Source organism: Azospirillum sp. UENF 112521, assembly GCF_058780665.1.
In genome coordinates this window covers 2,015,777-2,126,994 of the sequence record NZ_JBSNCI010000002.1, presented here as the reverse complement: position 1 = coordinate 2,126,994, position 111,218 = coordinate 2,015,777, and the positions used below count along the sequence as shown (strand labels likewise).

Below are 111,218 nucleotides of genomic sequence, written 5' to 3'. Positions count from 1 at the left end.
TCCATGTCGGCAATGTGCGGCTTGCCCTCGTCAACTGGCTGTTTGCGCGCAAGACCGGCGGAAGCTTCATGTTCCGGCTTGACGACACCGACGAGGAGCGCTCCACCCAGGAATTCGCCGACGCCATCGCGGCTGACCTCACTTGGCTGGGCCTGACCTGGGATCGTTTCGCCCGCGAAAGCGACCGCTATCCGCGCTATGACGAGGCGGCAGCCGCACTGAAGGCCGCCGGCCGGCTCTATCCCTGCTACGAGACGCCGGAGGAACTGAACCTCAAGCGCGCCAGTCTGGTGTCGCAGGGCCGTCCGCCGATCTACGACCGTGCGGCACTCCGCCTGACCGACGGGGACCGCGCCCGGCTGGAAGGGGAGGGCCGCAAGGCCCATTGGCGCTTCAAGCTGACCCCGACTCCGGTGGAATGGACCGACCTCGTCCGCGGGCCTGTGCGGTTCGAGGGCACGTCGCTGAGCGATCCGGTGCTGATCCGCGAGGATGGCCGGCCGCTCTACACCCTGACCAGCGTGGTCGATGACGCCGACTTCGCCATCACCCACATCATCCGCGGCGAGGACCATGTCGCCAACACCGCGGTGCAGATCCAGATTTTTGAAGCGCTCGGTGCGGCTGTTCCGACCTTCGCCCATCTGCCGCTGCTGACCGATGCCGGCGGGCAGGGGCTGTCGAAGCGGCTGGGCAGCCTGTCGGTCGGCAGCCTGCGCGACGAGGACGGCATCGAGCCGATGGCGGTCAACAGCCTGCTGGCGAAGCTCGGCACCTCCGACCCCATCGAGGCGCGGCTGACGCTGGACGAGCTGGTGGCGGAGTTCGACCTGTCGAAGATCGCCCGCGGAACGCCGAAGTTCGACCCCGAGGAGTTGGGCCGGCTGAACGCCCGCATCCTGCACCTGACGCCGTTCGAGGCGGTGGCCGCCCGGCTGGAGGCGCTGGGCCTGACCGGCGCCGACGCCGCTTTCTGGGACGCGGTGCGGCCAAATCTGGCGCGGCTGGGCGACGCGCAGGACTGGTGGGCGGTGACCCATGCGCCGGTGACGCCGCTGGTGGAGGATGCCGCTTTCCTGGCCCAGGCGGCGGCGCTGCTGCCCGACGGGCCGTGGGACCTCGGCACCTGGGGCGCCTGGACCAATGCGGTGAAGGGGGCGACGGGCCGCAAGGGCAAGGATCTCTTCCTTCCTCTGCGCCGCGCGCTGACCGGGCGCGACCATGGACCGGAATTGAAGAACCTGCTACCCCTGATCGGACGGGCGCGCAGCCTCCGGCGCTTGGCCGGCGAAACCGCCTGAAACACTATATTTTCTGGGAGTTCGGACCGTGCCGTTGGACCTCTACAACACGCTGACCCGCCGTAAGGAGCGCTTCGAGCCGCTTCGCCCGGACCATGTCGGCATGTATGTCTGTGGTCCGACCGTCTACGACACGGCCCATATCGGCAACGCCCGGCCGGTGGTGGTGTTCGACCTGCTGTTCCGGCTGCTGTCGCGGCTCTATCCGGCGGTGACCTATGTCCGCAACATCACCGATGTGGACGACAAGATCATCGACCGGGCGCGGGACAGCGGCGAACCGATCGACGCGCTGACCGCCCGCACCACCGATCTGTTCCATGCCGACATGGACGAGCTGAACGCGCTGCGCCCGACCATCGAGCCGCGGGCGACCCAGCATATCGGCCAGATGATCGCGCTGATCGCCACGCTGATCGAGCGCGGCAACGCCTATGCCGCGGAAGGGCATGTGCTGTTCTCCGTGCCGTCGATGCCGAGCTATGGCCAGCTGTCCCGCCGCTCGCTCGAGGACATGATCGCCGGCGCGCGGGTCGAGGTGGCGCCCTACAAGTGCGATGCCTCCGACTTCGTGCTGTGGAAGCCCAGCAGCCCCGACCAGCCCGGCTGGGACAGCCCCTGGGGCCGCGGCCGTCCGGGCTGGCACATCGAATGCTCCGCCATGGCGAAGGAGCATCTCGGCGCGACCTTCGACATCCATGGCGGCGGTCTGGACCTGATCTTCCCGCACCATGAGAACGAGATCGCGCAGAGCTGCTGCGCCAACGGCACCGACCGGCTGGCCCGCACCTGGGTCCACAACGGCTTCGTGACGGTCGAAGGCGAGAAGATGTCGAAGTCGCTCGGCAACTTCTTCACCGTCCACGATCTTCTGGACGAGTTCCCGGGCGAGGCGATCCGCCTGACCCTGCTGAGCGCGCATTACCGCCAGCCGCTGGATTTCACCCGCGAGGGCATCCGGCAGGCCAAGGGAGCGCTCGACCGCTGGTATCAAGCGCTGCGCGGCGAGCCGGCGGCGATTCCGGCCGAGCTGCCCTTCGACGTGCTGGCGGCACTGGAGGACGACCTGAACAGTCCGCTCGCCATCGCGCATCTGCACGAGCTGGCGACCGCGGTGAACAAGGCGAAGAGCGATGCCGAGAAGGCCGCGGCCAAAGGCGCGCTGCTGGCGGCCGGACAACAGCTCGGCCTGTTGCAGCAGGAGCCGGAGGCATGGTTCCGCTGGGCGCCGACCGGTGGGGGCGAAGGGCTGAGCGACGCCGAGGTCGAGCAGTTGATCGTCGACCGCAAGTCCGCCCGCGCGGCGAAGAACTTCGCCGAGGCCGACCGCATCCGCAAGGAACTGGCCGACAAGGGCATTGTCCTCGAAGACGGTCCGCAAGGTACGACCTGGAAGCGGGGGTAATGCGCAGATCCGCCCTTTTCCGCTGAGGGAAAGGGCGGTCTGTCCGGCATTGTTTCCAAGGCCGCAACAAACCTTCACCAACTCTGCGGATTATCCCGCGTGCCGATCCGGCCTAATCTTCTCCTCAGACAAAACGCGGCCCATCTGGCCCACCTGATCGAGGAGACCCTGACCATGATCGACACTCGCACCGCCCCCTATGCCGCCTTCCTGCTGCGTGTCGGCCTCGGCCTGCTGTTCCTGGCGCACGGCCTTGTGCTGAAGGTGCTGACCTTCACCATTCCCGGCACCGTCGGTTATTTCGAGAGCATCGGTTATCCCGGCGTCTTCGCCTATCTCGTGATCCTGGGCGAGATCGGCGGCGGGTTGCTGCTGATTGCCGGCGTCTACACCCGCTGGATCGCGCTCGCCCTTCTGCCGATCATGATCGGAGCGACGCTCCAGCATGTCGGCAATGGCTGGGTGTTCAATGCGCAAGGTGGCGGTTGGGAGTTCCCGGCCTTCTGGACCGTCCTGCTGGTGGTGCAGTCGCTGCTGGGCGAGGGCGCCTTCGCCCTGAAGGTTCCGGCGCTGGGCGCCCAGGCCGACCGTCGCGAACTGGCCTGATCCGCAACCAAAACCGGTATTCGATGGCGGCGCGGAGCGGGGAGGGGGCAATTTGCCTCTTCCCCGTTCCGCGTCGCCGTCCCATTTGGTAGACAGGACGGAGACCAACCGGAGAGCCTGATGACCGTTTCGCCGAACGACCAGCACAAGACGGAGTCCTCCGGGGTCCTGAATTTGCTGGACGACCTGATCGCCAAGGCGCGTGCCGCCGGTGCGGATGCCGCCGATGCCGTGCTGTTCGACAGCGCATCCGTGTCCCTCGCCCACCGGCTGGGCAAGACCGAGAAGCTTGAGCGCTCCGAATCCGGCGATCTCGGCCTCAGGGTGTTCGTCGGCAAGCGGCAGGCCATCGTCTCCTCCACCGACCGCAGCGGCAAGGCGCTGGACGAACTGGTCGAGCGCGCCATCGCCATGGCCCGCGTGGTGCCGGAGGACGGCTTCGCCGGCATCGCCGATCCGGACCAACTGTCCCGCAGCTGGCCCGACCTCGACATCTGCGATGATGAGGAGCCGTCGGCGGAAACGCTGATCGAGCGGGCGCGAATCGCCGAAGAGGCGGCGCTGGCGGTCCAGGGCGTCACCAACTCCGAAGGGGGCGATGCCGGCTGGAGCCGCTCGACCATCGCGATTGCCGCCTCCAACGGCTTCGCCGGCAGCTATGGCGTATCGCGCCAATCGCTGTCGGCCTCTGTCCTGGCCGGCACCGGCACCGGGATGGAGCGCGACTATGATTATGACAGCAAGGTCTATGGCGCCGACCTGCGCGATCCCGCCGAGATCGGCCGCGAGGCCGGCGAGCGTGCCGTCCGCCGCCTGAACCCGCGCCGGGTGAAGAGCTGCAAGGTGCCGGTGTTCTTCGACCCGCGGGTGTCGCGCGGCCTGCTCGGCCACCTGACCGGCGCAATCAGCGGCCCCAGCATCGCCCGCGGCACCAGCTTCCTCAAGGACAGGATGGGGCAGCAGATCTTCGCGTCCTCCATCACCATCGTCGACGACCCGCATGTGAAGCGCGGCCTGCGCTCCCGTCCCTTCGATGCCGAGGGCGTCGAAGTGTCGCGGCGCACGCTGATCGAGGACGGCGTGCTGACCACATGGCTGCTCGACCTGCGCTCCGCCCGGCAGCTCGGCCTGACCACCACCGGCCACGCCGCCCGCGGCACCTCCGGCCCGCCCGGCCCGGCCCCCGCCAACGTCTACATGGCTGCCGGCAAGCGCAGCCGCGCCGACATGCTGGCGGAGATCAAGGACGGCTTCTACGTCACCGACCTGATGGGCATGGGCGTCAATGGCGTCACCGGCGATTACAGCCGTGGCGCCGGCGGGTTCTGGATCGAGAACGGCCAGATCACCTATCCCGTCAACGAGATCACCATCGCCGGCAACCTCAAGGACATGTTCCTGAACATGGAGGCGGCCGACGACCTGGAACTGCGCTTTGGCATGGATGCGCCGACCGTGCGCATCGACGGCATGACCATCGCCGGCATGTAGCCGTTGCTTAGGGCGGAGGCAGCTCCGCCCGTCTCTTCATCGTTTGGCATCGTTCTTGCGCAGACAGCGGGCAACCCAAAGCGGGTTCGCCCGCTTTTTGTGCTGCATTTCCGCCACTCTGCCTGTCCAAACGTCAGCCAGGCCCTTGCGCACATCTGCCTGATCTGTTAGCAATCTGCCGTTTTTTTGGGCGAAATGCTGAAGGTTTGTGCAAATGGATGCGGCAAAGACGGGTGGCGACGTCCTTTTCGTGCTGATGGGCGCGGTGATGGTGCTGGCGATGCATTGCGGCTTCGCCCTGCTGGAGGTCGGGACGGTCCGGCGCAAGAATCAGGTGAACGCGCTGGTGAAGATCCTGTCGGACTTCGCCATGTCGACCATCGCCTATTTCTTCGTCGGCTATGCCGTGGCCTACGGCATCGATTTCTTCGCCGACGCCCACACGCTGGTCGGCAAGGGAAGCGGCGGCTTCGCGGCCTATGGCTACGACCTGGTGAAGTTCTTCTTCCTCGCGACCTTCGCCGCCGCGGTGCCGGCCATCGTCTCGGGCGGCATCGCCGAGCGCGCCAGGTTCTGGCCGCAGGTCGGCGCCACGCTGGCGCTGATCGCGCTGTTCTACCCGCTGCTGGAAGGCACGGTCTGGGGCACCCGCTTCGGCCTGCAAAGCTGGATGGCCGCGACCTTCGGCCAGCCCTTCCACGACTTCGCCGGATCGGTGGTGGTGCATGCCTTCGGCGGCTGGGTGGCGCTGGGTGCCGTGCTGAACCTCGGCAACCGCCGCGGCCGCTACCGGCCCAACGGCTCGCTGATCGCCATTCCGCCGTCGAACATCCCCTTCCTGGCGCTGGGCGCCTGGGTGCTGTGCGTGGGCTGGTTCGGCTTCAACGTGATGAGCGCCCAGGTGCTGGACGGCGTGACGGGTCTGGTCGCGCTGAACTCGCTGATGGCGATGGTCGGCGGCATCGTCACCTCGCTGGTGATCAGCCGCACCGACCCCGGCTTCGTCCACAACGGCGCGCTGGCCGGTCTGGTGGCGGTCTGCGCCGGGTCCGACGTGATGCATCCGCTGGGCGCGCTGGTCACCGGCGGCATCGCCGGCCTGCTGTTCGTCTGGGCCTTCAACAAGTGCCAGATCGACTGGAAGATCGACGACGTGCTGGGCGTCTGGCCGCTGCACGGTCTGTGCGGCCTGACGGGCGGCCTGCTGGCCGGCATCTTCGGGCAGGAGGCATTGGGCGGCCTGGGCGGCGTGTCCATCCTCAGCCAGATCGTCGGTACGCTGGGCGGCGCCGGCTTCGGTCTGGCCTCGGGTCTGGCGGTCTACGGCCTGCTGCGCGTCACCGTCGGCATCCGCCTCGATCCCGAGCAGGAGTACAAGGGCGCCGACCTGTCGTTGCACCACATCACCGCCTACCCGGAGGAGGACGCGCCCGGCATGTAATGCGCCGCGCACAACGCCGCCGCCCCCTGGGCGACTCTTGCTTTGCCGGGGCGGCGGCTTTAGTGTCCGGCGCGAACTCCTCCCCCTCACGACGCCGGATTTTGACCGCCCCATGAAGGCCGCCATCGTCGTTTTCCCCGGCTCCAACCGCGAACGCGACGCCGTCGCCGCGCTGGAGGCCGTCAGCGGGACCAAGCCGCATCTGGTCTGGCACCGCGACACCGAACTGCCCAAGGTCGACCTGATCGTCGTGCCCGGCGGCTTCTCCTATGGCGATTACCTGCGCTCCGGCGCCATGGCGGCGCATTCGCCGATCATGCGCGAGGTGAAGGCGCGGGCCGATCAGGGCGTGCGGGTGCTCGGCATCTGCAACGGCTTTCAGATCATCACCGAGGCCGGTCTGCTGCCCGGCGCGCTGATGCGCAACGGCGGACTGAAGTTCATTTGCCGCGTCCAGCATCTGCGGGTGGAGAACACCGACAGCCCCTTCACGGCAAAATACGCCAAGGGTCAGGTCGTGCGTTACCCGATCGCCCATGGCGACGGCAACTATTGGACCGACGCCGAAACGGTGAAGCGTCTGGACGGCGAGGGCCAAGTGGCCTTCCGCTACATCGCCGACGAGGCCCGCGCCGATCCGCGCGGCAATCCCAACGGTTCGGTCACGGACATCGCCGGCATCTTCAACGCCAAGCGCACCGTGCTCGGCCTGATGCCGCACCCCGAGGACGCGGTGGAGTCCCTGCACGGCAACACCGACGGCAAGCCCATGTTCGAAGGTCTGGTGGAGGCCCTGTCGTGAGCGCTGAAGCTACCAGGGCGCAGGAGCGTCCGGTCACCGTCGAACTCGCCAAGGAGTTCGGCCTGTCCGCCGAGGAGTACCAGAACGCCCTGGACATCCTGGGCCGCACCCCGACCTTCACCGAGATGGGCATCATCTCGGTCATGTGGTCGGAGCACTGCTCCTACAAGTCGTCGAAGGTTTGGCTGAAGACGTTGCCGACCACCGGCCCGCAGGTGATCTGCGGCCCCGGCGAGAATGCCGGCGTGGTCGACATCGGCGACGGCGACGCCGTCATCTTCAAGATGGAGAGCCACAACCACCCGTCCTACATCGAGCCCTTCCAGGGCGCGGCGACGGGCGTCGGCGGCATCCTGCGCGACGTGTTCACCATGGGCGCGCGCCCCATCGCCAACATGAACGCGCTGCGTTTCGGCTCGCCCGACCATTCCAAGACCCGCCATCTGGTGTCGGGCGTGGTCGCCGGCATCGCCCATTACGGCAATTGCGTCGGCGTGCCGACCGTGGGTGGCGAGACCAACTTCCACCCGGCCTTCAACGGCAACATCCTGGTCAATGCCATGACCGTGGGTGTCGCCAAGACCGACAGGATCTTCTATTCGGCCGCCGCCGGCATCGGCAACCCGGTCGTCTATGTCGGATCCAAGACCGGCCGCGACGGCATCCACGGCGCCACCATGGCGTCGGCCGAGTTCACCGAGGACTCGGAGGAGAAGCGCCCGACCGTGCAGGTCGGCGACCCCTTCACCGAGAAGCTGCTGATCGAGGCCTGCCTGGAGCTGATGGAGACGGACGCCATCGTCGCCATCCAGGACATGGGAGCCGCCGGCCTGACCTCGTCGTCGGTCGAGATGGCCGGCAAGGGCGGCCTGGGCATCGAACTGACGCTCGACACCCTGCCGATGCGCGAAGAGGCGATGACGCCCTATGAGATCATGCTCTCCGAAAGCCAGGAGCGCATGCTGATCATCCTGAAGCCCGGCCGCGAGGAGGTGGCGAAGGCCATCTTCGACAAGTGGGAGCTGGACTTCGCCGTCATCGGTCACCTGACCGACACCGGCAACCTCGTCATCAAGATGTATGGCGAGACCTGGTGCGACATGCCGATCGCCCCGGTGTCCAACGCCGCCCCGGAATACAACCGTCCGTGGGAGCCGACGCCGAAGGCTTCGGATGTCGCCGACAGCGTGTTCGACGGCTATTCCGAGGAACTGGGCGACACGCTGACCAAGCTGTTCGGCTGCCCCGATCTGGCCTCCAAGCGCTGGATTCTGGGAGCAGTATGACAGCCTCGTCGGCGGCGACACCCGCTTCATGTCGGGTCAGGCCGACGCCGCGGTCGTCCGCGTGCCGGGCCAGACCAAGGCGGTCGCCATCACCACCGACTGCACCCCGCGCTACTGCCTCGCCGACCCGGTCGAGGGCGGCAAACAGGCCGTGGCCGAGGCGTGGCGCAACCTGTCGGCGGTGGGCGCCCTGCCGCTCGCCATCACCGACAACATGAACTTCGGCAACCCCGAGAAGCCGCGGATCATGGGCCAGTTCGTCGGCGCCGTTCAGGGCATCGGCGAGGCCTGCAAGGCGCTCGACTTCCCGGTCGTGTCGGGCAACGTCTCGCTCTACAACGAGACCAACGGCGAGGCCATCCTGCCGACCCCGGCCATCGGCGGCGTCGGCATCATGCCGGACGCGATGATCGCCGTGGGCGTTGCCTTCAAAAATGAAGGCGACGTGATCCTCGCGGTGGGCGAGACGAAGGGCCACATCGGCCAGTCGATCTTCCTGCGCGAGATCCTCGGCCGCGAGGAGGGAGCACCCCCGCCGGTCGATCTGGCGGTTGAGCGTCGCAACGGCGACTTTGTCCGCGGCCTGATCCACGAGGGTCTGGTGGTGTCGAGCCACGACGCGGCCGACGGCGGCCTGATCGTCACCATCGCTGAGATGGCGCTGGCCGGCGGCATCGGCGCCTATCTGACCGGCTTCGACGGGCAGCATGTCCGCGCGCTGTTCGGCGAGGACCAGGGCCGTTACGTCCTGGCCGTCCGTCCGGACGTCGCCGCGACGGTGCAGGAGAAGGCCAAGGCCGCCGGCGTTCCGGTCACCGTGCTAGGCGAAACCCGCGGCACGTCGCTGTCGGGCCGCGGCGGCGAGATCGTCTCGCTGAAGCGTCTGCGCGAGGCGAACGAAGGCTGGCTGCCGGCCTACATGTCCGCCGAGCTGTAAGACGGCCGGGTCGTAAGGAAAACGGCCAAGCCCGATCAAGGTGACCGATCGAGATCGACGGGGCTGCTTCATGCGAAGCGGCCCCGTTTCTTTTTCCGGCTGGGGAGCGGCAGGCGCCTTCCGCCGTTCATGCTCTGTCGTGTACAGACCGGAAAATCGCGTTAAACTCGCCGTTCCAAAGGGTCGGATCGGCATATGAGCGCGCCTGGAGGCGGGGAATGGGGTTTTCAGTCACCTTTTGGGGCGTGCGCGGCACCATTCCCTGCCCAATGGCCTCGCATCTGGGGTTCGGTGGCAACACCTCCTGCGTCGAAGTGCAGGCGGGCAAGCAGCGGATCATCATCGACGCCGGCACCGGGCTGCGGATGCTGGGGCGCAAGCTTCTGGCCGAAGGGGTGACCGGCGCCACGCTGCTGCTGAGCCACACCCATCTCGACCACATCAGCGGCTTTCCCTTCTTCGCGCCGGCCTACACCAAGGGTTTCGGTCTTCGCGTCATCTCCGGCCATCTCAACGGCGGTCCCGACATCGAATCGGTGATGGCGCGCCAGATGGAACGGCCGCTGTTTCCGGTGCCGCTGCGCACCATGGGTGGCGATCTCAGCTTCCTCGAGGTGCCGCCCGGCCACAGCTTCAAGCTGGAGGGCGGGGTGCGCATCCACACCGCGGCGCTGAACCATCCCGACGGCGCCACCGGCTACCGGATCGAGTATCAGGGACGGTCGGTCGCCTATGTCACCGACACCGAACATGTGCCGGATCACCCCGACCGCAACATCCTGAACCTTGTCGACGGGGTGGATTTGCTGCTCTACGACTCGACCTACACCGATGAGGAATGGCGGCAGCGGATCGGCTGGGGCCACTCTACCTGGATGGAAGCGGTGCGGATCGCCCGCGCGGCCCATGTGAAGACGCTGGGCCTGTTCCACCACGATCCCGACCACGACGACGCGACGATGGAGCGGATCGAGGCGGCGGCCAAGGCAGAGTTCGCAAATTGCTTTGCCGCGCGCGAAGGCACCACCATTTCCCTCGACTGACATTCCCTGTGCATCGGGCATTATGACCGCAACCATCCTGATTCTGTTCGCCGCCACCTATCTGGGCATGGCGCTGGGCGGCTTTCCCGGCCTGCGCATCGACCGCACCGGCATCGCGCTGGTCGCAGCGATCCTGTTGCTGGCGACCGGGGCGCTGGATACCGCCGCCGCCGTGTCGGCCATCGACTTCCCGACGATCTTCATCCTGCTGGGTCTGATGATCCTGTCGGCGCAATATGCCGGCAGCGGCTTCTACGACTGGTGCGCGCTGAAGGTGGCGCAGGCGGCGAAGTCGCCGGCGCGGCTCCTTGCGGTGATCGTGCTGGTCGCCGGCGGGCTGTCGGCGGTGCTGGCGAACGACGTGGTCGTCTTCGCCATGACGCCGATGCTGTGCCTGGGCCTCCAGGCGCGCAAGCTGGACCCGCGGCCCTACCTGATCGGGCTGGCGGGCGCCGCCAACGCAGGGTCTGCGGCGACGATGATCGGGAACCCGCAGAACATCCTGATCGGGCAGGTCGGGCATCTCGATTTCTGGCGCTTCCTGGCGATCTGCGGCGGCCCGGCGCTGGCCGCCATGGCCATCGCCTATGCGACCGTCTGGCTGGTCTGGCGCGGCCGTTTCGGCATGCCCCAGGAAGGGCACGAGGGCGTCGTGCAGGCGGCGCCGAAGCTCGACCGCTGGCAGTTGGGCAAGGCGGTGGCGGCGACGCTCGTTCTGCTGATCCTGTTCACCCGCGACATCCCGCAGGAGCATGCGGTGCTGCTGATCGCCGGCATCATGATGGTGAGCCGCCGCATGGCCAGCCGCGACATGCTGGGCATGGTCGACTGGCACCTTCTGGTGCTGTTCGGCGCGCTCTTCGCGATCAACCATGCGCTGGGCCTGACCGGCATCCCGACAGCGCTGGTCAACGACCTGAGCGCGGCCGGATGGCTTCCCGACCGGCTGGCGGTGATGCTGCCGCTGTCGCTGGCCGGCAGCAACACCATCGGCAACGTTCCGGCGGTGATCCTGCTGCTGGCCGCTTGGCCGTCGCCGCCGGAAGGGGCGCTCTATGGGCTGGCGCTGCTGTCGACCCTCGCCGGCAACCTGCTGCTGCCGGGCAGCCTCGCCAACATCATCGTGGCGGAGCGGGCTGCCGCCGCCGGCGTCAAGCTGGGGTTCGTCGAGCATGCGCGCTGCGGCGTGCCGATGGCGCTGCTGTCGATGGCGGTGGCGGCGGTCTGGCTGTGGGCCGGCGGGTGGATGGGGCTGTGATGGATAGGCTGTGACCTGTGATCGGCGCGTGACTTTCGTAACCGCAAGCCCCTTCTGCCGGGTGCGACAAATGGGGTACTCTGTTCGGAGCGCCATTGTCGTGCGCCGGGGTGGGGGAGCGCTGTGGGTCTGGTCGGCCAATTCCTTGAATTTATCGAAAGTGCCCCGAACCAGTCGCTGCGATCGCTCAGCGATCGGGTGCTGCGCAAATGCCGCGAGCTGACCGGTGCCGAGGCCGGCACGGTCTTCATGCTGCGCGGGCAGGGACGGCACCGGCATCTCGATGCTGTCAGCGTGCAGAACGACGTGGTCCGCGCCAGGCCGACGCTGTTTTCGGTGCCGGTCAGCCAAGCCTCCATCGTCGGCTATGTCGCCGCGACCGGCGAGACGCTGCTGCTGGCGGATGCCTATGCCATTCCGGCGGACCGGCCCTACAGCTTCAACTCCGCCTTCGACCAGCGCACCGGCTTCCGCACCCGGTCCATCATGGCCTTCGCATTGAAGGGGTTCCGTGACCGGCCCATCGGCGTGGTGCAGCTGATCAACCGCCGCCCGCTGGAGGGGCCGCCGGCCTTTCTGCCCGATCACGAGCAGATGATCGCCCCGGTCAATCACATCGTCGGGCGGGCGCTGGAACGCGCTGCGACGCTGGAGCGGCTGACCGAACGCAACCGCGCCCTGACCAAGGAGCGCCGCCGTGTCGCCGAACTCCAGGCGGAAACGGAGCGTGCCTTCATGGTGTCGGTCAATCTGCTGGCCCGCGCCGCCGAGGTGCATGACGAGGACACCGGCAACCACATCCTGAGGGTCAACGAATACTCTTACCTGCTGGCGACCTGGGCCGGCTGCAGCCGCGCCTTCTGCCGGGAGATCCGGTTTTCCGCCGCCCTGCACGATGTCGGCAAGATGAGCGTCGATCAGGCGGTCCTGCACAAGCGGGGCCGGCTCGACGAGCGCGAGCTTGCCGAAATGCGGCGCCATCCGGTCTATGGCCACGACATCCTGGTCGCATCGGACCGGCTGAAGATGGCCGCCGAGATCGCGCTGTACCATCACGAGCAATGGGCCGGCACCGGCTATCCGTTCGGCCTGAAGGGCGAGGCAATCCCGCTCGCCGCCCGCATTGTCGCCATTGCCGACTGCTATGACGCGCTGCGCAGCGCCCGGCCCTACAAGCCGTCATTCAGCCATGAGAAGACGGTGGACATCCTGCTGAACGGTGACGACCGTCTGAATCCCAAGGTCCATTTCGATCCGCGCCTGCTGGCGCTGTTCGCCGCCCGCCATGCGGAGTTCGGCGAAATCTGGGAGCGGCTGAAGGATCAGGAAATGCAGGATGCCTGAGGGCTGACGAAAGAGGGCCGGGGCGGGTGGTCAACGACCTCCCGCCCCGGCCCTGTCTCAGGCTCAACCGCGCTCAGGCGCGGGAGTCACTCGGCCGGGTTGGTCGCGGCGAGCGCGCGGCGGCGGACCCAGCGGATGCTCTTGATCGCGAGCCACAGACCGCCGATGGCAAGACCGGTCAGCAGCAGGATCTTCGGTCCATCCTCACCGATGGCGGCGGCGGCCTCACCGAACAGGTAACCGGCGCCGGCGAAGCTCCAGGCCCAGATGCCGGCGGCGATGAAGTTCCAGAACAGGAAGCGCGACCACGGCATCCCCGAGGTGCCGATGGCGACCGACGCGATGTTGCGGACGCCGTAGAGGAAGCGGAAGACCAGGATGAAGGCGACGCCGTACTTCTCCAGCCAGCCCAGCACCCGGCAGGCGTGGGCATCGGCGGAGGGGAAACGGGCCAGCGCCTTCTTGCCCCAACGGCGGCCCAGCCAGAACCAGACCTGATCGCCCAGGAAACTGCCGACCCACACCGACCCGACCAGCCAGTAAAGATTGACGATACCGAGCTTGGCGCCCATCCCGCCAAAGATTACAAATGTTTCACCTTCAAAAAAGGCCCAGACAAAGGCCATCGGGTAAAAGGCGTTCCCCCATTCCTGCAACCACGAAATCCAGTCCAAAGCTCCCTCCGGGAGACGTCGCATGTGGGTTCGGCGTGCCCGGTGGCGCTTTGATACCGCTTTATTGTGCGATGCGGCATGTAAAGCGTGGGCTGGAAGGGATCATGACATAAAGCCGTGTGGTTTGTCTCGGAAACTTTATTGACGAAGGGACGCACCCGGCAGTGAGACTGGGGCAGTGAGACTGGCGTGTCAGAAATCCTCGCCCGAGAGCTCTCCCATCGCCTGCCGCGCGGCACGCAGCAGGGCGGGGTTCGGCTCCGTCGCACCTTCTCCGTCCTCGCAGTCGGTATCCCCCGAGTCGGGGGCGGCGCGGCGCTTCAGTTCGCGCGCCGCTTCGATCAGCAGATGGGCCAGCCGCTGATCGGGCAGCGCCTGCACCAGTGCCCGCAATTCCGCGTTGGACAGTGCTGCCGGGTCGAAGGCCGGCGGGGGAGGCGGCGGGGCCGGGGGGGCGAGCGGCAGGGTCGCGACGCTCGCCGCCATCGCCGCCGTCCGGGGCAGCGGTGCGGCTTCCCGCACCACGTCCACGGCGACTTGGGCGGCCATGGTCGAGGGGGCGGCACCCGTCGCGGAAGCCCGCGCCCGGCGCGGCTTGCGCACCGGCTCGCTTTCCGGCAGGTCGTCGAACAATAGCCGTTGGACGCTCATCGCTGCAGATGCCCCCTGCGCTCCATCGATGCCGCCAGCGCTGCGGCAGCCAATCCCGTTCACTCGCAGTTTGCGATGTGTTCTCTTTTCATTCTAGAAATCGCGGTCAGTTTGTCGAGTGGATTCTGTCGGTCTATGGCTGCAGGGCATCCTGGAAAGCCACCGCTTCCAGGAATCGCTCGGGCCGCAGCACGCGCGTGGTGCCGGCGTGGCGCACCGACAGGAGCTGACGGTCGACCGTCACCAGCCAGGGAGCCGAGCCGCCGACGGCGGCGGCCAGGAACATGTCGTCCTCCGGATCGCGGCACAGCCGACCGACCGCGGCCGGTGCGACCAGGGTCATCTCCTCGGCGATCCGATCCAGAAAAGCGCGGCGGTCGGTCGCGGCGGCGTAGCGGTCGAAGGTTGGGCGCATCAGCACCTCCCGCAGTTCCGACAGCGTTTCGCTGCTGCCGACGAGGCCGCGGTCGGCACGCACCCGCTCCACGCACCGGCGGATCGCATCGTGGCGCCGGGCAGCAGCACGTCCCAGCAGCGCATAGGCCACCAGGATGTTGGTGTCGAGCACGGCCCGGACGGGAGAGCGGGTGGCGGAGCCAAGCATGTCGGGGACGGCTTTGTCGGGACTGAGCATTGATATATTGCAGGGCTGTGTCGGTTGAAGTTGTCGGGCCTGATATGAGGCGTCTGTTGTGGGCAGGAACGCTTTGCGGTAATAAGCCGGTAAGGTGTGAACGGACTCTTTAGGACGGAAGTATCGGCATGACCAGCATCCTCGTCGTCGACGACAGCCGACTTGCGCGCAACATGGTTTCCAGCGTTATCGCCTCCTTGCGGCCCGACTGGACCATCGTCACCGCGGCGAGCGGCGAGGAGGGGCTGGAGATCGTCGGCGAGGCGCCGCCGGTCGCTGCCATCGTCGATTACAACATGCCGGGCATGGACGGGCTTGTTCTCGCCGAACGGCTGAAGGAGCGTTTCGTCGGCCTGCCGATTGGGCTGCTGACCGCCAACGTCCAGGACACGCTGAGGCGCAAGGCCGAGGCGCTGGGCGTCCGCTTCATCGCCAAGCCGATCACTTCGGACAAGATCCGCGACTTCCTCGCCGCGGCCGGGCAGTGATGGCGATGGGACAGCCCGGATCGGTTCCATCGGCGGAAGACCCGCTCCGTCTCGACGCCGACGAGGCCGACGCCATCGCCGAACTGTTCAACATCGGCATGGGCGAGCCCGCCGCCGCCCTCAGCTCCATGCTGGGGGAGGAGGTGCATCTGTCGGTACCGTCCTTCGCAGTCTCGACCCGTGCCCGCATCACCAGCGAGGTCGGCGACGAGCTGGATGGCGAGCAGCCAGTCTGCGCGGTGCGCGGCGCCTTCACCGGTCCCTTCACCGGCGAAGCGATGCTGATCTTCCCCGAGCGCGGCACGCTGGCCCTGGTCGGCCGCCTCGTCCCCGTCGATCCCGCCGCCGAGGCGCCGGGCGAGATGGAGCAGGACGCGCTGACCGAGATCGGCAACATCATCCTGAACGGCTGCCTCGCCAGCCTGTCCAACCTGATCGGCGGTGAGCTGTTGGGGGCGGTTCCGGGCTATGGCGCCGGCGCACCGGCGGCGGTCATCGGGTCCGGCACCGATCCGGTGCTGTTCGTGCGCATCGACATGGCGCTCGCCGCCGGCGATGCCAGCGGTCATGCACTGTTCCTGCTGGACATCGCATCGCTCGATGCCTTCCGCGAGGCGATCCGGCGGGCCTTGGCGGGGCTGTAAAAAGGGGGGCGCGAACGCCCCCCCGATTTCATCATCCCTCGATCTTCGAGAAGTCGGCCACCGCGTTCAGCGTCATGCGGATCTGCGTCAGCAGGCGCAGGCGGTTGGCGCGCAGGTCCTTGTCCTCCGCGTTCACCGTGACCTTGTCGAAGAAGGCGTCCACTGGCCAACGTAGTGTGGCAAGCGCCGCCATGGCGCCAGTGAAGTCTTCCGCAATCAATCGAGGGGCAGCATCGGCCAATGCGCCTTTAAGGGCTACGTATAGTGCCTTTTCCTCGTCCTGAACCAACCCGGTTTCGTTGACTGCCTGATCAAAGGCCGCGCTGTCCTTTTTCTCCTCAATGCGGACGATATTGGAGGCGCGTTTATAGGCCGCTAGCAGATTAGTGCCCTCAATTGAACCGACGAAGGTCTGCAGAGCCTTCACGCGGGCCAGCAACCGGACCAGGTCGTCCTCGCCGCCGAGCGCGAACACCGCATCCACCAGATCGTGGCGGACGCCCTGCTCGCGCAGCACCACCTTCAGGCGGTCGGCGAAGAAGGACATCAGGTCGCCGCCGACGCTGCCGGCCGGGGCGAAGCCGCTGACCTTGTAGGCGCCATGGGCCGCCGCGAAGATCTCGCCCAACTTCACCCGCAGCCCGTTCTCCAGCACCAGCCGGATCACGCCCAGCGCGGCACGGCGCAGCGCGTAGGGGTCCTTCGAGCCCGTCGGCTTCTCGTCGATGGCGAAAAAGCCGACCAGCGTGTCAATCTTGTCGGCGAGCGCCACCGAAACCGAAACCGGCGCGGTCGGGCAGTTGTCCGACGGACCCAGCGGCTTGTAATGGTCGGCGATGGCGTTGGCGACGTCGGCGCTCTCGCCCTGGCCGAGCGCGTAGTAGCGGCCCATGATCCCCTGGACCTCGGGGAACTCGCCGACCACCTCGGTCACCAGATCGGCCTTGCACAGCAGCGCGGCGCGGCTGGCGGCGTCGCTGTCGGCGCCGATGGCGCGGGCGATCTCGGCGGCCAGCAGCTGCACGCGGGTGACCTTCTCGGCCACCGTGCCCAGCTTGGCGTGGAAGGTGATCTTCTCCAGCGCCGGGACGCGGGCTTCCAGCTTGGTCTTGCGGTCCTGGTCCCAGAAGAACTTGGCGTCGGACAGGCGGGCGCGCAGCACGCGCTCGTTGCCGGCAACCACGGCCTTGCCGCCGTCCAGCGTCTCGGTGTTCGCCACGACGACGAAGCGCGGGGCCATCCGGCCGTCGGCGTCCAGCACGGCGAAATACTTCTGGTGGGTGCGCATGGAGGTGATGAGAACCTCCGACGGCACGTCCATGAAGCTCTCGTCGATGCTGCCCATCAGCACGACCGGCCATTCGACGAGGCCGGCGACCTCTTCCAGCAGCGCGTCGTCGGGCGACAGGGTCAGGCCCTGCGCGGTGGCCAACGCCTCGGCATCGGCCTTGATCTTGGCCTTGCGCTCCTCACGGTCGAGCACGACCTTGGCGGCCAGCAGCTTCTCCCGGTAATCGGCGAAGCTCTCCACCGTGAAGGCATCCGGCGCCAGGAAGCGGTGGCCGCGGGTGCTGTTGCCGAAGGCGATGCGGCCCTGGGTGCCGCCGATGTCATAGCCGCCGTCTAGCACGCGCCCGCCGAACAGGGCGATGATCGAGTGCAGCGGACGGACCCAGCGCGCGGTGCCGGTGCCCCAGCGCATCGACTTTGGCCAGGGCAGTGCGACCATGGCGGCGGGGATGATCTCCGCCAGCACCTGGGCGGTCTCGCGGCCCTTCTTCTCGGTCACTGCGAAGTAAAACACGCCCTTGCCGGTGTCGCGCTGCTCGCACTGGTCTAGGCTGTCGAGACCGGCCGACTTCAGGAAGCCGGCGACGGCCTGCTCCGGCGAACCGACGCGCGGACCCTTCTTCTCTTCTTTGACGTCTTCGGTGCGGTCCGGAAGTCCATTCACCACCAGCGCAATCCGACGAGGGGTGGACTGCTCTACGGCAGCTTGGAAGCCCAAACCAGCGGCCGCAAGCTTCTCAACGATCAGACGGCGAAAATCCAGCGCAGCTTTCGCTTGCATGCGTGCCGGAATTTCTTCCGAGAACACCTCGATGAGAAGTTCGTTATTCAGGATCTGAGCCATGTTTTTACTTCGCCCCCGTCCAGGCTTCGCAGCAGGCCTTGGCCAGCGTGCGCACGCGGCCGATATAGGCTGCGCGCTCGACAACGCTGATCACGCCGCGGGCGTCCAGCAGGTTGAACAGATGCGACGCCTTGATGCACTGGTCATAGGCGGGCAGCGCAAGGTTCTGCGCCACCAGAGCCTGGCATTCGGCCTCGGCGTCCTTGAAATGCTGGAGCAGCATGTCGGTGTTGGCGAACTCGAAATTATGCTTCGAGTATTCGATCTCGGCGCGCTTGAACACGTCGCCGTATTTCACGCCCTGGCCGTTGAAGTCCAGGTCGTAGACATTCTCCACGCCCTGCACATACATGGCGAGGCGCTCCAGCCCATAGGTCAGCTCGACGGCGACGGGGTCGCATTCGATGCCGCCGACCTGCTGGAAATAGGTGTACTGCGTCACTTCCATGCCGTCGCACCACACTTCCCAGCCCAGTCCCCAGGCGCCCAGCGTCGGGCTTTCCCAATCGTCCTCGACGAAGCGGATGTCGTGCAGCGCCGGGTCGATGCCGATGGCGCGCAGGCTGTCCAGATAAAGCTCCTGCGCGTTGGCCGGCGAGGGCTTCATGATGACCTGGTACTGGTAATAGTGCTGCAGGCGGTTCGGGTTCTCGCCATAGCGGCCGTCCTTGGGGCGGCGCGACGGCTGGACATAGGCCGCCTTCCAGGACTCAGGACCCAGCGCGCGCAGCGTGGTCGCGGGGTGGAAGGTGCCGGCGCCGACCTCCATGTCGTAGGGCTGCAGGATGACGCAACCCTGCTCCGACCAGAACTGGTGGAGCTTGAGGATCAGGGCCTGGAACGACAGGCCGCGGCGGTCGGCGGAAGTTCCGCCGTCGGAAGTCCCGATCTGGGAGGCCATGGACGGTCCACAATAGAAATGTTGAAAACGCGCCGCACGATAGGCGGGCGCCTTCGTCAAATCAAGCCGCAGCGCGGCAGATCGCGTCGCCGCGGCATCGTATCGGGGGAGGGCGGGAGGCGATTGCCCCGTCGGCAACCGTGTCAGCGGCCGTAGGGACAGGCCGGGCGGCCGCAGGACACCGCGGAGCGCGGGGCGACATAGGCGCCGCATTCCGGGCATTTCTCCATGTCCTCCGCCTCCATGGCCGGGACGGGCGCGCCGGTACTGCGCGCGGACGCGCCACCGGCCGTGCCGTCGCGCCGTCCGTGCGGAGGGGGGGCATCCTGGCGACGGGCGGCGTTGCGGGCGCGGCCGATCTCCTGCACGCGGTTGACCCAGCGCCAGCCGAACCAGACCGCGCCGATCACCAGCGCAAGAAGGATAATCTTGGACAAGGACATCATCGCCGGCAACCCGTCTGATCTCCCGCGCATTCAGCCCGCAGGTGACGGGAAGTCAAGGAAATAGACGGGAGAGTGGGGGGTGGCGGGACCGCCGCGAGAGCGTGCGGCGGTCCTGCGATAGCGACAGGCTTACTTGGCGGCGACGGCCGGGCGCCAGTTGTAGACCGGGACGACGCCATAGGTGCGGGTCATGTCGGCCTGCCGCACGCTGCGCACCAGAACCTCCGTCCCGGTGGCGACGCGGATGTCGGTGCCGAGCAGTCCGCAATCCTCCGGCACGATGTTGATGCACTGGGTGGCGTCGACCCGGCTCAGCACGATGTCGAAGGGCAGGCCGTTCACGGCATAGACGCCGAGCAGGCCGGGGGCGGAGGTCGCCGTGCGCAGGGTCACCACGCCGGCCGGCAGCGCGCGGTCGCTGGCCGCGGTCGGACGCTGATTGTGGCTTTCGTCCCAAACGGGCTTGCCCGAGGAATCCAGCTTGGACTGGGCTGCGGCGCCGCCGCTGAAACCGGAGAGGGCCAGGGTCGCGCCGCTCACCGCCGCCAGGGCCAGAATCGCCATCCGAAACCGCGACATCGTTATGCTCCGTACTAGTGTCTGTTCTTTTTGTCCGCCCGGGCCGCATGGAACGGCCGGGCATCGCCCCATTATATGGGATCCGATCAGCGGCGTCGCTCTAGCCCAGAAAGCCTACTGTGTTCGGTCAAGGTCATGCTGTGCAGTGGTGGTGCCGACAGTTCGCTCTGGACGCAGGTTCGATGCTTGTGAATGATGTTTCTTGTATCCGTTGCCGAACGGGTTTCGATAAATACGCTTCGGTTGTGAAGTTTTCGCCCCGATCTTTCCCTCGGGCGGTGTGTAGGAGGGTTCTCGCGGCATGGCTGCGCTTTTTGCTGATGATCGAGGCGGCGCGATGATGGTCCCCAGGGATGAACCGATGCTGGAAACCGCTCGCCTGATCCTGCGGCCGACCCGGGCGGAAGATTTCGATGACTGGGCGGCGATGATGGCAAATCCGGAGGGAACCGAGTTCATCGGTGGCGTGCAGTCGCGTCCGGTGGCTTGGCGCGGTTTCCTGTCGATGGCGGGTGCGTGGTCGATCCAGGGCTTCGCCATGTTCTCCGTCATCGAGAAGGAGACCGGCCGCTGGGTCGGCCGTGTTGGGCCGTGGGTGCCGGATGGCTGGCCGGGGCCGGAGATCGGCTGGGCGATCATGCCGGATCGCTGGGGCCGGGGCTATGCGGTCGAGAGCGCTGCCGCAGCCATCGACTGGGTGTTCGACCATCTCGGCTGGACCGAAGTCATTCACACCATCCATCCCCGCAACACGGCCTCGCAGGCGGTGGCGCTCAAACTGGGGGCGGAGGTGCGTGGGACAACCTTACTGCCCGAACCGGTCAACCCGCCGGAGGCGGATGTCTGGCACCAGACACGCGAGGAATGGCGTGCAAGGCGGCGTATTGCGGAGGGCGTATTGCGCTAATGCCATGCGACCTACCTTGCCGGTGTCGGGAGCGGCGGTGCCGGACTTAAAATTTCCGAGGCAATCGCCAATTCTTGTGCATTTTCACTAGAATTTTTGCGGATTGCCTATGCTATTGGTTTAGCCGTTGCATTCCATTCGCAGCAATCCTATTGGCTGACCGATTGCAGGAGGGGCCCGTAAATGGCCAAGGAACAGGCACTCGCCCTCATTAAGCGCCTCGCCACCGACGGCGAATTCCGTAATCAGCTGAACGCCCTCGATATTCAGGGCAAGCAAGCCCTGCTGGCACAGAGCGGGTTCGGCGGTGTCCTTCCCGACCATGTCCACAGCGCCGCTGCCGACGCCTTCAACTCCCTGACCGGCAAAGAGAGCGGTCTGGACAGCGCCGTGGCGGTCGAGTCGATTGCGACTGCCGCCTCGGCTTCGGCGACGTCGGCTTCCGCCACCTCCGCTTCTGCCACTTCGGCCTCTGCGACCTCCGCCTCGGCCACGTCGGCTTCCGCCACCTCTGCGTCGGCATCTCCGGGGCCCGCCTTCTCCGCCTCCGCGCAGTCGGCATCCGCCTCCGCTTCGGCTGCTTCGGCCTCGGCGACCTCCGCGTCGGCGACCTCCGCCGCTGCGCAGTCTGCGTCGGCTGTCCCGGCCCCGGCCTTCTCGGCGGTCGCCGCCCCGGCATCGGCGTTCTCGGCTGCCGCGCAGTCTGCGTCGGCTGTTCCGGCCCCGGCCTTCTCGGCGGTCGCCGCCCCGGCATCGGCGTTCTCGGCTGCCGCGCAGTCTGCGTCGGCTGTCCCGGCTCCGGCCTTCTCGGCGGTCGCCGCCCCGGCATCGGCGTTCTCGGCTGCCGCGCAGTCTGCGTCGGCTGTCCCGGCTCCGGCCTTCTCGGCGGTCGCCGCCCCGGCATCGGCGTTCTCGGCTGCCGCGCAGTCTGCGTCGGCTGTTCCGGCCCCGGCCTTCTCTGCGGTCGCCGCCCCGGCATCGGCGTTCTCGGCTGCCGCGCAGTCTGCGTCGGCTGTCCCGGCTCCGGCCTTCTCGGCGGTCGCCGCTCCGGCATCGGCGTTCTCGGCTGCCGCGCAGTCTGCGTCGGCTGTTCCGGCCCCGGCCTTCTCTGCGGTCGCCGCTCCGGCATCGGCGTTCTCGGCTGCCGCGCAGTCTGCGTCGGCTGTTCCGGCCCCGGCCTTCTCGGCTGTCGCCGCCCCGGCATCGGCGTTCTCGGCTGCCGCGCAGTCTGCGTCGGCTGTTCCGGCCCCGGCCTTCTCGGCGGTCGCCGCCCCGGCGTCGGCGTTCTCGGCTGCCGCGCAGTCTGCGTCGGCTGTCCCGGCTCCGGCTTTCTCGGCGGTCGCCGCTCCTGCTTCCGCTCATTCCGCATCGGCGATGTCGGCATCGGCAACCTCCGCGTCGGCGACGTCCGCTGCGGCGCAGTCCGCTTCGGCAACCTCCGCTGCGGCCACTCCTGGCGCGTCGGCCTCCGCATCGCAGGGCCCGGCAGCGGCTGGCGACGATCCCAAGACCGAGGCGTAATCGCATCGGGGCCGGCCTATCCTCACGGGAGACGGCCGGCCCCTCATTGTCATTACGCGTCCCGCGCCCTGCGGGGCGACAATCCATCTCCCTCCGAACCGGCCGGAACCGCGAGTCCTGATCCATCCCATGGCTGACAGCGCATCGCCCGACACCGTCTATCCGGAGTTCCCCGGCATCCGCCTGGGCGACACCGTCCACCGCGCCGCCAAGCGCTTCTTCATCGGCACCCACCGCACGGCGACGCCGGAAGAGACGCTGGCCCGCATCTCGCCCCATTTCGCCCGCTGCGGCATCACGCGGCTGGCCGACGTGACCGGGCTGGACCGTCTGGGCATCCACACCGTCATCGGGCACCGGCCAAACAGCCCGACCCTGTCGGGCAGTGCCGGCAAGGGTTTCAGCCTCGCTGCAGCGACAGTCTCTGCCGCGATGGAGGCGATCGAGTTCCACCATGCCGAGCATCTGCGCCTGCCGCATGTCGAGGCGGCGTGGAACGACCTGCCGGCCGATGGACGCATCCCGCTGGACCGCTTGCCGGGAACCAAGCACGGCTCCTTCCGTCCCGACCGGCCGGAGATCTGGACCTGGGGCTGGGACCTGATGAGCGGGCGGCCGGTCGCCGCTCCCTGGACCTCGGTCGGGCTGCACAGCATGCCGCCGGGGACCAAGCCGGGGGCCCGCAGCTTCTACGCCATGGGCACCAACGGTCTGGCCAGCGGCAACCACATCCTGGAGGCGGTCGCCGCCGGCCTCTACGAGGTGATCGAGCGCGACTCCGTGGCCTGCTGGCGCTATGCCGGCGATCGGCTCAACTGGCCGACGCCGCGGGTCAATCTGGAGAGCATCGACGCGCCGACCGTGCGCGACCTGCTGCACCGGTTCGAGCAGGCCGGCATCCGTCCGCTGCTGTTCGACGTCACGACGGACCTGGGCGTGCCGAGCTACATGGCAATCGTCTATGACCGCGAGATGCGCAAGACCGGCATGAACCGCGGCTATGGCAGCCATCTGGAGCCGGCCGTTGCCATGTGCCGCGCCCTGACCGAGGCGGTGCAGTCGCGGCTGGTCCTGATCGCCGGTTCGCGCGACGACTTCTTCCGCCGCGACCTGGTCCGCAATCAGAATGCCGACGGCAATGCCGAGATCGCGGCGCTGGAGGCGACGCCGATCAACACCGACGGGCGGCGTCACCGGAACCATGCCACCCCGACTTTCGAAGGCGACATCACCGTTCTGCTGACCGTCCTGCACCGCGCCGGGATCGAGCAGGCGCTCGTCTTCGACCTTACCCTGCCGGAGATCGGCATTCCGGTGGTGCGGATTCTGGTGCCGGGGCTGGAAGGCTACCAGTTCGACTTCTACACTCCGGGTGCCCGGCCGCTGGCTTTCGCGGACGCTCTGAAGGCACATGCGTCTCAAGCGCAAATGGGATCGGTCGCATGAAGATCTGTGTGTTCCTGGGCCCCACCATGCCGGTGGAGGATGCCCGCGCGATTCTGCCGGATGCGGTGTTCCTGCCCCCGGCGGCGCAGGCCGACATCATCAGCGCCATGACCATCCACCGGCCGGACGTGATCGCCCTGATCGACGGGGTGTTCGGTCAGTCGCTGTCGGTCTGGCACAAGGAGATCCTCTATGCCCTGCACAAGGGCGTGGCGGTCTATGGCGCGTCCAGCATGGGCGCCTTGCGGGCGGCCGAATGCCATCCCTTCGGCATGGTGCCGGTCGGCGAAGTCGCACGCGGCTATGTCGACGGCCGGCTGACCGGCGACGACGAGGTGGCGCTGGCCCATGCCGGTCCGGAAGACGGCTGGTTCCCGCTGTCGGAGCCGCTGGTGAACCTGCGTGCCAGCATGGCGGCGGCACTGGCTGCCGGGGCGGCGGACCGGGCCCTGCACGACCGGGTGATCGCCGCGGCCAAGGGGCTGTACTTCACAGAACGCACCCGCGACCGCATCTTCGCCGAAGCCGGACTGGGCGCGGAGGAAACGGACCGGCTGGAGCGCTTCCTGGAAAGCGGCGGAATCGACCAGAAGCGCCGCGATGCGGAGGTTCTGCTCAGCCATCTCGGCAGCCTCATCATGCCGCCGCGGCCGGCGCCGTTCGACTTCAACGCGTCCCATTATTTCGATGTCCTGTACGAGCGCGACCGCCGCGTCTGCCACGGCGGCAACACGGTCCCGCTGTCGGAGATCGCCTCCCACGCCGCCTTGCACCGGCCGGACTTTGCGGAAATCAACAACGCCGCACTCGGCCGCCTGCTGATCCGCCAGTTCGCGGAGGTGATGGGCGTCACGGTGGACGAGGCGGCGGTGCGGACGGAAACCCGGCGTTTCTGCGCCATGCGCGGACTCGTGGGGGCGGAGGCGCTGGCCGACTGGTGCCGCCGCAACGACCTGACCGATGACGAGTTCAGCGAACTGATGACCGAGCTGGCCATCGAACGGGCGATGCGGCTCTGGCTGGTCCCGCGCCGATTCCTGGCGCGGACGACGAAGCCGGTGCTGAACGAGCTGCGCCTGCGCGGACTCTACGAATCCACCGCGGAAGAGGCGGCGCTGGTCGAGCGCGTGATGGAGCTGCATTTCGGCGACGCCAGCCGCCAGCCCAAGGAAACGGTGGAGCAACTGCTGGCCGAGCATGTTGCCAGCACCGCCTGCCGGGTTGATGCGCCGGCCGACGTCTGGTCGTATGAATATGGCTTCAAGGACCTGCTGGACCTGCGCATCGACCTGATGCGGGCCAAGCAGGTGCGCGATCTGTTCCGCCAGCTGGCGGTGGAGGCGGAAGCGGCGCTCGTCCAGGCGGCGGCGCAGGAGCCTGCTGGAGAGGCGATGCCGGAAGAGGAGATGCAGACGTGACGAACGCTGAGGTGACCATCCGCGTGCCGACCCCGTTGCGCGGCTTCGTCGGCGGGCACGATCAGGTGACGGTGCCGGGCGCCACGGTGCGCGAGGCGCTGGCGGCTTTGACCGCCGGGCAGGATGCCTTCCGCGACCGGCTGTTCACCGCGGAGGGCGACCTGCGCCGGTTCGTGAATGTCTATCTCGGCCGCGACGATGTCCGGCGGCTGGGCGGGCTGGAAGCGGCCTTGCCGGCCGGCGCCACCCTGACCCTGATGGTCGCCCTGGCTGGCGGTTGAGGAGCCTCGCGTCATGAGCCTGAAGGACCGGCGCCTCGCCGAATTGCGCGCCCGCATCGCAGAAGTCGCCGTCGCTGACGCGCTGGCCCTGCAACGGGACGGTGCCCTGCTGGTCGATGTCCGCGAGGATGAGGAGACGGCGACGGGCAGCCCGGCCGGTGCGCTGCGCCTGCCGCGCGGCTTCCTTGAGTTGCGGATCGAGGAGAAGGCGCCCGATCCGGCGCGTCCTCTGCTGCTGATGTGTGCCGGCGGCACCCGGTCGCTGTTCGCGGCGGAGGATCTGCTGCGGCTGGGCTATCGGGACGTGCGGTCGGTCTCCGGCGGCTTTTCCGCCTGGAAGGCCAGCGGCCTGCCGGTGGAGGTGCCGCCGCAGCTCGATGCCGCCCAGCGCGAGCGCTACCGCCGCCACCTGACCATGCCGGAGGTGGGGGAGGCCGGACAGCACAGGCTGCTGCGCAGCCGTGTCGCCCTGATCGGCGCCGGCGGGCTGGGCTCGCCCATCGCGCTGTACCTCGCCGCCGCCGGGGTCGGACGCCTGACCCTGATCGACGACGACCGGGTCGAGCGCAGCAATCTTCAGCGCCAAATCCTGCATGCCGAAAGCCGGCTGGGCCAGCGCAAGGTGGAGAGCGGCCGCAGCACCCTGCTCGATCTGAACCCGACGATCGAGGTGGTGTCGCACGACACGCGGCTGGAAGCGGCCAATGTGCTGGAGCTGTTGGCCGGGCACGATGTGGTGGTCGATGGCTCGGACAATCTGCCGACACGCTATCTGGTCAACGATGCCTGCCTGCGGCTGGGCGTGCCGAACGTCTATGGCGCCATCTTCCGCTTTGAAGGGCAGGTGTCGGTGTTCGGCGGAGCGGCACCGGGCGTGCGCCCCTGTTACCGCTGCCTCTTCCCTGAACCGCCGCCGGCCGAATATGCGCCGTCCTGCGCCGAAGCCGGTGTGCTGGGCGTGCTGCCCGGCGTGATCGGCACCATCATGGCGGCAGAGACGATCAAGCTGCTGCTCGGCCTCGGCGAACCGCTGGCCGGCCGGCTGCTGCTCTATGACGGCCTGCGTGGCGAGTTCAACGAGATCGCGGTTCCGGTCGATCCGGATTGCCCGTCCTGTTCGGCCGGGGCGCACCCGGAATTGAGCGACATCGCGGCAGTGTGCGCGGGGTGATGGAGAGAGGCGGCGTGCTCCCTGTCCGGCAATCGGGCCGGCCCTTAATCAGCCCTGGGGTCGGCCCGGCGGGGGTCGGCTCCGGGGTCGCCGGGAGCGGGGCTGGGCGTTAAGCGGCCGTCTTCTGGACGATGACGCTCTGGACCAGCTTCTTCAGGGCAACGAAATCGACGGGCTTGGTCACCAGTTCGGTCGCACCGATGTCCAAGGCGCGGCGGCGGTTTTCGGAGTCGCCATAGGCGGTGACCATGATCACCGGAACATGCGGTGCTTCCGCACGAAGACACCGCAGGAAGTCGAGTCCACTCATCCCAGGCATATTGATATCGCTGAGGACAAGAACAGCTTCCGGTTGCAGGCCGGTGTTCAAGCTTTTGAGTGCCTCTTCGCCAGACGCGGCGAAATGAAGCACCAGTTCACCACGGCGCAATTCTGCGCGAAAACGCTGGCGAAACAAATCCTCGATATCCGGTTCGTCATCGACGACGAGGATTCCCAGGGTCATGTCTTTCGGCGCTCCCCTAGCGACATGGCCGTCACGGTTCGTGGCAGCGTGATCGTAAACTCGGCATGCTCGTTTTCGATGCTGGATACGTCGAAACGGCCCCTGTGTTGATGTACCACGATGTCATAGCTGAGTGAAAGTCCTAAGCCCGTTCCTTCTCCGGTAGGCTTCGTGGTGAAAAACGGAGTGAAAAGCTTTTCGATCACTGCGGTAGTCATGCCGATGCCATTGTCGCGAATTCTTATGGAAACGTCCCCTCCTCTCGTTTCGGTTGTTATTGTCAGTGCCGGTACGTAGGCAGGATCGCCGCAGGTCAGCTGTTTTTTGCGGACCGCGTAAAAGCTGTTCGTGAACAAATTAACCAGCACACGCGAGATGTCCTGTGGAACCAGCTTCACTTCACCCACCGCCGCGTCGAATCGGCGGTCCAGAGTCGCGTTGAAGCTGCGGTCCTGGGCGCGCACGGCGTGGTAGGACAGGGCCACGGCCTCTTCCACCAAGGCGTTCAGGTCGGTGGTTTGCCATTCGCCGCCGCCGCCGCGAGAATGGGCCAGCATGCTCTTGACGATGTTGTCGGCGCGCCGGCCATGGTCGGCGATCTTGCGCAGGTTGCTTTGCAGGCTGTCGACCAGTTCATCCACGTCGGTGCGGGTCGCTCCCTCCAGATGGTCGTTCAGCGGCTCCAGCAGTTCCAGCAGCTCGTCCAGCAGTTCGCCCGACAGCTCGGCGAAGTTGTTGACGAAGTTCAGCGGGTTTTTCAGCTCGTGGGCGATGCCGGCGGTCAGCTGGCCGAGCGAGGCCATCTTCTCCTGGACGATCAGCTGCTGCTGGGTCTCGCGCAGCTCCTTCAGGATTGCCTCGGCCCGCTCCTTGGCTTGGCGAAGCTCATCCTCGATGCGCTTGCGGTCGGTGATGTCGTGGTGGGTGATCACATAGCCGCCGTCCGCCCGGGGAGCCGTGCGGATGTCCAGGATGCGGCCGTTCGAGGGAACCTGGCGTTCGGAATTGATGACGCCCTTGACCAGGAAGCGGGTGCACAGCTCCGCCACCGTCTCCTCGCAGGGGACATCGCCGTAATCGCCGCGCCGGTGGTTGTAATGGAGGGTCTCGGCAACCGGGGTGCCGGGAGGGAACATGCCGGGGGGATAGTCCCACAGCCGGAAATACTCGCTGTTAGCGCCCTCCAGCCGCAAGCTGCGATCCAGCATCAGCACGCCGTTGGGCATGGCGTCGATGGCCGCCTGCAACAGTTGCCCCTGATGCGGGATCTCGGCATTGGCCGCCTGGGGGCGCATCTGGGTCAGCATCTCCATCACCGCGGGCGCGCCGCCCCAGTCCACCGGTTCGAGCAGCTGGTCGAACCACTGGATGCTGGTGTCGGCCCGGTGGCGCTTGATGCGGCGGGCCAGCGGCTGGATCGGGCCCTGCTGGCAGTGGGCATAGGCGTTGCGCTCCGCCAGCCGGGCGTCCTCCGGGATCAGCGCCATGATGTCGGACAGGGCCATCACCTCCCCGACCAATTCGTAGCCCAGCAGGCGGGCAAGCGTGCCGCTGCAATGAAGGATCACGCCGTCCCGGTGGACGATCAGGCCCGGCATCGCCGCGACCAGCTGGTCGTGATAGTTCTGCGCCCGGTCCAGCGAGGCCACGACCGACTCCTCCGGGGAGTAGGACGACAGCGGGGGCAGGGCTCGCAGCAGATCGGCTTTGTCGTCCATGAGTGGGTCCCGAAGATGTCGTCCGCAGGGCTCTGTCACTGATCCGGAAGGGTCAGGGGGCGTCCAGTGGCAGCCGCAGGATCACACAGGTTCCGCGGCCGACCTCGCTGTCGATATCGATCTCCCCGCCAAGCTTGCCGGTGACGAGATTGAACACGGCATACAGCCCCAACCCCATGCTGCCGGCGCCGCGGCGGGTGGTGGTGAAGGGCTGGAACAACCGCGGCTGGATGTCGGCGGGGATGCCCCGGCCGTTGTCGGACACGCGCAGCTCCACCCGCTCGTCGCCCATCATCCGGACCGAAACCGTGACCTGTCCCGGACGGCGGATGCTGTCCTCCGGCTGCTCGCTCTCGCTCGCACCGAAGCCGACGGGGACGGGCGCCGCCTCGAAGGCATGGGCGAAGGCGTTGGTCAGCAGGGCCAGCAGCACCTCGGTCAGCGCACCGGGATAGGTGTCGAGCGCCAGCCCGTCCGGACATTCCAGCACCAGCTCATGCCCGGCGGCGGCCGGCTGCACCTGCACCGCCAGCACGATGTCCGACAGGTAGTCGCGCAGGCCGACACGGCTGCGCGGCGAACTGGCCTTGCCCTCCGTCACCAGCTTCAGGCTCTGGATCAGGGCGGCGGCGCGTTCGATGTTGGCGACCAGCAGGGTGGAGACCTCGCTGGCGGTGCCGACATAATCCTGGAAGTCGCTCTTGCGCAGCTGTCCGCCGTTGAAGGTCATGATGATCCCCTCCGACGCCGTCTGCAAATGGGTGGCGGCGGTCAGGGCGATGCCGACGGGGGTGTTGATCTCGTGCGCGACCGCGGCGATCAGCTGGGCGATCACCGCCATCTTCTCCGCCCGGATCAGGTCGGACTGCATGCGCTCCAGGTCGGCGAGCGCCTGCTCGGCCGAATCCTTGGCCCGGCGCAGCGCTTCCGCCTGAACCTTGCGTTCGGTGATGTCGTAGAGCCAGACGATGAAGACCGGCTGGTTCTCGTAGCTGGTGCGATCGACGGACATCGCCATCCACACCGTGCGCCCGTCTTCGCGCACGTAATGGATCTCGTCCGAAACCGATAAGGCGTCCATCCCGGATGCCCGGTTCGGCAGCCGTTCCTGGACATGGCGGAACAGGGTGGGGGCGCAATGGTGCTGGAGCGTGTCGGCGGGGACGCCGAACAGGTCGGTGCAGCGCTGGTTGCAATAGACCAGATCGCCGGCTTCGGTGATGATGGCGACACCGATCGGGCTGCCGTCCAGGACCCGGCGCATGCGGGCGGCCTGGGCGCGCGACGCCGCCTCCGCCGTGCGGGTTTCCTGAAGCGCGTCGCGCAGGCGGCGCACGGACTGACAGGCCTCCAGCGTCTTGTGGATGGTGGCTTCCAGATCGGCGAAGTCGATGGGCTTGATGATGAAGTCGAAGGCGCCGCGGTTCATCGCCGCGCGCACGTTGCCAAGGTCGCCATAGGCCGACACCATGACGGCGCGGATGTCGGAATTCACCTGCGGCAGATGATCCAGCAGGGTCAGCCCGTCCATGCCGGGCATGTTGATGTCGCTCAGCACCATGTCGATGTCGGGCCGGGCGCGCAGGGTCGCCAGCGCCTCCTGCCCGTCATGGGCGAACAGGAATTCCAGTTCGCCGGTCCGGACGGCGCGGCGGAAGCGCTGCAAGATCAGCGTTTGGACGTCCCGCTCGTCGTCGACAACCAGTATCTTGCCCATCCCGCCTTCCTACCGCCAACCCGCCGGACAGGCGGGCCGTTCCGTCGGAGCCGCGTCATACGCCGATCCGTGGGCCCCACCATAAGCGTGCATCGCCCGAACGGGAAGGGCCGTGGCGTATGGCACCCCATCGGTTGTATGCCGCCATGGGCGCATGGCTGGGCCGGACCGCAAGCGGAAATCCCCTGATCCATATGGAACGTACATGCCGGAAAGGATAGCACGGGATTGCAGCACGGCCAGACGATTGTAAACGATTAGAGTCTAATCAATCTTTCGAATCATGACCGGCGGCTCTCCGGCGCCCTGGCCGGACGGGGAAACCGCCAGCGGCAAAGTGAACCAGAACGACGCCCCGGTGGCAGACTCGGCGACCGGTCCGTCCCGCGCGTCCTCCACCCCGATCCGGCCGCCCAGATGCTCGACGATCCGCTTGGCGATGGCCAGCCCCAGCCCGGTGCCGGCCGGCTTGCCGGTCAGCGCGTCGCCGGATTGGCGGAAGCGGTCGAACACCAGGTCACGGTCCTTCGCCGGCACGCCGGGGCCGCTGTCGATCACCGCCACCCGCAGGACCCCGTCCGCCAGCCGGGCGACCAGCTGGGTCCGGCCGCCGGGTGGGGTGAATTTGGCGGCGTTGGACAGCAGATTGACCACGACCTGGATCACCCGGTCCACATCGCCGCGCACCGGTGGCAGCCGTTCCGGGATGTCGACCGACAGGGCGATGCCGCGCTCGCGGAACAGCGCCTCCGTGGCGGCGACCGCCTCCGCCAAGGCCTGTCCGGCATCGATGGTCCCGATTCGCCAGTCCAGCGCACCGGCCTCGATCTTCGCCATGTCCAGCACCTGGTTGATCAGGCGGGTCAGCCGCTCGCTCTCCTTGATGATGACGGCCAGGAATTCCTGCCGCTGCTCGGAGTCCAGCTCGGGGTCGTCGTGCAGGATCTCGCTCAGCGCCCGGATCGAGGTCAGCGGCGTGCGCAGTTCGTGGGTGACGGTGGACAGGAAGTCGTCCTTCAGCCGGTCCAGCTCGGTCAGCCGCTCGTTGGCGGCGCGCAGCGCGTCGGTGGCTCGTTCCAGTTCCGCCGTCTTGCGTTCCAGCGCGCGGCTGTGGGCGATGACGTCGCTGGTCTCGTCCAGCATGCGCAGAAGCTCCGCCGCCTCCACGGCACCTGCCGAGACGGAGGAGGCCAGGGCGACGCGGGCCGATGCTCCGCCGATGGCGCCGGCCAGCAGCCGTTCGGCCAGCCGCAGCCGGTCCGGTCCGGCCGGCTCGTCCGGATCGGCGCCGTCGAAGGCACGCCCGGCACGCTGTGGACCGAGGAAGCGGGCGACCACGCGGGTGAGATCGCCGACGCTGGCCGCACTGCGCCAGTCCGGCGGCGCCTCCCGCCGTGGTGTCGCGACATCCGGGGCGGAGTGGAAGACATCGACGAACGCCGTGGCCTGCACCCGCTCCGCCGCACCCTGCCGGTCGAACAGCGACAGGCCGACATAGGCGCCGATGTTGGCGAGCGCGGTCCAGAACAGCGAATGGGCCAGCGAGTCCCAACCTTCGAGCCCGAACAGCGCGTAAGGCCGCAGGGCGGCGATTCCCCACGGCCCCTCGGTGATGAAGCCGGACGGCAACCAGCCCGAACGCGCGAAGCTGGGCAGCAGCAGGGTATAGGCCCAGACCAGCGCGCCCGCCGCCACGCCACCGATGGCGCCACGCCGGGTCGCTCCCCGCCAGTAAAGGCCGCCGATCAGTGCCGGGGCGAACTGTGCCACCGCGGCGAAGGAAATCAGCCCGATCGACACCAGAGCGTAGGCCGAGCCCGCCAGCCGGAAATAGCCGTAGCCGAACAGCAGGATCGCCACGATGGCGATGCGCCGCACCGCCAGGAGGAGCGGTGCCAGATCGGCTGAGCGTGCCAGCGCCCGCGGCCGGGTGCGCAGCAGGATCGGCATCACCAGGTCGTTGCACAGCATGGTGGACAGCGCCACCGTCTCGACCACGATCATCCCCGCCGCCGCCGACAGCCCGCCCAGGAAGGCCAGCAGCGCCAGCCAACCCGCACCGCCGTTCAGGGGGAGGGCGACCATGAACAGATCCGGGTCCATCCCTCCGCCGAACGTCAGCAGGCCGGACAGCGTCACCGGCAAAACGAACAGGTTGATCAGCAGGAGATAGAGCGGGAACAGCCAGATCGCCCTGTCGAGATGGCGTTCGTCCGTCGATTCGATGACCATCACCTGGAACTGGCGCGGCAGGCACAGCATCGCCGCGGCGGACAGGATGGTGGTGGCGACCCAGGCGCCCCATGGACCGCCGCCGGACGCGGCATGCCCAAGCGCCGCCTCGCTGCCCATCAGGCGGGCGAGGTCCGGGCGGGCGGCCGCTGCGGCGAACAGGCTGTCTAGCCCGCCGTGCAGGCCCCAGACCACGAAGATGCCGACCGCCAGGAAGGCGACCAGCTTCACCAGCGATTCGAGCGCGATGGCGGCGACCATGCCCGGATGATGCTCCGCCGCGTCGATCTGGCGGGCACCGAAGACGATGGCGAACAGCGCCATCACCGCCGCTATGAGAAAACCCTGGTCGAGGAATGGCTCGGTGGGTGCGCCCAGCCCGCCACCGGTCAGCGCGTCGAAGCTGACGGCGACCGCCTTGAGCTGCAAAGCGATGTAGGGGGTTACACCCACCGTGGCTGTCAATGCCACCAGACCGCCCAGCAAGGGGCTGTGGCCGTAGCGGCTGGCGAGGAAGTCGGCGATGGAGGTGATGCGCTGCGCCTTAGCGATGCGCAGGATCTTGCGCAACAGCAGCGGCGCCAGCAGCATCAGCAGGGTAGGGCCGAGATAGACCGGCAGGAACCCGATGCCCAGTGTCGCCGCCCGCCCGACCGACCCGTAGAAGGTCCAGGTGGTACAATAGACCCCGAGCGACAGGGCGAAGACGGTGGGCGAGGCGATGACGCTACGCCCCGCCGCTTCCCGCCGGTCGGCCCAATGGGCGATGGCGAACAGGGCGGAGAGATAGACCAGCGCGGCGATCAGGACGGCAGCCCAATCCAGCCCGGCCTCCATGCCGCCCTCCTAGCGTGCCCGGCCGGCGAGTGCCGCCAGCGCGATCACCGCCGCCCAGATGCCGAAGACCCAGCCATACAGTATCGGCACCCTCAGGATCGTTCCCTTCACACTGAACAGGCCGAGAAGCGGTGGGCTGAACAGGGCGGCCGCCAGCAGGAACAGGCCGATCATCCGGTCGCGGTACCGGGCGGAGCCCGGCTCATGGCCCGGCATCGGCTCGGGCGCGCTCAAAAGGCGCGCTCCCGTGCGGCAAGTTCGACCAGAATGTTGGCCCCGCGGATGGCATCGTCCAGCGTCCGCACCTCGCGCTCGCGCAACATCTCGATCATCCGTAGGAACACCGCGGCGGTGACCAAGCTGTCGCCCAGCGCGGTGTGGCGGTCCACCACCTCGATGCCCAGCCGTTCGGCGATGCCGTCCAGCGTGTGGTCGCCGTCATTGCCCAGCAGCATGCGCGACAGCAGCATGGTGTCGAGAACCGGACAGTCGAAGGCCACCCCGGCCGCCCGTTCTTTCATCTTCAGGAATTTCAGGTCGAAGGCGGCATTGTGCGCCACCAGCACCGCACCGGAAACGAAACCGCGGAACTGCGGCAGCACGGCGTCGATGGTCGGCTTGCCCGCCACCATCCCGTCGGTGATGCCGTGGAAGGGGACCGATTCCGGCGGGATCGGCCGTTTCGGATCGACCAGCGTGTTGAAGGTCTCGCCGGTCAGGATGCGCCCGCCGACGACGCGGACGGCGGCGATCTGGATGATCTCGTCGCCGGTGCTGGGCGACAAGCCGGTGGTCTCGGTGTCGAACACCACGTAATGCAACCGGTCCAGCGGCGTGCGGCCAAGCTCGCTGGTCGCCAGCGGTTGGTGCAGCAGCCCGAAATCGAAGAATTCCGGCCGGGCGCCGGCCTTCGGCCGCGGCTGGACGGTGCGCGGCGACTGCGCCGGCGGCAACGGCACGCGCAACCGGGCGCGGGCGGTATCGCGGGCGGTATCTGGGGCGCTGTCGGTGGACAGCGGCTCGCTCCAGGCGGTGCTGCGGTGGTGCTGCAAGACGTCGCCGGCGCTGAGGCCGCCCAGACCGTCGGGCAGGGTCTGGTCCAGCCAGCCGTCCAGCGTGGCGCTGGACACAGGCGGCCCCTGCCAGACGAGGTCGAGATAGACCCAGCGGTCGCCGTCCTGCGGGCCGGCAGCCTCAAGATCGAAGGCGGTGGCGCCGGTCAGCGCCTGCACCCGCCCGATCAGATAGGCGAACAGCAGGACGAGGCTGTGGCTGTCGCCATGCACCCATTGCGGCAGACCGGTCAGCGTCACCGTGGTCGCGGACTCGGCCCCCACCCGGTGGGCGACAAGGGTGATCAGGTTGTTGGAATGGATGTCGCTCATCGGCCAGCTGCCGGTGACGACATTGCGGTAGGCGTTGGTCACCCGCTCCAGCCTTTGCGACAGGCTGTCGCAGGAGTCCAGCATCGCGCTTTCGAAGGCGGCGCGCTCGCCGGGTCCGAGGTCGGGTGCGTCGTACAGCGTCTCCACCGCCGCCCGCAGATTGGCGATGGGCGCACGGAACCCTTCCGTCGCCTCGCGCAGCAGGGAGTCGCGCTGGCCCAGCGCCGCCAGTTCGCTGGTGGCGTCTGACAGGGTCAGAACGTAGCCGGTTATGACAGGGCCGGTTATGGTCGGCGGCTCGTCCGACGCCGGGTCGGGATCCTGCAGGATGGCACTCATCCGCCCTTCCAGCAGGATGCGGCCGTCGGTGGTGGCGCCGACGAACTGGGCGGTGGTCCCATGCTCGTGGTTGACGTGCCGTCCCTCGCGCACCCGCAGGGTCAACCGCTCCAGCGTGTGGGTCACCGGCTCCGCGACCACGAAGTGCAGCAGCGAGCGGCCCAGCCCAAGCTCGCCCGTCAGATGCAGGATGTCGAGGGCGGTCTGGTTGTAGAGCAGGATCTGGTGCCGGGTGTTGCAGACCAGGACACCTTCGTGCAGATCGCGCAGCACGGCGGCGAGCTGCGTCTTCTGTTCTTCCGCCTTGGCGGTGGAGTCGGCGACGGTGCGGGCGATGTCGCGGCGGACCTGGGCCATCTTGTCCGACAGATCGTTCACCGCGCGGGCGATGGGCAGCAGGTCGCCATAGCGGGCCAGCGGCACCCGGCCGCCGACCGCCGCCTCGGCATTGCCGTGGGCGATCAGCCCAGCCTCGCGGCTCAGGGTCTCCGCGGCGCGCAGCAGATAGCGGTCGACCGCCAGCCACAGCCCCCAAACCGCGGCGGCGCAAGCCGCCGTCATGACCACGGCGTAGGTCAGCAACGGGTCCGATGCGTCCGACCCGCGCACCGCCGCCGCCAGCCCGACCGCCACCACCACCAGACCGATGCCGACGGCGCGGAAGGCCAGCGGGATCATTCGGCGGGGCAGGCGGGCGGGCGGAGGAACGCCGCCGCTCTTCCGGTCCGGGCATGGTCCATCCAGTGCCGGGGCGGTCATGGTGCCGGCTCCGCGCTGCCGGTCGCGGTCAGGCCCAGATGGCGGCGGACGGTGGTCAGCAGGTCGCGGGTGGAGAAGGGCTTGGTGATGTAGTCGGTGGCGCCCAGCGCCAGCCCCTTCTGCCGTTCGACGTCGCGGCTTCGCGCCGTCAGCATGATGATCGGCAGCGTCTTCCAGGCCGGGTTGGTCCGCAGGGTCTGGCAGACGTCGAAGCCGTCGCGCTTCGGCATCATCGCGTCGAGCAGGATCAGGTCGGGGGTGAAGGTCTCCACCGAGCGCAGCGCTTCGTCCCCGTCGCGGGCGATGCGCACGTCGAACCCGGCGCGCTGCATGAGAACCTGGAGCGACAGGACGATGCTGGGCTCGTCGTCGACAACCAGGATGGTCGGCTTCATGGCGGGGCGTCCTCCGGTGCGCCGGTCTTATGCCGGCTTCCCAATTTGCGGCCGGGGCAATGCATTCGTGCCCTGGAATGTCCATGGTACGAGCAAAGACAAGCGGGGATCAAGCGGCACTCCCGGCTCCCCCGACCAAAGAACGGGGTGAAGCCGGAAAGAAAAAGCCCGACCGCGACCAAATGTCGCCGCCGGGCTTTCGTTTCAATGACACGATGTCGCAGGGGCAAAAACCGGCCGGCGCCCGTCGCCGGCCCGGGATCAGCGCGTCGACACGACGACGGGGTTGAGCCCCATCTTCGATTTCAACTGCTCGGCCTCCCGCTTGGCGGCGGCCGGATCGGGGTAGCCGCCGACGCGCACCGCGCGCCAGGACCGGTTCGAACCGTCGGTCCAGTCCACCGTGTAGGCCTGGAACCCGTTGCCCTGAAGCCGCTGGACCAGCGAATCGGCGTTCCCCGTCACCGAGAAGCTGCCGACCTGCACGGTGTAGCGTCCGGCCGGCGCCTGGGCGGCAGGGGTGGGCGGAGCGGCGGCCTTGGCGGCCTGCTTGGGCTCGCCGTTGCCGGGCGACGCGGCGGGCGGGGTGGCGGGGGCCGCCGGTGTCGCGGCGGGCGGACGCTTTGCCGGCTCCTTGGGCGGCGCCAGCATCGCCTGCAACGATCCGGTGTCCGCCGGAGCGTCCTGCTTCGGCGACTCCGGCTTCTGGACCGCGGGAGCGCTTTCCATCGGGGCCGCAGCGCGCGGCTTCGGAGCCGCGGCGGGGGCGGTGGCCGGGACGGACGGTGGCTCCGGCACTTTCAGGACCGGGGGCGGGCTGGTTGGCAAAGCGGCGACCGGCGGCGGCGGGGCGGCGGCGGGCGTCTGTGCCGGCGCGGACTGCACCGGAGGAGCCTGCGTCGCGGCGGTCGGCGAGGTGGTGGGCGTCGGGGTGGTGGCAGGTGTCGGCAGGCTTCCGGTCGCGTTCGACGCGGCGCCGGGTGCCGGGTTAGCAGGCGTCTGGTTGGCAGGGGCGCGGGTGATGGCGGGGGCCGGCACCATCGGCGCCCCGCTGTTGGCGGCCGTCGTCACCGGCGCCGGATCGCCCGAGCCGAAATAGACCACGCCGACGGCAATGCCGCCGGCAGCGACCAGGGCCATCGCGATCTTGCCCAGCGGCAGGCGGCTGCGGGCTGCCGGCTCCTCCTCCTCATACTCCACGTCGTCATCCTGCGGGTCGGCCCGCAAATCTTCGTTCAAGGCGCGAAGCAGCTTGGCGATGTCCTCGTTCTCCGGCGGCGGAGTGTCGGAAGGTTTGCCGTTGGCCTTCATCTCGTCCTTGAAAGTCGGTGTCGTCAGGGTTGGAGCCTGCCGGTACGGTGGCTTGAGCGTCACGGTCGACCTGCGCTTGCCCGTCATGGCGGGCCGGCTGAAAGCAGAAAAAGGGGCCTTCCGGGCGCCGGGACCGCGGAACACGGACCGGCTGCGGAAAGCCCCTTCTCTTTATCGTATTTTGCCGCCCCTTCAAACCGCCATGCGGTCGCGCCCGGCAGTCGGGCGGCACAAAAGAAGAGACCTCAGCCCTGATGCGGCCGGGTCGGATCGACCGGCTGGGCGGTGGTCGTGGTGGTGGCGGTCGGCGCCGGCTGAGGTGCGGCCGGCTGTGCCGGGGCCGGGTTGATCGCGGCCGGAGGAGCCTGGGCCGGCGTCTGGGCGGTGGTGGTCGCGGCAGGCGGCTGGGCCTCGTCCTCGTCCTTCAGTCCGGCCTTGAAGGCCTTCACGCCCTTGGCGATGTCGCCCATCACGTTGGGCAGCTTGCCGGCGCCGAACAGGAGAAGCACGATGACCAGAACGATCAACCAGTGCCAGATGCTGAAACTGCCCATCGATCAATACCTCTGAAAAACGGTCGGAATGGATGTCGTCGCGGTCGCCACCAATGTGAGTGCCCCTTCCGCGCCGCACAAGAGGGGCAAGGCCGGGAGTCGTGACAAAGCTGGTGCCGTCAGGCTGCCGGGCCGCTTTCCGCCGGCTCATCCGGCAGCTGGTGGCGCATGATCAGCGGTGCCTGGAAAGCGCTGAACAGCAGGGTCAGCGGCATGATGCCGAACACCTTGAAATTGACCCACGTGTCGGTGGCGAAGTTCCGCCACACCACCTCGTTGAGCACGGCCAGCAGCAGGAAGAACCACGCCCAGCGAATGCCCAGCGTTCGCCACCCGTCGTCCGAAAGGTTCAGAACCGTGCCCAGCAGGCGCTTCATCACGTTGCGCCGCGTCATGTGGGCGACGAACAGGACGATGGCGAACAGCAGGTTGACCAGGGTTGGCTTGATCTTGATGAACAGGTCGTCCTGAAGCCACAGAGTCAGGCCGCCGAACAGCAGCACGAATCCGGCGCCGACCACCGGCATGATCGGGATGCGCCGTTCCAGCCGCCAGGACACCGCGAGCGCGATGGTGATGGCGACCATGAAGACCGCGGTGCCGGTCATGATGCCGGCCTGTGAATTGGCAACGAAGAAGGCGGCGAGCGGGCCGGCCTCGATCGCCAGGCGTGCGAACTGGTTCATGGTCCCTGACATAGCCCGAACCGGTCGCCCATGAAAGGGGCGAATGTTGACGCACGAGACATTCGGGAGCCCACACCCGCCCGTGAAAAGGAAAATGTGGCGGTGACATCGCTCGGTCCCCGACGCCGGAACGCGAGCGGGGCTTTTCTCGCGTCGAGTGTTTCGCTAACTCTTTCGTCATCCGCCGAACGGCGGGGGACCGGACGAAGGGCAGGGGACCATGGAAGCCGCCGAGGTGAAGGACCTGATCGACGAAGCCCATGAGCGGGAACGGGCCATGCACCGCCCCGCGGGACACCACCATGCCGAAGAGAATGACGAGGGCGGGCATGGGGTGAAGATGTCCACCGCCATCTACATCTCCGTCCTGGCGGCGGTGCTCGCCATCGTCAGCGTCGCCGGTTCCAATGCAGGCAAGGAGCTGATGGCCAGCGCAATCGAGGCGTCGGACAGCTTCGCCTATTACCAGTCCAAGACCCAGCGCCAGATCAGCCTGCGCTTGGCCGCCGACGAACTGGAACTGCTGTCCGCCGGCATGCCGGCCGATGCCCAGGCCAAAGCCTTGCAGCGCTCCACCGAATACCGCCAGTCGGCTGACCGGATGGAGGCTGACGAGGGCAAGAACAGCCGCAAGGATCTGTTGAACAAGGCCAAGGCGGCGGAGGTGCGGCGCGACCATGCCGCGGCGCAGGACCCCTATTTCGACTTCGCCGAGGGCATGTTGCAACTGGCCATCGTGCTGGCATCGGTCTTCGCCATCACCAACCGCGGCTTCATCCTGTGGGCCAGCCGCGGTTTGGCGGCGGCCGGCGTGCTGATGGCGGTGGACGGCTTCACCCTGATCCTGCCGCTGCCCTTCCTCTGATCCCTCAGAACTGGGCCGACAGACGCAGGGAGCCGTAGTTGGTCAGCGATTTCTGGCCTTGGAACTCCGGCGTCTGCAGGGTCTGGGCGTAGGTCAGGCCGTAGCGGCCGTAGCGCAGGGTCAGGCCGGCCTGCATGCTGCCGACCAGCGGGTGCTTGGCGACCGAGCGGCTTTCGCGGAAGCTGTTGCCGTCCAGGAAGATATTGCGGGCCACCGCCCGGCCCTCGGCGCTGGCATAGACGTACCAGGAAAAGCGCCCCGGCCGTTCGGAGTAAGGATTGTCCTGGTAGGGGATGCTGGAGGTCGGGCGCGTCACCAGCGCACCGACCGGCGGCGGCATGTTTCCGCCGAGCCGGACGGTGGCCCCCGTCGCGGCGAAGGTCAGCACGTTGCCGACACTAGCGGCGACATGGGGGCTGAAATCCCATTCCAGCGGGCCGAGACTGTTGGGCTTCTCGTCGCGCCAGACATGCTCATAGCTCAGCACGACACCCGGCTCGTCGCGCAGCTGGTAGTTCCAGCCCTCCGGATAGGTGGCACCGTCGACGATCTTGTGGACCGTCTTCTGCGTCTGCTCCGCCAGCGAAGCCGGACCGACCATGCCGAGGTCGAGGTCGATGCGGTCTACCGCCCGCGGCGCCTCGTTCAGCACCGACACGCGGCCATAGAGCCAACCGGCATAGGGCCGGTCCTTGGGGTTTGGGTTGCGGGCGGTCAGGTCGCTCGGCGTGTAGATGTTCTGGCCGAAGGCGAAGCCGTAGCGCCGCACGCCGCCCGGTTCGATCCAGGGCACAAGGTTGGCCAGCCAGTCGATGTTGCCGTAGGTCGGCCGGGCCCCGGAGAAGTAATAGAACTGGAACCCGTTCGTGTAATAGCGGTCGGTCCCGCCGCCGAACAGGTCGTTGTCGATCCAGAACCCGATGGCCGGGCCGGAGGTCGCCGGTTCGTCGCCGGGGGGAGGGGTGGTTTCCTGCGCGGTGGCCGACGACATCGCTGCCGATGCAGTCAGCAACAGGGTTGCAAATGCTGCGGCCAAAGTGGGGCCGCTCTTCGTCACCATTCCCGCACGCTCCATCCGTTTCGCGAGATAACGGATGGAGGGGAGCTGTGTTGCGCTGCGGTGCGGCCTCTTTGGGGGTAGGGGGCGGGGCCTGGGTCGAGGATGCTCCCCGCATGCTCACACCCGCGTCCGCAATCCCTCCACCGCTTCCTCCAGCGTCATGTCGATGCGCTTGATCCCGTGAAGCGCCAGGAAGCGTGCCTCGTTCTTCGACAGCTCGCCGGGGATGACCGCCCAGTGGCTGTCGGAGGAGCGCTTGGCGATCTGGCGGGCGAAGGTGCGCTGGATCTCCTGGTCGAAGCGGCAGCCCAGATATAGGAAATGACGGCCGGCGCGGCGGTCCTGGACGATGGCCGGGATCGGGGTCTGGATGTCAATCTCCGTCAGGATCTCGACATAGTCGCTGTCGGAGATCAGGTAGTTGCCGGCCGGCGTCGCTGCCCCCGACGGCTTGTACAGCACGGTGTCCCAGCCGGCCGCTGCCTCCGCGGAGGCTTCGGCACCGTCAGGGCCGTAGTAACGCACCCATTCGCCGGTCGATTGCGGGTGCGACACCCCCTGGATCTGTCCCCAGGCCCGGTCGGCGGCAGCGCTCAGCAGACCGTCCAGCACGCTGTCGTACCAGACATCGACCAGCAGCGGCGGGGCCGGGATCGCTGCCAGCAGGGCATGCACCGGTGTGGCGGGCACCGTCTGGCGGAAGATGTCGTTGAGGATGGCCTCCAGCGTCTTGCGGTGCTTGCGCGTCTCAATGAACTGGGCGACCGCGGTCAGGCTGGCGCGGATGCGGCCGGGGGCGGCGACCTTGGCGTTCAGGCGCTGCACCAACTCCGCCGAGTTGCGCGGGATCGGACACTGGTCGGGCGGCAGCAGGTCGAAGGCGCCGGGGCCGAGATAGGGCACCACCTGCCGCGCCGCAAGCGCCGCGGCGATGTCGGCCAGTGCCGCGGCGGCGTCCGGGACCGTGACGGAGTCGGAATCGGGTGCAAGCGTGGTGACGGTCATGGATGCCTCTTCCCTTCGGGGCTTCACAGATAGATCGCGGCGCCGGCACCGGTGTTGATGCTGGCGTCCTTCAGCGTTTCCACGATGAAGGCGACCTGGTCGCGGGTGATCTTGCGGTGCAGCGGCAGGGCCAGCACGCGGTCGGCGGTCTTGGTGCAGACCGGACAGGCGCCGCGCCCGGCACGATCTTCGCCCAGCGCTTCGATGTAATATTGCTGGGTGTGCAGCGGCTGGCCGTAGTCGCTGGCGTCGATGTCGTGGGTGTCCAGATCCTCGATGATCGACCGGCGGCCCGACGCGCTGAAGCGGGTGCCGAGATGGACGCAATAGACCATCGGGTTGACCACCTCGGCCCCCGGTCCGCGATAGGGCGGCTTGATCCCCTCGAAGCTCGCCATGGCTGCGTCGTAGTAGGCGATGACCAGATTGCGGCGGGTCAGGATCTCCGGCAGGCGCTTCAACTGCACCAGGGCGAGCGCGGCGTTCAGGTCGCTCATCCCCGCCTGCCAGGGCAGGGTGCGGGTGATGACCACGGTGTTGCGGTGCTCCGTCTCTCGTCGGCGCATGTAGCGCAGCCGGTGGGCGAGGTCGCGGTCGTCGGTGACGATCATCCCGCCCTCGCCGGCCAGCAGGATGCCGGGTTCGGAAAAGTCGAAGACCGCCGCGTCGCCGAAGGTGCCGACCATCTGCCCCTTGTAGGTCGAGCCGACGGCCTCGGTCGAATCCTCCAGCAGGATCAGCCCTTTGGCATCGGCAAGCGCCCGCAGCTCGTCCCAATGGGCTGGGTGGCCGTTGACGTTGCCGGCCAGGATTGCCCGGGTCTTCGGCGTGACCAGCGCCGCCGCCTTCTCCGGGTTGATGGTGTGCTGCCAATAGTCGATGTCGACCAGCACCGGCGTGGCGCCGGACAGCGCCACCGCATGCTGCACCTGATGCCAGCCGAACGGGCTGCACAGCACCTCGTCCCCCTCGCCGATGCCATAGCCCTTCAGCATCAGCAGCGTCGCCATGGTGCCGCTGGACACCGCCACCGCATGGTCGCGGCCGACATAGGCGGCGAAGCCGTCCTCGAACGCCCGCACCATCCGCCCGTCGCTCAAGGACCCGGAGGACAGCAGGCGGCCGAGCATCTCGACCTCGGCACCGGAGATGTCCGGATCGGTCAGCGGGATATAGTCGTCCACTCCGTCATCGTCGGAGGCGGCGGGGTCCCATGCTACGGCGGCTTCGCTCATTCACTCGTCCTCGTCCCGTTGGGCGATCACGACGCCGGTGGCAAGCTCCGGCTTGTCGGTGATGAGCCAGCAGTGGTTGTTGCCGTCCACCAGATGCAGGTCGAAGCCCGCCCCTTCCCGGAAGGGATCCTCCGCCATCACCGCGGCCATGGCGCCGGTGACGGTCTTAAGGTCCGGGTTGGCCTCGCGCACGCTGCGGACCACGGCGTCGAGCTTGCCGCCGCCGGCGAACAGTCTGCCGGCCAGGGTGGCGATGCTGTCGATGCGCTCAGGCGACAGAGCCATGGGGGTCACTCCGTTCCGCGCTTCTTGGCTTCCACGGTGATCGGCAGGCGGGTTTCCGCCGGCATCTCCGGCAGATCGAGCGTCCAGCCGTTGGCGACCTTGACCCAGCCGCCCCACAGGCCCGGCTTCTCCATCTCGACGATGGGCTCCTCCAAGTCCTTCTTGGCGACGTAGATCGTGTACTGTTCGGACGCCTTGCGGATCATCACCTTCATCACCGAAACTCCATCCTATTGTTTTAATTATATTTTCAGGCTGCGACCAACCGGGCGTGCAGGGCCGGCAGTTCCGACAGCACGGCGTCCACCTCCGCCGCGGTGGTGTAGCGGCTCAGCGAGAAGCGCAGGCTGGCAGCGGCCTCGGCGCCGTTCAGTCCCATGGCGGTCAGCACATGGCTCGGCTCGTTGCCGCCGGAGGAGCAGGCGGCCCCCATCGACACGGCGATGCCGGCGCGGTCGAGCCGCATCAGCAGTTCTTCGGCGTCCACCGGATGACCGCGCCCGTCGGCGAAGCGGATGTTGCTGGTGTTGGGCAGACGGGCGGCACCGGCGCCGTTCACAACCGCACCCGGCCAGCGGGCGAGGATGCCCTGTTCCAGCCGGTCGCGCAGGAAGGCGATCAGATCCGCCTCATCCAACCAGAGCGAGGCCAGCGACGCGGCGGCGCCGAAGCCGACGATGCCCGGCACGTTTTCGGTTCCGCCGCGGCGGCGGCGCTCCTGATGGCCGTGGATCAGTGCATGGAAGGGGGCGCCCTTGCGGACATAGAGCGCGCCGACGCCCTTCGGCCCGTGCATCTTGTGGGCGGACAGGGTGAGGTAGTCGGCGATGCCGCAATCGACCGGGACCCGGCCCGCCGCCTGCACCGCGTCGCTGTGGAACAGCGCGCCATGGGCGTGGGCGATGGCCGACGCCCCTTCGACCGGCATCAGCACGCCGGTCTCGTTGTTCGCCCACATCATGGAGACCAGCGCCGTCGCCTCCGTCACCGCGGCGGCGAGATCGACCAGGGAGGGCAGGCCGTCGCGGTTCACCGGCAGGATGGTGACGCGCCAGCCGCGTTGGCGCAGGTCGTCGAACAGGGCCAGCGTTGCCGGATGCTCCACCGCGGTGGTGACGATGTGGTCGCGGCGGTGGTCGGCCTCCTCGATCACGCGCAAGGCACCCAGGATGGCGGCGTGGGTCGCCTCGGTGGCGCTGCCGGTCATCACCAGATCGGCCGGCTTGGCGCCGATCAATGCGGCGACCTGGGCCTTGGCCTCGCTGACCGCGCGGCGGGCGGCCATGCCGGCGGAATGCGGGCTGGACGGATTGGCGAACTCGCCGAACAGGTGCGGCAGCATCGCCTCGCGCACCTCCGCAGCCAGGGCGGTGGTGGCGTTGTTGTCGAGGTAGACGGTCATCGCATCGCCCCCCATCACATCACACCGGGCACGCCGCGCCGCGACCCGTCGGCCGGGGCGATTTCCTCTTCCAGGCAGCCGACGACGGTGCCGCCGGGGAACTCCACCAGATAGACCGGCAGGCTGCCTTCCTCGGTGCGGCCGACGCGGACGATGGTGCCGGGCGTGCCCCTGGGCGCCAGCAGCGCGCCGTCCGGCACCTGCGGGTGGCTGCCGTCGTTGAACAAATCCTCCTGCACCGTGACCCGCAGGCCCCAGTCGTACAGCGGTTCGCGCGGCGGAATGAAACCGGGCTTGGCGGCGGCTTCGACGTCGGACATCGCGAGGCTCCTTATCGGTGGGGACCGGCTGGTTTGGCCTGGGGCTTCCGGGCTGGGTTCACTGGGGGTCGTTGCAGTGGGCGTCGATCACCTGAAGTTCGCGCGCGCGCATGCCGACGACGACCCGTTTCTCAAAGAAATCAACGGCATAGATGTAGTACATCTGCAGGTAAGTCCCGATGGAGATGACATAGCCGACATCGCCCTCGCGGATGAGGAAGTCGCCGACCGGCCGGCCGGGATAGGTCCCGTCGTTGCGCACGTCGCGCAGGGCCTTCACCTTGAACCCCTGCTCCAGCACCGGCGGGCCGACCAGCTCATTGGCATCCTCGGCACTGCGGGCGCGTTCGCGGCGGTATGGTGCGGCTGCTTCGGTGTCGGTCATGGCGCGGGTGCTCCGTCCGTTAGGGGCCGCTAGAGGGGCGGGAGGTCGTTGGCGATCGTGAAACCTGCAGCGAGACCGGCGGCGCGCTGGCGGGCGATGGCGCACACCTCCTCCTCCGGGTCGTCGAGCAGGGGGCCGAGCTGTCCAGCATCGATCCGCCCGGCAACGGCGAGGCGGACCATCCAGTCGGCATCCGTCAGCAGCACGTGCAGCTTCGACGGCGGCAGCCGCTGGGCCACAACCAGCCGAACCCGCGGACTGTCATCCCAGGCGAGGCTGGGCAGCCAGTCCATGGCGAGGCGGCGGGCGACCTCCACCCGAACCTCCGGATCCTCGTCATGCATCATCGCCGGCAGCATGCCGTCTGGAATCCGCCGCACCACCCGGAGCCGGACCGAACAGTCGGGATCGCGCATCAGCGGGGCGAGGTCGGCGTCCTCCAGCCGGGTGGCGACGGCGATCCGCACCTCGCGGTCGGGATCGTCGCGCAGCTTCATCAGCAGCCGGCGCGGCAGGCGGCGGGCCAGGACGGAGCGCACCGTTTCGTCCGGATCGCCCATCAGCCGGGGAAGCTGGAAGATCGGGGCGAAACGCGCCGCATTCGCCCGGACCTCGAAATACGGATGGTCGAGATGGCCGGCCGACAGAATCCGGGTTCCATTCGAAAAATCGCTGGATGCGCTTGGCGTAGCGGTCCTCGACACAGGTCTTCAGCGGCAGGCAATGACCGGGCAGCTTGCCGCTGGGCGGCAGGGCCGTGGTTGCCGGATCGAGCCGGCGGTCGCGGTGGGCGCAGGCGGTGCAATCCACCGGTTCGCCGCGCCAGTCCAGGGATTCGAGGATGTCGTCGGTCATGCGCCGGCCTCCTCAAGTTCGTCCTCATGCTCGCGGCGGTCGGCGACGGCGATCAGGCGGGCGGCTCCGAAACGGTCGTCGGGATCGAGGTCGCGGACCTTGCCCAGAGCCTCCCGCCCGGCGTCGAGCCGCCCGGTGCGCAGCAGCAGGTAGCCGATGGCGACCAGGGCGAACAGGAACAGGCGGGGCGCCGGCTCCAACCCGCGGAAATCCGCGGTGGCCGGTGTGATGCTGCGCCAGTCCGTATGGTTGACGCCGAGTGCCGCCATCGCGTGGCCGAGCATGCGCTCGCCATAGACCAGCGCCGGACCGAGGTTGGCCTTGTAGAAGTGGAACTTGTAATGGCCGAGATCGACGAGGCGATGGCCGGGGGCGACCTCCGCCGCGCGGGCGAGATGGACGAGCGCCGCTTCGCTGTCGGCATAGCTGGCGGCGGCCAGATGCAGGCAGCGTTCCGCCTCGGGCGGAAGATCCCCGCCGTAGTAGCGGCGGGCGAGCCAGTCCTCATCCACCTCGTCCAGCATGGCGCGGTGCTCCTGGGTTTCCCCCCTCCCCCAGGGAAGAGGGGGAGTCACATCACGCCGGGACGCAGCAGTCGGCCGGGCAGACGGCGGCGCATTGCGGGCTGTCGAACTGGCCCTGGCACTCGGTGCACTTGGCCGGATCGATGACGTAGGTGCCCTTCTTCAGGCTGATGGCGATGTTCGGGCACTCGGCCTCGCAGGCGCCGCAGACGGTGCATTCGGCGGACTTGATCTTGTAGGCCATGGCTCTCTCCTTGGGTGATGGGATGGCTGTGGAGGGGGAAAGGGTGTCAGGCGCGGCGCGCGGTCAGCGCCCCGGTGCGGATCACCGCATCCTGGCCGGCACGGGACTGGACGACGCCCTGGCCGAGCCGCTCGGCGTAGTCTTTGAAGTAGGCCAGCGCAGATTCCTCGATGTAGTCGAAGGCAAAGCGGTCGACCGGTTCGATCCCGGCATCGGCCAGCGACTTGGACGGGCAGCCGCCGATCTTGGCGACGAACACCGCGGTGCAGTCGTTGATGGCGGCCAGCACACCGTCCAGCGTGTCGACATCGCCGGAGCCGCCTTCGCAATACTGGTCGACGCGGCGGTGCCCGACGAACTTGGCGCCGGCCGGTCCGACCTCGTAAATCTGGAATTCCCTGGCGTGGCCGAAATGCTCGTTGATGCGCTCGCCGCCCTTGGTGGCGACGGCGATCAGGATCGGATCGACCGTCGTGCCGACGCTGTCGCGGACATCGGCCTGGGCTGCGGCCTTCGAGGCGTGGCGGTCGGCGCGCTCGGATTCGACATGCTCGCGGTAGGTGCGGCGGGCCTCGTCGTCATACTCGACGAAGCCCATCGCCTCGATCTTGTCGGCGGTGAATTCCTCGCCGCGGTCCTCGCCCAGCAGGCCGACGGCATCGGCACGGCACTGGCGGCAGTGGCGCATCAGCTTGGCCCCGCCCTCGCAGGCGTCCTGCACCACCTTCAGCTCCTGCGCGGTCGGGCCGCGCTGGCCGTTCAGGCCGAAATACGTCCCATGGGCGGGGTCGGAGATCAGCGGCATGATGTTGTGCAGGAAGGCGCCGCGGCTCTTCACCGCCTTGTTCACCTCCAGCAGGTGCTCGTCGTTGACCCCTGGGATCATGACCGAGTTCACCTTCACCAGGATGCCGAGCGAGGTCAGCATCTCCAGCCCCAGCATCTGCTGCTCATGCAGGATCTTGGCGGCGTCCAGCCCGGTCCAGCGCTTGTGCTTGTAGAAAATCCACGGGTAGATCTGCGCGCCGACCTCCGGATCGACCATGTTGATGGTGATGGTGACGTGGTCGATGTTGTACTGCGCGATGGTGTCCACATGGTCGGGCAGGGCCAGACCGTTGGTGGACAGGCACAACTTCAGGTCCGGCGCCTTCTTCTGCAGCATCTCGAAGGTGGCGAAGGTGTTCTTGCCGGCGGCGGCCAGGCTGTCGCCGGGGCCAGCTATGCCGATCACCGACAGCTGCGGGATTTCCTGGGCGACGGCGAGGATCTTCTTGAGCGCCTGATCGGGGGTCAGCTTTTCGGAGACCACGCCCGGCCGGCTCTCGTTCGAGCAATCGTATTTGCGGTTGCAGTAGTTGCATTGGATGTTGCAGGCCGGGGCGACCGCGACATGCATGCGGGCGAAATAGTGATGCGCCTCTTCCGAGTAGCAGGGATGGTTCTTCACCTTCTCCCACACCGCCGGGTCCATGTCGGCCGGACCGTCCGACGATCCGCAGGACGACGACGAACAGCCGGACGCCGCCTCGGGTGCTGCGGGCATCACGGCCGGCGGGGCCAGTTCCCCCAGCCCGAAGATGCTGTCGAGCGAAACCACGTTGCTCATCATCGACTCCTTCCCTGCCGTGCCGGACGACACCGTTGGACGGAACGATGAGAAGCAAGTTCGGGGCCAAAAGAGGAAACGATGGAATTACAAAGGCTTGCCTGGATTTGTCGGCGGTGCGGACGCTGTCGTCATTGCGACAATGGCGGGGTGGGCGGAGGGCTTTGTCGGGGTGCCGACAAACCGGTCAGGGCAGCTCGGCGCGGAAGGCGACGACATGGTCCTGCCCTTCGTCCAGCACCTCGGCCCCAAAGCCGATCAGGCCGCTGCCGACCAGCTTGGTCGCATCCCGGCGTAGCACCAGCGGCGGCGACCCGCCGCTGCGGATGAAGGTGCCGTTGGTGGAATGGTCGGTCAGCAGGAAGCTCTCGCGGGTGAAGTCGACCACCGCATGCTGGCGGGAGGTCTGGCGCGAGGCGATGCGCAGGCCGCTGCTGTCCTCCCGCCCGATGGTGACGCGCGGCAGGGCTTGGCTCAGCGTGATGTCCTGCCCGCGATAGGCGAGGTGCAGCGTCACCATTCTGCGGCCGACCTCCGACACCAGCGAGAAGCCGAGCGTGGTGCTGTCGATGGCGTCCTCGGCATCGTCGCCGGTGCGGATTTGGTGGACGGCGATCGGTGCCGTCTTGCCCTTCATCGCGACGTTGCTCAGCGGCTTGGTCCGGCCGCGCAGGTCGGGCGACAAGCCCTCCACCAGAGCCAGGGTCGCCAGGATCTCGCCCGGCCGGGCGATCTGCTGCACCCGTGCGGCGACGTTGCAGGCGTCGCCATACAGGTCGCCGACCCCTTCGATCACGGAACCGAAATGGATGCCGATGCGCAACCGCAGCCCGTACTGGCCCTCGATGCCGATCATCGCGCAGGCGGTGCGGGCGCTGTCGTCGCGCAATGGGAAGGCGGCGAGCAGACCATCGCCCAGGCTCTTGATGACCCCACCGCGATTCTCATCCACCAATCGGCGCAGATGGGTCAGCACCCGCTGCGTCAGCGCCGCCGCCGCGACGTTGCCGACGCGCTCGTACAGCATCGTGCTGTCGGCGATGTCGACGAACAGCAGGGCGAGGGGCTTCTCAAGCGAAGGCAAGACGGAAATCCGTTCGACCGGGGAGCACGCCATCGAATCGAAGGCCCGGCAGGGTAACACGAAACCGCAGGGTGCGCGACGGGGGTGCCGCCGGACGGATGTCCGGCCCCCCGGTTGCCGGACCTAGAACCGCTTGATCTCGATGTTGTACTTGCGCAGCGCGTAGCTCACCTGACGGGTCGTCATGCCCAGAAGCCGGGCGGCCTTGGCCTGGACCCAGCCGGTCCGTTCCATCGCCCAGATCAGGCGGTCGCGCAGCGGGCCCGACTCCGGTTCGTCGAGCGGCAGGTCGGGCCCGGCCGAGGCCGGTTGCGGAGCCGGGGCGGACGGGACCGCCGGGACGGATGCCGCCGGCTGTGGGGTGGGCAGGGGGACGATGGCCGAAGGCGGCAGCGGTTTCGAGGCGCCGCAGACCGGCATCGGCCCCGCCCCGCAACCCGATGCGCAGGCCGGCCACTGTGCTCCGTTGGGCGCTCCGTTGGCTGCTCCATGCGCCGCCCCGTTGGCGGGGGCCGGCATTGCCGGCGGCATCCCTTGCGGCGCCCCCTGGGGCATGGCAGGCGTCTGCGGACGCCCCTGCGCGGGAGGAGCGACCGACGGATTGGTCGGCGTTCCGCTCATCGACGGGGCCAGCCCGCCGACGGCGGCGCCCATGGTGCGGTACTGGAACAGAACCGACGAGTTGCAGAGATTCATGCTGCAGGACAGGTCGGGCACGCGGATGGTGCCGTTGCGGCACTGGGTCGCCGCCCGCTCGATGCAGTTTTCCAACTCGCGGACGTTGCCGGGCCAGGTGCAGCGGTTCAGCACCTCCAGCGCGTCCGGGGCGATGTCCAGGTTGAGGCCGTTGTCGCGGCCGAACTTGCCGACGAAATGCTTGGCCAGCATGCCGATGTCGCCGCGCCGTTCGCGCAGCGGCGGCAGGTGGATGGTCACCACGTTGATGCGGAAATACAGATCGGCGCGGAACTTGCCGTGGCCGACCGCCTCTTCGAGGTTCAGGTTGGTGGCGCAGATCAGCCGCACGTCGGTCTTGATCGTCTTCGACCCGCCGACCCGTTCGAACTCCTGCTCCTGCAACACGCGCAGCAGCTTGGCCTGGAAGTTGGAGGAGATGTCGCCGATCTCGTCCAGGAACAGCGTTCCGCCGGAGGCCAGCTCGAACCGGCCCTTGTGGTCCTTCTGCGCGCCGGTGAAGGATCCCTTCTCGTGGCCGAACAGCTCCGATTCCAGCAGCGATTCGGGCAATGCTGCGCAGTTGACGCGGATAAAGGGAGCGTCCTTGCGCGGCGACAGATTGTGGATGGCGCGCGCGATCAGCTCCTTGCCGGTGCCGCTCTCGCCGCGGATCAGAACGGTCGACTTGAAGGGCGCCACCCGGTGCACCTGGGCCAGCACATCGACCATGTTGGGGCTGGTGCAGACCACGTCGTTGACCGGCGCCACCACCGGCCGCAACTCCTTCTGTACGCGGAAGGTCTCGCGCATCATGAAGCGCCGCTCTTCCGCCACCGTGCGGTGCAGGCGGACGGTCTGGCCGATCAGGTTGGCGACCATGGTCAGGAAACGGACATCGGAACCGAAATGGCCGCTGGGGCCGTCGTCGGAGATGCGGTCGATGGTCAGCACGCCGATGACGGCGCCGGCCGCCTTGATCGGCACGCCGACCAGCGACGCTACCTGCTCGTCCAGATCGTCGCGCCCGCCGGAGCGGTTGTTGAACAGCGGCTCCTCCGCGAGGTTGGGCACGACCGCCGGCATGCCGGTCTTCAGGATGCGGCCGCTGATGCCTTCACCCTGGTTGTAGTCGATCTCCTGCGCCGGCGAGTCCTTGGGCAGGCCCTGCGCGGCGACGAGGCGCAGGGCCCCGTCCTCGCCCTGGAGATAGACACGGCCGCGATGCATCTGCAGCTGGTAGGACAGCGCCCGCAGCACCTCGCGCAGGGTCTGTTCCAGATCCAGCGACGACCCGAGGATCTTGCTGACCTCGTAGATCGTCAGCAGCTCCAGGCTGGAGGATGACGCGGACTGGGCAGCACTCGGCATGTTCGATCCCCTCGCTCGGCTGGGGACCCGGGCCAATGCCGGACGGGAGGGTCCAGCCATCGCAAGCCGTCGGGTCCCGGCGTCAGCGCCTTGATCCGTACCCCCCGAAAACCGCGGCGGCCGTTGGTCCGGCCATGCCGTTCATGTCCTGTTTTGGAGCCCGTCTTCCAGGCCGGGCATGGCTGCGACTCCGTTCGTACGCTGCCAGCCGGTGGAAAGTGTCCGTGACTGCTCGCCGAAAGGCAAGACCTTTTGCATAGATTCTGCTGCGGCGCACAATGACCTTAGCCATTGGTGGAATGGTGGTGTCATGTTAATAACTGACTGGTCAGTTATAAAGAGAGGCGCGCCATGCCCTCCCGCGAATCCGGTTCTCCGTCCGATTCCCGTCCCGAACCTGCCTCCGATCCGGCTGCGTCCGGCGAACCGCCGCGCTGGCGCCGCCGCAAGGACGCCCGGCCGCAGGAGATCGTCGCCGCCGCGATGGAGATCTTTGCCGACCGCGGTTTCGCCGCGGCGCGGCTGGAGGAGGTGGCGGCCCGCGCTGGGGTCAGCAAAGGCACGCTCTATCTCTACTTCCCCAGCAAGGAGGAGCTGTTCAAGGCGGTGATCCGGGCCGCCATCCTGCCGAACCTGCAACAGGCCGAAGCGCTGGTCGCCTCAGCCGGCGGGCCATGCTTTCCGGTGCTGGAGCGGCTGCTGCGCATGGTGGCGCGGCTGATCGCCACGACACGCATGGCGGTGATCCCGCGTCTGGTGATCGCCGAGGCCGGCAATTTCCCCGAGCTTGCCGCCTTCTACCACCGTGAGGTGATCCGCCGCGGCTTCGGCGTGCTCGGGGGCCTGTTGCGGCGCGGCATGGAGAGCGGAGAGTTCCGTCCGATGGAACTCGATCCCAGTGTGCGTCTGATCGTCGCACCGCTGTTGATGAGCGCCGTGTGGCGAACCTCCTTCGACGGGGTCAATGGCGAACCGCCCATGGATGTGGCAGCGCTGGTGGAGGTCCACATCGACAACCTGCGCCGGATCCTGCTGCGTGATGTGGATCTTCGGGCAGAGCGGGCAGGGGCGGGGGAGGATGCGCCATGAGCGGATTTCTCGGAAGCCTCCTGGACGGGCTGGTGGCCATCGCTCTGGCGGTGGGGCTGCCCATCGCGGCCGGCGGGACGCCGCCGCTCGCCCATGGCTATGTCGAGGGGGAGTATCTGCGCATCGCCGCCCCCAGCGCCGGCATGCTGGAAAGCCTGTCGGTCGCCCGCGGGGCACAGGTGGCGGCAGGAGCGCCGCTGTTCGCCATCGACCGCGCTACCGCCAGGGCTGAGCGCGACCGGCTTGCCGCGGCGCTGGCACAGGCGCGGGCACAGCGCGCCGACCTCGCCACCGGCAAGCGGGCGCAGGAGGTGGCGGTGCTGACCGCGCAGAAGGCGCGGGCGGAGGCGGCGCTGCGCTATTCCACCGCCGAGCTGGCCCGCCAGCAGGAGTTGGTCGCCCGCAAGGTCTCGTCCCCGGACAAGCTCGATCAGGCGCGCGCCGCCTTCGACCGGGACCGTGGCCAATTGGCGGAGGCGGATGCCCAAGTGGCGGTCGCCGCATTGGCGGCCCGGCCCGAACAGTTGCGCGCTGCCGACGAGGCGGTGACCCAGGCGGAGGCGGCGCTTGCCCAGGCGGAACGGCGGCTGGCCGATCTGGCTCCCGTCGCCCCGGCGGCGGCCCTGGTCGAGGACACGCTGTACAATCCCGGCGAGTGGGTGCCGGCCGGCTCCCCTGTGGTGTCGCTCCTGCCGCCGGAGCGGGTGAAGCTGGTGCTGTTCGTCCCGGAGACCGCACTGGCGGGGGTGGTGCCGGGCGGCGCCCTGTCGGTGCGCTGCGACGGCTGCCCAGCCGGCCTGTCCGCACGGGTGAGCCGGATCGCCTCGCAGGCGGAATACACCCCGCCGGTGATCTACAGCGTCGGCAGCCGGGAGAAGCTGGTCTTCCGGGTGGAAGCCCGGATGGAACCGGCATCGGGCCGGCCGCTGAACCCTGGGCTGCCGGTCGATGTCTGGTTGGCGGATGGCCGGCCGGCGGGGGCGGGGCAATGACGGTGGACAGCTTGGCGGCCAATGGCGGCCCGGCCATCGACGTGCGCGGCCTAGTCAAGCGCTTCGGCAGCAAGACCGTGGTCGACGATGTGTCGATCAGGGTGGAAACCGGCGAGATCTACGGCTTTCTCGGCCCCAACGGGTCGGGCAAGACCACGACGATCCGGCTGCTGTGCGGCCTGTTAACTCCCGATGCAGGGGAGGGCACCTGCCTTGGCCTCGACATCCGGCGGCAGAGTGCGGCGATCAAGCGGCAGGTCGGCTATATGACCCAGAAGTTCAGCTTCTGGGAGGACCTGAGCATCGCCGAGAATCTGGACTTCGTCGCCCGCATGTATGGGCTGCCCGACCGGCGGCGGCGGGTGGTGGAGGCGCTGGACCGGCTGGGCCTATCCAACCGTCGCACGCAGTTGGCGGGGGAACTGTCCGGCGGCTGGAAGCAGCGTCTGGCGCTGGCCGCCTGCATCCTGCACGAGCCGAAGCTGCTGCTGCTGGACGAACCGACGGCGGGCGTTGATCCCAAGGCGCGGCGGGAATTCTGGGATGAGATTCACCGGCTGGCCGGCGAGGGTCTGACGGTTCTGGTCAGCACCCATTACATGGACGAGGCGGAACGCTGCCACCGCATCGCGTACATCGCCTACGGCACGCTGATGACGCATGGAACGGTCGATCAGGTGATTGCCGGGTCGGGCCTGCACACCCGTCTGGTCGCGGGCAGCGGCCTGCACCGTATCGCCGCGGCGCTGGACGGTCAGCCGGGAGTGGAGATGGTGGCGGTCTTCGGCAGCCGCCTGCATGTCAGCGGAACCGACTCTTCAGCCCTGGACTGGGCGCTCGCCCCCTGGATTGGGCAGCCGGAGCTGCGGATCACCGCGACGGAACCGACGCTGGAAGACGTCTTTATCCATCTGATGAACCGCAGCACCGACAATTTCCGGTGACGGGTTACTCGGTCTGGGCCGAGGTGACGCCGGTGTTCTTGTTCCACTTCAGCGTCAGCTTGGAGAGCTGGCAAAGGTTCAGCCCCTGCCATACCGCCGACTCGCCGTCGTCATAGACGACCTTCATGTCCCACTTGCAGGTGCTCTCGGCCTTGGCGAAGGCAACCTCGAAGTACTCGCCGTCGTTCAGGACGTCGCGGCCGAGGATATCCTCGTCCCAGCTGTTGTTGTTGTTTTCCGAAACGTAGATGTGCTTCAGCGGATAGCCGGTCTTGTTGACGATCGTGAAGTCCTGCTGGCCGGCGAGCGCCGCGCCATGCATCAGAAACAGCGAGGACGCAACGAGCAGGGCCTTGGCAGCAACGTTCTTCAAGATGATCTCCGTCAGGGGAAAATTGGATCGTGATGAGATCTGTACATCGCAATCGCGGATAGTCAACCATTGAGTTAATCCAAGAGATTGTTGCAACACTGAAGCTTTATTTCTTTTGTTTGTAAGAAAACAACCTTTGGCGGAGTGTCCGGCATGGGCGGGACTTTCGACCGGCCGATTCCGCCGCAACGTCAGGGCGTCGGTTTGCCGGTTGCAAGAGGCCAATGGTCGCAAGCGCTTGGCGCGTCGTGCTCTTTGTCGCGGCGCACACAATGTGGTACATGATGAAAACCGGCCGGAAAGGCCGGTCAAGATCATGACCAAGTTCTGGACCGCAGCCGGTCCCGCCGGGGCGGTCCCAATCCAGGGGAAGGAACAACGCATGTCGGGTTTCAAGGACGCGCCGCCGGATGACCGGTCGGAACTGACGCCGGAGCAGGAAAGCGCCATCCGCATCGTCGCCAACAACCTGCACCGCCTGAACGACGCCGTCGTCAAGGCGGTCGAGGCCGGCGTGACGGTCGAGCTGATGCGCACCGCCCGCTACCACAACGAGACCGGCAACTGGGGCGATCAACTCACCCCGGTGATCCGTCCCGGCAAGTGATCCCGTCCGGCCGATCTGGCCGGACGCTTGGCGAAAAGGCCGCATCCGTCCAGCGGATGGCGGCCTTTTTTCGTATGTCGACAAAATTCCGGCGTGGACGGAAGGAAGGCTGGTCGCCGGCGGCGGCGGTCACAAACTTGTTGGGCATTCCGCTATCGATGCGAGGCCCCAGCCATGCCGTCACGCGACCCCGAACGGCGCGCAGCCGCCAGCCGTGAGCAGACCGATCGCCGTACGCTTCAGTCCGATTTCGATCCTGACACCGGGTCCGGCGACCGGCCGCTGACGCCGGGCGAAGTCAATGCGATGTGGAAGCTGAACCGGCTGGAACAGCCGACCTTCGACGATCTGACCCGTGGCCTTTGCCTTGGCCTGGTGTGGTGCATGGCGCTGTGGACGCCGATGTTCGTCAGCGCGCTTACCTGATCCCGTCCGCCGCACCGCCGCCCGGCCCGGTCCTGGTCAGCGACCGGATTCGCGCCGCCAGCTGGTCGGGGGTGAAGGGCTTCGCCAGCACCGATGCGGTGTCGGCGCCCATGGTGGCCAGCGATTCGGGGCTGTAGCCCGAGGCAAGCAGGACCCGCAACTGCGGCCAGTGCTCGCGGATGTGGCGGGCAAGGTCGACCCCGGAAACGCCGCCCGGCATCACGACGTCCGACACCACAAGATCGAAGTTGCGGTCGGTCTCCAGCAGAGCCAGCGCAGTGACGCCGTCTTCCGCGGTCTCGACCGAGAAGCCTTCCTGGGTCAGTCCTTCCACCGTCGCCATCAGCACCAGCGGATTGTCCTCCACCACTAGGATGCGCAGCGGGCGGATGTCCGCGACCGGGGCCGCCGGGACAGGGGCCGGCTCCTCCGGCCGGGCATCGGTCAGCGGCAGGTCGATGCACACATGTGTGCCCTCGCCGGGCCGGCTGTCGATGGTGGCGCTGCCGCCGGACTGCCGGGCGAATCCATAGACCATCGACAGGCCGAGCCCCGTTCCCTTGCCGACCCCCTTGGTGGTGAAGAAGGGGTCGAAGGCCCGGGCCATCACATCGGGCGGCATGCCGGCGCCGGAATCGGAAACCTCGATGCGGGCGGTGCGTGGCTCTGGACCGGGCGCAGCGGCGATGCGGATTCGGCCGCCGCCGGGCATGGCATCGCGGGCGTTCAGCACCAGGTTCAGCACGGCCATCTCCAACTGCACCTGATCGATGGCGACCGCCATCGGCACAGGGGCGATGTCCCACTCCAGTACGACGTCCGCCCGGATGGAGCGGGCCAGCAGGTCGGACATCCGGCGCAGGCTGTCGCCCAGATCGACCACCGTCGGGTTGACGGCATCCTGGCGCGAAAAGGACAGCAATTGCCGTGTCAGCTTCTCCGCCCGTTCCAGCGCGGTCCGCGCCCCGCCCAGGAAGCGCTGGCCGTCGGCCGGCAGATGGCGGGCCAGCAGGTGCAGGTTGGTGAGCGCTGCGGTCAGCAGATTGTTGAAGTCATGCGCCACCCCGCCGGTCAACTGGCCCAGCGCCTCCATCTTCTGGCTCTGGCGCAGCGCCTCCTCCAGCCTTTCGCGGTTGCGCACCTCCTCCGCCCAGCGCCGGACCGCGGCATTTTCGGACGCGGCGCGGCTGTAGGCGAGCCAGGCGAGGAGCGCCAGCGCCAGCGTCGCCGGAGCCACGAAGGCGGCGTCCAGAGCCATGTTCCGCCACCAGGAGCGGGTGACTTGAGTCCCGTCCAGCCCATAGACGACGTAGATCGGGAAGGCGCCGACCCGCTTATAGGCGAACACGCGCTCCAGCCCCTGCACAAAGCTGTTGCCGGTGCGGAAAATTCCCTCGTCCGGCTGGCGGCGGATTTCGGCACGCAGGCCGCGGTCGGCCGGCAGGGTCGGCAGGGTCGCGTTCGGCCGTGTCGGGTCCAGGGTCGGGAAGCGCATCAGCATCGCGCCGTCATCGCGGATCAGCGCAATGGATTCCCCTTCGGTGCCGATGATCCGCCGGTAGAAGCTGGCGAAATAATCGGGATCGATAATGGCGGCGATCATCCCGTCGAAACTGCCGTCGGGGCCGTCTGGACTGCTGCGGCGCCGGCTGATGCCGAAGCTGGGTTTGCCGCTGGTGGGGTCGACGACCGGGCCGGCGATGAGCAGGCCGGAATCCTTTTCCCGCTGCTCCCGGAAATCCGCGCGGTCGCCGATATAGCTGTTGCGTGCAGGGAAGACGAGGCTCGAGTTGCGCACGAATCCGTCGGGATCGGTCAGCCCGATGGCGCCAACCTGCTCAAGTTCGCCTTTCAGAGTCTTCAGATAGCGGTGCAGCGGCTCCGACTCGGCGATCTCGCGCCAGCTGCGTCCATGGATGCGCTCGTCCACCCGGTCCAGAACCTGGGACATGGTGTCAAACACCTTCAGCACATGTTCGTGCAGGATCAGGGCGTTCTTGCGGCTGTTCCGCTCGGCCTCGTCCTGAGCCTCCCACCGCTCGCGCCAGCCGATGCCGGCGAACAGAACGAGCGGCAGCGCGACCGACACAGCCAGCAGCAGGCGCAGCAGGCGCACTGCCCCCCTGCGGTCGGTCCGACTGTCGAGGTTGCGAACGGGCATCACCAACCATTGCCAGGAAAAAGGAAGCTTGCCGGCCTTCGGCGGCACAGGACAGGCCACTGGGCAGGCCTTTGGCCCAACCCCGTTCCGGTCACCATGGCCGAAGCATCGAAGGGTGGGCAACTCTGACTTTAAGGCAGGGAGGCGATGGCGGGTCGCAGTTCGGCGGTTTACGGATCGCAGGTGCAGGCGCGGGGAAAGCGACCTTCCGTCCAGCGGCGGCGGCGGCGGACATCGGATCCGTCATCCACCGGGCGGGGCAGCCCGCACAGATCGCCCAGCCGGTCCCGCAGATCGTCGAGATAGGCATTGGTGAGGATGGCGATGCCGGCGAAGAAGGGTTCGCGGCAACGGGTTGCGACGCGGCTGCAGAAATCCGGCATCCAGCGCAGCGGGTGGCGGTCGAGGAAGTGGACGGCGTCGAGCGGGCGCCCGCGGTCGAGCAGCGCGGCCAGAACAGCCAGTTCCGCGGCGACATGGTCGTCCGCCAGCCGGTCCAGCGGCGGCCCGCCAAATTCCACTCCCAGACCCGTGCGCCAGCGCAGCAGGGACGCGGCGGCATCGTCCCGCAGCTTCTCTTCCAGCCACGGACCTTCGGTCGGACAGGCCCGCAGCCCGCCGTTGATGTGGATGGCGGCGAAATCGGCGACCAGCGGGGCGAGGCAGCTGCGGGTGATCCGGTCCGGCAGGTCGCTCACCACCTCGTCCACCAGGGCGGCGGCCTGCTGCGAGTTGTCGCGGTCGAGTGCCAGCGGACCGCGGCCGACCGGTTCGCGTCGCAACGTCTCCAGCAAGGCGGCGGACGGTTCTTCGGCATGCAGGCGGACGAGTAGACGCAGGCCCCGGGATGAGGTGGCCAGATCGAGGGGGCTGGGAATAGGGGCTCCCGCGATGCCGGCACCATCCTTGGGATGGCCGTCCTGACGATGGGGTGGCAAGGCGGCCTCTAGAACCGTGCTGTCCACGCTGTTCCTCCCGGCATTCGGGCCGGATCGGACATGTGCCGGGGCCGGGCCGCATGGGAACGCTGCACGAATGGATTTCGTGTCTTATGGATTTCTTCCAGCGCCGCGGCTTCCGGGCGGATCGTTTGTCCGAACGTTTGCGCGATCTGTTGCAAGTCTCTACTACCAGCGGGGCTGGCATCGGTCAACTTGGCCGATGGACGGGGGAAAGACGTGGACCGGCTGTTGCCTTGCGACACGATGTCCTGCCTTATCGCAAGTCACCATCCCCCACAGGAGTTCCCGCCGCCATGCCGCTTCCCCTGATCGAACAGGCCGATGCGATCCCGGAGGTCTGCGCCGTCTACGACGACATCAAGGCGACGCGCAACGTCCCCGACGTGAACAATTTCTGGAAGGCAATTGCCCACCATCCGCCTACCCTGGCACGGACCTGGGAGAGCCTGAAGGAGGTGATGGCGCCCGGTGCGCTGGACCCGCTGGTCAAGGAGATGATCTTCGTCGCGGTCAGCGTCACCAACAACTGCCAGTATTGCATCCGCTCGCACGAGGCGGCGGCGCGGCGTCTGGGCATGACCGACGCGCAGTTCGGCGAGCTGATGGCGGTGGTTGGCATGGCGAACGAGACCAACCGCCTCGCCGTCGGCTATCAGGTCGAGTTGGACGAGCGGTTGAAGTGAGCCGCATCAGGCGGCGCGCGGCAGCGCCCGGGCCGCCTCGTCCGGTCGGCGTTGGGACAGGCGGCGCTGGGGCAAGCCGTTGATCAGGTCGCTGCGAACGGTGAAGTGGGCGGTGCTGCGGCCGTCGCCCACTTCCTCGCTGGCGATGCGCTCCACCCGCACCTCCACGTCCCAGCCGATGGTGGCCCAGGCGGTGCGGATGCGGCGGGCCAGTTCGTGGGCGCCGCGCTCGCTGAAGCTGTCGAGCCGCCCGCCCGATGGGCCGGGATGGAAGCGCGGATAAAGCTGTGGCATGGCCTTGTCTCCTCGATCGACTGCGGTGCGCCGGAGATGTCCGCCGCTTCGCCAAACAAAGGAATAGTCCAATTTGGACTATAAGGACCAGAAAAAGCCGATACCGTTGTGGTATGTCGGTCAGGGCTCCTGCAAGCCGACCACGGTGTGCAGGGTGTCGATTTCTTCCAGCGGCACGGAAAATTCGCGGTCGGCCGGCCGGTATTCGCGCAGGATCACCATGTCGGCGCCTCGCCGCACGAACTCCTTCACCAGCACCGCTTTGTTGCATTTGACCACCACCACCCCGGATCCCGCGGCCGGCGGTTTGTGCGGGTTGACGTGCAGAAGCTGGGCCGGGCGGAAACGCGGCATCATCGATTCGCCGACCACATACATGGCATATGGATCGCGGGCGTTCTTCAAATAGTCGGGGCGTGCGATCCAGTCGATGGGCCCGTCCTCCAGAAACATTTCCTGGTCCACGCCGCCACGTGCCGCCGCCCGTACCGGCATCGACGCCGCGGCCTGCGCCTGCGGAAGCGGTGCCGTGCGGAGGAGCGGCGGAAGCGACGGGCGGGCGGGGCGCTGGGAAGGCGCTTGGGCCGTCGCGGCGGTCGGCCCTTCGAGACCGAGCAGGACCGCCGGCTCCACGCCCAGCGGCCCGGCCAGCTTTACCGCCCAGTCGACGGTCAACTTGCGCTGGCCGGTTTCCAGCTTGTTGATCTGTGGCTGGGAGGTGCCGGCCATCTCGGCCAGCTTTTCCTGGCTCAGCCCGGCGGCCTGCCGCAGTTCGCGCATTGTGGTCATGTGACCTTCATACCAAAACGGCTTCGGAAAGTCCATCAGAGCGGAATAAATCCAGTTGCGCGCAGAAGCCTGCTTGGTCTAAACCATTGCGGTATGACGCTCGACGATTGGCTCAACCGGACCGCAACCAAGGAAGAGGCCTTTGCCGCCCTGATCGGGACGAGCCAGGCGACGGTCAACCGCTACCGCCATGGCCGCCGCGTCCCCCGTCCCGCCGTCATGGCCCGAATCGCCGCCGCCACTGGTGGGCGGGTCACGGCGAACGACTTCCATGGGCTGGGTGACGGACAGGGGCAGGGGTGATGGAGCGGAACGCGCGCAACAAAAAAGGCCCTCTCCCGGTGGGAAAGGACCTTTCCTGTAACGCTGCCGCTCTTAGAGTCTTCCATGTGATTCACGCTTCAAGCAATCCAGCGTGAAGCGATCACACTCTAGGAGAACAGGCTCGACACCGACCGTTCCTCGCTGATGCGCATGATCGCTTCGGCGAGCAGGGGGGCGATGGTCAGCTGGCGGATGTTGCGCGACACGCGCACCGCCTCGGTCGCCTGGATGCTGTCGGTGGTGACCAACTGCTCCAGCGGCGACACGGCGACGCGGGCGACCGCACCGCCGGACAGGACGCCGTGGGTGCAGAAGGCGTGGACGGACTTGGCACCGGCCTCCATCAGGGCGACGGCGGCGTTGCACAGCGTGCCGCCCGAGTTGACGATGTCGTCGATCAGGATGCAGCGGCGGCCGTTGGCGTCGCCGATGATGTTCATCACCTCCGACACGCCAGCGCGCTCGCGCCGCTTGTCGATGATCGCCAGATCGGCGTCCAGGCGCTTGGCCAGCGCGCGGGCGCGCACCACGCCGCCGACGTCCGGCGACACGATGGTGATCTCGTCGATGCTCTCGAAGGACTGGCGGATGTCCTTCTCGAAGACCGGGGCGGCCATCAGGTTGTCGGTGGGGATGTCGAAGAAGCCCTGGATCTGGCCTGCGTGCAGGTCCATCGTCAGCACGCGGTTGGCGCCGGCCTGGGTGATCAGGTTGGCGACCAGCTTGGCCGAGATTGGCGTGCGCGGGCCGGTCTTGCGATCCTGGCGGGCGTAGCCGTAGTAGGGGATGACCGCCGTGATGCGCCGGGCCGACCCGCGCCGAAGCGCATCGATCGTCACCAGCAGTTCCATCAGGTTGTCGTTGGCCGGGAACGAGGTCGACTGGACGACGAACACGTCCTCGCCGCGCACGTTCTCCAGGATCTCGACGAAAACCTCCATGTCGGAGAAACGGCGGACGCTGGCTTTGGTCAGCGGCACGCCGAGACAGGTGGAGATCGCCTCGGCCAGCGGACGGTTGCTGTTGCCGGCAAGCACCTTCATCGGGGTCGGCTCTCTTTGCAGGGAAACGGCTCAAGGCACGTTCGCCGCTTGCGCGCCGGCGCCCCTTGAAAACGGGGCGGACCATAACAAAGGGTCGGCCCCATGTAAACGTTCCATGACGGTCGGGTCTTTCCCCATTGGGGAATGCCGCCCTGCGCGGGCGGCATGACCATGGCCGTTCCGCCAACCCGTTCGCGCCGTTTCAGTTCTGCAGGACGATGGCCGAAAGGCCGCGGCCGTAATCCGTCTCTCCCCGCAGGCAGGAGCGGCGATAGCTGAAGAAGCGGTCCTCCTCGGCCACCGTGTCGTTGGGGCAGCGCTGGATCACCGTGACGCCGGAGTCGCCCAGCCGGCGGGTGACGTAGGCCGCCAGATCGAACAAGAAATGGCCGGGCTTGCGCGCGGGAGCGAAATAATCGCGGTTGCGCGCATCCTCCTCCTCGAACGGCGCCGGGAATTCCGGACCCACCTCGTAGGAGCGCTGGGCGATGCAGGGGCCGATGCAGGCAACGATGCGGTTCGGCTTGGCGCCCAGCTCGACCATGCGGGCGACGGTCGCCTCGATGACGCCGCCCTTGGCGCCCTTCCAGCCGGCATGGGCGGCGCCGATCACCCGCGCCTTGCTGTCGGCGAACAGGACGGGCGCACAATCGGCCGTCAGGATGCCCAGCGCGATCCCCGGCTGCCGGGTCGCCATGGCGTCTGCCTTCGGTGCCGTTTCCGGAGTCCAGGGCTCTTCCACCAAGACGCAGGTCGGGCTGTGGACCTGATAGCAGGTGATGAGGTTGGCGGGTGCCACCTCCATGCGCGCGGCGGCGCGGGCGCGGTTCTCATGCACGGCCGCGGCGGAGTCGTTGGACCCCAGCCCGCAGTTCAGCGAGGCGTAGAGACCGGTGGACACTCCGCCGGTGCGGGTGAAAAAGGCGTGTCTGATGTGGGTGATGTCGTTCAGCGCGCCGAGTGTGATCACGAACGCCGTCCTTCCCTGTTCTGTGGCCCCCATGCCCGGCAATCATGCCCGACAGGGCAGGGGACGCGATGCACGGTCCGCCCGGATTGTGGTTCTGGCGGTTATGGTGCGGTGTCTCTGACCCGGTTTCCGCGTCCGCCGGTCAGAAGCCGGCCGGGGGAGAGTCGGCGAAGGCTCCTGGCGTGGCGAACGCGGCCAGTTTGAACAGCCTGCCCATTTGCGCGGGATCGATCAAGCGGTCCAGCGCGCCGCGGATGTCCTGCGCCTGGGCCGGGCTGGCCTTCGCCGCCAGGGCGGAAGCGCGCTGGCGGATGCCCAGCCGGGTCAGCCACTCGCCCTGCTCGACCACGCCGAAGGATTGGGCGCCGCCCTCCCGCGCCGCAGCAGCGATTGCGGCGAAATCGACATGGGCCGTCAGGTCGGCTTCGCCTGGCGCCTCCAGCACGGGGGCATAGGCATGGCGGCGCATCGCCTGCAGGGTGTCGCCGACCGCCGGCCCGTGGGCGTAGCCATAGTCGATGACCAGCGCCGCACCGGGGGCCGCGGCCAGCCGGGCGCCGATCAGCCGCGCCACCGCCTGCGAGGCGGGGGAGACCTCGACGACGCTGCCGTCGGGCGCCTCACACAGCGTATCCGGCACCAGCCGGTTGCCGGAACTGCCGAAGGCCTCCAACACGAAGCGGAAGCGTGGATCGTCCTCGGTGCTGTCGGGCTCGACATCGACCAGCCGCTCGAACCAGCCATAGTTGGTCTTCTGCACCTGCCGGATCGGCAGGGCGTCGAAGAACTCGTTGGCGATCAGGACGGTCGGGCCGTCCGGCACATCCTCCAGCCGGTCATGCCAGTGGACCGCGTCGCCCAGGACGGGGTGCAGCGTCTGGCGTTGCCGCTCCCGCAAGGACGGGCTGGTCTCCACCAGATGGACGATGGCGTTGTCGCGGAACAGCGGTAGCACCGCGGCCGCCCGCAGCGCGTCGGCCATCAACGTGCCGCGGCCCGGACCCAGCTCCACCAGATGGAAGGGGCCGGGGCCGCCCAGCCTTGCCCAGCTGTCGACGCACCAGAGCCCGACCAGTTCGCCGAACATCTGGCTGATTTCCGGCGCGGTGGTGAAGTCGCCGCCGCTGCCGAACGGGTCGCGGCGCATGTAATAGCCGAAGCGCGGATGGCCGAGCGCCTCCGCCATGAAGGTGCCGACGCTGACCGGACCGTCCATCACGATGCGGCGGGCCAGCAGGCGGGCCAGCGTTTCCGGACCGGCGCTTTCGTCCGCCATGGCGTCAGGCCGGAATGGCATGACGCCGGCCGCGCAGGACCAGCCACAGGCCGATGGCCACCATCGGTAGCGACAGCAGCTGTCCCATCGTGGCGCCGGCGAACAGGAAGCCCAGCTGCGGGTCGGGTTCGCGGAAGAACTCGACCGTGATGCGCGACAGGCCGTAGCCGATCAGGAACAGCCCGCCGATCGTGCCCGGCCGGTTGCGCAGCGCCGGGCTGCGGATGGCGATTGCCAGCAGGATGAACAGAACCACGCCCTCCAGGGCAGCTTCGTAAAGCTGGCTGGGATGGCGCGGCACCTGCAACGGGTCGCGCGGGAAGACCATGGCATAGGCGAAATCGGGCGCCGGCCGGCCATACAGCTCGCCATTGATGAAGTTGGCGATGCGGCCGAAGAACAGCCCGATGGGGGCACAGGCGGCGATGATGTCGCCGAAGACGAAGGGCGAGATGCCGCGCCGCCAGCAGAACAGCGCAATCGCGGTCAGCACGCCGACCATGCCGCCATGGAAGGACATGCCGCCATGCCAGACCTGAACCGCGTCCAGCGGGTTTTCCAGATAGTATGGCAGGTTGTAGAACAGCACATAGCCGAGCCGCCCGCCCAGGATGGTGCCGATCACCGCCCAGGTCAGGAAGTCGTCGAACTCCTCGGGGTTCGGCCGGCGGCCGGGATCGAGCCGCGCCAGCCCCATGCAATAGCGCCAGCCCAGCACGAAGCCGGCCAGATAGGCCAGCGCATACCAGCGGACGACGACCGGGCCGACGGAAAAGGCGACCGGGTCGATGGTGGGAAAGGCCACGACGGGAAGGGTGGCGAGCATGGGAACTCCGGTCAGCGATACGGGTCGGGCTGCGACAGGAAATCCTGCACATAGCGCCGGACACCCTCTTCCAGCTCGGTGAAGGGCTGGTCGAATCCGGCGGCGCGCAGGCGATCCGTCGTCGCCTGCGTGAAATATTGGTATTTGCCGCGCAGATGCTCGGGCATCTCGAAGTACTCAATCCGGGGAGGCAGCCCCAGCGCGGCGAAGGTCGCCAGCGCCAGATCCTTGAAGCTGCGCGCCTTGCCGGTTCCGACGTTGAACAGGCCGCTGACATCGGGATGGTCGTAGAGCCACAGCATCACCGCGACGCAGTCGTCGACATGGATGAAGTCGCGCAGTTGGCCGCCATCCTCGAAGCCGTCCTTGTGCGACTTGAACAGGCGCGCCGGCTGGCCGGCCGTCAACTGCGGATGCAGCTTGGCGATCACGCTCATCATGTCGCCCTTGTGGGCTTCGTTCGGGCCGTAGACGTTGAAGAATTTCAGCCCGGCCCATTGCGGCGGCACGAGGTCGCCGCCGGCGACGGCGCGGGCGATGCGGCGGTCGACCAGATGCTTGGACCAGCCATAGGCATTCAGCGGCCGCAGCCGCGCCAGCCCGTCGCAGGAGCCGTCATCGTCGAAACCGGCGGAGCCGTCGCCATAGGTCGCGGCGGAGGAGGCGTAGATCAGCCGGCATCCGCGCCAGGAACACCAGCGCCACAAATCGAGCGTCAGCGCGACGTTGTTGGCGACGATCTTGTCGACGTCCCGCTCGGTGGTGGCAGAGATGGCGCCGAGATGGAAGACGGTGTCGATCTCGGCGGCATGCTGGTCGAGGAAGGCCAGCGTCTGCTCGGGCGGCACCAGGGCCGCGACCTCGCGCTTGGCGAGATTCTGCCACTTCTCGCCGTCACGGAAGCGGTCGACGACCGCCACGACGGTGATGCCGCGCGCAGCCAGAGCCGCGACAAGGTTGGACCCGATGAAGCCGGCCCCGCCGGTGACCACGATCATAGCGCTGTCCGCTGTTGCTCGACGCGTTTCGTGGGGACTTATAGGCGGGTGGGACGGTGGGGGCAAGTTAATGGCCCTCTTCCGCCCGCTCGGAAGAGCAGGAAGGAGAGGGCCGCAGTGGCAAGCCCTTACCGCGTCGCGCGGTTCGCGGCGCTGACCAGGGCCCGCAGCGAGGCGGTGACAATGTCGGCGTCGATGCCCACGCCGAACAGGGTCGTCTCGCCGGTCTTCACCTCGACATAGGCGCAGGCCTGGGCGTCCTCGCCGGAGCCGATGGCGTGCTCACGGTAATCGACGACATGCAGGTCAGTGCCGCAACCCTGCCGCAGGGCGTCCAGGAAGGCGTCGATCGGGCCGTTGCCCTTGCCCTTGGTGGTGATGATCTCGCCGTTGCGGCGCATCACCACGCTCATGGCACGGGCACCGGAGTTCGGGCCGCGCGGCTCGGTCGAATGCTCGACCAGCTCCAGCGGGCTGTCGGCGTCCAGATACTCGGCCTGGAAGGCGGCGTGGATGTCGGCGGGCGACAGTTCCTTGCCGGTCTCGTCGGCAACGCGCTGCACGACCTTGGAGAATTCGATCTGCAGGCGGCGCGGAATCTGCAGGCCGTAGTCCTTCTCCAGCACATAGGCGATGCCGCCCTTGCCGGACTGGCTGTTGATGCGGATCACCGCCTCGTAGCTGCGGCCCAAATCCTGCGGGTCGATGGGCAGGTACGGGACCTCCCACTTGCCGGTGTTGGACTTGGTCAGCGCCTTCAGCCCCTTGTTGATCGCGTCCTGGTGCGAGCCGGAGAAGGCGGTGAACACCAGTTCGCCGGCATAGGGGTGGCGCGGATGGACCGGCAGCTGCGTGCAGTATTCGGAAACCCGGACGATCTCGTTGATGTCGTCAATGTTCAGTTTCGGATCGACGCCCTGGGTGAACATGTTCAGCGCCAGCGTGACGACGTCGACGTTGCCGGTGCGCTCGCCGTTGCCGAACAGCGTGCCTTCGACGCGGTCGGCGCCGGCCAGCAGCCCCAGCTCGGCCGCGGCGACGCCGGTGCCGCGGTCATTGTGCGGGTGCAGCGAGATGATCGCCGACTCGCGGTTCTTCATCGTCTTGCAGAACCACTCGATCTGGTCGGCATGGACGTTCGGCATCGACATCTCGACCGTCGAGGGCAGGTTCAGGATGATCCTGCGCTCAGGCGTCGGCTGCCAGACCTCCATCACCGCCTCGCAGATCTCGACGGCGAAGTCCAGTTCGGTGCCGGTGAAGCTCTCCGGCGAATATTGCAGGACGATCTCGGTTTCCGGGGTCTCGTCGGCCAGCTGCTTGATCAGCTTGGCACCCTGGACGGCGATGTCGACGATGCCCTGGCGGTCCAACCCGAACACGACGCGGCGCTGCAGCTCCGAGGTGGAGTTGTACAGATGCACGATGGCGCGCTTGGCCCCCTTGATGCCCTCGAAGGTGCGGCGGATCAGCTCCTCGCGCGCCTGGGTCAGCACCTGGATGGTGACGCCGTCGGGGATCTTGTTGCCGTCGATGATCTCGCGGCAGAAGTCGAAATCGGTCTGCGACGCGGCGGGGAAGCCGACCTCGATCTCCTTGAAGCCCATGCGCAGCAGCAGGTCGAACATCGCGCGCTTGCGGTCCGGCCCCATCGGCTCGATCAGCGCCTGGTTGCCGTCGCGCAGGTCGACCGAGCACCAGATCGGCGCCTTGTCCAGGGTGCGCGACGGCCACTGGCGGTCGGTCAGCTTCACCTGGGGGAAGGGGGCGTATTTGGACGGGGACTTCGGCAGAGCTGGAATGTTGGTCGCGGTGTTGGTTTGGGTCGCGGTGCTCATGGCGTCGTTCGGCTCCAGTGGCGGCCCCCGGGGCCCGGTATTCTGTGCGGGCGGGGGCGGCGGATCGGATTTTGAAAGGCGGAGGGACCGGCGATGGGTACGGCCGCGGAGCCGCCGGATGTGGCTCAGCGACCGTCGGTAAGTCGCAGTCCCGGCCCCGGCCGGGCGACGCCGATACCGGCGCCTTTGAAAACATCGCTCATGGAACAGACACTTCGACCGATGGAATTAATGTGCGAACGCGACAAACCCGGACGCTTAAAGCGCCGGGCCGAGAAGTCGAAGAAGGGCGTTCTGCAGGTCGATGGTGTTCATGGGGCGCACTGTGCGCAGGTGCGGCATGGCTGTCAAGCTCGGATTGGCGAAAAACGGACTGCGGGATGCACCAACCATCGGCGCCCCTTCCATCCTTCCCATCCTCACGCGTCAGCCCCAGATCAGGTGGTACAGCGTCGGCAGCAGCAACGCCGTCGCCAGCCCGTTCAACCCCATGCCCAGCCCGGCGAAGGCACCCGCCACCTCGTTGACCTGCAAGGCACGCGCGGTGCCGATGCCGTGCGCCGCCACGCCCATGCCGAAGCCGCGGGCGCGCCAGTCCTTCACCCGCACGAGGTTCAGCACCCAGGTGCCGAGGCTGGCGGCGACGATGCCGGTGATGATGACGAACACCGCGGTCAGCGACGGCAGGCCGCCGATCTGCTCCGACACGCCCATGGCGATGGGGGACGTGACGGATTTCGGCGCCATCGACAGGATGGTCGCCTTGCTGCCTCCGAACGCCCAGACCAGCGCCACGGCACTCAGCGCCGAGGCGGCGGACCCCACCAGCAGTGCCACCACCAGAGCCAGGGCCGAGCGGCGGACCTCCTGGAACTGGTTGTAGAGCGGAATGGCGAGCGCCACCGTGGCCGGGCCGAGCAGGAAATGGACGAACTGCGCGCCGTCGAAATAGGTGCGGTAATCGATGCCGGACAGGCTGAGCGTGCCGGCGATCAGGACGACGGCGATCAGCACCGGGTTCAGCACCGGGCGCCGTCCCAGCTTTTCAAAGACCCACAGGCCGATCTGATAGGCGACCAGCGTCAGCGTCAGCCCGGCCAGCGGGCTGGCAGACAGATAGACCCAGATCTGGTGAAGATCGGCGCTCATGCCCGATCTCCCTTCACCTGCTTCCCTGCCGCCGGCTCCTCTTCCAGCCGCGGATCGGTGCGGCTCAACAGGAAGGCCATCAGCTTTGCCGTCACCGCGATGCCGAACAGGGTGCTGCCGAACAGGGCGGCGACGATGGGCAGCGCCTCGGTCTCAAGGCGGGTGACATGGACCATCACCCCGACACCAGCCGGCACGAACAGCAGCGACAGGTGGCGCAGGAGCCCGCCCGCCGTGTCCTGCACCGTGTCCGGCACACCGCCGCGCAGCAGCAGCCCGGCGAACAGCAGCAGCATGCCCAGCACCGGTCCGGGAACCGGCAGGTGCAGCAGGCGGGCGGCCAGTTCACCGGCGAGTTGGCAGAGCAGGAGGAGCGTCAGGGTTCCGAGCATCGCGGACTCCGGTGGAAGGGGTGCTGTGCGTCCCTTCTACCGCAGTTGCGAAGTCGCCGGGCTGCATTCCGCGAATGCGAGCGTCGCGAATCGACGATGATGCCCGTTCAGAAAGTGGGGAGGTTATTGCAGCTTGCTGCGGACGTGCTGGCCGCGGCGGACGATGGACTGCGCTTCCACAGTCACTTCCTTCTTGCCGAACAGGCGCAGGAAGATGGCGTTGACGGTGGCGTGTGCGCTGACCGTCAGGGTGCCGGCGGCGGCATCCTCGGCAATCGTCAGGGGGGAGAGGTTCGAGCCGAGAAAGCCGTTGGGAAAGGCCTTGTCGAAGAAGCTGCGGATGTGTCCGTCGCGCTGCGAGTCGAACATCACGCGCCCGCCGGCCAGCGCGGCGGCATCGACGGCTTGCGACAGCCGGGCTTCCACCGCATAGCTGCGCAGGGCATCGACGGTGCAGCCGGCGCCCAGCGCGGTCGGAATGGCAAGGATCAGGGCGACCACCAGAAGCAGGTGACGACCCGTCCGCCGGTCTTCGTGCCCGCCATAGGGCAGGGGACGATAGACCAAAGTCATTGCCGGCCTCCCAAGCAATTGCCTATGCGGAAAGGAGTGTTTTGATTGGATGCATCACTCTTAGCATCATCCGACAAGCAGGCAAACCAAGAAATGCAGGTGAAGGACAGCAAAAATCGCGGCGCAAGTTGTTATGTATTTTACGCAAAGGCGGTAACCCAAATTCGCGGATGCGGCGGCAAAGGGTAAAGCCCGCAGCAAGGGGCGGGAAGCGCTGTCTCGACTTTAAAAACCACCGTGATTCGCAGCTGTGCCGAGTCAAAGGTGAGCCAAGCGGTGCCCTCGGGCGCCGCGTTAAGGGGCTGTTCGTCATCGCCGTCGGCAGGTTGGGCAGATCCCAGTCCCTCCAGGCCGGAGCCGCCGACCCCGTCTTTTCCGTCTCCTGCCCGTGACCGTTCCACGGGACTCTGGCCGGCCCGGTCGCTCCTCGACATTGCGCCGGCTGTTGCGGCGGTGGCGCTTCTGCCGGTCGGCCTGATGGCCGAGGTGGAGGGTGCCTGCACCATCGTCCTGATGCACTGAACACGCGGGGCGGCTTCTCCGTTTCCCGTCTGCCCGCTAGACTCCGGGCGCAATGATGGGGAGAGGGCCCGATGAGGGGCGGCGTTTGGCGTGTGGTGATGCTGGGGTTGGCCGTGACGGCGGCCGCGCTGGTGTTTCTGGGCGTGGAGATCACACAGCTGGCGGCGGACGACCGAACGGCCTTCACTCGCGGTCTGGCGATCTGCGGGCTCGGACTTTTGTCGGTATGGTTCGTCTTCTCGCGACTGTCGCGCCATTTCCGCGACCTCGACCGCCTGTCCGGCAGGCTGTCGGGTGCCCGCAACCGGGTCGATCTCGAACCGATGTTCGGCGAACTGGCGCGCTTGGCCGAGGCGGTCAGTCTTGCCCGCGGCGGCGAGCGCGGCTTGGGTGAGGGGCCGCTGGGCGGCACCCCACTCGGTCATGGCCCACTCGGTCATGGCCCGCTGGGCGGCGGCCGCATCGACCGGGCCTTGCGGGCGGCTCTGGCCCTGTCCGAGGATCCCCTTCTGATCCTCGACGAGCAGGGGCGGGTGGAGCAGCTGAACCCTGCCGCGGCCCGCCTGCTGGGTGTGGAGGAGGGGGCCGACATCGGCAAGTCGCTGCTGCGTGACGATCTGGCCCGCGCCATGGAGCGGGCGCGCGGCGGCGGTGTTCCCGTCACCGCCGTGCTGCGCCGGACCGAAGACGGCGAGCTGTCGGCGCGTGTGGCCGATCTTGGGCTCGGCGCCGGTGTTCTGCTCTCTTTCCCTGCCCGCGGCATGGCCCATGCCGCCGGCCTCAGCGGCAAGCGCACGCTCAGCCTGCGCCCGGCCCAGCCCACCACCCCCCTCGGCGATGAGGAGCCGTTGGCCGCCCTGCCGTTCGTTGCGCTTTGGGTGGCGACGGCGGGGATGGAGGCGGACAGCGGTCCGGCGATCGCGGTCGGTACCGTCCGGCTGGTCGGGTCGCGCATCTTTCGGACGGTGTCGCTTGCGTTGCTGATCGACCCCGTCGAACCGGTGCCTGCCGAGGCGACGGCCCGTCACGGCATCGGCACCGCCATGGTGGCGGGCGAACGCCCCTTCGCCGCGGTGTGGCCGGCGATCCAGGAGGCACTGCACAACTGCATCGCGGTCGGGATCGGCATCGACTCGGCGGTGGCCGCGCTGGCGCGGTCGGCAGCCCTGGCCGGCATTGCCGAACCGGCGCTGCCGCCGACGCTCGACCTCGGCGCGCTGGCGGCTGCGCTGGACCCTGCCCTGGCCGGGGCATCGGCCGACCGTCTGGCGGAGGCCTTCGCCTTGCCCCGCCACCCGCGCAACGGTCCCCAGGGCGAGGCGCTGGCCCAGGCCGAGCTTGCCGTGGCGCTGCTCTCCCGCCTGACGGAACGCGGAGTCGTCACCCAGGGGCAGGCACGGGGGCTGGTCGCCGGCGGCGACGCGAAACTGTCGCCGGCACATCCTCCGCCAGCCTGAACCCGCTCATCGACAGCCGGGTCTCCGGGCGCAGGTAATGGCGCGTCCACGGACCGGCATGGTCGAAGGGGGTAAGGCAACTGCCGCCCCGCAGCACCATGCGGTTGCTGGCGAGCCGGCCGTTGACCGCCTCGTCCAGAGCCGCCTTGTCCCCGGCGTGGGGGCGGAGGTAGCCGGGATAGGTCGTGAAGGCGTCGGCGGTCCATTCCCACACGTCGCCGCACATCTGCCAGGGGCCGGTCCCGTGGCAGGTGCCGGCGCGCGGATGGCGGTGGCCGGTGCCCAACAGGTTGCCCATGCTGTCGCAGCCGGCGGCGACCGCTTCCCATTCCGCCTCCCGCGGCAGGCGCTTGCCAGCCCAGCGGGCATAGGCATCGGCCTCGTACCAGCTGACATGGCAGACCGGCTCGTCGGGATCGAGCGGCTGTATGCCATAGAGGGTGAAGACCTGCCAGCGGCTGCCCGACTCGGAGTCGCCGCGCTGCCAGTAGAGTGGGGCGCTCCAACCTTCGGCCTTTGCGATCTCCCAACCGTCGGACAGCCAAAGGGAGCGGTCGCCGTAACCGCCAGCCTCGATGAAGGAAAGATAGTCGCCGCAGGTCACCGGGCGGGCGGCCAGCCGGTAGGGCTCCAGCCAGACGCGGTGGCGTGGGCTTTCATGGTCGAATCCGGGCAACGGCATCGGCCGGCCGACCTCGACGAGGCCGCCGGGCTGCTCCAGCCATCCGTCGGGTGGGGCACCCAGATGCGGGTGGTCGGGCGCCTGCTCGTAGGCCGGACGCAGCGGGTTGCTCCACAGGGCATGCTTGATGTGCAGCAGCATGCGTTCCTGATGGCGCCGCTCGTGGGCGATGGCCATCATCAATGCCGACTCGGCCGGGTCCCAAAGCCCGTCGTCGATGCCGTCGATCAGGTGCAGCACCGCGGCGTTGATCTGGTCGCGGTGCCGCATGATCTCGGCCACCGTCGGGCGCGACAGAACGCGGGTGGGCGGGGCACCGCTGTTGCTGTTGGCGGCGAACAGGTCGAGGAAGGCCGGATCCGCCGGCCGGTAGCCGGGGCTGAAGGGAATCAGCACCGCCACCTCGAACAGCCAGCTGGTGTGGGCAAGATGCCATTTCGCCGGCGCGCCGTCCGGAACGGTCTGCACCATCTGGTCTTCCGGCGACAGGGTGGCGACCAGTTCGGCGGTGCGGGCACGCGCCTTCTGGAAGAGGGTTGCGAGGGACTGCCGGCGTTCGGTGAGGAGATGCGCGGCGGTCGGACCTGCGCTCGGGATGGGATGTGTGTCGGGCACGGGCGGTCCCTCCGAAATCCAGATCTCTTCGGAGAGTATCCACCCGGAACGCCCCTTTTGGAATGCATGCATCCGTGGTGGAACGGTCACCGCAAATAGCGGCTGCGACCGGACGCCGCATCTGGAATGGCCGATGAATGGCGCCGGCGACGCATGGGGCCAAAAACGAAAAGGCCGCCCGGAAGGCGGCCTTGTTCACTCGAAGCACAGCTCAGTGTCGGACAAGACTTACTTGATCTTGGCTTCCTTGAACTCGACGTGCTTGCGCGCCACCGGGTCGTACTTGCGGAACGACAGCTTCTCGGTGGTCTTCTTCGGGTTCTTCTTCTTCACGTAGAAGAAACCGGTGTCAGCCGTGCTCACCAGCTTGATGAGGACGGTGTTCTGCTTGGCCATGATCTCGATCCCGACAAAAAATCCGTGCCCCGCCGGCCCGGCGGGGGCGGCGTCGTTAGCGGCGGAAAATACCGTCTGACGCCGCAATGTCAAGCCCTATGGGCGGTGAATCTGGCGTCCGACGGCGATTGCCACAGCGACGCCCCCGAAACTGGTGTCAGCGCTCCGCCACCGTGTTGACCACGGCGGTGGCGACGGCGCGCTGGTACAGCCCCGGCTCGGCCAGCAGGCGCATGGCGACCTTCAGGTCCAGTTCCGGCTCGTGCTCCTTCCACGGGCAGGCTTCGCGCAGGGCGCTCAGCGCATGCTCGTCGTCGGCCGCCTTGGAACGCCAGCTCGCCACCTGCGCCGGGCGCAGACGCCCCTCGCGCAGGTCGGACAGCAGGGCTTCCGGGTCGGTCTGGCCGGCCCGGCTGGTGCAGACGGTGGGCTGGACGCCCTGGCGGTGCAGGGTATAGCCGGCCGGGGTGTAGATGCGGCTCCAGGTCAGGAACAGCTCGCCGTCGTTGGGAAGGCGGTTGACCGTCTGGACGCTGCCCTTGCCATAGCTGGAGGCGCCGACCACGACCGCGCGACCCGAGTCCTGCAGTGCCGCCGCCACCACCTCGGCCGACGAGGCGGAGCGGCCGTCGACCAGCACCACCAGCGGCAGCCCGTCGAGCAGGTCGTCGGGGTTGGCGTCGAAGCGCTGGCGGCTTTCGGGGTTGCGCCCCTCGGTGGAGATGATCCGGCCGCGGCGCATGAACAGGTCGGCGACCGCGACAGCCTGGTCCAGCAGCCCGCCCGGATTGCCGCGCAGGTCGAGAACCATGCCTTGCAGCGTCGGCCCCGCCGCCTGACGGATGGATGTCACCGCCGACCGCAGGCTGGAGGCCGTGGTGGCGTTGAAGCGGTCGAGCTTGACGATGCCGACGTCGCCGGACAGCGAATAGGTGACGGTGTTCGGCACCACCCGCTCGCGGCGCAGCGGCAGCCGGCGGGGGGCGCCATTGTCGCGGGCGACGGTCAGCGTGACCAGCGTGCCGGTGGGACCGCGCAGCCGCTCGCGCATGTCCGCCGCGCTCATTCGCGTCGTCAGGTCGCCGTCGATGGCGAGAAGCTGGTCGCCGTCGACGATGCCGACGCGCTCGGCCGGGCTGTGCGGCATCACGTCATGCACGATGACGCGACCATTGGATGTGGTGTCCAACGACAGGCCGACGCCGCCATACCCCTCGCGCTGGGCGCGTTCGTTGCTGGCGCGCTGGACGCCGGTGTAGCGGGAATAGCCGTCGAGATCGGCGGTGACGCCGTCGAACACCACCTGATACAGCCGCTCCGGCGTCGCCTTCGCCAGGGTGGGGGAATAGACGCGGGCGCGGTCGATGATGCGGGTGGTCAGAACCGCCCAGCCGGCGGCGTCGCCATCGGCGGCGGTGCCGTACTCCGCCGCCAGGGCGCCCGACACGTACAGGCGTACGGTGCTGCCGGCATGCTCCACCGTCACCGAGGGGTCGAGCGCGGTCAGCCCCTTCAACCCGTCAATTCCCAGGCGGTTGAAGGACACCGGCTCCAGATAGACTTCGGCGATCTTGGAGAAGCCGACGGAGAAAACCTGTTCTGTCACCGGCTGCGGCGCGGTGCTCGCGGCCTGCGGGGTTCCGGCGAGAGCGGTGGTGGCGAGAAGGGCTGCGGCGGAAAACTGGAAGGCCAGATGACGAAGCGGGCGGCTGAAGCGGCGCGCCACACCTGAAATCAGGGTGCCCGATAGGACGGGGATCCGAAAAGACGGCACGTGGGACGGTGCATTCTGGTCGCACACGCCGTGATCGCACACGTTGTGATCGAACTGGGCCATGGGGCGAACCGCGGCCTCCCTTTCCTGCAGCCGGACCGGAGGAGGATGTTCCCGATCCCGGATGGGTGATAGATACACCTTCGTTCAGGAGGGCGGGCGGGACAAAATTGCGGGCCGCACCACAATGTTGCGGATTGTCCAATCCTGTGTCGCCAAGGCCACGCTTGTATGGCGCGGGTGCCACGGAACCTTGGCCTGCCCACGAGTCGCCCCCTGGACGGCATCCCGGCTCAAGCGTTGCCATTCTGCAACGGGTCTGGAATGGCCCTCAAGTCAGGCTTCAGTCTGCCAGACGGAAAAGCGTGCTGCCGCTGACCGGATCGGCCTCCACCAGCATCACCTTGACCGGGTTGCCGAGGCGGTACGTGCGCCCCGTACGCTGCCCGACCAGGGTGTGTGCGGCCTCGTCATGGTCGTACCGGTCGTCGGGCAGGCTGCTGGCCGGAACCAGCCCGTCGGCGCCGCTCTCGTCCAGCCGCACGAACAGCCCGAAGCGGCTGACGCCGGAGATGCGGCCGCTAAAGCGTTCTCCGATGCGGTCGGCCAGGAAGGCGGCGGTGTAGCGGTCCACCGCGTCGCGCTCGGCGGTGGCGGCGCGGCGCTCGGTGCCTGACAGATGGTCCCCGATCTCCGCCAGCCGGCCCAGCGTCTCGTCGTCCAGCCCGCCGACGCCCAACCCCAGCGTGCGGATCAGCGCGCGGTGGACGATCAGGTCGGCATAGCGGCGGATCGGCGAGGTGAAATGGGCGTAACGGTGCAGGGCCAGCCCGAAATGGCCGATGTTGTCCGGGCTGTAGGCGGCCTGGGCCTGGGCGCGCAGGACCACCTCGCTGACCAGCGGTGCGTGCGATGTCCCCTCCACCTTGCGCAGGATGCGGGTGAAGTGGTCGGGCGTCAGGTCGGCGCTCTTGGTCAGCGGGTGGCCAATCCCGGCGAGGAAACCACGCAGCGCCTCCATCTTCTCCATCGAAGGCCGGTCATGGATGCGGAAGAGGCCGGGCATGGTGCGCCGCTCCAGCACCTCCGCCGCCGCGACGTTGGCGGCGATCATGAACTCCTCGATCAGCCGGTGGCTATCGTGGCGCTCGCGCCTGACGATCTCGGCGACCCGGCCGCGCTCGTCGATGTGGACCCGGCGCTCGGGCAGGTCCAACTCCAGTGTGCCGCGCTTGGCACGGGCTGCGGCGAGCCGGGCATAGGCGCCGAACAGCGGGGCGATCACGCCGTCGGCGAGCGGCCCCGTCACCTCGTCCGGCCGGCCATCATGGCAGTCCTGCACCTGTTCATAGGTCAGCCGTGCCGCCGACCGCATCAATCCGCGCACCAGACGATGCCGGACCAGCACACCGTTGCGGTCGATCCACAGGTGAAAGGCCAGGCAGGCGCGATCCTCTCCCGGCCGCAGCGAACACAGGCCGTTCGACAGCGCCTCCGGCAGCATCGGCACGACGCGGTCGGGGAAATAGACGGAGTTGCCGCGCTCGTAGGCGGTGCGGTCCAGCGCCGATCCGGGGCGCACGTAATAGGACACGTCGGCGATGGCGACGATCAGGTGCCAGCCGTCCGGATTCTCCGGATCGCCGTCGGCCTCCGCCCACACGGCATCGTCGAAATCGCGGGCGTCGGCGCCGTCGATGGTCACCAGCGGGATGTCGCGCAGATCTTCCCGCTGCATCAGCGCCGGCACCGCCGCCAGTTCCGCCTCACGCAAGGCTGCGTGCGGGAAGACAGTGGGGATGCCGTGGGCGTGGATGGCGATCAGGCTGAAGGCGCGCGGCTCGTCGGTGGAGCCCAGCCGCTCGACCACACGGGCCTGCGGCTGGCCGGCGCGTCCGGCCGGCAGGATGTCGGCGAAGACGAGGTCGCCCGGCTCGGCATCGCCGCGGTTGGGCGGCAGCACCAAAAACTCGGTCTTGTGGCGGCGGTCGGTCGGGAGGATGCGCCCGCCATCGGCGCTCGGCCGGTAGACGCCGAGGATGCGGCCTTCGCGTTCCCCATCTATGCGGCGGATAACGCGGGCTTCGTAGAGGCGGTCGTTGATCCGGGCGAGCTTCGCCAGCAGCGTGTCGCCGACCGCCAGCGGTTTTTCCTCTCCCCGCGACTTCTTCTCCGGCAGAAGGAAGATGCGCGGCGGGTTGCCCTCGCCGGTCCAGGTCAGCGGCCGGGCGGCAAGCTCGCCGTCCGCATCGACCCCGGTGACCAGCAGAACCGCGACGGCGGGCAGGGACTGCGGCGGGGCCATGCGCTTGTTGCGCCCGCGCTCCACCGTCCCGTCCGCCTCCAGCTCCCGCAGCAGATCCTTCAGCGTTTCCCGGTCGGCCGATCCGGACAGCTTGAAGGCACGGGCGATCTCGCGCTTGCCGACGGGGGTGGTGCTGGACCGGATGAAGGCGAGGATGGCGTCCTTGCTGGGGAAATGGCTGTCGGTCACTGGGCGGGGGATCCGTCGGTTCTTGTCGCAGGTATGGCTATATAGGGATCAATCCGCACCGGGATCACTCTGCACCGGGGGCAGTCGCCCAGCTGCGGCCGACCATCGCCCGGATGGCGTCGCTGCGCTCCAGCGCCTCGCGGAATCCCGCCAGCGGGAAGCGGACCTCCGTCTTCTCCCCGGCCGGCGACTGGCCGACGATGGAAACCTCCGGTGCCGGGGCGATCTTCTCCACCATGCGGCGGTTGAGGTCGGGATCGGTCATGGCACAGGTGTTGGTTTCGAAGCGGAAGGGCTTGCAGGGGGAATCGGGCTTGAACACCGCCCGGTCGGCCCAAATGCGGACCAGCCTGTCCAAATCCAGCGACTCAGGGGAGACGCGGAAGCGCAGCCCCTCGCGCCAGCGCTCGGTCGAGCGCAGCCAGACCAGCCGGGCGGTGCGGTCGTTGACGCCGCGGGCGGACAGCTCGCACTCGACCTGCCGTGTGCCGGACCAGAGCTGACAGTAGAGCTTCCAGCTCTTGAAGCTCTCGTCGAACTCCCGGAACGGCTTGCCTTCCGCCATCGCCGCCGGAGCGGCAGCGGCGATGGCGGCCAACATCGCCAGGGCTGTGATCAGGCGCTGTCCGTGGCGGCGTCCGGGCATCGGATGGTCACTCCTGCCGTTCCGCCCGCCGGCGCAGCAGATGGTCGGCCAGGACGCAGGCCATCATCGCCTCGCCCACCGGCACGGCGCGGATGCCGACGCAGGGGTCGTGACGGCCCTTGGTCAGGATGTCGGTGTCGTTGCCGGCGGTGTCCACCGTCTGGCGCGGCGTCAGGATCGAACTGGTCGGCTTGACCGCGAAACGCACGACGATGTCCTGCCCGGTGGAGATGCCGCCCAGGATGCCTCCGGCATTGTTGGTCAGGAACTGCGGCTGGCCGTCGGCGCCCATGCGCATCTGGTCGGCGTTGTCCTCGCCGGTCAGTTCGGCGGCGGCGAAGCCATTGCCGATCTCCACGCCCTTGACCGCGTTGATCGTCATCATCGCGCAGGCGAGGTCGCTGTCGAGCTTGTCATAGAGCGGGTCGCCCAGCCCCACCGGCACACCGGAGGCCACCAGCTCGACCACCGCGCCGACCGAAGAGCCGCTCTTGCGGATGCCGTCGAGATATTCGGCCCACTGGGTGGCGGCGACCGGGTCGGGGCAGAAGAAGGGGTTATTGTCGATCTCCGCCCAGTCCCAGCGGCTGTGGTCGATCTTGTGCGGGCCGACCTGCACCAGCGCACCGCGCACCTGGATGGCGGATCCCAGCACCTTGCGTGCCACCGCGCCGGCAGCGACCCGGCAGGCGGTTTCCCGCGCCGAGGAGCGGCCGCCGCCGCGGTAATCGCGGATGCCGTATTTCTGCCAGTAGGTGTAGTCGGCATGGCCGGGGCGGAATTTGCCGGCGATGTCGCTGTAGTCCTTGGAACGCTGGTCGGTGTTCTCGATCAGCAGCGAAATGGGCGTGCCGGTCGTCTTGCCCTCGAACACGCCGGACAGGATCTTCACCTGATCGGGTTCCTGGCGCTGGGTGGTGTAGCGCGACTGGCCGGGCCGGCGCTTGTCCATCCAGGGCTGGATGTCCGTTTCCGCCACGAGGTCGAGCAGCGACGGGCAGCCGTCCACGACGACGCCGATGGCCGGGCCGTGGCTTTCGCCCCAAGTGGTGAAGCGGAAAAGCGTGCCGAAGCTGTTGCCGGCCATGGTGACATCCTCCCGAAACGAACCCGCGCGGATCAATGACGTAGCGTCTATTTGCGCGGATTTCTTGCGGCCTTTCGGCGACAAGGTCAAGGAAGCGATGCGCTGATTTTTAAGGGGGTTTAAAAGAGGGGAATGGTGCTGCCAGAGAGGATTGAACTCTCGACCTCTCCCTTACCAAGGGAGTGCTCTACCACTGAGCTACGGCAGCGCCAGATGCAGGCGCCTTGTGGCAAGATCGGAGGAATGGTGCTGCCAGAGAGGATTGAACTCTCGACCTCTCCCTTACCAAGGGAGTGCTCTACCACTGAGCTACGGCAGCCCCGATAACCGATCATCGCTGGGGCGATGCGTCCGGGTGAGGCGTTCAGGCTTGACCGCCCCCCGAAGTGGCGCGGGTTATGCCACAGGCCTTTTGGGGATGCAAGCGCTTAAAATCATTTCGCCACTCACTTTTTTTCGCGCCCGAAACAAGTGCCCGGATCAAGCCTGCGTCGCGGCCGGCGGAAGCACCGCTTCGGCGCGGAAATCCGGCACGACGGTGCCGAGGATCGACAGAACCCGCTCGCCGTCGCCGGCCCGCGCAGCCGCTTCCAGCTCGCCCACGGCGCGGTTGATCAGCGCATAGTCGATCAGCCGGGGGGAGGCGAGGAAGACGCCGTCGGCCTCGGTGCGGCTCGGCGCCTCCGCCGCGGTCAGGATTTCCTCGAACAGCTTCTCGCCGGGACGCAGGCCGGTATAGGCGATCTCGATGTCCACTCCGGGGCGGTAGCCGGCCAGCCGGATCATCTGGCGGGCGAGGTCGGCGATCTTCACCGGCTCGCCCATGTCCAGCACCAGGATCTTGCCGCGATCCTCCGCCCGGGTGGCGCCATGGGCGGAGGCCTGCAGAACCAGCTCCACCGCTTCGCGCACCGTCATGAAATAGCGGCGCATGTCCGGATGGGTGACGGTCAGCGGACCGCCCTTCGCCAACTGCCGGGTGAACAGCGGCACCACCGAGCCCGAAGAACCCAGCACATTGCCGAAGCGCACGGTCATGTAGCGGGTGGCATGATCCGTCCCGTCGCGCGGCGGCAGCACGTCCAATGCCTGGCAATAGGTCTCGGCGAAGCGCTTGGCCGCCCCCATCACGCTGGTCGGGCGGATCGCCTTGTCGGTGGAGATCAGCACCATGGCGAGGCAGCCGGCGGCGCGCGCCGCATCGGCCACGTTGCGGGTGCCGATGACGTTGGTGAGCGTGCCCTCGCACGGGTTGGCTTCCACCAGTGGCACATGCTTCAGCGCCGCGGCGTGGAAGACCAGGGCAGGGCGCTCCTCCTGGAACAGGCGCATGATGCGGTCGCGGTCGCGCACGTCGGCGATCACCGGGCGCGGATCGAGGTCGGGGAACCTCTCCCGCACCTCCATCTCGATGCTGTAGAGGTTGAACTCCCCGGCATCGAGCAGGATCAGCCGTTCCGGCCCCAACGCGGCGATCTGGCGGACCAGCTCGCTGCCGATGGTGCCGCCGGCGCCGGTGACGATCACCCGCCGACCGCCGACCAGTCCGGAAATGGCGCCGCGGTCCAGCACCGCCTGCGGCCGGCCCAGCAGGTCCTCCAGCGCGATGGGTCGAACCTCGACACCCTTGCCCTCGCCGAGCGCCGACTTGAACTCGGTCAGGCTGGGCAGGCGCGACAGGACCAGCCCCAGCGCCTCCGCCCGGTCGAGCAGGCTGCGCAGGGTCGATCCCTTCAGCTCGGCATTGCCCTTGGTGACGATCAGCCGCTGCGGCCGCTCGTGCTTGCGCTCCAGCGTCTGGACCACCTGCTCCAGATCGTCGGGACCGCCCAGCACCGGCACGCCGCGTACGGCATGGCCGACCCGCCGTCCCTTGTCGTCGAGGATGCCGACCACGCGATAGGCCGACTGGCCCGGCTGGTCGAGCGAGCGGATGAACAGCTCGGCCGCGTCGCCGACGCCCAGCAGCAGGACGGGAATGCGCGGCACGCCCTCCACCGCCTCGGCCCAGCTGAAGCGGCGGTCCTTCAGGAAACGGTAGGCGAAGCGCGGCCCGCCGAGCAGAAGCATCTGAACCAGCCACAGGATCGGCGGCAGGGAGCGCGGCAGCAGTTCGGCGCGCGTCAGCAGGAACATCGCCAGCACGAAGCACAGGACCGCCACCGTGACGGCGCGCACCACCTGCATCAGATCGGGAATAGAGGCGTAGCGCCAGATGCCGCGGTACAGCCCGAACAGCAGGAAGACCGCTGCCGAGACGCCGACCAGCACCGGCAGCGCGATGGTCAGGGCGTCGAAATACAGGCCGAAGGCGGACCCGCCCACCCGCAGGTAGAGAGCGACGACCAGCGCGACCCCGGTCATCACCAGATCGTGCAGGAAAACCAGGGAGGCCCGTGCGGACGGGATGCGCATGCCGCTAAACCTTGTTCATTCGTTCGGCCGTGGAAACCGGCGGGCTGGAGCCGGCCATGGCTGTTCCAGCCCGGAAATCAGCCGCGGGAAGCTTTGAACCATTCCGCGGTGGCGCGCAACCCGGACGCAAGGTCATGGGGCGGGCGCCAGCCGAGCCTTTCGCGGATGGGGTCGTCATCCACCGTCAGCGTGCCGGCCAGCCGGTCGAACACCGCCCGGGTGCCGGTCAACGCCGCTCCCAGCGCCATCAGTCCGCGCGGCACCGGGACCAGCCGCGCCGGTCGGCCGAGCGCTTCGGCGATGGCGCGCACCAGATCGGCGGTCGAAACCGGCTCCCCATCCTGGACCAGGAAGGTCCGGCCGGCGGCGTCGGGGTGTTCCAACACCGTCACCACCGCGTCGGCGAGGTTGCCGACATAGATCAGGCTGCGCCGGTTGTGGATGCCACCCAGCGGCAGCGGCAGGCCGGTCGCCACCAGCTTGACCAGGGCGCGCATGTTGCCGGCCGTGCCTGGGCCATAGACCAGAGGCGGCCGGATCACCGCCACCTCCATGCCGGTGCGGGCGGAGATTGCCGCCAGCCCGCGTTCGGCCTCCAGCTTGGAGATGCCGTAAGGGCTGTGGGGATCGGGCATCGTCGCCTCGTCCAGCGGGGCGGGGCGGCTTTCATCCACCATCGCCTTGATGCTGCTGAGGAAGACGAAGCGCCTTACCCCGGCCGCCGCCGCCTGCTCCGCCAGCCGGATCGTGCCGGCGGTGTTGACGCGGCGGAACTCCGCCAGGGGGTCGGCGGCCTGGTCGCGCATCACATGGACGCGGGCCGCCATGTGGATCACCGCGTCGATGCCGGCCAGCGCCGCGGTCCAGTCGGTGCCGGGGCCGATGTCGCCCACCGCCGCCGGCTCCCATGGCCCCTCCTGCGGGGTGCGCAGGGCGGCGCGCACCCTGTGCCCGTGGGCGGCCAGCAGAGGGATGGTGTGGCGGCCGACGAAGCCGGTGGCGCCGGTCAGAAGAACGCGCATGGGAAGGACGGTCCAGGCTGGATTCGGTTGGTGCAGTCAAGCATGCCTTAGTATCCGGTTTGGCCGGGTGGTGCCACGGCACAAAGCCCCAAGACCCTTTTCCAGCTTTCGGTCGGGGATCGGAATGGCTATAAGCTGGAGAGGGACGCGTGAATAAGGACGCTACCAAGACATGTCACATACCGTCGACGGTGCAAATGATCGGCACAGCCGGATCATCATCGTCAGCTTTAATTGCGCAGACTTCGTCAATCGCGTCATTGGCTGTCTGCTCGACCAGACCGATCCCGCCTTCGAGGTGGTGATCGTCGACAATGCCTCAAAGGATGTCGACGGCATTGCCTTGCCCGCCGATCCGCGCTTTCGCATGGTGCGGATGGACACGAATGTCGGCTTTGCCAAGGCGAACAATGTCGGTGCTGCCGGCGCCACCGTCCCCTGGATCGTCACGCTGAACCCCGACGCCTTTCCGCGCCGCGACTGGATGGAGCGGCTGCAGGCCGCCGCCCAGGCGCAGCCCGATGTGGCGATGTTCGGCTCGACCCAGCTCTTCTCGCACGATCCCCGGATGATCGATGGCGAAGGCGACCAGTATTCGATCTTCGGCTTCGCCTGGCGGGTCAACTACCGCCGCATGCTGAAGCCGCCCTATTACAGCGGAGCGGTCTTCTCGCCCTGTGCCGCGGCGGCGATGTACCGGCGCGACTATTTCGAGGCGGTCGGCGGTTTCGACGAGGATTTCTTCTGCTATTGCGAGGATGTCGACCTCGGCTTCCGCATTCGGCTCAGCGGCGGACCGGCGGTGCAGGTCGGCGACGCGGTGGTCGAGCATGTCAGCAGCGGCGTGTCCAAGCAGTACGGCACCTTCGCCCAGTATCACGGCGTCCGCAACCTGGTGTGGACGATGGTGAAGAACATGCCGTTGCCGCTGCTGCCGCTGGCCTTCCTCGGCCATTCGCTGCTGGTGGTCTATCTGGTGTTCCGCAGCGTGGGCAGCGGGCGCACCGGCGCCATCGGCCGCGGCATCCGCGACGCGCTGCGCGGACTACCGGGCATGCTCGCCAAGCGCCGTGCCATCCAGCACGACCGCAAGGCGACGCTTGGGCAGGTTGCCCGCATGATCGCCTGGAACCCTCTGCTGCTGAAGACGCGTGGCCGGCCGGGATGCCGGCTGTCGCGCCGGTCAGACCAGCCGCCAGCCGTGGGTGTTGAAAAAGCGTAGGGCGGAGCGGGCGAACATCCGGATGTGCGCGCCGCCCTTGCGCGCCGCCTTGCCGCCGAAATGCACCATGCGGACATCCGGCACATAGGCGATCTCTCCCAGCGCCATCGCCCGGCGCGACAGGTCGAAATCCTCGAAATACAGGAAATAGCCGTCGTCGAAGCCGCCCAGCCGGGTCAGCGCCTCGCGCCGGAACAGCATGAAGGCGCCGCTGACCTGCTCCAGCCCGGTCACGACAGCGTCGCGGGTGACGTCGCGCATCTCGTATCGGTCGAGCCGCCGGGCGAACATCCGCTTCACGGAGCCGGGCGCGAAGGCGCGCAGACCCAAATCCAGCACGGTCGGCCGTCGCTTGCACAGGAACTCCTGCTCGCCCGACGGGCCGAACACCTTGGGCGTCAGCAGCACGGTGCGCGGATGCGCCTCCATGTAGCGCCAGCCGGCCAGCAGCGCGTCCGGCTCCAGCAGGATGTCGTAGTTGAGGATCAGGTGGTAAGGCGCGTCGCCCTGCCGGATCGCCAGATTGTGGCCGGCGCCGTAGCCGACATTGCCGTGCCCGGCGATCAGTGTCACCGGCGGCCGGCCGGTCTCCGCATAGCGGTCGAGCAGCGCCTTGAATGGGTTGGGGCCTGAGTCGCTACCCTCCGGCGCGCCATTGTCGACGATCCACAGCCGGGTCCGTACGCCGGCTCCCTGCGCCAGCCGGTCGGCGGCGGCACCAATGGTGTCGAGCGAGCGGGCCAGCAGTTCCGGATCGGGATGGTAGAGGACAACGGACAGGTCAAGGAAAGCGCTGCTCATCGGATCACGCCTTCGCCATGCGAGTCAGCGTCGCCAGCAGCAGTGCGACGGCGACCGCCCCCGGTGCCAACGTCCAGGCGCCAAAGCTGCCGGCGGCCAGTGCTGCGGCGACCAGGACGAGGCTGTAGGCGATGATCGTCAACACCACACGGTCGTGCCGGCCCACGCCCTTGGCGGCCTTCTGATAGAAATGCTCGCGGTGGGCCTGCCAGATCTTCTCGCCGCGCAGCAGGCGGCGCAGCAGCGTGATGGTGGCGTCGGTCAGGTAATAGGCCGGCAGGATCAGCGCCGCCGCCCAGTCGCCGCGCGCCGCCAGCGAGGTGAGAAGAAAGGCGAGGATATGGCCGAGCGGGATGCTGCCGACATCCCCCATGAACATGCGCGCCGGCCGCCAGTTGTGGGTCAGGAAGCCTGCCGCGGCTCCGGCCAGCGCCGCCCCGGCAACCCCGGTCAGGCCGAAATCGCCCATGACCAGCGACACCAGCGCAACGCCGCCGCCGATCAGGATGGTCTCGCTGCCGGCCAGCCCGTCGATGCCGTCCATGAAATTGTAGAGATTGACGAACCACAGCCACAGAAAGGCAGTCGCCGCCCGGTCCAGGCCCCAGGGCAGCCAGCCCTGCCAGACCAGTTGGTCGGCAGGCAGCGCCAGCAGCCCAAATGCCACCGCCAGCGCCTGCACCGCCAGCCGCAGCAGCGGCGACAAGGTGCGCCGGTCGTCCATCCACGACACTCCCATCAGGGCCAGCGTGCCCAGTAGAACGGCCCCGGTCTCCAGCGGCCGCCCCAGGACGAGTCCAGCGATGGCGAAGACCGGCACCACGGTCAGCATCACCGCCCATCCGCCGCCGCGCGGGGTGGGGGCCTGATGGCTCGACCGTTCGTTCGGGATGTCCAGGATGCTGCTGGCGAGGAGATAGCGCAGCACCCGCGTCGACAGATACCAGCCGACGGCCAGACACAGCAGGAAGACACCGATCAGCGCGGTCGAATAGGCGGTGGAGGTCATGGTGGCTCGGATGGTGGAGGAAAGGGACGGTCAGAGCTTGTGGTAGCCCTTGTACCACTCCACGAAGCGGGGCAGGCCGATCTCAATGGGGGTCTTGGGCTCGAAGCCAAGCAGTTGGCGACTCAATTCGATGTCGGCGGCGGTCTCGTGCACGTCACCGGCCTGCATGGGCTCCATCACCTTCACCGCCTCGCGGCCCAAAGCCTGCTCCAGCACGCCGATGAAGCGCATCAATTCCTCGCAGCGGTTGTTGCCGAGGTTGAAGACGCGGTGCGGGGCGCCGGTTTCCGCATCCACCGGGGCGGGGCGGTCGAGGGCGGCCAGCACGCCGGCGACGATGTCATCGATGTAGGTGAAATCGCGCTTCATCTTGCCGTCGTTGAAGACGCGGATCGGCCGGCCGGCGGTGATGGCGTCGGCGAACAGCCATGTCGCCATGTCCGGGCGGCTCCACGGACCGTAGACCGTGAAGAAGCGCAGACCGGTCATCGGCAGCTGATAGAGATGGCTGTAGGTGAAGGCCAGCATTTCCGCCGCCTTCTTGGTGGCGGCATAGACCGAGACCGGGCTGTCGACGCGGTCCTCCACCGAGAAGGGCATCTTGCGGTTGGCGCCATAGACCGACGAGGTCGACGCATAGACGAAATGCCGCAAGCCCGGCATGCGCCGCGCCGCCTCCAGCAGCGTCACCTGACCGGTGACGTTGGCGTCGACATAGGCATAGGGGTTCTCGATGGAGTAACGTACGCCCGGTTGTGCTGCCAGATGGACGACGCCGGTCACATCATTGAGCTGCGGCCACAGACCCTCCACCGTCGCGCGGTCGGAGATGTCGGCCTTGATGAAACGGAATCCGTCGCGGCCGGTCAACCGGGCCAGCCGCGCCTCCTTCAGCGCCACCGCGTAATAGCCGTTCAGGTTGTCGATGCCGAGAACGCTCTCCCCGCGGTCCAGCAGCGCAGCCGCGACATGCGATCCGATGAAGCCGGCGGCCCCGGTGACGAGGATGGTCATGGTCCGACACCCTTATGAAGATAGTCCGTCGGTCTTATGCCCCAGCGGCGGTTGGCGCGCCAGCCTCCATCCACGGGCCTCCGGTGACCGGTTCGCACGCTTGACAGCCCATCCGCCCTGCCGGTCTACTGCGCGACCGCGACACATCAGGACCGATGGGACGATCGATGCCCCCGAAGAAGAATCCGCTGAACCTGAACCCGCTGCAGCTGCGCACCCTGACCCTGCTGCAGGAGATCGCCCGCCTGGAGAACAAGCCGGCCGAGGACGAGGAGGGTGGTTTCCAGATCACCTCGCTGCCGCATGCCCACGGCAACCATTTCCATCTCGGCCATGCCGTGGTCGCCGCCAAGGACGCCACCGGCCTGCAGAACGACGCGGTCTGGACCATCCTGGAGCGCAAGGGCATCGTGAAGCGCACGCCCGCCGCCGCGATCCTGACGGCTGCCGGCGTCGAGTACGACACCGGGCTGCGCGACCAGATCCTGCACCATTCCGACCACTGACATCCGGGGTGGAGCCGCGCCGATGGACGACACCGCCGAAACCTCGGCCCCGCCGCCGGCCCCGGTGAAGCCGAAGCCGGCGGTATCGGGCCGCGACGAACGCCTTGCCGCCCGCCTGCGCGAGAACCTGCGCAAGCGCAAGGAACAGGCGCGGCAGCGGGGGGAGTAGTCCCTCTCCCGGAATCGTCCCTCTCCCGTGCTTGGGGGGAGGGACGATTCCGCCCAGGCCAAACCGTTCAGGCCAAATCCTTCCTGAACCAGAATCTGCCTGTGCCCCGGCGGATAACCCTCCATCTCCGCCCAGACTTCGTAGCCTTGCTTCGGGTAGAAGCCGGGCGCCTGGAAATCGTAGGTGTAGAGCCGCGACCAGCGGCAGCCGCGGGCCTTGGCCTCCGCCTCCGCCGCGGCCAGCAACCGGCCGCCGAGACCGCTGCCTCGCGTGGAGTCGTCCACCCACAACAGGTCGACATACAGCCAGTCCCAGTTGGTGTAGCCGACCAGTCCGCCCTTCAACGCGCCGTCCGTGTCGCGGGCGGCAACCACCAGATCGCGGCGGTCATAGGCGCGGCCAAGCGACGCCTCGTTGTAGGCGCGCAGGCCCTCGTAGATTCCGGCCAGGTCGGCCGGGGCGGGGGTGTCCGTCACGGACAGGATGAAGTTCTGGCTCATGGATGCCGAGCTTAGACGCCGCGGCGGCGAAGACCAGCGCCGTGATAAAGAACCGTCCATGCGCGCCAAGCGGCCCACCTTTCCTTGAGCGCCGCCGCGTGCTCGGCTACAAACCAGCCTTAACGACCCCTCCATCCAATCGATACGCCAAGGAGTACCCCCGCGATGGGCATCATGCCGGACAGCTGGATCCGCGAGATGGCCGAGACCAAGGGCATGATCGAGCCCTTCGTCGAGACCCAGAAGCGCGAAGGCGTGATTTCCTACGGCGTGTCGTCCTACGGCTACGACGCCCGGGTCGCCGACGAGTTCAAGATTTTCACCAACGTCGACAACGCCATCGTCGACCCGAAGCGTTTCGACGATTCGAGCTTCGTCGACCGCAAGACCGAGGTCTGCATCATCCCGCCGAACAGCTTCGCGCTGGCCCGCACGGTGGAATATTTCCGCATCCCGCGCGACGTCCTGGTCATCTGCCTGGGCAAGAGCACTTATGCGCGCTGCGGCCTGATCGTGAACGTCACCCCGCTGGAGCCGGAGTGGGAAGGGCACGTCACGCTGGAGATCTCCAACACCACCCCGCTGCCCGCCAAGGTCTATGCGAACGAGGGACTGTGCCAGTTCCTGTTCCTGAAGGGCGACAGCGTGTGCGAGGTGTCCTACGCCGACAAGTCCGGCAAATACATGGGGCAGAAGGGCGTCACGCTGCCCCGGCTCTGAGCACTCCTCTCTGAACGCCTTCAAAAGCGTATCCGCGAAAGAAACAGGTCCATGGACAAGATCCGCATCCGCGGCGGCCGCCCGCTGAACGGCTCCATCACCGTTGGTGGCGCCAAGAACGCCGCCCTGCCGCTGATGACGGCGTCTCTTCTCACCGACGAGACGCTGACGCTGACCAACCTGCCGATCCTGGCCGACATCAACACGCTGTGCAATCTGCTGCTGCAGCATGGCGTGGCGATCCACATGGCCGGGGCGGGCGGCGATTGCGCCGGCCGCGCCGTGGACTTCACCGCGCGCGACATCACCAACACCACCGCCCCCTACGATCTGGTGCGCAAGATGCGCGCCAGCGTGCTGGTGCTGGGTCCGCTGCTGGCCCGCTGCGGCGAGGCCAAGGTGTCGCTGCCCGGCGGCTGCGCCATCGGCGCGCGTCCGGTGGACCTGCACATCAAGGGTTTGGAGGCGATGGGCGCCGACATCCGGATCGATGCCGGCTACATCGTCGCCAAGGCCCCGGCGGGCGGTCTGCGCGGTGCGGAATATGTTTTCCCCAAGGTGTCGGTCGGTGCGACCGAGAACCTGCTGATGGCGGCCACGCTCGCCAAGGGCACCACCATCCTCGTCAACGCCGCGCGCGAGCCGGAGGTGACCGACCTCGCCGAATGCCTGGTCAAGATGGGGGCGAAGATCATCGGCATCGGCACCGACCGACTGGTGATCGAGGGTGTCGACCGGCTGCATGCCGCCCGCCACATGGTGGTGGCCGACCGCATCGAGACCGGCACCTACGCCATGGCCGCCGCCATCACCGGTGGCCGTCTTGACATCATGAACACCCGTCTCGATTTGATCAAAGCGGCGGTCAAGGCGCTGGCTCCGGCCGGCGTCGCCTTCGAGGAGATCGAGAACGGGATCCGCGTGTCGCGCGCGAACGGTGAACTGCATGGCGTCGATGTGATGACCGAGCCGTTCCCCGGCTTCCCCACCGACCTTCAGGCCCAGATGATGGCCCTGATGTGCACGGCGACGGGGGCCGCGATGATCACGGAAACGATCTTCGAGAACCGGTTCATGCACGCGCCGGAGCTGACCCGCATGGGCGCGCGGATCACGGTCCACGGCTCGTCGGCACTGGTGCGCGGCGTGGAGCGGTTGACCGGCGCGCCCGTGATGGCGACGGACCTGCGCGCTTCGGTGTCGCTGGTGCTCGCCGGGCTGGCGGCGGAGGGGGAGACGACGGTCAACCGCGTCTACCACCTCGACCGCGGCTATGAGCGGGTGGAGGAGAAGCTGGCTGCCTGCGGTGCGGAGATCGAGCGCATCCACGGCGGCGACGAGTAAATGGCGGGGGCGCCCCTCCCGCCATCCCCTGAGGTTGGCCTTTCCCGAGAGGTGCCCCCGAACATGACGGCCCCAGCCATGACCCCGATCCGCCTGCGCGCCGAAGACGAGGAGGATCTGAAGGTCGTCTCCGCCTGCCTGCAGGACGCCATCCTGCCGGTCGGCGACATGTGCTTTCAGCCCGACGAGAAGCGGTTCGTCATGGTCGTCAACCGCTTCCGCTGGGAGGCCGCCGACAGTCCGCGCCCCGGCCCGTCCGCCGATGATGACGATCTGGCCCCCTACGAGCGGGTCCATTGCGGCCTGCGGGTAGAGGGGGTCACCGGTGCCAAGCTGCGCGGCTTCGACCTGAAGGAGCGCGGCCGCATCATGGAACTGCTGTCGATGGAGACGGTGGAGGGCGGTGTCGCCCTGCATTTCGCCGGCGGCGGCTGCGTCCGGCTGGATGCGCCGTCCTGGCGCGTGATGGTGGAGGATCTGGGCGAGCCCTGGCCCACCGGCTGCAAACCCTGTCACCCTGACGAACCGGCCTGACCGCTTCGCGGCTGGTCCGGAGCGCAGGTGTTCAGCGCTCCGCCACCTGGGTGTCGGTGTGAAGACGGCGAATCACGTCCTGCGCGGTCTTCTTGTAGGTCACCGTGTCCTCGTCCTCGCCAGCCGACAGCTGCGAGCGGCGGACGGTGAAGAACCGGTGGCCGACATCCAGCATGCCGCTGGCCTCGACCAGGATGCTGGTGTCCTTGCCGTCGGCGCTGGGCGAAACGGAAACGATCTGGCCCAGCTCCTCGCCGAGCAGACCGGTCACTTCGAGCCCGACGAGGTCGTCGCCGCCGCGCGGATCCGCGGCCTGAGCCGACTCGATATGGGCGAATGGCAGGGTTGCCGCCAGCGCAAGGCCGGCCAACAGGGTCTGGAACCTCATGATTTCGGCTCCCATCGCTGATGTGTGTCTCGTATGTCACAATCAACATGGGAATTGCGGAACGGTTCCCAGGGAACCATCCAGGGGTAATCCGGTTTGTGCGGCATGACCCTCAGTGAAGGACGTGCCCCGATGGCCCAGAAACTCGATGGAAAGACCGTTGCCGTGCTCGCCACCGACGGCTTTGAACAGGTGGAACTGACCGAACCGGTGAAGGCGCTGCGCGATGCCGGCGCCACCGTTCATGTGGTCGCCCCCAAGAGCGGGCAGATCCAGGGGTGGAATCACCATGACCGCGGCGACATGGTCGATGTCGACGTGACTCTCGATCAGGCCGATGCCGGACGATACGACGGGCTGCTGCTGCCGGGCGGGGTGATGAACCCGGATTCGCTGCGGCTGGAGCCGAAGGCGATCGAATTCGTGAAGAGCTTCGTGGAGACCGGCCGCCCCATCGCCGCGATCTGCCACGGCCCCTGGACGCTGATCGATGCCGGCGGCGTGCGCGGCAAGCGCATGACCTCCTGGCCGTCCTTGCAGACCGACCTGCGCAACGCCGGCGCCAGCTGGGTGGACGAGCAGGTGGTGACCGACCACGGGCTGGTTACGTCGCGCAAGCCGGACGACATTCCGGCCTTCTGCCGCAAGATGATCGAGGAGTTCAGCGAAGGCCGCCACGCCGGTCATCGCCACGCGGCGGAGTAAGGGCGCAGATTTGCTCCCTGCCTATCCCTCTCCCGCGATGCGGGGGAGGGAAGGAGCCCATGCGAAACATGGGAAGGGAGGGGGAATTCCTCCCCCAACCAGAACCTACGCCGTCACCAGCGGCGACAAGCCGTTCTGGATGGCCCACACCGCGGCCTGCGTCCGGTTCTGTGCGTTGATCTTCCGCATCACATTCTTGAAATGCATCTTCACCGTCAATTCGGTGATGTGCAGGTTGCGCGCGATGGCCTTGTTCGACTGGCCGGCCAGCAGGCAACGCAGGATCTGGACCTCACGCTTCGACAGGTCGCCGCTGGGCGGCATGGTGATCGGGATGGGGTTGTGCTGCGGCCGTTCGTTGGCGGCGGCCATCAGCAGGCCGGCGACATGGGTGGGATAGACCACCTCGCCCAGCATCACCAGCCGCAGGGAGCGCAGCAGGCTCTCGCTCGACATGCTCTTGTTCAGATAGGCGTCGGCGCCGGCCTTCAGCGACTGCGACAGGCTGCGGTCGGCGATGGTATCGGCCAGCACGGCAATCCGGGCGGAGGTGCCGTCACGCAACCTCCGGATGCCGGCAATCTCCTCCGGCATGCCATCCTGCAGCGCCAGCACGATCAGGTCGGGTTCCTCGCCGTCGGCAATCAGGTCGAGCGCGTCGTCGGCGCTGGCCGCGTGGGTGCTGACCCGGAAGGGGCCGCCGCCGATCAGCGTTGCCAGTGCCGCAGAAAACAGCCGGTCGTGGTCGACCAGCATCACAGTCCATGTCGTCATCGATCATCCTCCGCTGAGCCGCCCTTTTTCCGGGCAGCGGCGATCCCCCCTTTTGTTCCGTGCCTGAAGGTCCAGGAAAAGGACCGGACCGGTTGGCCCGGTCCGCACGGACTCCGAACATAGAAAATTAGAACAATATTGTTCGGAACAGCGGGCTTTACGCTTCATGCTGCGATGATTTATACGGTTCATTAACCAACAGCGCAAGGTGAGAACAGGAAAGTCACAGCCAATAGATCGGATTTGCGGTGAAAATGATCGTAGATCCATTCATTCGATATTTAGGGGTAGCTGCGCCAAGGAGCGGCGCGAATGAACCGCTTTCCCATTGGGGCTTTTTGGTGTTCTTGGCCCTAACTGAGGAGCGGTCCGCTGAGAATAAGGGGACACGATGGAGTTCGAGCTTCAAGCGCGCGGTGGTTCGCGTAGCGCGGGCAATCCCACGCGGATTTTTCTGGTGGTCGACGAGCAGCCGATGGTCCGCCATGGCTTCGCGCTGTCCATCGGCGAGATCTGTCCTGGGACGCGCGTGCTGGAGGCCGGGTCGTTGGATGAAGCGCTGAACATCGGCCGCCGAACTCCCGAGCTGGCCCTTGTCCTATACGACCCCGGCCCGCCGCGCGTGGATGAGGATGACGCGGGCGGTGGTGCCATCGCCGGACTGCGCCGTCTGAAGGAGGCTCTGGGCGAGGTACCGGTCCTGATCCTGACCAACTCCGACGAGGTGGCCGACATCGTCGACAGCGTTCGCATGGGCGCCCGCGGCTATGTGCTGAAGACCAGCCCGCCGGAGGTGCTGGAGCATGCCATCTCGCTGGCGCTCAGCGGCGACATCTTCCTGCCGCTGCCGCGTGCCGTGCTGAACGGGGCGCTGGCCGAGGGGCCGCGCGGCAACGACGACATCCTGGACCGGCTGACCGACCGCCAGCGCGACGTGTTCGAGCTTTTGCTGGCCGGCCACTCCAACAAGGAGATCGCCCGCGGCCTTGGCGTGCTGGAAGGCACGGTAAAGGTGCATGTGCGCGCCATCATGCAGAAGCTCGGCGTGCGCAACCGCACCCAGGTGGCGGTGGTCGCCGCCCGCAACGGCTGCTTCACCGGAGAAGGCTGAAGAGTCCGCATTGCCTGAACGGCCCCGCTTCCGGCAGACTGGCGACCCTATGATCCAGTCAGGAGCGGGCGCTTGGTTCAGGTGGCGGTGGCCGACAGGCCGGAAGAGTCGGCGGGCGGAGAAACGGCGCGCGAGGAAAAGAAGGTCGCCGTCCATGGCGCCGCCACCGTCCGCTTCGAGCATCGCCACGGCGAGACCCGGCTGGCGACGCTTTACCACCATGACCCGCTGCGGGTGCTGATGCCGACGCCGCGCCGGGACGACCTTCCCATCGCGGTGCTCGCCACAACCTCGGGCGGAATGGTCGGCGGCGACCGCATGGACATCGCCCTGTCCGTCGGGGCCGGCACCAGGGCGCTGATCACCACCCAGGCGGCCGAGAAGGTCTATCGCTCCACCGGCGCAGACTGCCGCATCGACACCGCCCTGTCGGTGGAGGAGGGCGGCTGGCTGGAATGGATGCCGCAGGAAGCCATCGTCTTCGAAGGCTCCCGCCTGCGCCGCCTGACCCGGATCGATTTGTCGGGCGACGGCCGCGCCATCGCCGGCGAGATGCTGGTCTTCGGCCGCGCCGCCTTCGGCGAGACGGTCACCCGCGGCCTGATCCGCGACGCCTGGGAGGTTGCCCGCGACGGCCGCCTGGTCTGGGCCGACGCCCTGCATCTGGACGACGACATCGCCGAGGCGCTGGCCCATCCCGCCGGCTTCGGTGGCGCCGCCGCCTGCGCCACCCTTCTCCATGCCGCTCCCGACGCCGCCCGCCACCTCGATGCGGTCCGCGCACTGGCCGAGCCGATCGAGGGCGCCCGCATCGGCGCCACCGCGCTGGACGGCCTGCTGATCGTCCGCATCCTCGGCGGCGATGCCCGCACCGTGCGGCGCGCCTATGCGATGCTGTGGTCGGGCCTGCGCGCCGAAGCCGCGGGTCTGCCCACCCGCCTGCCGCGGCTGTGGGAGGTGTGAGGCGCTGCCCGAGCTTTGGCGCCAGCACTTTCAACCCTCTACGTCATACGACGCACTTGGCGTGCCGTCCCGGCGTGGCATAATCGCCGGCAACGAACAGGGCGGCGAAAGGGCAATCCCCCGATGAACCTGACAGGGCGCGAGAAGGACAAGCTGCTCGTCGCGATGGCGGCGATGGTGGCGCGGCGGCGGCTGGAGCGCGGCGTCAAGCTGAACCACCCGGAGGCGGTCGCCCTCATCACCGATTACGTGGTGGAGGGTGCGCGAGACGGCCGCACGGTGGCAGAACTGATGCGGGACGGTGCCACCGTGCTGACCCGCGATCAGGTGATGGAGGGCATCCCCGAGATGATCCACGACATCCAGGTCGAGGCGACCTTCCCCGACGGTACCAAGCTCGTCACCGTCCACCAGCCGATCCGTTGAGAGGGGATGCCCGATGAAACCCGGTGAAATCTTCCCGGCGGCCGGCGAGATCGTGCTGAACGACGGCCGTGCCACCGTCGAACTCGACGTCGCCAATGCCGGCGACCGCCCGATCCAAGTCGGTTCGCACTACCATTTCTACGAGACCAACAGCGCGCTGACCTTCGACCGCGAGCAGGCCAGGGGTTTCCGGCTCGACATTCCGGCCGGGACGGCGGTGCGCTTCGAGCCCGGCCAGACCCGGCGCGTGACGCTGGTCGCCTATGACGGCGACCGGGTGGTCATCGGCTTCAACCGCAAGGTCAACGGCGCCCTCTGACGGGCCGACAGGAAGGGCGAACGACAATGGCGCACCGCATCGACCGGGCCGAATATGCGGCCCTCTATGGCCCGACCACCGGTGACCGCATCCGGCTGGCCGACACTGACCTGATCGTCGAGGTCGAACGCGACCACACTGTCTATGGCGAGGAGGTGAAGTTCGGCGGCGGCAAGGTGATCCGCGACGGCATGGGACAAAGCCAGCGCTCGCGTCACCAGGGAGCCGTCGACACCGTCATCACCAACGCCCTGATCATCGACCATTGGGGCATCGTCAAGGCCGACATCGGCATCACCGGCGGGCGCATCGCCGCCATCGGCAAGGCCGGCAACCCCGACATCCAGCCCGGCGTCGACATCATCATCGGTCCGGGCACCGAGGTGATCGCCGGCGAAGGCAAGATCGTCACTGCCGGCGGCATCGACGCCCACATCCATTTCATCTGCCCGCAGCAGGTGGACGAGGCGCTGAACAGCGGCGTCACCACCATGCTGGGCGGCGGCACCGGCCCGGCCGCCGGCACCTCGGCCACCACCTGCACGCCGGGGCCGTGGCACATGGAGCGGATGCTCCAGGCCGCCGAAGGACTGCCGATCAACCTGGGCTTCTTCGGCAAGGGCAACACCAGCCGTCCCGACGCGCTGCTGGAGCAGATCGCCGCCGGCGCCTGCGGCCTGAAGCTGCACGAGGATTGGGGCACCACGCCCGACTCCATCGACACCTGCCTGACGGTGGCCGACCAGCTGGACGTCCAGGTGGCGATCCACACCGACACGCTGAACGAATCGGGTTTCGTCGAGGACACCATCGCGGCATTCAAGGGCCGCACCATCCACACCTTCCACACCGAAGGGGCGGGCGGTGGACATGCGCCGGACATCATCCGGGTGGCCAGCCTCGCCAACGTGCTGCCCAGCTCGACCAACCCGACGCGGCCCTTCACCATCAACACGGTGGACGAGCATCTCGACATGCTGATGGTGTGCCATCACCTCAGCCCGCGCATTCCGGAAGACGTCGCCTTCGCCGAAAGCCGCATCCGGCGCGAGACCATCGCGGCGGAGGACATCCTGCACGACCTGGGTGTCTTCTCCATGATCTCGTCGGACAGCCAGGCGATGGGCCGGCTGGGCGAGGTGGTGATCCGCACCTGGCAGACCGCGCACAAGATGAAGCTCCAGCGCGGGCGTCTGCCGCAGGAGACCGGCGACAACGACAATTTCCGGGTCAAGCGCTACATCGCCAAATACACCATCAACCCGGCGCTGTCGCACGGCATCGGCCATGTCGTCGGCTCGGTCGAGGTCGGCAAGCTGGCCGATCTGGTGGTGTGGTCGCCTGCCTTCTTCGGGGTGAAGCCGGACATGGTGATCAAGTGCGGCACCATCGCCGCCGCGCTGATGGGCGATCCCAACGCCTCGATCCCGACGCCGCAGCCGGTGCATTACCGCCCGATGTTCGGCGCCTTCGGCCGGGCGATGCAGGCCAGCAGCGTGACCTTCGTCAGCGCCAAGGCGCTGGAGCTGGACGTCGGCCGCCAGCTTGGCCTGCACCGCGAACTGATCGCCGTCAAGGGCACCCGCACCGTCGGCAAGAAGGACATGATCCACAACGACGCCACCCCGCACATCGAGGTCGACCCCGAAACCTACGAGGTGCGGGCGGATGGACAGCTGCTGACCTGCGAACCGGCGGACGTGCTGCCGATGTCGCAGCGGTATTTCCTGTTCTGAAGCACGTTTTTATCCCCTCTCCCCGCTGGGGACAGGGTTAGGGTGAGGGGGATGCGCAGGCCGGACTCTTTCGGCTGCGCCGAACCCCCTCATCCCAACCTTCTCCCCAGGGGGGAGAAGGGGTTTTCGGTAGGGCTCAAGCAGTTGATCGGTGTATTCGACTCAGGACATGGCGGATTGACGGTGCTGCGCGCCCTGGTGGACGCGGCCCCCGGTCGGCCCTTCGTCTATCTCGGCGACCATGCCGCCGCGCCCTACGGTCCGCGCAGCGAGGACGACATCTACCGGCTGACCATCGCCGGGATGGACCGGCTGTTCGCCCAGGGCTGCCGGCTGGTCGTCATCGCCTGCAACACCGCCGCGGCCGTCGCGCTGCGCCGGCTCCAGCAGGAATGGCTGCCGTCCGCCCATCCCGGCCGCAACGTGCTGGGCGTGCTGGTGCCGATGGTGGAGGCGATCACCCGCGTGCCGTGGATGATCGACACCGTTCCGCCCGACCATCTCGCCGAACCGCGCAGCGTCGGCATCTTCGCCACCGCGGCGACGGTCAACTCCGGCTCCTTCCCGCGGGAGATCGGCAAGCGGGCGCCGTCCGTCCGCGTCGTGCAGCAGGCCTGCCCCGATCTGGTGCCGCTGATCGAACGCGGCGCGTCGGACGACGAGATCGAGCCGGCGGTGAACGGCTATGTCCGCGTCCTGCTGGACAAGATGGGCAGCCAGCCGCTGGACACGGTGGTGCTGGGCTGCACCCATTACCCGCTGGTCCGCCACCTGTTCGCCCGTGCGCTGCCGCCGGGGGTGGAAGTGCTGTGCCAGCCGACGCTGACCGCCCGTTCGCTGGAGCAGTATCTCGACCGCCACCCCGAATACCGCCCTGACCCGGCCGAGCGTGGCCTGAAATTCTTCACCACCGGAGACGCGGCGCTGGTCAGCGAACTGGCCGGCCGCTTCTTCGGCCACCCGACCCCCTTTGAACGGCTTATCTGATGACCGATCCCGCCCGCCGTGCCACCCGAGTCCACGCCCGCGGCCATTGGCCGGTCGAGCAGGCGGCCGGCACCGTGACGCTCGCCTTCGACGACCGCTTCCGCCGCCGCATGGCGATGACCGACGATGCCGGCGGCACCTTCCTGCTCGACCTGCCGCGGGCGGTGGCGCTGGACGACGGCGACGGGCTGGAACTGGGCGACGGCAGCTTCCTCCGCGTGGTCGCCGCGCCTGAGGAGTTGATGGAAGTCCGTGTCCCCGGCCCGGTCGAGGCCTTCGCCCGCGTCGCCTGGCATCTCGGCAACCGCCACCTGCCGGTGCAGATCGTCGGCGACACCATCCGGCTGCGCCGCGATCATGTGATCGAGGACATGCTGCGCGGGTTGGGGGCCGAGGTGCGCGACGTGTCGGCACCCTTCATGCCGGAAGGCGGCGCCTATGGCGGGCATTCGCATGGCGGCGGGCATGGTCATTCGCACTGACGTGGATGGCGTCTCCACCCACGCCCTGACGCGCCTTCTGGCGTGGCTGTCGCCCAGCTTTCCGGTCGGCGGCTTTTCCTACAGCCATGGCATCGAGGCGGCGGTGGAGCAGGGGCTGGTGCGCGACCGGGCGACGATGATCGTCTGGCTCGACGGCATCCTGCGCCATGGCGCCGGGCGGACCGACGGCATGCTGTTCGCCGCGGCCCACCGGGCCGTGCTGGCCGGTGACGAGGCCGGGTTCGCCTGGGCGGTGGAACGGGCCGACATCCTGCGTGCGTCGGCAGAGATGGGGCTGGAATCGCGGGCACAGGGGCAGGCCTTCCTGCTGGCGATCCGCGCCGCATGGCCGCTCGACGGGCTGGCGCGCTGGGATGCGGTGATCGCCGGCACCGGGCGGCCGGTCGCCTATACGGTTGCGGTGGCGCTGGCGGCATCCCTGATCGGTGTGGCCGAAGGGCCGGCGCTGACCGCTTATCTGCATGCCTTCTCCGCCAACCTCGTTTCGGCCGGCGTGCGGCTGGTGCCGCTGGGCCAGACCGACGGACAGCGGGCGCTGGCCGCCCTCGACCCCATCACCCACCGGGCGGCCGACGCGGCGCTGGCGGCCCCGCTCGACGCTCTCGGCGGCCGGGCGATGGCCGTCGATTGGACCTCGATGATCCACGAAACCCAATATACGAGGCTGTTCCGCTCATGAGCGCTCTCCCCGCTATCGAAAAGAGCCACGCCGGCCCGCTTCGCGTCGGCATCGGCGGTCCCGTCGGCTCCGGCAAGACCGCACTGACCGACGCGCTGTGCAAGCGCATGCGCGAGGATTGGGAGGTCGCGGCGATCACCAACGACATCTATACCAAGGAGGATGCGGAGTTCCTCACCCGCTCCGGCGCGCTGAAGCCGGAACGGATCATGGGGGTGGAGACCGGCGGCTGCCCGCACACCGCGATCCGCGAGGACGCCTCGATCAACCTCGCCGCCGTCGACCAGATGAACGTCAAGTTCCCCAACCTCGACCTGATCTTCATCGAATCGGGTGGCGACAACCTCGCGGCGACCTTCTCGCCGGAACTGGCGGACATCACCATCTACGTCATCGACGTGTCGGCCGGCGACAAGATCCCGCGCAAGGGCGGGCCGGGCATCACCCGGTCGGACCTGCTGGTCATCAACAAGACCGATCTCGCGCCGATGGTCGGTGCCAGCCTGGAGGTGATGGACCGCGACGCCCGCAAGATGCGCGGCGACCGTCCCTTCGTCTTCGCCAACGTAAAGGCGGGCGAGGGGGTCGATGCCATCCAGTCCTTCATCGTCCAGCGCGGTGGATTGCCCCTTCCGGGCTGACCGTTCACAACTGGGGGAAGATCGGCGCCCGGGATTCTCTGGCCGATGGAACCTCCGGCTTGACCATGCTGTTCATGCAGCATGAGACGATTCAAGCCGGAGGATGCCCTGATGACGCGCCCCACCCCTGCAACGGCCCTGCTGCTGGCCGCGCTGGGAACCCTGTCCTTCGCCGCGCCCGCGTTGGCGGCCGACGACTGCGCGGCTGGGCTCGACCGGCTGGGACAGCAGGCGGCGGCTCTCGAGGCTGCCGGCCCCGGCTCCGCCGCACCGGTGACCCAGCAGGAAACCGCCCAGCTGCGCGCGCTTCAGCAGGCGGCCCAGGCCGCCGCGCAGAAGGGCAACGCCCCCGCCTGCCAAGCCATCCTGGGCGAGGCGACGGCATTGCAGGATTCCATCGCCCGTCCGCGCGCCATCGCGGCCGACGATCTTGAGAATGCCAAGCTGCGCAGCCCGGACGGCAAGGATCTCGGCAGCATCTCCGAACTGATCATCGATCCCGGCACCGGGCGCGTCGCCTATGCCGTGGTCGAGCTGGGCGGCTTCCTTGGCATCGGCGAGGCCGACTTCGCGGTTCCGTGGGCGCTGTTCGCCCCGTCGGGCGAGGGCTATGTCCTGAATGTGCCGAAGGACAAGCTGACCAACGCGCCGCGTTTCGACGACAAGAACCGCCCGAACATGAACGACCGCCAGTGGGCGATGGCGGTTCACACCTATTATGGCGTCGCCCCCTACTGGATGCGCGATTCCGCTACGCTGGCCGCCATTGCCGGCGCCGCCGGCGGGAATGGCGATATCTCGGCGGCACCGCTGCGCCAGGAGGTGCAGCGCCTGTCGCAGGAAGTGGCGCGGCTGAATGGCGAATTGCAGCAGGCGCGCGGCGCCGCCGGTTCCAGCGGGGCGACGCCCGGTGCCGGAATGGGGCAGGGCGGTGCGCCACAGGCGGCGCCGGATGCCGCCGCGCAGACGCCGTCCGGGAACGGCAGCCCCCAGCCGCCGGTTTCCCAACAGTGACGCGTTAACGATCCGATGGCGGACGATCCCCGATTGGGACCCGTCTGACCGGGACCCGCATTCAGGAGGACCGACATGGAACTCTCTTCGATCACCGATACGGCCCAGCGCAACCTGCGCGGCATTGCCGACACCATGGCCGACCGCTTGCCCGGACCCACCGGCAGCCACGGCATCAATGTCGGCCACAACGAACGGCTGGCGTCGCTGGCCGGCGGCGTGGTGTTGGCGGTGCTGGGCCTGCGCCGGCCCAACTGGACCGGCGCCGCCATGGCGCTGGCCGGCGGTGCCCTGGTCGCGCGCGGCCTGACCGGCTATTGCCCCGGCAAGGCGATGCTGGCCGACTGGTCGCACAATGACCGGGCCGCGTTTCCAGCGCAGGATGTCGAGCATGGCATCGACCCCTATTCCCGCCATCCCGGCGACATCTATCAGGAGAGCTGCGAGGAGGAGATCGTTGACGAGGCTTCCCAGGAATCCTTCCCGGCGAGCGATCCGCCCTCCTTCAGCCCGGGCGTTGCGCGGTAAGCGGGCAATCAGCCAAGCGGCCTGATGCCATAACAGAAATGTCATCAAGAAACGGCCTGCCAGTCCCACGCTGGCAGGCCGTTTTTGATATGGATCAATGAAAGACAGAATTCGGACGACTTCGGCTTTTACTGATCGTTCCTGCGGCAATGCTGCGCAATGATTGAGACGCATGTGCGGTTCGCGCCCATTGCACGTTGCGGACCCGCGGCGGTTCGTTTATGGTGCACTGCACAAGGAACGCCGCGTCTGTGCACACGGCGAAAGGCCGCCACGGTTGCGGCCGCTCCTCCCGTCACATCGACCGCAGGACAGTCCGCATGACCACGATCATTCCCGCCGCCGCCACGCTCGAAGGCAAGAAGGGGCTCGTTCTTGGCATCGCCAACGACCAGTCGATCGCCTGGGGCTGCGCCCGCGCCTTCCGCGCGATGGGTGCCGACCTCGCGGTCAGCTATCTGAACGACAAGGCCAAGAAGTTCGTCGAGCCGCTGGCCCAGCAGCTCGAGGCCGAGATTTTCGAACCGGTGGACGTCACCGGCGAGGGCGAGCTGAAGGCCATCTTCGACAAGATCGGCGAGAAGTGGGGCAAGCTCGACTTCGCGCTGCATAGCATCGCCTTCGCCCCGAAGGAGGATCTACACGGCCGCGTCGTCGATTGCTCGCGCGAGGGCTTCCAGCAGGCGATGGACGTCTCCTGCCACTCCTTCATCCGCATGGCCAAGTATGCCGAGCCGCTGATGAAGGACGGTGGGTCGCTGTTCACCATGTCCTATTTCGGCGCCAACCGCGTCATCGACAATTACGGCGTCATGGGTCCGGTCAAGGCCGCCCTGGAAGCCAGCGTCCGCTATCTGGCGGCCGAGCTGGGCCCGAAAGGCATCCGTGTCCATGCCATCTCCCCCGGCCCGATCAAGACCCGCGCCGCCTCCGGCATCGCCCATTTCGACGAGCTGATGAACAAGGCCGCCGAGCGTGCGCCGGAAGGCCGTCTGGTCACCATCGAGGAGGTGGGCTACACCACCGCCTTCCTCGCCACCGATGGTGCGAAGGGCATCACCGGCGACACCACCTATGTCGACTGCGGTTATTCCATCGTCGGCTGACGATGGCAGATCCCGATCCCTGCCCGATGGCGGCGGGGATCGGATTGCATGATGGGGCGGGTGCGGCGACGCATCCGCCCTGTTTCGTTCCGGGCCTCCCCTCCGCCCGTCTCCTGGCGGGTGCGTCATATTGCCGTGTGACGCCGCCGACTGTTTTGGCGCAATGGTGACACCAGCCATAATCCGGGCTAACGGGGTGCCGGCAAGGGGGGAGGCGGCAGGGTCATGGGCGCCATAACGTGGCGACGGCAGTTGAGCGTCGGCCAACCGTCCATCGACGACGATCACAAGCATCTGATCGAGTATCTGAATGAACTCGACGCAGCGCTGGCTGCTGAGCGGTTCCAGCCGGTACGCGTCGCCAAGATCCTGGTCAAGCTGCTGGAATACACCAAGGAGCATTTCGCCCGCGAAGAGCGGATCATGCAGATCGTACACTACCCGAAATTCGAGGAGCACGTCGCCATGCACCGTGCCGCGGTGAAGATGGTCAGCGAGCTGTCCAACCGCTTTTCGATCGACCCTACCCACGAGAATGCGGAGCAGCTCTACAAATTCACCGCCGACTGGCTGGTCCGCCACATCATCCTGATGGACACGCAGCTGACGCCCTATGTGCGTGGCGTGTGGGCGTGAGGGGGAAGGGGCCGTCCCTTATACCCCACGAACTCCGCCGTCCGGTAGCCCTGGGCGTAGAGCAGGGCGGTGAGATCGCCGTGATCGACGCGGGCGCGGGCCTCGGCGGCGACCACCGCCTTGGCATGGAAGGCCACGCCCAGCCCGGCGGCCAGCAGCATCGGCAGGTCGTTGGCGCCGTCGCCGACGGCCATGGTTTCCGCCACCGGCACGCGATGCTCGCCAGCATAGGCCATCAGCGCCTGGAGCTTGCTGTCCTTGTCGAGGATCGGCTCGATCACCTTGCCGGTCATCACGCCGTCGACGACTTCCAGCTCGTTGCCGCGATCGTCGTCGAAGCCGATCCAGCTGCGCACCCGGCCGGTGAAGCAGCGGAAGCCGCCCGACACCAGGACACAGACGGCGCCGTTGGCGCGCATGGTGCCGACCAGCTGGGCGGCACCCGGCATCAGGGTGGCGCGCTGCCACACCTCGTCGATCACCGTCTCGCTCAACCCCTTCAACAGGGCGACCCGCTCGCGCACCGCGTCCTTGAAGTCGATCTCGCCGTTCATGGCGCGGGCGGTGATGTCGGCGATGTGGTCCTTCAGCCCGACATAATCGCCAAGCTCGTCCAGCATCTCCTGCTCGATGATCGTCGATTCCATGTCGGCAACCAGCAGCCGCTTGCGCCGCGTCGCCGCCGGCTGGGCGATGATGTCCAGCGCCACGCCGGTCCCATTCGCCGTCAGGGCATGGCGGATCGCCGCCTCCGCCTGTTCGGGTGCCAGATTGCCGAAGGGCAGGTCGCAGGCGGTGCCCGGCGCCAGCCAGTCCGGTGCGCCGGCATCGGCGCCCAGCCCGACCAGCGCCGCCTTGGCGGTCTGGACGGCGGCCTCGTCGAGCGTGGCGGTGCGGGGGGCGATCAGCGTGGCGACGGCGTTCATCGGCGGGTATCCCGAGGAAAAGAGGGCCTTTGCGCGCTGCCTACCACAGCCAAGGGGGCCGGGTCCAACGAAGCTTCGGCGTCGGCTTGCGGTTGGGGCACGCGGTTGGGTGTTGCAAAGCGGGCGCCGGAACGCCATGCAAGGGCGATGAGCGACCTCACCGCCCCTTTGGCCACCTCTCTGACTGACGTCATCGTCATCGGCGGCCCCACCGCGTCGGGCAAGTCGGGGCTGGCGCTCGCCATCGCCGAGGCGTTCGGCGGCACCGTCATCAATGCCGACAGCATGCAGCTCTACGCCGACCTGGATGTGCTGACCGCCCGGCCGCCGGCTGAGGATCTGGCGCGGGCGCCCCACCGGCTCTACGGCGTGCTGCCGGCGGCGGAACGCGGATCGGCGGCGCGCTGGCGCAACATGGCTCTGGCGGAGATCGCCGCCGCCAGGGTCGAGGGCCGGCTGCCGGTGGTGGTTGGCGGCACCGGCCTCTATCTGCGCGCGCTGATGCAGGGGTTGAGCGAAGTGCCGCCTATCCCCGACGAGGTGCGTGCCGCCGCCCATGCCCGGTTGGCCGCCATCGGCGGCGAGACCTTCCGCGCCGAACTGGTCGCCCGCGACCCGGCGTCGGCAAAGCTGAACCCCGGCGACACCACCCGTCTGACCCGCGCCTGGGAAGTGCTGGAGGCCACCGGTCATCCATTGTCGCACTGGCAGAGCCGGACCGCCCAGGGCGCGCCGGCCGATCTGCGCTTCACCATTCTCGTGCTCGATCCGCCGCGGGCCGACCTTTATGCCCAGTGCGACAGGCGCTTCCATATGATGATGGAGCAGGGGGCGCTGGGGGAGGTGCGGCGATTGGACGCTCTGGCTCGCGAACAGGCCCTCGCCCCCGACCTGCCGGTGCTGAAAGCCCTGGGAGTGCCCGAACTCCGCCGCGTTCTGCACGGCGAAATCCCGCTCGACGAGGCCATAGCGCTGGCCCAGCAGTCGACCCGCCGCTATGCCAAACGGCAGGTCACGTGGTTCCGGCATCAGATTGTTGGCAAATCACCCGATATGCTGGTAAGTCATACAGGACAGCATAGCTGCCATACCATCGATCTGCCTTGTTCGCTTGCGGTACGAAATGCAATGCTCGACCGCCTGAGAACGATACTAAATTACTGATCCGAAGGAGAAGCACCGTGTCGGTTGATTGGGGTCATGTGTTCGCGGGCCGCGTGGGCGGCATGACGGCGTCCGAAATCCGGGAACTGCTGAAGCTGATCGATCGTCCGGAGATCATCTCCTTCGCCGGCGGCATCCCCGATCCGGACCTGTTCCCCAGCTCGGCCATCGCCCGCGCCTACGAGAAGATCTTCCAGTCCAACTCCGGTGCCGGCGCCGCCCTGCAATACTCCATCACCGAAGGCTACACGCCGCTGCGGGAGTGGATCTGCAACTACATGGGCGGCAAGGGCGTCAACATCGGGCTGGACGGCGTTCTCATCACCAACGGCTCGCAGCAGGTGCTGGAGTTCGTCGGCAAGCTGCTGATCGGCCCCGGCGACAAGATCGTCGTGACCCGCCCGACCTATCTCGGCGCGCTCCAGGCCTTCTCGCCCTACGAGCCGACCTATCTTTCCATCCCGATGGACGAGGAAGGCCCGGAGATGACGGCGCTGACCGAGGCGCTGGCGCAGAAGCCGAAGTTCTTCTACCTCGTCCCCGATTTCCAGAACCCCAACGGCACCACGGTGACGCTGGCCCGCCGCCACGCCATCCTGGACGCCTGCGAGGCGGCCGGCGTGCCGGTGATCGAGGACACCGCCTATTGCGAGCTGCGCTATGACGGCGAGCATCTGCCGCTGCTGGCGGCGCTGGATTGCGAGCGCAACGGCGGCAAGCTGACCAACGTCATCTTCGGCGGCACCTTCTCCAAGACGATGGTTCCGGCGATGCGCGTCGGCTGGGTCAACGCGGCGCCCGAGGTGGTGAACCGGCTGGTCCTGATGAAGCAGGCCGCCGACCTGCATGCCAGCACGATCAACCAGATCGTCATGCATGACGTCGTCTCGCAGATCTTCGACAGCCACCTCAAGCTGCTGCGCACCCAGTATAAGGAGCGCCGCGACGCCATGCTGGCGGCGCTTGAGGAATACGCCCCGCCGGGCGTCACCTGGACCAAGCCGGAGGGTGGCCTGTTTGTCTGGATCGAGGCGCCGGAGGGTGTCGACGGTACCGAACTGCTGGCCCGCGCCATCAAGGAGGCCAACGTCGCCTTCGTCCCCGGTTCGGCCTTCCACGCCGACCGGTCGGGTAAGAACACGCTGCGGCTGGCCTTCTCCGTCACCAAGCCGGCCCAGATCCGCGAGGGCATCCGCCGTCTGTGCGGGTTGTTGAAGACCGCCGCCTGACGGCTCCGGCTTTTCATCGTCGCCTCTTCGGAACGGCGGCCGCGCTTCGGTGCGGCCGCCGTTTCCGTATCCGGTGGAAACCAAGCGGCGCAGAGCCGGTGTTGCAAAGCCAGTGCGCAACATTTGGAAAAACTGCGGCAAAAAAACTTTGCGAACATTCGCAAAATGGGTTGACCTGCGACCGAGCTTTTGACTAATTTGCCGCTCCCGGCCCCCGCCAGCGGGGCTAAGCCGTTGTTCCGGCGGCATAGCCCAGCAGTCTCGGTCGGTGACAAGTCCAAGGAACCGGGTGCCTTAGAGGAGGCGCCCACATGAGAAGGTCGTGAGCGATGTCCGAACAGAAGCTGACCGGCGCCCAGATCGTCATCAAGGCCCTGAAGGATCAGGGCGTTGACATCATCTTCGGCTATCCCGGCGGCGCCGTACTTCCCATCTACGACGCGCTGTTCCAGCAGAACGACCTCAAGCATGTCCTTGTACGCCACGAGCAGGCCGCGGTTCACGCGGCCGAAGGTTACGCGCGCTCGACCGGCAAGGTCGGCTGCGTGCTGGTGACCTCCGGCCCCGGCGCTACCAACGCGGTGACCGGCCTGCTGGACGCGCTGTGCGACAGCATCCCGCTGGTCTGCCTGTCGGGCCAGGTGCCGACCCACCTGATCGGCAACGATGCCTTCCAGGAAGCCGACACCACCGGCATCACCCGTCCCTGCACCAAGCATAATTACTTGGTGAAGGACGTCGACAATCTGGCCCGCACCCTGCACGAGGCCTTCTATGTCGCGCGCAGCGGGCGTCCCGGCCCGGTGCTGATCGATATTCCGAAGGACGTGCAGTTCGCAGACGGCACCTACGTCCCGCCGGCAGAGGTCAAGCACAAGACCTATCGTCCGCAGGTGAAGCCGGAGATCGCCCGCATCGAAGAGGCGGTGGAACTGATCGCCAACGCCAAGCGGCCGGTCTTCTACACCGGTGGCGGCGTGATCAACGCCGGCCCCTTCGCCGCCAAGCTGCTGACCCAGTTCGTCAAGACCACCGGTTTCCCGATCACCTCCACCCTGATGGGCCTGGGCGCCTTCCCGGCGTCCGAAAGCCAGTGGTTGGGCATGCTCGGCATGCACGGCACGTACGAGGCGAATCTCGCCATGTACGAATGCGACGTCATGATCAACATCGGCGCCCGCTTCGACGACCGCGTGACCGGCAAGCTGTCGGCCTTCTCGCCGGGCTCGAAGAAGATCCACGTCGACATCGACCCCAGCTCGATCAACAAGAACGTCGCGGTCGACATTCCGATCGTCGGTGACTGCGGCGCCGTGCTGGAAGACATGCTGCGCATCTGGAAGGCGCGCGCCAAGTCGCCGGACAAGGCCGCGCTGAAGGAGTGGTGGGGCAAGATCGAGGGCTGGCGCGCCCGCAACTGCCTGAACTACAATCGCACCGAGTTGGTGATCAAGCCGCAATATGCGCTGGAGCGCCTGCGCGAGGCCCTGCGCGGCAAGGACCACTACATCACGACGGAAGTCGGCCAGCACCAGATGTGGGCCGCCCAGTTCCTGCCCTTCGACCAGCCCAACCGCTGGATGACCTCGGGCGGGCTCGGCACCATGGGCTACGGCCTGCCGGCCGCCATCGGCGCCCAGTTGGCCCACCCCGATGCCATCGTCGTCGACGTGTCGGGCGAAGCCAGCTTCCTGATGAACATGCAGGAGATCGGCACCGCCGTGCAATACCGCGCGCCGGTCAAGATCTTCATCCTGAACAACCAGTATATGGGCATGGTGCGCCAGTGGCAGGAACTGCTGCACGGATCGCGCTATTCCCAGAGCTACTCCGAAGCCCTGCCGGACTTCGTGAAGCTGGCGGAATCCTGGGGTTGTGTCGGCCTGCGCGCCACCACGGTGGCCGAGGTCGATCAGGTGATCGAGAAGATGCTGGCGGTCACCGACCGCCCCTGCATCATCGACATCGCCGTCGATCCGAAGGAGAACTGCTTCCCGATGATCCCGGGCGGCAAGGCCCACAACGAGATCCTGTTCGGTCCGGACGACAGCCCGTCCGACGCCACGCCGGAAGACGGCATGGTGCTGGTCTGATCGGCTGACGACGAACGAACAGGAGGGACGGGTCTCATGGAAAACGTGATCGAAAAGCACACCATCGCCGTGCTGGTGGACAACGAGCCGGGCGTTCTCGCCCGCGTCATCGGGCTGTTCTCCGGCCGCGGCTACAACATCGAAAGCCTGACGGTGGCTGAGGTGAACAACGCCGACCACCTGTCGCGCATCACGCTCGTCACCTCCGGCACCCGGATGATCATCGAGCAGATCAAGGCGCAGTTGAGCCGGCTGGTTCCGGTCCACCGCGTCCATGACCTGACCGACGAGGGGCCGGCGGTGGAGCGCGAGTTGGCGCTGGTCAAGGTCGCCGGCACCGGCGACAAGCGGATCGAGGCGCTGCGCCTCGCCGACATCTTCAAGGCCAAGGTGGTGGACGCCACGCTCACCAGCTTCGTCTTCGAGCTGACCGGCACCACCGAGCAGGTCGACGACTTCGTCGGCCTGATGACCCAGCTCGGACTCGTGGAGGCCAGCCGCACCGGCGTGGTCGCCATGTCGAAGGGGCCGGCGGCCTTCTAAGGCGCCGCTCCCGCAGAACAGCATTCTGCGAAAGATTGGGGCGGCAAAAACGCAAGGAAGCTTTGCATTTTGCCGTTCCATCGAGCGATTGTTTCTCTTGACGCGCGGCTTTGCTCAATGGAGTAATCCGCCGCAGGAAACGCACTCTGTCTTCGTTCGTTGTGAATTCAAGGAACCATCTCCATGCGCGTCTATTACGATCGTGATGCCGACGTCAACCTGATCAAGGGCAAGAAGGTCGTCATCGTCGGCTACGGCAGCCAGGGCCACGCCCACGCCCACAACCTGCGTGACAGCGGCGTGAAGGACGTGCGGATTGCGCTCCGCCCGGGTTCGGCCACCATCAAGAAGGCCGAGACCGCCGGCTTCACGGTGATGACCCCGGCCGAAGCCGCCGCCTGGGCCGACGTCGTGATGGTTCTGACCCCGGACGAGCTGCAGGCCGACCTGTACAAGGACGATCTGGCCCCGAACATGAAGCAGGGCGCCGCCCTGGCCTTCGCGCACGGCCTGAACATCCACTTCAACCTGATCGAGGCCCGCGCCGACCTCGACGTGTTCATGATCGCGCCGAAGGGCCCCGGCCACACCGTGCGCAGCGAATACCAGCGTGGCGGCGGCGTGCCGTCGCTGGTCGCCGTTCACCAGAACGCCTCGGGCAACGCGCTGGACATCGCCCTGTCCTACGCCTCGGCCAATGGCGGCGGCCGCGCCGGCATCATCGAGACCACCTTCAAGGAAGAGTGCGAGACCGATCTGTTCGGCGAGCAGGCCGTGCTCTGCGGCGGCCTGACCGAGCTGATCCGCGCCGGCTACGAGACGCTGGTCGAGGCGGGCTACGCGCCTGAGATGGCCTACTTCGAGTGCCTGCACGAAGTGAAGCTGATCGTCGACCTGATGTACGAGGGCGGCATGGCCAACATGCGCTACTCGATCTCCAACA

At 67.7% G+C, this 111,218-nt stretch carries 110 protein-coding genes, 2 tRNA genes and 2 pseudogenes (2 of these 114 running past the window's edge); 52 read left to right on the top strand and 62 right to left on the bottom strand.

Annotation, left to right across the window (positions count from 1 at the left end; genetic code table 11):
• The 10 genes and pseudogenes from gltX to ACWPN8_RS12365 all read left to right on the top strand — a co-directional run.
• Positions 1–1,301 carry the 3' portion of a glutamate--tRNA ligase gene (gene gltX / locus ACWPN8_RS12410; protein ID WP_109445802.1) on the top strand. It extends 43 nt beyond the left edge of the window, so the window shows 1,301 of its 1,344 coding nt (coding positions 44–1,344); its start codon lies off the left edge, out of view; the stop codon is at positions 1,299–1,301.
• Between the two features lie 28 nt (positions 1,302–1,329).
• Positions 1,330–2,706: a cysteine--tRNA ligase gene (gene cysS / locus ACWPN8_RS12405; RefSeq protein ID WP_492240952.1), complete on the top strand. Its 1,377-nt coding sequence runs from the start codon at positions 1,330–1,332 to the stop codon at positions 2,704–2,706.
• Positions 2,707–2,880: 174 nt separating this feature from the next.
• Positions 2,881–3,312, top strand: coding sequence for a DoxX family protein (locus ACWPN8_RS12400; protein WP_492240951.1), 432 nt, complete (start codon positions 2,881–2,883; stop codon positions 3,310–3,312).
• Positions 3,313–3,432: 120 nt separating this feature from the next.
• On the top strand, positions 3,433–4,803 hold the full coding sequence (locus ACWPN8_RS12395; protein WP_109445806.1) for a TldD/PmbA family protein: 1,371 nt from the start codon (positions 3,433–3,435) through the stop codon (positions 4,801–4,803).
• Between the two features lie 214 nt (positions 4,804–5,017).
• A complete protein-coding gene (locus ACWPN8_RS12390; RefSeq protein ID WP_492240950.1) occupies positions 5,018–6,244 on the top strand; it encodes an ammonium transporter in 1,227 nt (408 codons plus the stop codon).
• Positions 6,245–6,356: 112 nt separating this feature from the next.
• On the top strand, positions 6,357–7,046 hold the full coding sequence (gene purQ / locus ACWPN8_RS12385) for a phosphoribosylformylglycinamidine synthase subunit PurQ (protein WP_492240949.1): 690 nt from the start codon (positions 6,357–6,359) through the stop codon (positions 7,044–7,046).
• Positions 7,043–9,269 (top strand): annotated as a pseudogene (gene purL / locus ACWPN8_RS12380) (phosphoribosylformylglycinamidine synthase subunit PurL). The gene purQ and the pseudogene purL overlap by 4 nt, the downstream one beginning before the upstream one ends.
• A gap of 218 nt (positions 9,270–9,487) precedes the next feature.
• Complete coding sequence (locus ACWPN8_RS12375; protein ID WP_109445812.1) at positions 9,488–10,312, top strand: MBL fold metallo-hydrolase; 825 nt, start codon at positions 9,488–9,490, stop codon at positions 10,310–10,312.
• 22 nt (positions 10,313–10,334) lie between these two features.
• Positions 10,335–11,570, top strand: a complete 1,236-nt coding sequence (locus tag ACWPN8_RS12370) for an SLC13 family permease (RefSeq protein ID WP_109445814.1) — start codon at positions 10,335–10,337, stop codon at positions 11,568–11,570.
• Positions 11,571–11,693: 123 nt separating this feature from the next.
• A complete protein-coding gene (locus tag ACWPN8_RS12365; protein ID WP_492240948.1) occupies positions 11,694–12,914 on the top strand; it encodes an HD domain-containing phosphohydrolase in 1,221 nt (406 codons plus the stop codon).
• Between the two features lie 86 nt (positions 12,915–13,000).
• Here ACWPN8_RS12365 and ACWPN8_RS12360 read toward each other — a convergent pair whose 3' ends face one another.
• From ACWPN8_RS12360 to ACWPN8_RS12350, 3 genes are all read right to left on the bottom strand, one after another.
• The gene (locus ACWPN8_RS12360) at positions 13,001–13,540 is read right to left on the bottom strand and encodes a DedA family protein (RefSeq protein ID WP_492240947.1); all 540 of its coding nucleotides are present in this window, start codon (positions 13,538–13,540) and stop codon (positions 13,001–13,003) included.
• A 240-nt stretch (positions 13,541–13,780) separates the two neighbouring features.
• Positions 13,781–14,239: a hypothetical protein gene (locus tag ACWPN8_RS12355; RefSeq protein ID WP_492240946.1), complete on the bottom strand. Its 459-nt coding sequence runs from the start codon at positions 14,237–14,239 to the stop codon at positions 13,781–13,783.
• A 133-nt stretch (positions 14,240–14,372) separates the two neighbouring features.
• Positions 14,373–14,873 (bottom strand): putative toxin-antitoxin system toxin component, PIN family, encoded by a 501-nt coding sequence (locus ACWPN8_RS12350; protein WP_492240945.1) that lies wholly within the window; start codon positions 14,871–14,873, stop codon positions 14,373–14,375.
• A 128-nt stretch (positions 14,874–15,001) separates the two neighbouring features.
• Here ACWPN8_RS12350 and ACWPN8_RS12345 point away from each other — a divergent pair, with 128 nt between their 5' ends.
• Positions 15,002–15,361 carry a response regulator gene (locus tag ACWPN8_RS12345; RefSeq protein WP_109445820.1) on the top strand — a complete coding sequence of 120 codons (360 nt, stop codon included), beginning with the start codon at positions 15,002–15,004 and terminating at the stop codon, positions 15,359–15,361.
• Between the two features lie 5 nt (positions 15,362–15,366).
• Positions 15,367–16,005, top strand: a complete 639-nt coding sequence (locus tag ACWPN8_RS12340; protein ID WP_492240944.1) for a chemotaxis protein — start codon at positions 15,367–15,369, stop codon at positions 16,003–16,005.
• A gap of 31 nt (positions 16,006–16,036) precedes the next feature.
• Here ACWPN8_RS12340 and glyS read toward each other — a convergent pair whose 3' ends face one another.
• The 4 genes from glyS to ACWPN8_RS12320 form a co-directional block, all read right to left on the bottom strand.
• Positions 16,037–18,139, bottom strand: a complete 2,103-nt coding sequence (glyS, locus tag ACWPN8_RS12335) for a glycine--tRNA ligase subunit beta (RefSeq protein ID WP_492240943.1) — start codon at positions 18,137–18,139, stop codon at positions 16,037–16,039.
• 4 nt (positions 18,140–18,143) lie between these two features.
• The gene (locus tag ACWPN8_RS12330) at positions 18,144–19,040 is read right to left on the bottom strand and encodes a glycine--tRNA ligase subunit alpha (RefSeq protein ID WP_492240942.1); all 897 of its coding nucleotides are present in this window, start codon (positions 19,038–19,040) and stop codon (positions 18,144–18,146) included.
• A gap of 143 nt (positions 19,041–19,183) precedes the next feature.
• On the bottom strand, positions 19,184–19,483 hold the full coding sequence (locus ACWPN8_RS12325; protein ID WP_247873374.1) for a hypothetical protein: 300 nt from the start codon (positions 19,481–19,483) through the stop codon (positions 19,184–19,186).
• Positions 19,484–19,615: 132 nt separating this feature from the next.
• Positions 19,616–20,065 (bottom strand): hypothetical protein, encoded by a 450-nt coding sequence (locus ACWPN8_RS12320; RefSeq protein ID WP_109445826.1) that lies wholly within the window; start codon positions 20,063–20,065, stop codon positions 19,616–19,618.
• Between the two features lie 301 nt (positions 20,066–20,366).
• On the opposite strand from ACWPN8_RS12320, the gene ACWPN8_RS12315 reads away from it, so the two are divergent.
• The 6 genes from ACWPN8_RS12315 to moeB all read left to right on the top strand — a co-directional run bounded on the left by ACWPN8_RS12315 (position 20,367) and on the right by moeB (position 26,809).
• Positions 20,367–20,972, top strand: coding sequence for a GNAT family N-acetyltransferase (locus tag ACWPN8_RS12315; RefSeq protein ID WP_492240941.1), 606 nt, complete (start codon positions 20,367–20,369; stop codon positions 20,970–20,972).
• Between the two features lie 183 nt (positions 20,973–21,155).
• Entirely contained in the window at positions 21,156–22,493 is a 1,338-nt protein-coding gene (locus ACWPN8_RS12310; RefSeq protein ID WP_492240940.1) for a hypothetical protein, read from the top strand.
• 129 nt (positions 22,494–22,622) lie between these two features.
• Entirely contained in the window at positions 22,623–23,939 is a 1,317-nt protein-coding gene (locus ACWPN8_RS12305) for a YcaO-like family protein (RefSeq protein ID WP_109096639.1), read from the top strand.
• Positions 23,936–25,357 carry a TfuA-like protein gene (locus ACWPN8_RS12300; RefSeq protein WP_492240939.1) on the top strand — a complete coding sequence of 474 codons (1,422 nt, stop codon included), beginning with the start codon at positions 23,936–23,938 and terminating at the stop codon, positions 25,355–25,357. The genes ACWPN8_RS12305 and ACWPN8_RS12300 overlap by 4 nt, the downstream gene beginning before the upstream one ends.
• Positions 25,354–25,638 carry a MoaD/ThiS family protein gene (locus ACWPN8_RS12295; RefSeq protein ID WP_247872849.1) on the top strand — a complete coding sequence of 95 codons (285 nt, stop codon included), beginning with the start codon at positions 25,354–25,356 and terminating at the stop codon, positions 25,636–25,638. The genes ACWPN8_RS12300 and ACWPN8_RS12295 overlap by 4 nt, the downstream gene beginning before the upstream one ends.
• Positions 25,639–25,651: 13 nt before the next feature.
• Entirely contained in the window at positions 25,652–26,809 is a 1,158-nt protein-coding gene (gene moeB / locus ACWPN8_RS12290; RefSeq protein ID WP_492240938.1) for a molybdopterin-synthase adenylyltransferase MoeB, read from the top strand.
• A gap of 109 nt (positions 26,810–26,918) precedes the next feature.
• On the opposite strand, the gene ACWPN8_RS12285 is transcribed toward moeB, so the two are convergent.
• The 10 genes from ACWPN8_RS12285 to ACWPN8_RS12240 all read right to left on the bottom strand — a co-directional run bounded on the left by ACWPN8_RS12285 (position 26,919) and on the right by ACWPN8_RS12240 (position 39,247).
• The gene (locus tag ACWPN8_RS12285) at positions 26,919–27,314 is read right to left on the bottom strand and encodes a response regulator (RefSeq protein WP_109096642.1); all 396 of its coding nucleotides are present in this window, start codon (positions 27,312–27,314) and stop codon (positions 26,919–26,921) included.
• The gene (locus ACWPN8_RS12280; protein WP_492240937.1) at positions 27,311–29,032 is read right to left on the bottom strand and encodes a PAS-domain containing protein; all 1,722 of its coding nucleotides are present in this window, start codon (positions 29,030–29,032) and stop codon (positions 27,311–27,313) included. The genes ACWPN8_RS12285 and ACWPN8_RS12280 overlap by 4 nt, the downstream gene beginning before the upstream one ends.
• Before the next feature lie 52 nt (positions 29,033–29,084).
• Positions 29,085–30,749 (bottom strand): PAS domain-containing sensor histidine kinase, encoded by a 1,665-nt coding sequence (locus ACWPN8_RS12275; protein ID WP_492240936.1) that lies wholly within the window; start codon positions 30,747–30,749, stop codon positions 29,085–29,087.
• A 264-nt stretch (positions 30,750–31,013) separates the two neighbouring features.
• Entirely contained in the window at positions 31,014–33,818 is a 2,805-nt protein-coding gene (locus tag ACWPN8_RS12270; RefSeq protein ID WP_492240935.1) for an ATP-binding protein, read from the bottom strand.
• Positions 33,819–33,827: 9 nt separating this feature from the next.
• A complete protein-coding gene (locus ACWPN8_RS12265) occupies positions 33,828–34,052 on the bottom strand; it encodes a hypothetical protein (protein WP_492240934.1) in 225 nt (74 codons plus the stop codon).
• Entirely contained in the window at positions 34,049–36,301 is a 2,253-nt protein-coding gene (locus ACWPN8_RS12260; protein WP_492240933.1) for a 3'-5' exonuclease, read from the bottom strand. Before ACWPN8_RS12260 ends, ACWPN8_RS12265 begins: the two co-directional genes overlap by 4 nt.
• Entirely contained in the window at positions 36,298–36,696 is a 399-nt protein-coding gene (locus ACWPN8_RS12255) for a response regulator transcription factor (protein WP_109096647.1), read from the bottom strand. The genes ACWPN8_RS12260 and ACWPN8_RS12255 overlap by 4 nt, the downstream gene beginning before the upstream one ends.
• A gap of 261 nt (positions 36,697–36,957) precedes the next feature.
• Positions 36,958–38,070, bottom strand: coding sequence for an SPOR domain-containing protein (locus ACWPN8_RS12250; RefSeq protein ID WP_492240932.1), 1,113 nt, complete (start codon positions 38,068–38,070; stop codon positions 36,958–36,960).
• Positions 38,071–38,252: 182 nt separating this feature from the next.
• Positions 38,253–38,561 (bottom strand): twin-arginine translocase TatA/TatE family subunit, encoded by a 309-nt coding sequence (locus ACWPN8_RS12245; protein ID WP_109096649.1) that lies wholly within the window; start codon positions 38,559–38,561, stop codon positions 38,253–38,255.
• 119 nt (positions 38,562–38,680) lie between these two features.
• Positions 38,681–39,247: a septation protein A gene (locus ACWPN8_RS12240; RefSeq protein WP_109047266.1), complete on the bottom strand. Its 567-nt coding sequence runs from the start codon at positions 39,245–39,247 to the stop codon at positions 38,681–38,683.
• A 220-nt stretch (positions 39,248–39,467) separates the two neighbouring features.
• Between ACWPN8_RS12240 and ACWPN8_RS12235 the strand changes: the two genes are divergently transcribed.
• On the top strand, positions 39,468–40,112 hold the full coding sequence (locus tag ACWPN8_RS12235) for a DUF4337 domain-containing protein (RefSeq protein WP_492240931.1): 645 nt from the start codon (positions 39,468–39,470) through the stop codon (positions 40,110–40,112).
• A 4-nt stretch (positions 40,113–40,116) separates the two neighbouring features.
• Here ACWPN8_RS12235 and ACWPN8_RS12230 read toward each other — a convergent pair whose 3' ends face one another.
• The 14 genes from ACWPN8_RS12230 to nifA all read right to left on the bottom strand — a co-directional run bounded on the left by ACWPN8_RS12230 (position 40,117) and on the right by nifA (position 52,166).
• Positions 40,117–41,172: a lipid A deacylase LpxR family protein gene (locus tag ACWPN8_RS12230; protein ID WP_109096651.1), complete on the bottom strand. Its 1,056-nt coding sequence runs from the start codon at positions 41,170–41,172 to the stop codon at positions 40,117–40,119.
• Between the two features lie 117 nt (positions 41,173–41,289).
• Entirely contained in the window at positions 41,290–42,177 is an 888-nt protein-coding gene (locus tag ACWPN8_RS12225; RefSeq protein ID WP_492240930.1) for an SIR2 family protein, read from the bottom strand.
• A gap of 23 nt (positions 42,178–42,200) precedes the next feature.
• Positions 42,201–43,412 (bottom strand): DegT/DnrJ/EryC1/StrS family aminotransferase, encoded by a 1,212-nt coding sequence (locus tag ACWPN8_RS12220; RefSeq protein ID WP_492240929.1) that lies wholly within the window; start codon positions 43,410–43,412, stop codon positions 42,201–42,203.
• The gene (locus ACWPN8_RS12215) at positions 43,413–43,697 is read right to left on the bottom strand and encodes a hypothetical protein (protein WP_492240928.1); all 285 of its coding nucleotides are present in this window, start codon (positions 43,695–43,697) and stop codon (positions 43,413–43,415) included. It abuts the gene before it with no gap.
• A gap of 5 nt (positions 43,698–43,702) precedes the next feature.
• The gene (nifT, locus tag ACWPN8_RS12210) at positions 43,703–43,912 is read right to left on the bottom strand and encodes a putative nitrogen fixation protein NifT (protein WP_098739281.1); all 210 of its coding nucleotides are present in this window, start codon (positions 43,910–43,912) and stop codon (positions 43,703–43,705) included.
• 35 nt (positions 43,913–43,947) lie between these two features.
• Complete coding sequence (locus ACWPN8_RS12205) at positions 43,948–45,099, bottom strand: cysteine desulfurase family protein (RefSeq protein ID WP_492240927.1); 1,152 nt, start codon at positions 45,097–45,099, stop codon at positions 43,948–43,950.
• Positions 45,100–45,113: 14 nt separating this feature from the next.
• Positions 45,114–45,419 carry a nitrogen fixation protein NifZ gene (locus tag ACWPN8_RS12200; RefSeq protein WP_492240926.1) on the bottom strand — a complete coding sequence of 102 codons (306 nt, stop codon included), beginning with the start codon at positions 45,417–45,419 and terminating at the stop codon, positions 45,114–45,116.
• A gap of 58 nt (positions 45,420–45,477) precedes the next feature.
• Positions 45,478–45,804, bottom strand: a complete 327-nt coding sequence (locus ACWPN8_RS12195; protein WP_492240925.1) for a nitrogen fixation protein NifZ — start codon at positions 45,802–45,804, stop codon at positions 45,478–45,480.
• A 336-nt stretch (positions 45,805–46,140) separates the two neighbouring features.
• Positions 46,141–46,659 carry a 4Fe4S-binding leucine-rich repeat protein gene (locus ACWPN8_RS12190; RefSeq protein ID WP_492240924.1) on the bottom strand — a complete coding sequence of 173 codons (519 nt, stop codon included), beginning with the start codon at positions 46,657–46,659 and terminating at the stop codon, positions 46,141–46,143.
• A complete protein-coding gene (locus ACWPN8_RS12185; protein ID WP_492240923.1) occupies positions 46,656–47,183 on the bottom strand; it encodes a hypothetical protein in 528 nt (175 codons plus the stop codon). Before ACWPN8_RS12185 ends, ACWPN8_RS12190 begins: the two co-directional genes overlap by 4 nt.
• A 52-nt stretch (positions 47,184–47,235) precedes the next feature.
• Positions 47,236–47,427 carry a 4Fe-4S dicluster domain-containing protein gene (locus ACWPN8_RS12180; RefSeq protein WP_014248512.1) on the bottom strand — a complete coding sequence of 64 codons (192 nt, stop codon included), beginning with the start codon at positions 47,425–47,427 and terminating at the stop codon, positions 47,236–47,238.
• Positions 47,428–47,473: 46 nt separating this feature from the next.
• Positions 47,474–49,039: a nitrogenase cofactor biosynthesis protein NifB gene (nifB, locus tag ACWPN8_RS12175; protein ID WP_492240922.1), complete on the bottom strand. Its 1,566-nt coding sequence runs from the start codon at positions 49,037–49,039 to the stop codon at positions 47,474–47,476.
• 184 nt (positions 49,040–49,223) lie between these two features.
• Positions 49,224–50,120, bottom strand: a complete 897-nt coding sequence (locus tag ACWPN8_RS12170; protein ID WP_492240921.1) for an adenylate/guanylate cyclase domain-containing protein — start codon at positions 50,118–50,120, stop codon at positions 49,224–49,226.
• 123 nt (positions 50,121–50,243) lie between these two features.
• On the bottom strand, positions 50,244–52,166 hold the full coding sequence (gene nifA, locus ACWPN8_RS12165; RefSeq protein WP_492240920.1) for a nif-specific transcriptional activator NifA: 1,923 nt from the start codon (positions 52,164–52,166) through the stop codon (positions 50,244–50,246).
• 351 nt (positions 52,167–52,517) lie between these two features.
• Here nifA and ACWPN8_RS12160 point away from each other — a divergent pair, with 351 nt between their 5' ends.
• From ACWPN8_RS12160 to ACWPN8_RS12150, 3 genes are read left to right on the top strand one after another with little or no spacing between them, the layout of a single operon-like run.
• Entirely contained in the window at positions 52,518–53,255 is a 738-nt protein-coding gene (locus tag ACWPN8_RS12160) for a TetR/AcrR family transcriptional regulator (protein WP_492240919.1), read from the top strand.
• Complete coding sequence (locus ACWPN8_RS12155) at positions 53,252–54,247, top strand: HlyD family secretion protein (RefSeq protein ID WP_492240918.1); 996 nt, start codon at positions 53,252–53,254, stop codon at positions 54,245–54,247. Before ACWPN8_RS12160 ends, ACWPN8_RS12155 begins: the two co-directional genes overlap by 4 nt.
• Positions 54,244–55,191 (top strand): ABC transporter ATP-binding protein, encoded by a 948-nt coding sequence (locus tag ACWPN8_RS12150; protein ID WP_492240917.1) that lies wholly within the window; start codon positions 54,244–54,246, stop codon positions 55,189–55,191. The genes ACWPN8_RS12155 and ACWPN8_RS12150 overlap by 4 nt, the downstream gene beginning before the upstream one ends.
• A 4-nt stretch (positions 55,192–55,195) precedes the next feature.
• Here ACWPN8_RS12150 and ACWPN8_RS12145 read toward each other — a convergent pair whose 3' ends face one another.
• The gene (locus ACWPN8_RS12145) at positions 55,196–55,564 is read right to left on the bottom strand and encodes a hypothetical protein (RefSeq protein WP_247872806.1); all 369 of its coding nucleotides are present in this window, start codon (positions 55,562–55,564) and stop codon (positions 55,196–55,198) included.
• Between the two features lie 382 nt (positions 55,565–55,946).
• Here ACWPN8_RS12145 and ACWPN8_RS12140 point away from each other — a divergent pair, with 382 nt between their 5' ends.
• Both ACWPN8_RS12140 and ACWPN8_RS12135 read left to right on the top strand, forming a co-directional pair.
• Positions 55,947–56,171, top strand: a complete 225-nt coding sequence (locus tag ACWPN8_RS12140) for an SMc00767 family acetate metabolism repressor (protein WP_042443767.1) — start codon at positions 55,947–55,949, stop codon at positions 56,169–56,171.
• A 174-nt stretch (positions 56,172–56,345) separates the two neighbouring features.
• Positions 56,346–56,597, top strand: a complete 252-nt coding sequence (locus tag ACWPN8_RS12135) for a hypothetical protein (protein ID WP_109096187.1) — start codon at positions 56,346–56,348, stop codon at positions 56,595–56,597.
• Here the strand turns inward: ACWPN8_RS12135 and ACWPN8_RS12130 are convergent.
• Both ACWPN8_RS12130 and ACWPN8_RS12125 read right to left on the bottom strand, forming a co-directional pair.
• Positions 56,590–58,758 (bottom strand): hybrid sensor histidine kinase/response regulator, encoded by a 2,169-nt coding sequence (locus ACWPN8_RS12130; RefSeq protein ID WP_492240916.1) that lies wholly within the window; start codon positions 58,756–58,758, stop codon positions 56,590–56,592. The two genes, ACWPN8_RS12135 and ACWPN8_RS12130, sit on opposite strands and share 8 nt — an antisense overlap.
• A gap of 170 nt (positions 58,759–58,928) precedes the next feature.
• Positions 58,929–59,723 (bottom strand): TorD/DmsD family molecular chaperone, encoded by a 795-nt coding sequence (locus ACWPN8_RS12125; protein WP_492240915.1) that lies wholly within the window; start codon positions 59,721–59,723, stop codon positions 58,929–58,931.
• A 290-nt stretch (positions 59,724–60,013) separates the two neighbouring features.
• Here ACWPN8_RS12125 and ACWPN8_RS12120 point away from each other — a divergent pair, with 290 nt between their 5' ends.
• Entirely contained in the window at positions 60,014–60,403 is a 390-nt protein-coding gene (locus ACWPN8_RS12120; RefSeq protein WP_492240914.1) for a carboxymuconolactone decarboxylase family protein, read from the top strand.
• A gap of 6 nt (positions 60,404–60,409) precedes the next feature.
• On the opposite strand, the gene ACWPN8_RS12115 is transcribed toward ACWPN8_RS12120, so the two are convergent.
• Positions 60,410–60,697 (bottom strand): hypothetical protein, encoded by a 288-nt coding sequence (locus ACWPN8_RS12115; protein ID WP_492240913.1) that lies wholly within the window; start codon positions 60,695–60,697, stop codon positions 60,410–60,412.
• 120 nt (positions 60,698–60,817) lie between these two features.
• Complete coding sequence (locus ACWPN8_RS12110; protein WP_492240912.1) at positions 60,818–61,522, bottom strand: XRE family transcriptional regulator; 705 nt, start codon at positions 61,520–61,522, stop codon at positions 60,818–60,820.
• Between the two features lie 57 nt (positions 61,523–61,579).
• Between ACWPN8_RS12110 and ACWPN8_RS12105 the strand changes: the two genes are divergently transcribed.
• Positions 61,580–61,789, top strand: coding sequence for a helix-turn-helix domain-containing protein (locus ACWPN8_RS12105; protein WP_492240911.1), 210 nt, complete (start codon positions 61,580–61,582; stop codon positions 61,787–61,789).
• A 128-nt stretch (positions 61,790–61,917) separates the two neighbouring features.
• Here ACWPN8_RS12105 and ACWPN8_RS12100 read toward each other — a convergent pair whose 3' ends face one another.
• From ACWPN8_RS12100 to ACWPN8_RS12060, 9 genes are all read right to left on the bottom strand, one after another.
• Positions 61,918–62,853 carry a ribose-phosphate pyrophosphokinase gene (locus ACWPN8_RS12100; protein ID WP_492240910.1) on the bottom strand — a complete coding sequence of 312 codons (936 nt, stop codon included), beginning with the start codon at positions 62,851–62,853 and terminating at the stop codon, positions 61,918–61,920.
• Positions 62,854–63,055: 202 nt separating this feature from the next.
• The gene (gene pgeF / locus ACWPN8_RS12095; protein ID WP_109096180.1) at positions 63,056–63,823 is read right to left on the bottom strand and encodes a peptidoglycan editing factor PgeF; all 768 of its coding nucleotides are present in this window, start codon (positions 63,821–63,823) and stop codon (positions 63,056–63,058) included.
• 142 nt (positions 63,824–63,965) lie between these two features.
• Positions 63,966–65,099, bottom strand: coding sequence for a class I SAM-dependent methyltransferase (locus ACWPN8_RS12090; protein WP_492240909.1), 1,134 nt, complete (start codon positions 65,097–65,099; stop codon positions 63,966–63,968).
• A gap of 4 nt (positions 65,100–65,103) precedes the next feature.
• Positions 65,104–65,925 (bottom strand): prolipoprotein diacylglyceryl transferase, encoded by an 822-nt coding sequence (lgt, locus tag ACWPN8_RS12085; RefSeq protein WP_492240908.1) that lies wholly within the window; start codon positions 65,923–65,925, stop codon positions 65,104–65,106.
• A gap of 11 nt (positions 65,926–65,936) precedes the next feature.
• Positions 65,937–66,923 (bottom strand): ADP-glyceromanno-heptose 6-epimerase, encoded by a 987-nt coding sequence (rfaD, locus tag ACWPN8_RS12080; RefSeq protein WP_492240907.1) that lies wholly within the window; start codon positions 66,921–66,923, stop codon positions 65,937–65,939.
• Positions 66,924–67,051: 128 nt separating this feature from the next.
• Positions 67,052–68,761: a 2-isopropylmalate synthase gene (gene leuA, locus ACWPN8_RS12075; protein WP_492240906.1), complete on the bottom strand. Its 1,710-nt coding sequence runs from the start codon at positions 68,759–68,761 to the stop codon at positions 67,052–67,054.
• Positions 68,762–69,187: 426 nt separating this feature from the next.
• Positions 69,188–69,910, bottom strand: a complete 723-nt coding sequence (locus ACWPN8_RS12070) for an LrgB family protein (protein ID WP_098739303.1) — start codon at positions 69,908–69,910, stop codon at positions 69,188–69,190.
• On the bottom strand, positions 69,907–70,302 hold the full coding sequence (locus tag ACWPN8_RS12065) for a CidA/LrgA family protein (protein WP_492240905.1): 396 nt from the start codon (positions 70,300–70,302) through the stop codon (positions 69,907–69,909). The genes ACWPN8_RS12070 and ACWPN8_RS12065 overlap by 4 nt, the downstream gene beginning before the upstream one ends.
• A gap of 123 nt (positions 70,303–70,425) precedes the next feature.
• A complete protein-coding gene (locus tag ACWPN8_RS12060; RefSeq protein WP_098739305.1) occupies positions 70,426–70,875 on the bottom strand; it encodes a pilus assembly protein TadG-related protein in 450 nt (149 codons plus the stop codon).
• A gap of 593 nt (positions 70,876–71,468) precedes the next feature.
• On the opposite strand from ACWPN8_RS12060, the gene ACWPN8_RS12055 reads away from it, so the two are divergent.
• Entirely contained in the window at positions 71,469–72,854 is a 1,386-nt protein-coding gene (locus ACWPN8_RS12055; protein WP_492240904.1) for a 3'-5' exonuclease, read from the top strand.
• On the opposite strand, the gene egtB is transcribed toward ACWPN8_RS12055, so the two are convergent.
• From egtB to ACWPN8_RS12005, 10 genes are all read right to left on the bottom strand, one after another.
• On the bottom strand, positions 72,778–74,151 hold the full coding sequence (gene egtB, locus ACWPN8_RS12050) for an ergothioneine biosynthesis protein EgtB (protein ID WP_492240903.1): 1,374 nt from the start codon (positions 74,149–74,151) through the stop codon (positions 72,778–72,780). The genes ACWPN8_RS12055 and egtB overlap by 77 nt on opposite strands.
• Positions 74,152–74,379: 228 nt before the next feature.
• Positions 74,380–74,547, bottom strand: coding sequence for a 50S ribosomal protein L33 (gene rpmG, locus ACWPN8_RS12045; RefSeq protein ID WP_012974790.1), 168 nt, complete (start codon positions 74,545–74,547; stop codon positions 74,380–74,382).
• 157 nt (positions 74,548–74,704) lie between these two features.
• The gene (locus ACWPN8_RS12040) at positions 74,705–76,273 is read right to left on the bottom strand and encodes a S41 family peptidase (protein WP_247872801.1); all 1,569 of its coding nucleotides are present in this window, start codon (positions 76,271–76,273) and stop codon (positions 74,705–74,707) included.
• Between the two features lie 391 nt (positions 76,274–76,664).
• Positions 76,665–78,815: a ribonuclease R gene (gene rnr / locus ACWPN8_RS12035; protein WP_492240902.1), complete on the bottom strand. Its 2,151-nt coding sequence runs from the start codon at positions 78,813–78,815 to the stop codon at positions 76,665–76,667.
• A 64-nt stretch (positions 78,816–78,879) separates the two neighbouring features.
• The gene (locus tag ACWPN8_RS12030; protein ID WP_492240901.1) at positions 78,880–79,461 is read right to left on the bottom strand and encodes a hypothetical protein; all 582 of its coding nucleotides are present in this window, start codon (positions 79,459–79,461) and stop codon (positions 78,880–78,882) included.
• 7 nt (positions 79,462–79,468) lie between these two features.
• Positions 79,469–80,548 (bottom strand): chorismate synthase, encoded by a 1,080-nt coding sequence (aroC, locus tag ACWPN8_RS12025; protein ID WP_492240900.1) that lies wholly within the window; start codon positions 80,546–80,548, stop codon positions 79,469–79,471.
• Between the two features lie 133 nt (positions 80,549–80,681).
• Positions 80,682–80,756 (bottom strand) — tRNA-Thr (locus ACWPN8_RS12020).
• Positions 80,757–80,792: 36 nt separating this feature from the next.
• Positions 80,793–80,867: transfer RNA gene (locus ACWPN8_RS12015), tRNA-Thr, on the bottom strand.
• 161 nt (positions 80,868–81,028) lie between these two features.
• Positions 81,029–82,963, bottom strand: a complete 1,935-nt coding sequence (locus ACWPN8_RS12010; protein WP_492240899.1) for a polysaccharide biosynthesis protein — start codon at positions 82,961–82,963, stop codon at positions 81,029–81,031.
• A gap of 77 nt (positions 82,964–83,040) precedes the next feature.
• Positions 83,041–83,985 carry a UDP-glucose 4-epimerase family protein gene (locus ACWPN8_RS12005; protein WP_492240898.1) on the bottom strand — a complete coding sequence of 315 codons (945 nt, stop codon included), beginning with the start codon at positions 83,983–83,985 and terminating at the stop codon, positions 83,041–83,043.
• Between the two features lie 172 nt (positions 83,986–84,157).
• Between ACWPN8_RS12005 and ACWPN8_RS12000 the strand changes: the two genes are divergently transcribed.
• Entirely contained in the window at positions 84,158–85,207 is a 1,050-nt protein-coding gene (locus tag ACWPN8_RS12000; protein WP_492240897.1) for a glycosyltransferase family 2 protein, read from the top strand.
• Here the strand turns inward: ACWPN8_RS12000 and ACWPN8_RS11995 are convergent.
• The 3 genes from ACWPN8_RS11995 to ACWPN8_RS11985 are packed head-to-tail and all read right to left on the bottom strand — an operon-like array spanning position 85,169 to position 88,031.
• Positions 85,169–86,008, bottom strand: a complete 840-nt coding sequence (locus ACWPN8_RS11995) for a glycosyltransferase family 2 protein (protein WP_492240896.1) — start codon at positions 86,006–86,008, stop codon at positions 85,169–85,171. The genes ACWPN8_RS12000 and ACWPN8_RS11995 overlap by 39 nt on opposite strands.
• Positions 86,009–86,012: 4 nt before the next feature.
• Complete coding sequence (locus ACWPN8_RS11990) at positions 86,013–87,017, bottom strand: MraY family glycosyltransferase (RefSeq protein ID WP_492240895.1); 1,005 nt, start codon at positions 87,015–87,017, stop codon at positions 86,013–86,015.
• 30 nt (positions 87,018–87,047) lie between these two features.
• On the bottom strand, positions 87,048–88,031 hold the full coding sequence (locus tag ACWPN8_RS11985) for an NAD-dependent epimerase/dehydratase family protein (RefSeq protein WP_109096164.1): 984 nt from the start codon (positions 88,029–88,031) through the stop codon (positions 87,048–87,050).
• A 167-nt stretch (positions 88,032–88,198) separates the two neighbouring features.
• Between ACWPN8_RS11985 and ACWPN8_RS11980 the strand changes: the two genes are divergently transcribed.
• Both ACWPN8_RS11980 and ACWPN8_RS11975 read left to right on the top strand, forming a co-directional pair.
• The gene (locus tag ACWPN8_RS11980) at positions 88,199–88,537 is read left to right on the top strand and encodes a hypothetical protein (protein WP_109096163.1); all 339 of its coding nucleotides are present in this window, start codon (positions 88,199–88,201) and stop codon (positions 88,535–88,537) included.
• Between the two features lie 22 nt (positions 88,538–88,559).
• Complete coding sequence (locus ACWPN8_RS11975; RefSeq protein WP_492240894.1) at positions 88,560–88,706, top strand: hypothetical protein; 147 nt, start codon at positions 88,560–88,562, stop codon at positions 88,704–88,706.
• Positions 88,707–88,903: 197 nt separating this feature from the next.
• Here the strand turns inward: ACWPN8_RS11975 and ACWPN8_RS11970 are convergent.
• Positions 88,904–89,206 (bottom strand): annotated as a pseudogene (locus tag ACWPN8_RS11970) (GNAT family N-acetyltransferase); the annotation flags it as partial.
• Positions 89,207–89,371: 165 nt separating this feature from the next.
• Between ACWPN8_RS11970 and dcd the strand changes: the two are divergent.
• The 3 genes from dcd (at position 89,372) to ACWPN8_RS11955 (ending at position 91,804) form a co-directional block, all read left to right on the top strand.
• Positions 89,372–89,926, top strand: coding sequence for a dCTP deaminase (gene dcd, locus ACWPN8_RS11965; RefSeq protein WP_109096161.1), 555 nt, complete (start codon positions 89,372–89,374; stop codon positions 89,924–89,926).
• Between the two features lie 51 nt (positions 89,927–89,977).
• A complete protein-coding gene (gene murA, locus ACWPN8_RS11960) occupies positions 89,978–91,270 on the top strand; it encodes a UDP-N-acetylglucosamine 1-carboxyvinyltransferase (protein WP_492240893.1) in 1,293 nt (430 codons plus the stop codon).
• Positions 91,271–91,333: 63 nt separating this feature from the next.
• Positions 91,334–91,804, top strand: a complete 471-nt coding sequence (locus ACWPN8_RS11955) for a DUF2948 family protein (protein ID WP_109096160.1) — start codon at positions 91,334–91,336, stop codon at positions 91,802–91,804.
• Between the two features lie 31 nt (positions 91,805–91,835).
• Here ACWPN8_RS11955 and ACWPN8_RS11950 read toward each other — a convergent pair whose 3' ends face one another.
• Complete coding sequence (locus ACWPN8_RS11950) at positions 91,836–92,192, bottom strand: hypothetical protein (protein WP_109452382.1); 357 nt, start codon at positions 92,190–92,192, stop codon at positions 91,836–91,838.
• A 132-nt stretch (positions 92,193–92,324) separates the two neighbouring features.
• On the opposite strand from ACWPN8_RS11950, the gene ACWPN8_RS11945 reads away from it, so the two are divergent.
• Positions 92,325–92,897 (top strand): type 1 glutamine amidotransferase domain-containing protein, encoded by a 573-nt coding sequence (locus ACWPN8_RS11945; protein WP_492240892.1) that lies wholly within the window; start codon positions 92,325–92,327, stop codon positions 92,895–92,897.
• A 105-nt stretch (positions 92,898–93,002) separates the two neighbouring features.
• Here the strand turns inward: ACWPN8_RS11945 and ACWPN8_RS11940 are convergent, their stop codons facing one another.
• On the bottom strand, positions 93,003–93,671 hold the full coding sequence (locus ACWPN8_RS11940; protein WP_492240891.1) for a LuxR C-terminal-related transcriptional regulator: 669 nt from the start codon (positions 93,669–93,671) through the stop codon (positions 93,003–93,005).
• Between the two features lie 457 nt (positions 93,672–94,128).
• Between ACWPN8_RS11940 and ACWPN8_RS11935 the strand changes: the two genes are divergently transcribed.
• From ACWPN8_RS11935 to ACWPN8_RS11875, 13 genes are all read left to right on the top strand, one after another.
• Complete coding sequence (locus tag ACWPN8_RS11935) at positions 94,129–94,782, top strand: LuxR C-terminal-related transcriptional regulator (RefSeq protein ID WP_492240890.1); 654 nt, start codon at positions 94,129–94,131, stop codon at positions 94,780–94,782.
• Between the two features lie 81 nt (positions 94,783–94,863).
• Positions 94,864–95,745, top strand: coding sequence for an urease accessory protein UreD (locus tag ACWPN8_RS11930; protein WP_492241388.1), 882 nt, complete (start codon positions 94,864–94,866; stop codon positions 95,743–95,745).
• 123 nt (positions 95,746–95,868) lie between these two features.
• On the top strand, positions 95,869–96,171 hold the full coding sequence (locus ACWPN8_RS11925) for an urease subunit gamma (protein WP_014248459.1): 303 nt from the start codon (positions 95,869–95,871) through the stop codon (positions 96,169–96,171).
• A gap of 13 nt (positions 96,172–96,184) precedes the next feature.
• Positions 96,185–96,490 (top strand): urease subunit beta, encoded by a 306-nt coding sequence (locus tag ACWPN8_RS11920; RefSeq protein WP_109096155.1) that lies wholly within the window; start codon positions 96,185–96,187, stop codon positions 96,488–96,490.
• Between the two features lie 26 nt (positions 96,491–96,516).
• Complete coding sequence (gene ureC, locus ACWPN8_RS11915) at positions 96,517–98,226, top strand: urease subunit alpha (RefSeq protein ID WP_492240889.1); 1,710 nt, start codon at positions 96,517–96,519, stop codon at positions 98,224–98,226.
• A gap of 144 nt (positions 98,227–98,370) precedes the next feature.
• Positions 98,371–99,213, top strand: coding sequence for a glutamate racemase (gene murI / locus ACWPN8_RS11910; RefSeq protein WP_492240888.1), 843 nt, complete (start codon positions 98,371–98,373; stop codon positions 99,211–99,213).
• Positions 99,213–99,695 carry an urease accessory protein UreE gene (locus ACWPN8_RS11905; RefSeq protein WP_492240887.1) on the top strand — a complete coding sequence of 161 codons (483 nt, stop codon included), beginning with the start codon at positions 99,213–99,215 and terminating at the stop codon, positions 99,693–99,695. Before murI ends, ACWPN8_RS11905 begins: the two co-directional genes overlap by 1 nt.
• Entirely contained in the window at positions 99,679–100,395 is a 717-nt protein-coding gene (locus ACWPN8_RS11900; protein WP_492240886.1) for an urease accessory protein UreF, read from the top strand. The genes ACWPN8_RS11905 and ACWPN8_RS11900 overlap by 17 nt, the downstream gene beginning before the upstream one ends.
• Positions 100,392–101,036 (top strand): urease accessory protein UreG, encoded by a 645-nt coding sequence (gene ureG, locus ACWPN8_RS11895; protein ID WP_109096150.1) that lies wholly within the window; start codon positions 100,392–100,394, stop codon positions 101,034–101,036. The genes ACWPN8_RS11900 and ureG overlap by 4 nt, the downstream gene beginning before the upstream one ends.
• Positions 101,037–101,147: 111 nt before the next feature.
• A complete protein-coding gene (locus tag ACWPN8_RS11890; RefSeq protein WP_492240885.1) occupies positions 101,148–102,050 on the top strand; it encodes a PRC-barrel domain-containing protein in 903 nt (300 codons plus the stop codon).
• Positions 102,051–102,125: 75 nt separating this feature from the next.
• On the top strand, positions 102,126–102,578 hold the full coding sequence (locus ACWPN8_RS11885) for a YgaP family membrane protein (protein ID WP_109096148.1): 453 nt from the start codon (positions 102,126–102,128) through the stop codon (positions 102,576–102,578).
• Between the two features lie 320 nt (positions 102,579–102,898).
• Positions 102,899–103,684: an enoyl-ACP reductase FabI gene (gene fabI, locus ACWPN8_RS11880; protein WP_109050864.1), complete on the top strand. Its 786-nt coding sequence runs from the start codon at positions 102,899–102,901 to the stop codon at positions 103,682–103,684.
• A gap of 225 nt (positions 103,685–103,909) precedes the next feature.
• Positions 103,910–104,320, top strand: a complete 411-nt coding sequence (locus ACWPN8_RS11875; protein ID WP_109096147.1) for a bacteriohemerythrin — start codon at positions 103,910–103,912, stop codon at positions 104,318–104,320.
• On the opposite strand, the gene serB is transcribed toward ACWPN8_RS11875, so the two are convergent.
• Positions 104,296–105,246, bottom strand: coding sequence for a phosphoserine phosphatase SerB (gene serB / locus ACWPN8_RS11870; RefSeq protein ID WP_492240884.1), 951 nt, complete (start codon positions 105,244–105,246; stop codon positions 104,296–104,298). The genes ACWPN8_RS11875 and serB overlap by 25 nt on opposite strands.
• Before the next feature lie 147 nt (positions 105,247–105,393).
• Between serB and miaA the strand changes: the two genes are divergently transcribed.
• From miaA to ilvC, 5 genes are all read left to right on the top strand, one after another.
• Entirely contained in the window at positions 105,394–106,410 is a 1,017-nt protein-coding gene (gene miaA / locus ACWPN8_RS11865) for a tRNA (adenosine(37)-N6)-dimethylallyltransferase MiaA (protein WP_492240883.1), read from the top strand.
• A gap of 17 nt (positions 106,411–106,427) precedes the next feature.
• Positions 106,428–107,639 carry an aminotransferase-like domain-containing protein gene (locus ACWPN8_RS11860; RefSeq protein ID WP_492240882.1) on the top strand — a complete coding sequence of 404 codons (1,212 nt, stop codon included), beginning with the start codon at positions 106,428–106,430 and terminating at the stop codon, positions 107,637–107,639.
• Between the two features lie 329 nt (positions 107,640–107,968).
• Positions 107,969–109,732, top strand: a complete 1,764-nt coding sequence (locus ACWPN8_RS11855; RefSeq protein ID WP_492240881.1) for an acetolactate synthase 3 large subunit — start codon at positions 107,969–107,971, stop codon at positions 109,730–109,732.
• Positions 109,733–109,768: 36 nt separating this feature from the next.
• On the top strand, positions 109,769–110,275 hold the full coding sequence (ilvN, locus tag ACWPN8_RS11850) for an acetolactate synthase small subunit (protein ID WP_109096143.1): 507 nt from the start codon (positions 109,769–109,771) through the stop codon (positions 110,273–110,275).
• A gap of 183 nt (positions 110,276–110,458) precedes the next feature.
• Positions 110,459–111,218: the 5' portion of a ketol-acid reductoisomerase gene (ilvC, locus tag ACWPN8_RS11845; protein WP_098739341.1), read on the top strand. The gene runs 260 nt beyond the window's last position; only the first 760 of its 1,020 coding nucleotides appear in the window; it begins with the start codon at positions 110,459–110,461; its stop codon lies off the right edge, out of view.

Bases quoted from the DNA above. Each gene is read 5' to 3' on its own strand.
- ACWPN8_RS12400 (WP_492240951.1), top strand. From the start codon at position 2,881: ATGATCGACACTCGCACCGCCCCCTATGCCGCCTTCCTGCTGCGTGTC.
- ACWPN8_RS12395 (WP_109445806.1), top strand. From the start codon at position 3,433: ATGACCGTTTCGCCGAACGACCAGCACAAGACGGAGTCCTCCGGGGTC.
- ACWPN8_RS12390 (WP_492240950.1), top strand. From the start codon at position 5,018: ATGGATGCGGCAAAGACGGGTGGCGACGTCCTTTTCGTGCTGATGGGC.
- purQ (WP_492240949.1), top strand. From the start codon at position 6,357: ATGAAGGCCGCCATCGTCGTTTTCCCCGGCTCCAACCGCGAACGCGAC.
- ACWPN8_RS12375 (WP_109445812.1), top strand. From the start codon at position 9,488: ATGGGGTTTTCAGTCACCTTTTGGGGCGTGCGCGGCACCATTCCCTGC.
- ACWPN8_RS12370 (WP_109445814.1), top strand. From the start codon at position 10,335: ATGACCGCAACCATCCTGATTCTGTTCGCCGCCACCTATCTGGGCATG.
- ACWPN8_RS12360 (WP_492240947.1), bottom strand. From the start codon at position 13,540: ATGGCCTTTGTCTGGGCCTTTTTTGAAGGTGAAACATTTGTAATCTTT.
- ACWPN8_RS12355 (WP_492240946.1), bottom strand. From the start codon at position 14,239: ATGAGCGTCCAACGGCTATTGTTCGACGACCTGCCGGAAAGCGAGCCG.
- ACWPN8_RS12350 (WP_492240945.1), bottom strand. From the start codon at position 14,873: ATGCTCAGTCCCGACAAAGCCGTCCCCGACATGCTTGGCTCCGCCACC.
- ACWPN8_RS12345 (WP_109445820.1), top strand. From the start codon at position 15,002: ATGACCAGCATCCTCGTCGTCGACGACAGCCGACTTGCGCGCAACATG.
- ACWPN8_RS12340 (WP_492240944.1), top strand. From the start codon at position 15,367: ATGGGACAGCCCGGATCGGTTCCATCGGCGGAAGACCCGCTCCGTCTC.
- glyS (WP_492240943.1), bottom strand. From the start codon at position 18,139: ATGGCTCAGATCCTGAATAACGAACTTCTCATCGAGGTGTTCTCGGAA.
- ACWPN8_RS12330 (WP_492240942.1), bottom strand. From the start codon at position 19,040: ATGGCCTCCCAGATCGGGACTTCCGACGGCGGAACTTCCGCCGACCGC.
- ACWPN8_RS12325 (WP_247873374.1), bottom strand. From the start codon at position 19,483: ATGTCCTTGTCCAAGATTATCCTTCTTGCGCTGGTGATCGGCGCGGTC.
- ACWPN8_RS12320 (WP_109445826.1), bottom strand. From the start codon at position 20,065: ATGTCGCGGTTTCGGATGGCGATTCTGGCCCTGGCGGCGGTGAGCGGC.
- ACWPN8_RS12315 (WP_492240941.1), top strand. From the start codon at position 20,367: ATGGCTGCGCTTTTTGCTGATGATCGAGGCGGCGCGATGATGGTCCCC.
- ACWPN8_RS12310 (WP_492240940.1), top strand. From the start codon at position 21,156: ATGGCCAAGGAACAGGCACTCGCCCTCATTAAGCGCCTCGCCACCGAC.
- ACWPN8_RS12305 (WP_109096639.1), top strand. From the start codon at position 22,623: ATGGCTGACAGCGCATCGCCCGACACCGTCTATCCGGAGTTCCCCGGC.
- ACWPN8_RS12300 (WP_492240939.1), top strand. From the start codon at position 23,936: ATGAAGATCTGTGTGTTCCTGGGCCCCACCATGCCGGTGGAGGATGCC.
- moeB (WP_492240938.1), top strand. From the start codon at position 25,652: ATGAGCCTGAAGGACCGGCGCCTCGCCGAATTGCGCGCCCGCATCGCA.
- ACWPN8_RS12285 (WP_109096642.1), bottom strand. From the start codon at position 27,314: ATGACCCTGGGAATCCTCGTCGTCGATGACGAACCGGATATCGAGGAT.
- ACWPN8_RS12280 (WP_492240937.1), bottom strand. From the start codon at position 29,032: ATGGACGACAAAGCCGATCTGCTGCGAGCCCTGCCCCCGCTGTCGTCC.
- ACWPN8_RS12275 (WP_492240936.1), bottom strand. From the start codon at position 30,749: ATGGGCAAGATACTGGTTGTCGACGACGAGCGGGACGTCCAAACGCTG.
- ACWPN8_RS12270 (WP_492240935.1), bottom strand. From the start codon at position 33,818: ATGGAGGCCGGGCTGGATTGGGCTGCCGTCCTGATCGCCGCGCTGGTC.
- ACWPN8_RS12260 (WP_492240933.1), bottom strand. From the start codon at position 36,301: ATGACCGCCCCGGCACTGGATGGACCATGCCCGGACCGGAAGAGCGGC.
- ACWPN8_RS12255 (WP_109096647.1), bottom strand. From the start codon at position 36,696: ATGAAGCCGACCATCCTGGTTGTCGACGACGAGCCCAGCATCGTCCTG.
- ACWPN8_RS12245 (WP_109096649.1), bottom strand. From the start codon at position 38,561: ATGGGCAGTTTCAGCATCTGGCACTGGTTGATCGTTCTGGTCATCGTG.
- ACWPN8_RS12240 (WP_109047266.1), bottom strand. From the start codon at position 39,247: ATGAACCAGTTCGCACGCCTGGCGATCGAGGCCGGCCCGCTCGCCGCC.
- ACWPN8_RS12235 (WP_492240931.1), top strand. From the start codon at position 39,468: ATGGAAGCCGCCGAGGTGAAGGACCTGATCGACGAAGCCCATGAGCGG.
- ACWPN8_RS12230 (WP_109096651.1), bottom strand. From the start codon at position 41,172: ATGGTGACGAAGAGCGGCCCCACTTTGGCCGCAGCATTTGCAACCCTG.
- ACWPN8_RS12225 (WP_492240930.1), bottom strand. From the start codon at position 42,177: ATGACCGTCACCACGCTTGCACCCGATTCCGACTCCGTCACGGTCCCG.
- ACWPN8_RS12220 (WP_492240929.1), bottom strand. From the start codon at position 43,412: ATGAGCGAAGCCGCCGTAGCATGGGACCCCGCCGCCTCCGACGATGAC.
- ACWPN8_RS12215 (WP_492240928.1), bottom strand. From the start codon at position 43,697: ATGGCTCTGTCGCCTGAGCGCATCGACAGCATCGCCACCCTGGCCGGC.
- nifT (WP_098739281.1), bottom strand. From the start codon at position 43,912: ATGAAGGTGATGATCCGCAAGGCGTCCGAACAGTACACGATCTACGTC.
- ACWPN8_RS12205 (WP_492240927.1), bottom strand. From the start codon at position 45,099: ATGACCGTCTACCTCGACAACAACGCCACCACCGCCCTGGCTGCGGAG.
- ACWPN8_RS12200 (WP_492240926.1), bottom strand. From the start codon at position 45,419: ATGTCCGACGTCGAAGCCGCCGCCAAGCCCGGTTTCATTCCGCCGCGC.
- ACWPN8_RS12195 (WP_492240925.1), bottom strand. From the start codon at position 45,804: ATGACCGACACCGAAGCAGCCGCACCATACCGCCGCGAACGCGCCCGC.
- ACWPN8_RS12190 (WP_492240924.1), bottom strand. From the start codon at position 46,659: ATGACCGACGACATCCTCGAATCCCTGGACTGGCGCGGCGAACCGGTG.
- ACWPN8_RS12185 (WP_492240923.1), bottom strand. From the start codon at position 47,183: ATGCTGGACGAGGTGGATGAGGACTGGCTCGCCCGCCGCTACTACGGC.
- ACWPN8_RS12180 (WP_014248512.1), bottom strand. From the start codon at position 47,427: ATGGCCTACAAGATCAAGTCCGCCGAATGCACCGTCTGCGGCGCCTGC.
- nifB (WP_492240922.1), bottom strand. From the start codon at position 49,039: ATGATGAGCAACGTGGTTTCGCTCGACAGCATCTTCGGGCTGGGGGAA.
- nifA (WP_492240920.1), bottom strand. From the start codon at position 52,166: ATGCCGAGTGCTGCCCAGTCCGCGTCATCCTCCAGCCTGGAGCTGCTG.
- ACWPN8_RS12160 (WP_492240919.1), top strand. From the start codon at position 52,518: ATGCCCTCCCGCGAATCCGGTTCTCCGTCCGATTCCCGTCCCGAACCT.
- ACWPN8_RS12155 (WP_492240918.1), top strand. From the start codon at position 53,252: ATGAGCGGATTTCTCGGAAGCCTCCTGGACGGGCTGGTGGCCATCGCT.
- ACWPN8_RS12150 (WP_492240917.1), top strand. From the start codon at position 54,244: ATGACGGTGGACAGCTTGGCGGCCAATGGCGGCCCGGCCATCGACGTG.
- ACWPN8_RS12140 (WP_042443767.1), top strand. From the start codon at position 55,947: ATGTCGGGTTTCAAGGACGCGCCGCCGGATGACCGGTCGGAACTGACG.
- ACWPN8_RS12135 (WP_109096187.1), top strand. From the start codon at position 56,346: ATGCCGTCACGCGACCCCGAACGGCGCGCAGCCGCCAGCCGTGAGCAG.
- ACWPN8_RS12130 (WP_492240916.1), bottom strand. From the start codon at position 58,758: ATGCCCGTTCGCAACCTCGACAGTCGGACCGACCGCAGGGGGGCAGTG.
- ACWPN8_RS12120 (WP_492240914.1), top strand. From the start codon at position 60,014: ATGCCGCTTCCCCTGATCGAACAGGCCGATGCGATCCCGGAGGTCTGC.
- ACWPN8_RS12115 (WP_492240913.1), bottom strand. From the start codon at position 60,697: ATGCCACAGCTTTATCCGCGCTTCCATCCCGGCCCATCGGGCGGGCGG.
- ACWPN8_RS12110 (WP_492240912.1), bottom strand. From the start codon at position 61,522: ATGGACTTTCCGAAGCCGTTTTGGTATGAAGGTCACATGACCACAATG.
- ACWPN8_RS12105 (WP_492240911.1), top strand. From the start codon at position 61,580: ATGACGCTCGACGATTGGCTCAACCGGACCGCAACCAAGGAAGAGGCC.
- ACWPN8_RS12100 (WP_492240910.1), bottom strand. From the start codon at position 62,853: ATGAAGGTGCTTGCCGGCAACAGCAACCGTCCGCTGGCCGAGGCGATC.
- ACWPN8_RS12090 (WP_492240909.1), bottom strand. From the start codon at position 65,099: ATGGCGGACGAAAGCGCCGGTCCGGAAACGCTGGCCCGCCTGCTGGCC.
- lgt (WP_492240908.1), bottom strand. From the start codon at position 65,925: ATGCTCGCCACCCTTCCCGTCGTGGCCTTTCCCACCATCGACCCGGTC.
- rfaD (WP_492240907.1), bottom strand. From the start codon at position 66,923: ATGATCGTGGTCACCGGCGGGGCCGGCTTCATCGGGTCCAACCTTGTC.
- leuA (WP_492240906.1), bottom strand. From the start codon at position 68,761: ATGAGCACCGCGACCCAAACCAACACCGCGACCAACATTCCAGCTCTG.
- ACWPN8_RS12070 (WP_098739303.1), bottom strand. From the start codon at position 69,910: ATGAGCGCCGATCTTCACCAGATCTGGGTCTATCTGTCTGCCAGCCCG.
- ACWPN8_RS12065 (WP_492240905.1), bottom strand. From the start codon at position 70,302: ATGCTCGGAACCCTGACGCTCCTCCTGCTCTGCCAACTCGCCGGTGAA.
- ACWPN8_RS12060 (WP_098739305.1), bottom strand. From the start codon at position 70,875: ATGACTTTGGTCTATCGTCCCCTGCCCTATGGCGGGCACGAAGACCGG.
- ACWPN8_RS12055 (WP_492240904.1), top strand. From the start codon at position 71,469: ATGAGGGGCGGCGTTTGGCGTGTGGTGATGCTGGGGTTGGCCGTGACG.
- rpmG (WP_012974790.1), bottom strand. From the start codon at position 74,547: ATGGCCAAGCAGAACACCGTCCTCATCAAGCTGGTGAGCACGGCTGAC.
- ACWPN8_RS12030 (WP_492240901.1), bottom strand. From the start codon at position 79,461: ATGCCCGGACGCCGCCACGGACAGCGCCTGATCACAGCCCTGGCGATG.
- aroC (WP_492240900.1), bottom strand. From the start codon at position 80,548: ATGGCCGGCAACAGCTTCGGCACGCTTTTCCGCTTCACCACTTGGGGC.
- ACWPN8_RS12010 (WP_492240899.1), bottom strand. From the start codon at position 82,963: ATGCGCATCCCGTCCGCACGGGCCTCCCTGGTTTTCCTGCACGATCTG.
- ACWPN8_RS12005 (WP_492240898.1), bottom strand. From the start codon at position 83,985: ATGCGCGTTCTTCTGACCGGCGCCACCGGCTTCGTCGGCCGCCACACC.
- ACWPN8_RS12000 (WP_492240897.1), top strand. From the start codon at position 84,158: ATGTCACATACCGTCGACGGTGCAAATGATCGGCACAGCCGGATCATC.
- ACWPN8_RS11995 (WP_492240896.1), bottom strand. From the start codon at position 86,008: ATGAGCAGCGCTTTCCTTGACCTGTCCGTTGTCCTCTACCATCCCGAT.
- ACWPN8_RS11990 (WP_492240895.1), bottom strand. From the start codon at position 87,017: ATGACCTCCACCGCCTATTCGACCGCGCTGATCGGTGTCTTCCTGCTG.
- ACWPN8_RS11985 (WP_109096164.1), bottom strand. From the start codon at position 88,031: ATGACCATCCTCGTCACCGGGGCCGCCGGCTTCATCGGATCGCATGTC.
- ACWPN8_RS11980 (WP_109096163.1), top strand. From the start codon at position 88,199: ATGCCCCCGAAGAAGAATCCGCTGAACCTGAACCCGCTGCAGCTGCGC.
- ACWPN8_RS11975 (WP_492240894.1), top strand. From the start codon at position 88,560: ATGGACGACACCGCCGAAACCTCGGCCCCGCCGCCGGCCCCGGTGAAG.
- dcd (WP_109096161.1), top strand. From the start codon at position 89,372: ATGGGCATCATGCCGGACAGCTGGATCCGCGAGATGGCCGAGACCAAG.
- murA (WP_492240893.1), top strand. From the start codon at position 89,978: ATGGACAAGATCCGCATCCGCGGCGGCCGCCCGCTGAACGGCTCCATC.
- ACWPN8_RS11955 (WP_109096160.1), top strand. From the start codon at position 91,334: ATGACGGCCCCAGCCATGACCCCGATCCGCCTGCGCGCCGAAGACGAG.
- ACWPN8_RS11950 (WP_109452382.1), bottom strand. From the start codon at position 92,192: ATGAGGTTCCAGACCCTGTTGGCCGGCCTTGCGCTGGCGGCAACCCTG.
- ACWPN8_RS11945 (WP_492240892.1), top strand. From the start codon at position 92,325: ATGGCCCAGAAACTCGATGGAAAGACCGTTGCCGTGCTCGCCACCGAC.
- ACWPN8_RS11940 (WP_492240891.1), bottom strand. From the start codon at position 93,671: ATGACGACATGGACTGTGATGCTGGTCGACCACGACCGGCTGTTTTCT.
- ACWPN8_RS11925 (WP_014248459.1), top strand. From the start codon at position 95,869: ATGAACCTGACAGGGCGCGAGAAGGACAAGCTGCTCGTCGCGATGGCG.
- ACWPN8_RS11920 (WP_109096155.1), top strand. From the start codon at position 96,185: ATGAAACCCGGTGAAATCTTCCCGGCGGCCGGCGAGATCGTGCTGAAC.
- ureC (WP_492240889.1), top strand. From the start codon at position 96,517: ATGGCGCACCGCATCGACCGGGCCGAATATGCGGCCCTCTATGGCCCG.
- ACWPN8_RS11905 (WP_492240887.1), top strand. From the start codon at position 99,213: ATGACCGATCCCGCCCGCCGTGCCACCCGAGTCCACGCCCGCGGCCAT.
- ACWPN8_RS11900 (WP_492240886.1), top strand. From the start codon at position 99,679: ATGGTCATTCGCACTGACGTGGATGGCGTCTCCACCCACGCCCTGACG.
- ureG (WP_109096150.1), top strand. From the start codon at position 100,392: ATGAGCGCTCTCCCCGCTATCGAAAAGAGCCACGCCGGCCCGCTTCGC.
- ACWPN8_RS11890 (WP_492240885.1), top strand. From the start codon at position 101,148: ATGACGCGCCCCACCCCTGCAACGGCCCTGCTGCTGGCCGCGCTGGGA.
- ACWPN8_RS11885 (WP_109096148.1), top strand. From the start codon at position 102,126: ATGGAACTCTCTTCGATCACCGATACGGCCCAGCGCAACCTGCGCGGC.
- fabI (WP_109050864.1), top strand. From the start codon at position 102,899: ATGACCACGATCATTCCCGCCGCCGCCACGCTCGAAGGCAAGAAGGGG.
- ACWPN8_RS11875 (WP_109096147.1), top strand. From the start codon at position 103,910: ATGGGCGCCATAACGTGGCGACGGCAGTTGAGCGTCGGCCAACCGTCC.
- serB (WP_492240884.1), bottom strand. From the start codon at position 105,246: ATGAACGCCGTCGCCACGCTGATCGCCCCCCGCACCGCCACGCTCGAC.
- miaA (WP_492240883.1), top strand. From the start codon at position 105,394: ATGAGCGACCTCACCGCCCCTTTGGCCACCTCTCTGACTGACGTCATC.
- ACWPN8_RS11855 (WP_492240881.1), top strand. From the start codon at position 107,969: ATGTCCGAACAGAAGCTGACCGGCGCCCAGATCGTCATCAAGGCCCTG.
- ilvN (WP_109096143.1), top strand. From the start codon at position 109,769: ATGGAAAACGTGATCGAAAAGCACACCATCGCCGTGCTGGTGGACAAC.